This window comes from Paenibacillus sp. FSL R5-0701, assembly GCF_037973995.1.
Classification (GTDB): Bacteria; Bacillota; Bacilli; order Paenibacillales; family Paenibacillaceae; genus Paenibacillus.
Genome location: NZ_CP150230.1, coordinates 3,573,408 through 3,688,750 on the forward strand (window position 1 = coordinate 3,573,408; position 115,343 = coordinate 3,688,750).

At 43.9% G+C, this 115,343-nt stretch carries 89 protein-coding genes and 4 pseudogenes (2 of these 93 cut by a window edge); 69 read left to right on the plus strand and 24 right to left on the minus strand.

Features of this window, described 5'->3' with window-relative positions; translation table 11 throughout:
* On the minus strand, nucleotides 1–736 hold the 5' portion of the coding sequence (locus MKZ13_RS15780) for an aldo/keto reductase (protein ID WP_221821208.1). Its footprint begins 116 nt before the window's first position; 736 of the gene's 852 nt are visible here — the first part of the coding sequence; the start codon lies at nucleotides 734–736; its stop codon lies beyond the left edge, outside the window.
* Between the two features lie 181 nt (nucleotides 737–917).
* Between MKZ13_RS15780 and MKZ13_RS15785 the strand changes: the two genes are divergently transcribed.
* Complete coding sequence (locus MKZ13_RS15785) at nucleotides 918–1,046, plus strand: DUF6254 family protein (RefSeq protein ID WP_219845137.1); 129 nt, start codon at nucleotides 918–920, stop codon at nucleotides 1,044–1,046.
* Between the two features lie 51 nt (nucleotides 1,047–1,097).
* On the opposite strand, the pseudogene MKZ13_RS15790 reads toward MKZ13_RS15785, so the two are convergent.
* Nucleotides 1,098–2,278, minus strand: a pseudogene (locus MKZ13_RS15790) (IS3 family transposase).
* 437 nt (nucleotides 2,279–2,715) lie between these two features.
* Here MKZ13_RS15790 and MKZ13_RS15795 point away from each other — a divergent pair.
* Both MKZ13_RS15795 and MKZ13_RS15800 read left to right on the plus strand, forming a co-directional pair.
* Nucleotides 2,716–4,014 (plus strand): NCS2 family permease, encoded by a 1,299-nt coding sequence (locus MKZ13_RS15795; RefSeq protein ID WP_076210644.1) that lies wholly within the window; start codon nucleotides 2,716–2,718, stop codon nucleotides 4,012–4,014.
* Nucleotides 4,015–4,171: 157 nt separating this feature from the next.
* Nucleotides 4,172–5,155 carry an alpha/beta hydrolase gene (locus MKZ13_RS15800; RefSeq protein WP_221821212.1) on the plus strand — a complete coding sequence of 328 codons (984 nt, stop codon included), beginning with the start codon at nucleotides 4,172–4,174 and terminating at the stop codon, nucleotides 5,153–5,155.
* 90 nt (nucleotides 5,156–5,245) lie between these two features.
* Here the strand turns inward: MKZ13_RS15800 and MKZ13_RS15805 are convergent, their stop codons facing one another.
* Nucleotides 5,246–6,598: an MATE family efflux transporter gene (locus tag MKZ13_RS15805; protein ID WP_339176693.1), complete on the minus strand. Its 1,353-nt coding sequence runs from the start codon at nucleotides 6,596–6,598 to the stop codon at nucleotides 5,246–5,248.
* Between the two features lie 136 nt (nucleotides 6,599–6,734).
* Here MKZ13_RS15805 and MKZ13_RS15810 point away from each other — a divergent pair, with 136 nt between their 5' ends.
* A complete protein-coding gene (locus tag MKZ13_RS15810; protein ID WP_339176694.1) occupies nucleotides 6,735–7,415 on the plus strand; it encodes a TetR/AcrR family transcriptional regulator C-terminal domain-containing protein in 681 nt (226 codons plus the stop codon).
* A gap of 192 nt (nucleotides 7,416–7,607) precedes the next feature.
* Complete coding sequence (locus MKZ13_RS15815; protein WP_221821217.1) at nucleotides 7,608–8,564, plus strand: IS30 family transposase; 957 nt, start codon at nucleotides 7,608–7,610, stop codon at nucleotides 8,562–8,564.
* Between the two features lie 55 nt (nucleotides 8,565–8,619).
* Here MKZ13_RS15815 and csaA read toward each other — a convergent pair whose 3' ends face one another.
* On the minus strand, nucleotides 8,620–8,952 hold the full coding sequence (gene csaA / locus MKZ13_RS15820; protein WP_221821219.1) for a chaperone CsaA: 333 nt from the start codon (nucleotides 8,950–8,952) through the stop codon (nucleotides 8,620–8,622).
* A gap of 22 nt (nucleotides 8,953–8,974) precedes the next feature.
* On the minus strand, nucleotides 8,975–9,907 hold the full coding sequence (locus MKZ13_RS15825) for a DMT family transporter (RefSeq protein WP_339176695.1): 933 nt from the start codon (nucleotides 9,905–9,907) through the stop codon (nucleotides 8,975–8,977).
* Between the two features lie 155 nt (nucleotides 9,908–10,062).
* Between MKZ13_RS15825 and MKZ13_RS15830 the strand changes: the two genes are divergently transcribed.
* The gene (locus tag MKZ13_RS15830) at nucleotides 10,063–10,950 is read left to right on the plus strand and encodes an AraC family transcriptional regulator (protein ID WP_339176696.1); all 888 of its coding nucleotides are present in this window, start codon (nucleotides 10,063–10,065) and stop codon (nucleotides 10,948–10,950) included.
* A gap of 37 nt (nucleotides 10,951–10,987) precedes the next feature.
* Here MKZ13_RS15830 and MKZ13_RS15835 read toward each other — a convergent pair whose 3' ends face one another.
* Nucleotides 10,988–11,875, minus strand: a complete 888-nt coding sequence (locus MKZ13_RS15835) for a LysR family transcriptional regulator (RefSeq protein ID WP_339176697.1) — start codon at nucleotides 11,873–11,875, stop codon at nucleotides 10,988–10,990.
* A gap of 157 nt (nucleotides 11,876–12,032) precedes the next feature.
* Here MKZ13_RS15835 and MKZ13_RS15840 point away from each other — a divergent pair, with 157 nt between their 5' ends.
* Nucleotides 12,033–12,872: an SDR family NAD(P)-dependent oxidoreductase gene (locus MKZ13_RS15840; protein WP_339176698.1), complete on the plus strand. Its 840-nt coding sequence runs from the start codon at nucleotides 12,033–12,035 to the stop codon at nucleotides 12,870–12,872.
* Complete coding sequence (locus MKZ13_RS15845; RefSeq protein ID WP_339176699.1) at nucleotides 12,862–14,040, plus strand: MFS transporter; 1,179 nt, start codon at nucleotides 12,862–12,864, stop codon at nucleotides 14,038–14,040. Before MKZ13_RS15840 ends, MKZ13_RS15845 begins: the two co-directional genes overlap by 11 nt.
* 29 nt (nucleotides 14,041–14,069) lie before the next feature.
* Here the strand turns inward: MKZ13_RS15845 and MKZ13_RS15850 are convergent, their stop codons facing one another.
* Both MKZ13_RS15850 and MKZ13_RS15855 read right to left on the minus strand, forming a co-directional pair.
* A complete protein-coding gene (locus MKZ13_RS15850; protein ID WP_339176700.1) occupies nucleotides 14,070–14,471 on the minus strand; it encodes an extradiol dioxygenase in 402 nt (133 codons plus the stop codon).
* Nucleotides 14,472–14,671: 200 nt separating this feature from the next.
* Nucleotides 14,672–15,331, minus strand: a complete 660-nt coding sequence (locus MKZ13_RS15855; protein WP_339176701.1) for a metalloregulator ArsR/SmtB family transcription factor — start codon at nucleotides 15,329–15,331, stop codon at nucleotides 14,672–14,674.
* A 264-nt stretch (nucleotides 15,332–15,595) separates the two neighbouring features.
* Here MKZ13_RS15855 and MKZ13_RS15860 point away from each other — a divergent pair, with 264 nt between their 5' ends.
* The 5 genes from MKZ13_RS15860 to MKZ13_RS15880 all read left to right on the plus strand — a co-directional run bounded on the left by MKZ13_RS15860 (nucleotide 15,596) and on the right by MKZ13_RS15880 (nucleotide 19,445).
* Nucleotides 15,596–15,931 carry a helix-turn-helix domain-containing protein gene (locus MKZ13_RS15860; RefSeq protein ID WP_076317828.1) on the plus strand — a complete coding sequence of 112 codons (336 nt, stop codon included), beginning with the start codon at nucleotides 15,596–15,598 and terminating at the stop codon, nucleotides 15,929–15,931.
* Nucleotides 15,921–16,280 (plus strand): iron-sulfur cluster assembly accessory protein, encoded by a 360-nt coding sequence (locus tag MKZ13_RS15865; RefSeq protein ID WP_339176702.1) that lies wholly within the window; start codon nucleotides 15,921–15,923, stop codon nucleotides 16,278–16,280. The genes MKZ13_RS15860 and MKZ13_RS15865 overlap by 11 nt, the downstream gene beginning before the upstream one ends.
* Nucleotides 16,281–16,301: 21 nt before the next feature.
* Nucleotides 16,302–16,589: a Fe-S cluster assembly protein HesB gene (locus MKZ13_RS15870; RefSeq protein ID WP_339176703.1), complete on the plus strand. Its 288-nt coding sequence runs from the start codon at nucleotides 16,302–16,304 to the stop codon at nucleotides 16,587–16,589.
* A gap of 122 nt (nucleotides 16,590–16,711) precedes the next feature.
* Nucleotides 16,712–18,151, plus strand: coding sequence for an MFS transporter (locus tag MKZ13_RS15875; protein WP_339176704.1), 1,440 nt, complete (start codon nucleotides 16,712–16,714; stop codon nucleotides 18,149–18,151).
* 70 nt (nucleotides 18,152–18,221) lie between these two features.
* On the plus strand, nucleotides 18,222–19,445 hold the full coding sequence (locus MKZ13_RS15880) for a macrolide family glycosyltransferase (RefSeq protein WP_339176705.1): 1,224 nt from the start codon (nucleotides 18,222–18,224) through the stop codon (nucleotides 19,443–19,445).
* Nucleotides 19,446–19,575: 130 nt separating this feature from the next.
* On the opposite strand, the gene MKZ13_RS15885 is transcribed toward MKZ13_RS15880, so the two are convergent.
* The gene (locus tag MKZ13_RS15885) at nucleotides 19,576–20,757 is read right to left on the minus strand and encodes an MFS transporter (RefSeq protein WP_339176706.1); all 1,182 of its coding nucleotides are present in this window, start codon (nucleotides 20,755–20,757) and stop codon (nucleotides 19,576–19,578) included.
* Nucleotides 20,758–20,884: 127 nt separating this feature from the next.
* Between MKZ13_RS15885 and MKZ13_RS15890 the strand changes: the two genes are divergently transcribed.
* The 4 genes from MKZ13_RS15890 to MKZ13_RS15905 all read left to right on the plus strand — a co-directional run bounded on the left by MKZ13_RS15890 (nucleotide 20,885) and on the right by MKZ13_RS15905 (nucleotide 24,887).
* The gene (locus MKZ13_RS15890) at nucleotides 20,885–21,478 is read left to right on the plus strand and encodes a TetR/AcrR family transcriptional regulator (RefSeq protein ID WP_339176707.1); all 594 of its coding nucleotides are present in this window, start codon (nucleotides 20,885–20,887) and stop codon (nucleotides 21,476–21,478) included.
* Between the two features lie 40 nt (nucleotides 21,479–21,518).
* Nucleotides 21,519–22,151 (plus strand): nitroreductase family protein, encoded by a 633-nt coding sequence (locus tag MKZ13_RS15895; RefSeq protein ID WP_339176708.1) that lies wholly within the window; start codon nucleotides 21,519–21,521, stop codon nucleotides 22,149–22,151.
* A 168-nt stretch (nucleotides 22,152–22,319) separates the two neighbouring features.
* Nucleotides 22,320–23,546 carry a multidrug effflux MFS transporter gene (locus MKZ13_RS15900; protein ID WP_339176709.1) on the plus strand — a complete coding sequence of 409 codons (1,227 nt, stop codon included), beginning with the start codon at nucleotides 22,320–22,322 and terminating at the stop codon, nucleotides 23,544–23,546.
* A gap of 714 nt (nucleotides 23,547–24,260) precedes the next feature.
* Nucleotides 24,261–24,887, plus strand: a complete 627-nt coding sequence (locus tag MKZ13_RS15905) for a spore coat protein (RefSeq protein WP_145325495.1) — start codon at nucleotides 24,261–24,263, stop codon at nucleotides 24,885–24,887.
* Between the two features lie 87 nt (nucleotides 24,888–24,974).
* Here MKZ13_RS15905 and MKZ13_RS15910 read toward each other — a convergent pair whose 3' ends face one another.
* Nucleotides 24,975–25,154: an H-type small acid-soluble spore protein gene (locus tag MKZ13_RS15910; protein ID WP_145325494.1), complete on the minus strand. Its 180-nt coding sequence runs from the start codon at nucleotides 25,152–25,154 to the stop codon at nucleotides 24,975–24,977.
* A 216-nt stretch (nucleotides 25,155–25,370) separates the two neighbouring features.
* On the opposite strand from MKZ13_RS15910, the gene MKZ13_RS15915 reads away from it, so the two are divergent.
* The 16 genes from MKZ13_RS15915 (at nucleotide 25,371) to MKZ13_RS15990 (ending at nucleotide 52,580) form a co-directional block, all read left to right on the plus strand.
* Nucleotides 25,371–26,054, plus strand: a complete 684-nt coding sequence (locus tag MKZ13_RS15915; RefSeq protein WP_339176710.1) for a response regulator transcription factor — start codon at nucleotides 25,371–25,373, stop codon at nucleotides 26,052–26,054.
* A 13-nt stretch (nucleotides 26,055–26,067) separates the two neighbouring features.
* Entirely contained in the window at nucleotides 26,068–27,114 is a 1,047-nt protein-coding gene (locus tag MKZ13_RS15920; protein ID WP_339176711.1) for a sensor histidine kinase, read from the plus strand.
* Nucleotides 27,115–27,255: 141 nt separating this feature from the next.
* Nucleotides 27,256–28,041 carry an ABC transporter ATP-binding protein gene (locus MKZ13_RS15925; protein ID WP_221821246.1) on the plus strand — a complete coding sequence of 262 codons (786 nt, stop codon included), beginning with the start codon at nucleotides 27,256–27,258 and terminating at the stop codon, nucleotides 28,039–28,041.
* Complete coding sequence (locus MKZ13_RS15930) at nucleotides 28,028–29,974, plus strand: FtsX-like permease family protein (protein WP_339176712.1); 1,947 nt, start codon at nucleotides 28,028–28,030, stop codon at nucleotides 29,972–29,974. The genes MKZ13_RS15925 and MKZ13_RS15930 overlap by 14 nt, the downstream gene beginning before the upstream one ends.
* A gap of 23 nt (nucleotides 29,975–29,997) precedes the next feature.
* Entirely contained in the window at nucleotides 29,998–30,339 is a 342-nt protein-coding gene (locus tag MKZ13_RS15935; protein ID WP_221821249.1) for a YxeA family protein, read from the plus strand.
* A gap of 265 nt (nucleotides 30,340–30,604) precedes the next feature.
* Entirely contained in the window at nucleotides 30,605–32,905 is a 2,301-nt protein-coding gene (locus MKZ13_RS15940) for a stalk domain-containing protein (protein ID WP_339176713.1), read from the plus strand.
* Between the two features lie 116 nt (nucleotides 32,906–33,021).
* A complete protein-coding gene (locus MKZ13_RS15945) occupies nucleotides 33,022–35,307 on the plus strand; it encodes a DEAD/DEAH box helicase (RefSeq protein ID WP_339176714.1) in 2,286 nt (761 codons plus the stop codon).
* Nucleotides 35,308–35,582: 275 nt separating this feature from the next.
* Nucleotides 35,583–36,530 (plus strand): ABC transporter permease subunit, encoded by a 948-nt coding sequence (locus tag MKZ13_RS15950; RefSeq protein ID WP_036671347.1) that lies wholly within the window; start codon nucleotides 35,583–35,585, stop codon nucleotides 36,528–36,530.
* Between the two features lie 13 nt (nucleotides 36,531–36,543).
* On the plus strand, nucleotides 36,544–37,413 hold the full coding sequence (locus MKZ13_RS15955; RefSeq protein ID WP_036615551.1) for a carbohydrate ABC transporter permease: 870 nt from the start codon (nucleotides 36,544–36,546) through the stop codon (nucleotides 37,411–37,413).
* A gap of 65 nt (nucleotides 37,414–37,478) precedes the next feature.
* Nucleotides 37,479–39,065: an extracellular solute-binding protein gene (locus MKZ13_RS15960; protein WP_339176715.1), complete on the plus strand. Its 1,587-nt coding sequence runs from the start codon at nucleotides 37,479–37,481 to the stop codon at nucleotides 39,063–39,065.
* Nucleotides 39,066–39,175: 110 nt separating this feature from the next.
* A complete protein-coding gene (locus MKZ13_RS15965; protein WP_339176716.1) occupies nucleotides 39,176–40,897 on the plus strand; it encodes a histidine kinase in 1,722 nt (573 codons plus the stop codon).
* Nucleotides 40,897–42,507 carry a response regulator gene (locus MKZ13_RS15970; protein WP_339176717.1) on the plus strand — a complete coding sequence of 537 codons (1,611 nt, stop codon included), beginning with the start codon at nucleotides 40,897–40,899 and terminating at the stop codon, nucleotides 42,505–42,507. The genes MKZ13_RS15965 and MKZ13_RS15970 overlap by 1 nt, the downstream gene beginning before the upstream one ends.
* A gap of 95 nt (nucleotides 42,508–42,602) precedes the next feature.
* A complete protein-coding gene (locus tag MKZ13_RS15975) occupies nucleotides 42,603–44,834 on the plus strand; it encodes an FAD-dependent oxidoreductase (protein WP_339176718.1) in 2,232 nt (743 codons plus the stop codon).
* Between the two features lie 17 nt (nucleotides 44,835–44,851).
* Nucleotides 44,852–46,060, plus strand: a complete 1,209-nt coding sequence (locus tag MKZ13_RS15980; RefSeq protein ID WP_339176719.1) for a GDSL-type esterase/lipase family protein — start codon at nucleotides 44,852–44,854, stop codon at nucleotides 46,058–46,060.
* Nucleotides 46,061–46,326: 266 nt separating this feature from the next.
* Complete coding sequence (locus MKZ13_RS15985; protein WP_339176720.1) at nucleotides 46,327–51,354, plus strand: hypothetical protein; 5,028 nt, start codon at nucleotides 46,327–46,329, stop codon at nucleotides 51,352–51,354.
* Nucleotides 51,355–51,692: 338 nt separating this feature from the next.
* Nucleotides 51,693–52,580, plus strand: coding sequence for a cation diffusion facilitator family transporter (locus MKZ13_RS15990; RefSeq protein ID WP_221821269.1), 888 nt, complete (start codon nucleotides 51,693–51,695; stop codon nucleotides 52,578–52,580).
* 128 nt (nucleotides 52,581–52,708) lie between these two features.
* Here MKZ13_RS15990 and MKZ13_RS15995 read toward each other — a convergent pair whose 3' ends face one another.
* From MKZ13_RS15995 to MKZ13_RS16005, 3 genes are all read right to left on the minus strand, one after another.
* Nucleotides 52,709–53,179, minus strand: a complete 471-nt coding sequence (locus MKZ13_RS15995; protein WP_339176721.1) for a ferritin-like domain-containing protein — start codon at nucleotides 53,177–53,179, stop codon at nucleotides 52,709–52,711.
* A gap of 106 nt (nucleotides 53,180–53,285) precedes the next feature.
* Nucleotides 53,286–53,726, minus strand: coding sequence for a hypothetical protein (locus tag MKZ13_RS16000; RefSeq protein WP_339176722.1), 441 nt, complete (start codon nucleotides 53,724–53,726; stop codon nucleotides 53,286–53,288).
* A 502-nt stretch (nucleotides 53,727–54,228) separates the two neighbouring features.
* Entirely contained in the window at nucleotides 54,229–55,590 is a 1,362-nt protein-coding gene (locus MKZ13_RS16005) for an alkaline phosphatase (RefSeq protein ID WP_339185404.1), read from the minus strand.
* Between the two features lie 351 nt (nucleotides 55,591–55,941).
* Between MKZ13_RS16005 and MKZ13_RS16010 the strand changes: the two genes are divergently transcribed.
* The 9 genes and pseudogenes from MKZ13_RS16010 to MKZ13_RS16050 all read left to right on the plus strand — a co-directional run.
* Nucleotides 55,942–57,756: a family 43 glycosylhydrolase gene (locus tag MKZ13_RS16010; RefSeq protein ID WP_339176723.1), complete on the plus strand. Its 1,815-nt coding sequence runs from the start codon at nucleotides 55,942–55,944 to the stop codon at nucleotides 57,754–57,756.
* A gap of 241 nt (nucleotides 57,757–57,997) precedes the next feature.
* Complete coding sequence (locus MKZ13_RS16015; protein ID WP_036615511.1) at nucleotides 57,998–58,312, plus strand: metalloregulator ArsR/SmtB family transcription factor; 315 nt, start codon at nucleotides 57,998–58,000, stop codon at nucleotides 58,310–58,312.
* On the plus strand, nucleotides 58,309–60,777 hold the full coding sequence (locus MKZ13_RS16020; protein ID WP_339176724.1) for an FAD-dependent oxidoreductase: 2,469 nt from the start codon (nucleotides 58,309–58,311) through the stop codon (nucleotides 60,775–60,777). The genes MKZ13_RS16015 and MKZ13_RS16020 overlap by 4 nt, the downstream gene beginning before the upstream one ends.
* Before the next feature lie 153 nt (nucleotides 60,778–60,930).
* Nucleotides 60,931–61,257: a metalloregulator ArsR/SmtB family transcription factor gene (locus MKZ13_RS16025; protein ID WP_221821278.1), complete on the plus strand. Its 327-nt coding sequence runs from the start codon at nucleotides 60,931–60,933 to the stop codon at nucleotides 61,255–61,257.
* 67 nt (nucleotides 61,258–61,324) lie between these two features.
* A complete protein-coding gene (locus tag MKZ13_RS16030) occupies nucleotides 61,325–62,626 on the plus strand; it encodes an arsenic transporter (protein ID WP_339176725.1) in 1,302 nt (433 codons plus the stop codon).
* A 38-nt stretch (nucleotides 62,627–62,664) separates the two neighbouring features.
* Entirely contained in the window at nucleotides 62,665–63,084 is a 420-nt protein-coding gene (arsC, locus tag MKZ13_RS16035) for an arsenate reductase (thioredoxin) (protein WP_047843093.1), read from the plus strand.
* Nucleotides 63,085–63,333: 249 nt separating this feature from the next.
* Complete coding sequence (locus tag MKZ13_RS16040) at nucleotides 63,334–64,152, plus strand: helix-turn-helix domain-containing protein (protein WP_339176726.1); 819 nt, start codon at nucleotides 63,334–63,336, stop codon at nucleotides 64,150–64,152.
* Nucleotides 64,153–64,176: 24 nt separating this feature from the next.
* Complete coding sequence (locus MKZ13_RS16045) at nucleotides 64,177–65,355, plus strand: MFS transporter (protein ID WP_339176727.1); 1,179 nt, start codon at nucleotides 64,177–64,179, stop codon at nucleotides 65,353–65,355.
* A gap of 324 nt (nucleotides 65,356–65,679) precedes the next feature.
* Nucleotides 65,680–65,793, plus strand: a pseudogene (locus tag MKZ13_RS16050) (ArsR family transcriptional regulator); the annotation flags it as partial.
* Nucleotides 65,794–66,032: 239 nt separating this feature from the next.
* On the opposite strand, the gene MKZ13_RS16055 reads toward MKZ13_RS16050, so the two are convergent.
* Nucleotides 66,033–66,509 (minus strand): hypothetical protein, encoded by a 477-nt coding sequence (locus MKZ13_RS16055; protein WP_339176728.1) that lies wholly within the window; start codon nucleotides 66,507–66,509, stop codon nucleotides 66,033–66,035.
* 163 nt (nucleotides 66,510–66,672) lie between these two features.
* Here MKZ13_RS16055 and MKZ13_RS16060 point away from each other — a divergent pair, with 163 nt between their 5' ends.
* Together MKZ13_RS16060 and MKZ13_RS16065 are read left to right on the plus strand one after the other, a co-directional pair.
* Nucleotides 66,673–67,767 (plus strand): stalk domain-containing protein, encoded by a 1,095-nt coding sequence (locus tag MKZ13_RS16060; protein WP_339176729.1) that lies wholly within the window; start codon nucleotides 66,673–66,675, stop codon nucleotides 67,765–67,767.
* An 85-nt stretch (nucleotides 67,768–67,852) separates the two neighbouring features.
* Nucleotides 67,853–68,308, plus strand: coding sequence for a DinB family protein (locus MKZ13_RS16065; protein WP_221821294.1), 456 nt, complete (start codon nucleotides 67,853–67,855; stop codon nucleotides 68,306–68,308).
* Nucleotides 68,309–68,503: 195 nt separating this feature from the next.
* On the opposite strand, the gene MKZ13_RS16070 is transcribed toward MKZ13_RS16065, so the two are convergent.
* Complete coding sequence (locus MKZ13_RS16070) at nucleotides 68,504–69,427, minus strand: AraC family transcriptional regulator (RefSeq protein WP_339176730.1); 924 nt, start codon at nucleotides 69,425–69,427, stop codon at nucleotides 68,504–68,506.
* 217 nt (nucleotides 69,428–69,644) lie between these two features.
* Between MKZ13_RS16070 and MKZ13_RS16075 the strand changes: the two genes are divergently transcribed.
* From MKZ13_RS16075 to MKZ13_RS16090, 4 genes are all read left to right on the plus strand, one after another.
* Nucleotides 69,645–70,520: a fumarylacetoacetate hydrolase family protein gene (locus tag MKZ13_RS16075; RefSeq protein ID WP_221821298.1), complete on the plus strand. Its 876-nt coding sequence runs from the start codon at nucleotides 69,645–69,647 to the stop codon at nucleotides 70,518–70,520.
* Between the two features lie 21 nt (nucleotides 70,521–70,541).
* Complete coding sequence (gene gucD, locus MKZ13_RS16080; RefSeq protein WP_339176731.1) at nucleotides 70,542–72,008, plus strand: alpha-ketoglutaric semialdehyde dehydrogenase GucD; 1,467 nt, start codon at nucleotides 70,542–70,544, stop codon at nucleotides 72,006–72,008.
* Between the two features lie 16 nt (nucleotides 72,009–72,024).
* Nucleotides 72,025–74,001 carry a YjhG/YagF family D-xylonate dehydratase gene (locus MKZ13_RS16085; RefSeq protein WP_339176732.1) on the plus strand — a complete coding sequence of 659 codons (1,977 nt, stop codon included), beginning with the start codon at nucleotides 72,025–72,027 and terminating at the stop codon, nucleotides 73,999–74,001.
* A gap of 62 nt (nucleotides 74,002–74,063) precedes the next feature.
* Nucleotides 74,064–75,650: a glycoside hydrolase family 43 protein gene (locus MKZ13_RS16090; RefSeq protein ID WP_221821302.1), complete on the plus strand. Its 1,587-nt coding sequence runs from the start codon at nucleotides 74,064–74,066 to the stop codon at nucleotides 75,648–75,650.
* Nucleotides 75,651–75,952: 302 nt separating this feature from the next.
* Here the strand turns inward: MKZ13_RS16090 and MKZ13_RS16095 are convergent, their stop codons facing one another.
* Entirely contained in the window at nucleotides 75,953–76,309 is a 357-nt protein-coding gene (locus MKZ13_RS16095) for a DUF3221 domain-containing protein (protein ID WP_221821303.1), read from the minus strand.
* A gap of 176 nt (nucleotides 76,310–76,485) precedes the next feature.
* Between MKZ13_RS16095 and MKZ13_RS16100 the strand changes: the two genes are divergently transcribed.
* Both MKZ13_RS16100 and MKZ13_RS16105 read left to right on the plus strand, forming a co-directional pair.
* Entirely contained in the window at nucleotides 76,486–76,785 is a 300-nt protein-coding gene (locus MKZ13_RS16100; protein WP_221821304.1) for an immunity 53 family protein, read from the plus strand.
* A gap of 29 nt (nucleotides 76,786–76,814) precedes the next feature.
* Nucleotides 76,815–77,600: a hypothetical protein gene (locus tag MKZ13_RS16105; RefSeq protein ID WP_339176733.1), complete on the plus strand. Its 786-nt coding sequence runs from the start codon at nucleotides 76,815–76,817 to the stop codon at nucleotides 77,598–77,600.
* Between the two features lie 110 nt (nucleotides 77,601–77,710).
* Here MKZ13_RS16105 and MKZ13_RS16110 read toward each other — a convergent pair.
* A pseudogene (locus MKZ13_RS16110) lies at nucleotides 77,711–77,854 on the minus strand (L-serine ammonia-lyase, iron-sulfur-dependent, subunit alpha); the annotation flags it as partial.
* Nucleotides 77,855–77,922: 68 nt separating this feature from the next.
* Here MKZ13_RS16110 and MKZ13_RS16115 point away from each other — a divergent pair.
* Nucleotides 77,923–78,330 carry a hypothetical protein gene (locus MKZ13_RS16115; RefSeq protein WP_339176734.1) on the plus strand — a complete coding sequence of 136 codons (408 nt, stop codon included), beginning with the start codon at nucleotides 77,923–77,925 and terminating at the stop codon, nucleotides 78,328–78,330.
* A 119-nt stretch (nucleotides 78,331–78,449) separates the two neighbouring features.
* Here the strand turns inward: MKZ13_RS16115 and MKZ13_RS16120 are convergent.
* Nucleotides 78,450–79,065 (minus strand): annotated as a pseudogene (locus MKZ13_RS16120) (TetR/AcrR family transcriptional regulator).
* Between the two features lie 176 nt (nucleotides 79,066–79,241).
* On the opposite strand from MKZ13_RS16120, the gene MKZ13_RS16125 reads away from it, so the two are divergent.
* Complete coding sequence (locus tag MKZ13_RS16125) at nucleotides 79,242–79,979, plus strand: SDR family NAD(P)-dependent oxidoreductase (protein ID WP_076210575.1); 738 nt, start codon at nucleotides 79,242–79,244, stop codon at nucleotides 79,977–79,979.
* 128 nt (nucleotides 79,980–80,107) lie between these two features.
* Here MKZ13_RS16125 and MKZ13_RS16130 read toward each other — a convergent pair whose 3' ends face one another.
* The gene (locus MKZ13_RS16130; RefSeq protein WP_339176735.1) at nucleotides 80,108–80,980 is read right to left on the minus strand and encodes an AraC family transcriptional regulator; all 873 of its coding nucleotides are present in this window, start codon (nucleotides 80,978–80,980) and stop codon (nucleotides 80,108–80,110) included.
* 207 nt (nucleotides 80,981–81,187) lie between these two features.
* Here MKZ13_RS16130 and MKZ13_RS16135 point away from each other — a divergent pair, with 207 nt between their 5' ends.
* The 9 genes from MKZ13_RS16135 to MKZ13_RS16175 all read left to right on the plus strand — a co-directional run bounded on the left by MKZ13_RS16135 (nucleotide 81,188) and on the right by MKZ13_RS16175 (nucleotide 99,467).
* The gene (locus MKZ13_RS16135; RefSeq protein ID WP_339176736.1) at nucleotides 81,188–87,571 is read left to right on the plus strand and encodes a GDSL-type esterase/lipase family protein; all 6,384 of its coding nucleotides are present in this window, start codon (nucleotides 81,188–81,190) and stop codon (nucleotides 87,569–87,571) included.
* A 276-nt stretch (nucleotides 87,572–87,847) separates the two neighbouring features.
* Entirely contained in the window at nucleotides 87,848–89,563 is a 1,716-nt protein-coding gene (locus tag MKZ13_RS16140; RefSeq protein ID WP_339176737.1) for a histidine kinase, read from the plus strand.
* On the plus strand, nucleotides 89,556–90,962 hold the full coding sequence (locus tag MKZ13_RS16145) for a response regulator (protein WP_339176739.1): 1,407 nt from the start codon (nucleotides 89,556–89,558) through the stop codon (nucleotides 90,960–90,962). Before MKZ13_RS16140 ends, MKZ13_RS16145 begins: the two co-directional genes overlap by 8 nt.
* A gap of 252 nt (nucleotides 90,963–91,214) precedes the next feature.
* Nucleotides 91,215–92,951: a sugar ABC transporter substrate-binding protein gene (locus tag MKZ13_RS16150; protein ID WP_339176741.1), complete on the plus strand. Its 1,737-nt coding sequence runs from the start codon at nucleotides 91,215–91,217 to the stop codon at nucleotides 92,949–92,951.
* 61 nt (nucleotides 92,952–93,012) lie between these two features.
* Nucleotides 93,013–93,927 (plus strand): ABC transporter permease subunit, encoded by a 915-nt coding sequence (locus MKZ13_RS16155; RefSeq protein ID WP_076253174.1) that lies wholly within the window; start codon nucleotides 93,013–93,015, stop codon nucleotides 93,925–93,927.
* Between the two features lie 13 nt (nucleotides 93,928–93,940).
* Entirely contained in the window at nucleotides 93,941–94,834 is an 894-nt protein-coding gene (locus tag MKZ13_RS16160) for a carbohydrate ABC transporter permease (RefSeq protein WP_339176742.1), read from the plus strand.
* A 22-nt stretch (nucleotides 94,835–94,856) separates the two neighbouring features.
* Nucleotides 94,857–96,485, plus strand: a complete 1,629-nt coding sequence (locus MKZ13_RS16165; RefSeq protein WP_339176743.1) for an alpha-glucosidase — start codon at nucleotides 94,857–94,859, stop codon at nucleotides 96,483–96,485.
* Nucleotides 96,486–96,537: 52 nt separating this feature from the next.
* Nucleotides 96,538–98,232, plus strand: a complete 1,695-nt coding sequence (locus MKZ13_RS16170) for an alpha-glucosidase (protein ID WP_339176744.1) — start codon at nucleotides 96,538–96,540, stop codon at nucleotides 98,230–98,232.
* A 347-nt stretch (nucleotides 98,233–98,579) separates the two neighbouring features.
* The gene (locus MKZ13_RS16175) at nucleotides 98,580–99,467 is read left to right on the plus strand and encodes an aldo/keto reductase (RefSeq protein WP_339176745.1); all 888 of its coding nucleotides are present in this window, start codon (nucleotides 98,580–98,582) and stop codon (nucleotides 99,465–99,467) included.
* A gap of 125 nt (nucleotides 99,468–99,592) precedes the next feature.
* Here MKZ13_RS16175 and MKZ13_RS16180 read toward each other — a convergent pair whose 3' ends face one another.
* Nucleotides 99,593–101,353, minus strand: a complete 1,761-nt coding sequence (locus MKZ13_RS16180) for a methyl-accepting chemotaxis protein (protein WP_339176746.1) — start codon at nucleotides 101,351–101,353, stop codon at nucleotides 99,593–99,595.
* A 245-nt stretch (nucleotides 101,354–101,598) separates the two neighbouring features.
* On the opposite strand from MKZ13_RS16180, the gene MKZ13_RS16185 reads away from it, so the two are divergent.
* From MKZ13_RS16185 to MKZ13_RS16195, 3 genes are all read left to right on the plus strand, one after another.
* A complete protein-coding gene (locus MKZ13_RS16185; protein ID WP_221821329.1) occupies nucleotides 101,599–102,000 on the plus strand; it encodes a hypothetical protein in 402 nt (133 codons plus the stop codon).
* A 175-nt stretch (nucleotides 102,001–102,175) separates the two neighbouring features.
* Complete coding sequence (locus MKZ13_RS16190) at nucleotides 102,176–102,724, plus strand: PadR family transcriptional regulator (protein WP_221821331.1); 549 nt, start codon at nucleotides 102,176–102,178, stop codon at nucleotides 102,722–102,724.
* 1 nt (nucleotide 102,725) lies between these two features.
* The gene (locus MKZ13_RS16195) at nucleotides 102,726–103,445 is read left to right on the plus strand and encodes a CPBP family intramembrane glutamic endopeptidase (RefSeq protein ID WP_339176750.1); all 720 of its coding nucleotides are present in this window, start codon (nucleotides 102,726–102,728) and stop codon (nucleotides 103,443–103,445) included.
* A 143-nt stretch (nucleotides 103,446–103,588) separates the two neighbouring features.
* Here the strand turns inward: MKZ13_RS16195 and MKZ13_RS16200 are convergent, their stop codons facing one another.
* Nucleotides 103,589–105,328 (minus strand): methyl-accepting chemotaxis protein, encoded by a 1,740-nt coding sequence (locus MKZ13_RS16200; RefSeq protein ID WP_339176751.1) that lies wholly within the window; start codon nucleotides 105,326–105,328, stop codon nucleotides 103,589–103,591.
* A 373-nt stretch (nucleotides 105,329–105,701) separates the two neighbouring features.
* The gene (locus MKZ13_RS16205; protein WP_339176753.1) at nucleotides 105,702–106,112 is read right to left on the minus strand and encodes a VOC family protein; all 411 of its coding nucleotides are present in this window, start codon (nucleotides 106,110–106,112) and stop codon (nucleotides 105,702–105,704) included.
* 700 nt (nucleotides 106,113–106,812) lie between these two features.
* Between MKZ13_RS16205 and MKZ13_RS16210 the strand changes: the two genes are divergently transcribed.
* The 5 genes from MKZ13_RS16210 to MKZ13_RS16230 all read left to right on the plus strand — a co-directional run bounded on the left by MKZ13_RS16210 (nucleotide 106,813) and on the right by MKZ13_RS16230 (nucleotide 113,345).
* Nucleotides 106,813–107,985 (plus strand): sensor histidine kinase, encoded by a 1,173-nt coding sequence (locus tag MKZ13_RS16210; protein ID WP_339176755.1) that lies wholly within the window; start codon nucleotides 106,813–106,815, stop codon nucleotides 107,983–107,985.
* A complete protein-coding gene (locus tag MKZ13_RS16215; RefSeq protein ID WP_221821341.1) occupies nucleotides 107,972–108,616 on the plus strand; it encodes a response regulator transcription factor in 645 nt (214 codons plus the stop codon). Before MKZ13_RS16210 ends, MKZ13_RS16215 begins: the two co-directional genes overlap by 14 nt.
* 180 nt (nucleotides 108,617–108,796) lie before the next feature.
* Nucleotides 108,797–109,828, plus strand: coding sequence for an alpha/beta hydrolase (locus MKZ13_RS16220; RefSeq protein WP_221821343.1), 1,032 nt, complete (start codon nucleotides 108,797–108,799; stop codon nucleotides 109,826–109,828).
* 250 nt (nucleotides 109,829–110,078) lie between these two features.
* Nucleotides 110,079–111,461: an erythromycin esterase family protein gene (locus MKZ13_RS16225; RefSeq protein WP_339176756.1), complete on the plus strand. Its 1,383-nt coding sequence runs from the start codon at nucleotides 110,079–110,081 to the stop codon at nucleotides 111,459–111,461.
* Nucleotides 111,462–111,605: 144 nt separating this feature from the next.
* Entirely contained in the window at nucleotides 111,606–113,345 is a 1,740-nt protein-coding gene (locus MKZ13_RS16230; RefSeq protein WP_339176758.1) for an ATP-binding cassette domain-containing protein, read from the plus strand.
* Between the two features lie 70 nt (nucleotides 113,346–113,415).
* Here the strand turns inward: MKZ13_RS16230 and MKZ13_RS16235 are convergent, their stop codons facing one another.
* Entirely contained in the window at nucleotides 113,416–113,799 is a 384-nt protein-coding gene (locus tag MKZ13_RS16235) for a hypothetical protein (protein WP_047843165.1), read from the minus strand.
* A 324-nt stretch (nucleotides 113,800–114,123) separates the two neighbouring features.
* Nucleotides 114,124–115,343 carry the 3' portion of a response regulator gene (locus tag MKZ13_RS16240; protein WP_047843166.1) on the minus strand. It continues 382 nt past the right edge of the window, so only the last 1,220 of its 1,602 coding nucleotides appear in the window; its start codon lies beyond the right edge, outside the window; the stop codon is at nucleotides 114,124–114,126.

The following is a 115,343-nucleotide window of genomic DNA, read 5'->3' on the forward strand; positions in this document are numbered from 1 at the left end:
ATTCAAAATCAAAAATATTGAAGTTCTCAATAATTCTTTCTTTACGCACCGATTTTGGAATAACCACGACTTCACGTTGGGTCAACCAACGCAAAACCACTTGAGCAACCGATTTGTTGTACTTTTCACCTATAGATACCAATACCTCATTCTGGAACAAGTCATTTTTCCCTTCAGCAAAAGGTGCCCAAGATTCGATCTGAACATTATTTTCTTTCATGAATTGTCCAGTTAAGATCTGCTGGTTGAAGGGATGTGTTTCGACCTGGTTTACAGCAGGGGTTACTTCGTTTTGCAGAATCAAATCGATCAGACGATCCGGCTGGAAGTTACTTACTCCGATTGCACGTATTTTTCCTTCACGATACAACTCCTCCATTGCACGCCAAGAGCCATGTACGTCTCCAAAAGGTTGATGAATTAAATATAAATCCAAATAGTCCAATTGCAATCGTTCCAAAGATTTTTCAAATGCTTGTTTGGTACGTTCATAACCCGTATCCTGAACCCAAAGTTTCGTCGTGACAAATAATTCTTCTCTGGCCACGCCACTACGTTTGATCGCTCTGCCCACGGCTTCCTCGTTTAGATAAGAGGCAGCAGTGTCAATGAGACGATACCCAGCTGATATGGCATCCATAACACTTTGTTCACATTCGTTTGCATCTGCAATCTGAAACACACCAAAGCCTAGAACAGGCATCTCAACACCATTATTTAAAATTACTTTTTGCATATATTAACCTCCAGTTGTGGCATGTCTATATTATTGCATTCCTGCTCTAAAAACCGATATCTAATTTGTCTTATATGCTTGCCTAATTCTCTTATTACCTATGCATGCAGAATAAAGTTGTCCAGAAATGACATCATAAAGAAGTAGTATACATCTCAGTTTCCAGAGGAGGATATCTTGTATGGCTGACCAGAAGAAACGCAAAGAAGCTGCCTGGAAGTCACGTAAGCAAGAACAGCATCCCCATGGCAAAATCAAATCGCTTAAAGAATTATCCAGCGAATATGAAGAGAAACCTACTACGAATTAAGCAAAAGACTGTCAGTGGTCATACCCCTGTCAAGTAGACAGATGAAAAAAGCTATGCTGCCAGCGCGCATCGATATTCAATCGGTGCGCGCTGTTTGAGTTTGGCTTGAAAACGTCGGTAGTTGTAATGGTACATATAATCTTCCACGGCTTGTCGAATCTCTGCTTCTGAATTACACTGGTTAAGGTACAGCTTCTCTGTCTTGAGATGCGAAAAGAAGGATTCGATGCATGCGTTATCCAGGCAGGTTGCTTTGCGAGAGTGGCTACCCTTCACGCCGAATGCTTCTAATCGTGTGTTGTACGCCTGAGACGTGTATTGGAAGCCTTGATCCGAATGGAGCACGGCTTCCGAAACGTCTCTTTTTTGTGTCCATTGTTCCACCGTATCCAATACGAGCTGAACATCGTTCCGTTTAGATAATTGCCAAGCTACAATTTCGTTGTTGAACAAGTCTTGAATGACAGACAGATAAACGAATGTGTTTCCATCCGAAATATAAGTAATATCCGTCACCATTTTTTGCTGGGGGGCTGTGGCATGAAATTTGCGCTTCAGGCGATTCGGATAAATCACAGATGGCGTATAGCTGGACTTCTTCCGCTTCTTACGAATGACCGATTGGATCGATAGTTCCCGCATGATTCGCCATACTTTCTTGTGATTAACGTTCAGACCAGCCTCCCAGAGCGCCGTTGTCATGCGAGGATAACCAAACTCTCGGTTTGCAAAATGAATAGCCATCATGTGTTCTTTGATCTCACGATCACGGTCTTGTCTTGCGTCTCGCTGCGGCTGTGTTGCTCGCCATTTGTAATAACTGGAACGGGGTATTCCTGTAATCGATAATAGGCGTGTAATGCTATGCGAGCAGCGCAATTCGTCTATGATATCGTAGTTCTCCCGTTGGCTCAGCGCTTCTCCTTTACTAGATTTGGATACCGCTTTTTTAAATAATCCACCTGTGCTTGAAGGTAGTCACGTTCTTCTTCTACACTGCTAAAGGCAGTACGGGGACGTCCTTTCATTGGATTCGGAACATTGTTTTTTCGCTCATCGAACGATTCCCCGTTTTTCCACTTTTTCACCCACACCTTCAGTTGTGAACAGTTTCGAATTCCTTCGCGTTCAGCTACCACTTTATAACTTGAAGACCCTTCGACATAGGATCTAACCGCATTCAATTTAAATTCTTCGGTATACGTCTGAAATGTTTGTCCTTTTTTTGCCATAAAAATATCCCCTCCAAGTGTCACTTGAACCCTCATGATAACATGAAGGCTTTTTCAAGTGTCTACTTAAAGGGGATAATACCACAGTGAATATTGCTGGCAGTCTTTCTTCATACATTGCAGACATTGAGCCATACGTCGATATACTCTATTGTAAAAACGAATGAATACAAGATATAACGTCTGTATAGTTCGTAAATAACTGTGAACAAATCGTTAATTCATTGACATTGCATGTCATTTTAATTAGAATACGAAATGGACTTCAGGTTGAAAACAGATATGAGTATCTTTATGTTTAGTTTAGAGCTTAGCTGTTGAATCTTTAAATCCTAACAACGAATATAGGAGCGACAATATTACAATCCTATATGAAGATTAGGATTTTTTGTTTTTAGCTTTGGAGTATAATTTGAAAGTTGGAGGCTGGCTTTACCATGGACAAATGGTTCAAACTTAAAGAACGAGGCACGAGCATCCCCACAGAAATTATCGCAGGGGTTACAACATTTTTCACAATGGTATACATAGTTATCGTAAACCCAGGAATCCTCAGCAGCACAGGCATGGACTTTAATGGAGTATTCATAGCAACGGTACTGGCAAGTATTGTGGGAACTCTGATTATGGGAATATGGTCCAATTATCCAATCGTCATCGCGCCGGGTATGGGCCTGAATGCATTCTTTGCCTATAGTGTAGTTGCCGGATATGGCGTGTCTTGGCAGGTTGCACTGGGCGCCGTATTTATAGCAGGGATTTTGTTTATTATTTTATCACTGACTTCATTCCGTTACATGTTGCTTGATGCAATTCCTGCTAGCTTAAAACATGCCATAACCGCAGGGATCGGATTGTTTATTACAACGGTAGGTTTGCAAAATGCCGGGATTATTGCCGATTCAGAATCGAATTTGATTACGATCGGAAACTTGGCTGAGCCAATGGCTTATCTGACCATTATCGGATTGATTATTACCGTTGTGCTGATGGCTTATAATGTGAAAGGTTACCTGTTCATCGGAATGGTGGTAACAGCGATACTTGCCTGGATCATGGGACTATTCCAAATGCCGGAATCGATTGTATCCATGCCGCAAGGCCTCGCTTCAACGGCTTTGCAACTGGATTTGGCAGGTGTATTCTCGAATGGTTTATATACGATCATATTTACCTTCTTGTTGATCACACTGTTTGATACGACGGGCACGATGCTCGGCGTTGCTGAACAAGCAGGATTGCTTAAGGATGGTAAATTTCCACGCTCGCGTGGCGCATTATTGGCAGATGCCGTAGGAACAACCAGTGGCGCTTTGCTCGGAACAAGCCCAACATCAGCTTATATCGAGTCCAGCACAGGAGTCGCTGCAGGAGGAAGAACGGGACTGACAGCGGTAACGGTAAGTGTGCTGCTTGCGCTGACCTTGTTCTTCACACCGATCGTAAGTGTAATATCAAGCATTCCGGCGATCACTTCTCCGGCACTGATCATTGTTGGATACTTTATGATTAACGTCATCAGCAAAATCAAATGGGATGATCTCGAAGAAGCATTTCCTGCCTTCCTGATTATCATCCTTACTCCATTGACGCATAGTATTGCGACAGGCATCGGCGTAGGTTTCATCTTTTATCCGGTACTTAAGCTGCTTCGTGGAAAAGGAAAAGATGTTCATCCAATCTTCTACATTTTTGCGGTATTATTCTTCATTCAGCTTGTGTTCCTGGACCACTAAAACTGTCTAATCAACAAGAGAACTGCCCTAACAAGCAGCTCTCTTTTTTTGCTTGTTCATACTCCGTTCATATTCCCGTCACGAAGGGGACATCTTCGATGGTTACACTAGACCTATGTCGCAAGAGCGGCTCTACAGATATAATGGACAGGAGAAGATGGATTTGGAAAAAACAGTGGAAGCAACAACAACGGGGACTAAGGGCCGTAAAAAACGGAACTTATGGTTAAAAATAATAGGTGGTATTGTCGGCGCGCTGGTGCTGTTCATGGGCATCACGTTTGTCGTTCATACGATAAGCAATGGGGCAGAGAAAAAGAAAATCGAATCGTACGGCCAATATGTCAATGTCGACGGAAAAAATATGAATGTATCCATTCAAGGCAGCGGCGAACAAACCATCGTGCTACTTCCCGGACAAGGGACCCCGTCGCCAGTGCTTGATTTCAAATTGTTAATCGATGAATTAACTTCTGATTACAAAGTTGTGGCGATTGAGCCTTTCGGTTATGGGTTAAGTGACCAAACCGAAACGGAGAGAACCACCGAGAATATTGTTAGTGAAATTCATGAAGCTGTAGAGCAGCTCGGTTTAGATCGTTATATTCTGATGGGGCATTCCATCACGGGACTGTACGCAGCGACGTATGTGAACACGTATCCGGATGAAGTTTCTGCTTTTGTCGGTATTGACAGCAGTGTTCCGAATCAACCTGGCATGGATGTTAAATTACCTTTGAACCTCATGAAATTCCTTCAAAAATCAGGCTTAATGAGAGTACTCAATAAAGTGAGTGGTGATTCATATGCATCACTTGACTATGATGAACATACCAAAGAACAGATGAAGTTGATTTCGAATCAAGTCTCGACAAATCCGACATTAGTAAATGAGCTTAAACACCTGGGTTCCAATTTCAAAAATGGAGAAAAACTCACGTATCCTCGTGATCTGCCAGTGCTTCTCTTTGTTCTTTCCAATAACGAGAAAAACCCGCAGTGGATTCCGCTGCATGAGGAGCAAGTGAAACAATCCGCGCAAGGAAAAATGATTCCAATGGAAGGTTCACATTACCTGCATCATACGAAATACAAAGAAATCGCCGAGGAATTCAAATCTTACATGAAACAAATCCAATAAGATGATCGATCATTGAACAGCGGTGTTGCAATAGTTGAAGGCAGGATTGAGGGGATACCCTTATCCTGCCTTCTTTCGTTTTTTGGATAACTACTGTACCAAATGTTCCAGATCCGGCTGCAATTTGGTCCGCAAAGCATATAACATGATGGCCCCAACCAGGAACGCGACGGCATCAGCAATAACAAGTGACCAGATCACTCCATGAAAGCCATTCATCTGATTAGCGACATACAACACAGGAATTAGTGTAATCCCTTGAATTATGGACATTACAAACGCGGCGGTTCCTTGGGCTGTTGCTTGGAAGATACCCATAAACAAAGAAGTCATTCCTGTAATGAACAAGGATAAGAAGGTTACATGAAGAATATAGCTACCCATTTCAATTAATTGCGGGTCAGTCGTAAATAAACCAATCAAGTGGTCAGAGATCAGATAAACGATAACACCGAACAGGACGGCTAAGCCCAAAATAGCTTTGATCGTGAATCCAATCGTTTGTTTCATGCGTAATTTGTTCGCTGTGAATGAGAAGGCAATCAATGGCACAACTCCCTCGCACAAGCCCATCAGAATAAACTCAGGAAATTGCAATAAACGTGATGAGATTCCATACCCCGCAACGGCCTGATCCCCATATTCGACAAGAAAAAGGTTAAGAATAAGCGACATTGCTCCCAAGAAGACACTCATAACAAAGACGGGAACACCGATTTTGAACACATTGCTCAGGATGTCCTTCGTCACCTTGAACCATTTGAGGGAGACGGTTAAGAATAAACTCTTATAACTCATATGGTAAGCGTAAAATGCACTCGCAACCAAGTTGGAGATGACGGTAGCAGATGCAACGCCAATCACGCCCCAATGGAAGACAAAAATGAATAGTGCATCAAGGATAATATTTATAACAACACTGAGAATCATACCTGTCATAGAAGTGATTGCTGAACCTTCTGAGCGCACGATATTCTCCAGCGTGAAGAATAAGATGACGAAGGGTGAACCAATAAGCATAATCGTGACATACTCTTTCGTAAATCCGAAGGACTCTTTCGTTGCCCCCAGCCCATGAACGATTGGTTCAATCAGAGGGAGCCCAACGGCCATCACGATAATTCCGAGAACTAAACTACTGTAAAAGGCAAATGAAGATACATGCTTCAGATCATCTACTTTTTTCTCTCCCAGCAAACGAGAGATGAATGTGCCGCTACCTATACCAATTAAATTACCAAGGGCCATGATGACCGCGAATAAAGGTAAAGTTAGTGCGAGCGCGGTTAACATTGCCGTATTACCCAGTGTGCCAAGGAAATAGGCATTCAAGATGGAGTAAATAACACTCATTGACGTGCCTAGCATCATTGGGACAGCAAAATGAGCTACGGCTTTGGCGATTGGTGCTTTTTCAAAGTAATGGAGGTTTTCTGCATCCATGTGGGTCACTACTTTCTTCGTTAATATTGATCTAATCTAACACCGTTAGATTGAACCTTACAGTGTTAGATGTTATCATGAACGTATGAACCTGTAAAGCATAAACTTACACTGTTAGATAAAAGGGCGGATAGCGATGAAAAAACAACAGCCTCAGATTTCGGAAGATAAGATTTTGGAAATCTCGTGGGAGCTTCTCGGAGAAGAGGGCATCGAGAAATTCAGCATGAGACGCTTGGCAGACAAGTTGGGGATTCAGGCTCCATCTCTATACTGGTACTTTAAGAGCAAGCAGACGCTCTACCAGCGTCTGGCTAACCAGATATCGAAAATTATTCTGGACGAGTTTCACACTGAAGGGGACTGGAAGGAACAGATGGAGGGGCTTGCGGTGACGGTGCGAAGTGTACTCAGCCGGTACCCGTGCTCTACACAGCTCATGATGATGACGCTGCCCCATGAACCGGACATGATCCGCTTCACCAACCGCATGTTGCTCTGCATGGAATCAACACCACTAGAGCAAGAGCAGAAATTACAGGCCGTTCTTACACTGGTCAACTATGTATTCTATTTCGTACTGGACGATTATCAGCATCAGCGTAATATATCTGCTGCCATCAAAGAGCAGGAAGTACTTCAAGGTGAAGAGATGGTTAGCCTTCTGGATTCTATGAGCGAGAAGGAAGTTGGTCTGTTCAGCAGGATGTATAAAAACGGTATGTTTGAGGTGATGGGAACGGACAGTGCGTTTGAGTTCGGGTTGAAGATTATTTTGCTCGGGATCGAACAAGTGGTTAAGGAACATGAGAAGTAGAACGCCACGATCTGAGTAGATTAAACTCAACCATGTAGGAGAAACATTAGTTCTATGTAGAACTAATGTTTTAAAACGACAGATTGTAATATGAAGTGCGACACCCGCTGGAAATAAATAAAAAATGGCCCATGGCCGGATTCGTGTAGAATGAAGTCACCACAACAACCATTCACACAAGGAGAATCCACCATGAGCTACAGACATCTTAGCATAATCGAGCGCAGCAAGCTAGAAATCCTCCATCGGCAAGGTCAAAGTTCAAGAGGCATCGCAAAAGAATTAGGAAGACATCCTTCGACGATTTGTCGTGAATTGAATCGTGCTACTTCATCGCAAGCCTATCAGGCAGAACAGGCTCAGAGCGCGTATGAGGAGCGTCGTAAGGCTTCTGTCTCACCTGGTAAATGGTCCGAAGTCTTAGCTATTTCCTTGGAGGAAAAACTGCAGGCAACGTGGTCTCCGGAACAGATCACAGAACGTTTCCGCATCCAAGGTCTGCCGTCGGTCTCCTTTAAAACCATCTATCGTTGGCTCTATGCCGGACGTCTAGTTCGAGGCGTGTTACAGGTCCTTCGACACAAAGGGAAGCGTCAGAAACCCACAGAAACTCGCGGTAAATTCGCTATCGGCAGATCCATTTCGGATCGCCCCAATGAGGTTCGTTCCCGAGAAACGTTTGGGCACTGGGAACTGGATACCGTCGTATCAGGTCGTGGGAAAAGTAAAGGATGCGTAGCCACGCTCATTGAACGCAAAACCCGGCTGTATACCGCCATTCTCATGCCGGATCGTACCGCTTTGTCCATGGAAATTACGCTTGGTGTAGCCATCTCCCAGTACCCTAAAGGCACCTTCCTTACAGCCACGGCTGACAGAGGCAAGGAATTTGCTTGCTATGCAAACCTGGAAGACACACATGGCTTTCACGTCTATTTTGCTGACCCGTATTCTTCCTGGCAACGCGGTTCCAACGAAAATGGGAATGGACTACTGCGGGAGTTTCATCCCAAGGGCACCGACTTCGCTCAAGTAGAGGATGAAGATCTCGGCCACTCACTGGATCTGATTAACCACAGACCCCGAAAATGCTTGGGCTGGAGAACCGCTCACGAATCTTTCACAGAGGAACTGTCGCACTTGGTTTGACAATCTGTCAAACAAGAAACCCACCGAGTATAAAACTCCGGTGGGTTTCTTCTTATCATCCGATCGAAGTACCATTTGGTAGCTCGAAATCAGGTTTCAACAAAACAACATCTCCTTGTTCGGGCAGCCCGCCAAGCACCAACACTTCTGAATTGAATCCTGCTATACGACGCGGAGGGAAATTAACTACACCAATAATCTGCTTTCCGACAATAGATTCGGATGAATACCTTTTGGTGATTTGTGCACTGGATGTTTTTAATCCAATTTCGGGTCCAAAATCAATCTCAAGTTTGATAGCGGGTATTTTCGCTTTTGCAAAAAAAACGGCTTTGGTGACCGTGCCGACCCGCAGATCTAATTTTAAGAAATCATCAAAAGTTGCCATTTAAAATTCACTTCTTTCTTTATTATCCTAATTTCCTAAATCGATTAAAGCGCAGGAACTTGGACAGTTGAACATGGTAAGATTTCAGCCCAAAGTACATCAGCATGCCTAACAATGTAATTAATCCGCCTAGGAATTGAAAAGCAGAGATGGTTTCTCCCAACAGTAGATAAGCCAGCATAATGGCCAGAACGGGTTCACCGATAATGCCTACTGAAACCGTTGTTGCACCAATGGATTTGAGCAGCAGATTGAAAATATACTGACCAAAAATAGTGGGTATGATCGCAAGTAGGAGGAAATACAGCCAATCGGATGATTCGTAATTGGTCAACGAAAAGTTATTCAATAAACTGTAGACCAGCAGGACACTTCCGCCAATCATAAAAACAACAACACTGTATATATTCGCGTCGATTTTTCGACTTACTTTCTGTCCCACCAGCATATACGCCGACACCAGAATGGTTCCTACCAGTGACAGCGCGTCACCGATCAGAGCCTCTCTTGAAATGCCTATATCTCCCCAGGCGATAATCACCGAACCGAATAGGGCGGTAATTAAACATAGAACGGTAGGTATACTTGCTCTTTCCTTAAACATAAAGTATGACCCGACCATCACAAACAAAGGTTGCAGCGCCAGAATGACCATGGAACTAGCGACTGAGGTATACACCAGCGATTCCATCCAGAACAAGAAATATAGACCAAGAAGCAGGCCAGACAGAAAAACGGTGCTCCAATCCTTTGAATTCAGTTTTAAGAAACGAATCGTTTTCCAGGGGATAAAAGGAAGCATAATAATGGCCGATATATATAGCCTGTACATACCGGCTATAGCGGTCGGAGTATCCGAAGACTTGATCATGATTGAAGAGACGGATACCGACAAAATGGCGATAAAAAGTAATACATAAGGATGAAAAAGTAGCGATGGTTTAGTTTCTTTCACATATAATCCTCCAAAAGTTCTTATCCGGTCGTCTGTGCACAGGCTATTGTGATAAGTCAAAGATTTGATATAATAATATCATTGTTTTTGTGGATTTCGTGCAATTAAATCGCTCTATAATATAGATATATCGTCAAAGAAAGGAACGTCATAGAATGGTGAAGCAGCTTTATGAGGATATTTTGTATTCCGATCTTTCGTTTCCCTATATCATGTACACACATACACGTCATACAAGTATCCCCGAAGGCAGAGGGTTCAACGATCTGCATTGGCACGAAGATCTACAGATCACTTTAGTCACAAAAGGCAAGCTGGTTATTCAGATAAACGGAATTGATCATACATTGGAAACGGGTCAAGCGATCCTGATCAACAAGAGAATTCTTCACATCGCAACTGAGCTGAGCCATGACGGTCAATATGTTAGTTTCAATTTTCCCGAAAAGCTATTAGCCTTTCATGTAGACAGTGCAATGGAAAAAAATTATGTATTGCCGTATACAAATTCTTCCTTGGTTTCGCTTGTGATTACAAAAGATTCGGAGTGGGAAACGCAGATATTAGACATGCTTTGGGGAATGAGGGAGACGTTTAATGCAGAGAAAACATGGGGATGGGAATATGAAATTTCAATTAAAACAGTACAACTATGGTTTGTATTAATATCCAACATTTCGATTCCTTCCGAGGAAACCCCGAGAAGCGAGAAGCGTCAGCAGGAAAGACTACAGTTAATGCTCAGCTTCATCCATCAAAATTACGCTCATCCGGTTACCCTTCGTGAGATTGCTGATGTCGCGCATTTGAGCATTTCAGAGTGCACGAGATGTTTTAAGAAAACGGCTCATATGACGCCATACGAGTATCTAATCAAATATCGGATTAAGAAGAGTAAAGATCTCTTAATATCAACAAATGATACAATAACCGAGATCGCTCAGAAAGTAGGCTTTAATCACGTAAATCACTTTATCCAGTCTTTCAAAAAGCACGAAGAAAGAACACCGAAAGAGTTTCGGTGCTCTCCATACCCTGTATAAATGCTAAACGAATGCTCTTTTACGTTTTTAGCGAATCTTAAAATTTAGCCTGAATTTCTTTTAAAAACAAATCCGCAGCGGTCGAAAAGACTTGATGTTTTTTCCAAACCATACTTAAACCAGATTCAAGTCTTGGCTCCAGGGGTCTGAAACAAAGGTCGCTTTCACTGGATGTGTTCACTATTTTATCAAGTGTTAATGCATAACCAATGCCTTCTTCAACCATAATGGCAGCATTATATGCAAGATTGTATGTAGTAACGACGTTTAATTTGTCAAAATCTTCCCCAAACCAATCCGCAAACTCATTTTTCGAAAATGTCTGCTTCATCGACTGTCTTGAACAGATCAGTGGAACATGTAATAAGTCTGTGGATTGAATCGTAGCTTTGGAGGCGAGTGGACTTTCTTTTCTCATAACCACTCCCCAAACATCCTTGTCGGAGAAATTGATATAGTTATATTTGGAGACATCCGCTGGCTGGATTAGAATACCGAAGTCAAGGAGCCCCTTGTCGAGCCGCTCAGTTACATCATCTTCGTTGCCGCTGTATAGGTGATAGCGTATATTGGGATATTTATTCTGAACTTCTTTTGCCACTCTTGCAATCTGTTTCATGGCTTCCGTTTCTCCACCGCCTATATAAATATCTCCACTTATGGTTTCTTCCATGGATTCAAATTCTGCCTCTAATTTATCAACCATACCCACAATTTCTTCAGCTCTATTTCTTAAAAGCATACCTTCATCTGTGAGAATAATTCGGTAACTACTGCGAATAAATAATTTCTTTCCCAACTCTTGTTCAAGGTCTTTCAATTGTCTGGACAAGGTGGGCTGCGTAACATGCAAGAAATCAGCAGCGCGTGTAATACTTCCTTCTCTGGCGACCGTAAGAAAATAACGCAATACTCTAATCTCCATCGTAACTCCTCCTTTATCCTTTATATTCTACAATAAACCTTGCAGAAATGCCTTTCAAGCATAACTCGTTATAAGATATGAGTATTTGCTATGTGGTGTATAAACGCTAAACTAAAAAGCAAGGCAACTGGAGAAGAAATTGAAAGGAATGAATGATATGGATAAGACAAAAGTATGGTTTATCACTGGCTCTGGTCGAGGTATGGGCACAACTATTGCTAAGGCTGCTTTAAATGCTGGACACAAGGTTGTTGCTACCGGCCGGAATCCCGATGCAGTGGTTCGTGCGATCGGTGATTCCGAGAATGTAATGGTTGTCCCATTAGATGTTTGCGAGCCTGCAGATGCACATGCCGCAATTAAGGCGGCAATTGAACGGTTCGGGGCGATCGATGTACTTGTAAATAATGCGGCACATTTCTGTGGAGGGTATTTTGAGGAACTGACCCCTGACCAGATTGAACATCAGCTACAGGTGGCGTTGGTGGGTTCCATGCATGTAACCCGTGCCATATTACCTGTGATGCGCAACCAGCGTTCAGGACATGTGATCTCGATCTCTTCGGGCGCTGGCCTTTCAGGATTTGAGTTTAATTCGGCATACAGTGCTGCGAAGTTTGCGCTTGAGGGATGGATGGAGGCATTGGCTCCTGAGGTAGCTCCTTTCGGTATTCATACGACTATAGTAAATCCGGGATTTTTCCGAACAGAATTTCTTACGGACGCATCCTCAACTTTCGCTAAGCCCTCGATTGAAGATTATGATGACCGGAGAGCTGGTCATATGGAATTTTTTAATAATCAGAACGGGCAACAGCCTGGAGACCCAAAAAAACTTGCCAAGGCCCTCCTCAAGATTGCAAACGAGGCCCAACCACCGCAACGCTTCATTGCAGGAGCCGACGCGATAGACATTGCAGAGCAGAAAATTGCCAACCTTCAGTTAGAGATCAATGCTTACCGGGATCTCTCTAAATCCATGGCATATGACAACTAAACGAAATCACCTGCTTGTATTCATTCTGACCTTTGGTGTATTCAGTATTTTAAATACGGAGATGGGCGTAATCGGAATGTTGCCTTTGATTGCAGACCATTACCAGGTCAGTATCTCAACCGCTGGTTTGATTGTGAGTCTTTTTGCGCTTGCGGTTGCTGTATCTGGTCCCATTTTGCCCTTATTATTTTCGGGCATGAACTGCAAGCATGTTATGTTGTTCGTACTTGGCATTTTTATTGTGGGCAGCCTGGTCTCCGCTATCACATCAAACTTTACGGTATTGGTCATTGCACGTGTCGTTCCGGCTTTTTTCCATCCTGTCTATTGCTCATTGGCATTTACGGTCGCAGCGGCGTCAGTCCCCAAGGAAGAGGCGCCGAAGGCAGTGGCTAAAGTATTTGTAGGCGTCTCGGCAGGCATGGTACTCGGAGTCCCCCTTTCGAGCTTGATTGCTACCAGCACATCGTTGTTCTATGCAATGTTGTTCTTTGCCGCCGTAACGATCATCGCATTTGTAGCAACACTTCTTTTTGTGCCCTCCATGCCAGTTACGAAAAGAATCTCTATGGGTACTCATCTGTATGTATTGAGAAGATCGGTGATGTGGCTATCCATTGCTGGCGTGATTTTCATGAACGGAGCTGTATTTGGGGTCTATAGTTACCTTGCCGAGTTTCTGAAAACCGTGACAAGATATGACTGGAACACCGTCAGTGTGTTGTTATTTCTATATGGCTTGGCCAATATGGTTGGAAACATGATAGCAGGGAAACTGCTCGCTAATTTCCCTTTAAGAACGATCAAGATGTATCCCATTGTATTAATAACGGTATACATCTTGTTGTTCACCTTCGGACAATTCAGTGTGCCAACGGCCTTCCTTATTTTCATTTGGGGGATCATAGGAGGCATAGGGGGCAATATCACTCAATATTGGGTGGTATCTGCAGCACCAGAGGCACCCGAATTGTCGAATGGGATCTTTCTGACCTCTTCCAACCTGGGAACAACACTTGGTGCTAGTGTATGTGGACTAATCGTAACTGGAATAAGTATACAATATATTGTAGTTGGAGGAATCGTGTTCCTTATCTTTAGTATCGTAACGAATTACTTCAGAATCTCCATGACTGGCCGATTCGAGGGCTCCAAAGTTGGAGGATAAGAGGCGGACGTAGTGATAGGCGTTATACATTACCTTTTCGGCATTTTGCTCTCATCCATGTAGAGCAGATTCCAGCGGTGACCGTCCAGGTCGGCAAATCCCGCGCCGTACATCCAGCCATCTATTTCACTAGGCTTGCCAAAGATGGTTCCTCCAGCTAACTCGACTTTTTTAATAAAAGCATCAACTTCTTCTCTGCTGTCAGCACCAATGGAAAATATCACTTCTGCGCTATGGGATGTATCTGCGATTTTGGCACCTGTAAATTTCTCAAATGTTGCATCCGGAAAAAGCAGAATCGTTGTTGAGCCTATGACAAGCTGGGCTCTCTCGTTACCAACATTCTCCCCATGGAATCCGATCTCATTGAAAAAGGCAGTGGATTTCACAACATCTTTCACCGGCAGGTTCATCCAGATTTTTTGTGACATGGCTGTAGCCTCCTAGAGTATATTTTCAACACTCTTACTATACTCTACCTCAATTCAAAATTACATAATCGGGTACATACGATTATGAAAGAGTTAGAAATACCTTGTATAATGAAGGATGATTTAGAGAAATCCGAATCGTTCTAGTCAATTCAAAATCCAAATTAAAAGAGCAATCTCCAATGAGGTTGCTCTTTTGGTTATGGCTTATTTTGCCAAACAGTGTACACACAGTTTCTTCCTCCGGCCAGAATGTATTCTCCACGTTCAATATGAACATTATCGCCTAGAACCGTTTTGAATAAATGTAACTCATTCTTGCATAACCCGGTACATACCGCGGCCGCTTCACAGATGGGGCAATGCTTCTCAATGAGTAGGAGACTGCCATCATCCTGCTCCTTAACCTCGGCCATATAACCTTCATTTGTACGAATTTCGGCCAATTTCTCCAATCTCTCTCTGACTCCTGATGAATCGCCAAGATGCTGAAGATATTGTTCTTGCATATTTTTATTTCGAACATCCAGCAACTTGTCCAGCCCTTCAGTACCAAAAGCCTCTTTCATCGAATGGATGAGGCTGACGGATAAATCCGAATATCCACTTGGGAAAAAACGATTAGCCGCGGGAGTTAATATCCATAACTTGGTGGGACGACCCATGGGACGGGCCTCTTCCACAGTGGTAACCAATCCTTCTCCTTTTAGCGCATTCAGATGTTGACGAATAGCCATTCCGGATAACGAAAACTGAGAGGAGAGAGTGACAACATCCATTCCCCCGCGCTCTTTTAACAGATTAATAATTGCTCTCCGGGTACTGGTCGAGACATCCTTTTTGGTTTGATTTCCGCTCATGGTTTACCTCCTTGTGACGCAACTGAATCTACATGACTAACTACATTTTAAACAAAAATGTTGACAAAGTCAAAGCCGAACTGTAGCTTAGACATTATAAACAAAAATGTTTACTAAGTATCCGGATACGATGTATACATACCAATTTTCTTGGAGGTCACATTTCATGCCATGGGTTTCCATCTCTTGTTGATCCTCACGAGTATCATTGCCAGCACTCGGATCTCACCACGCGGATGAATAAGAAAGTGGGTGTACAGACCATTGCTCACTGAAGATCCGAATAAACTATTTACAGCTTATCGCATCATCGGAACGAAATGGACGATCCATATTTTATGTGCTCTGTCTCAAGGCCCGAAGAGATTCGGTGAAATATTCGATAACATTCCTTCCATTTCCGAAATGATCCTCTCCAGACGTTTAAAGGGTCTTCAAGATGATCATTTGGTCAAAAGAACAATACGGACACGCCCTACACAAATTATTTATGAACTTACGCCAAAAGGAGCTGCTCTTGCAGCATTCATACCCTGTCTAATGGACTGGGATACCAAATTTCAAAATGATACCACCGGGAGGAATAAAGATGATCATTGAGGTCAGTGATACAGCATCGGACAAAATCGTTGAGATCTTATCAAGTGCAGATATCCAAAATGCCTTTCTTAGAGTAGGCGTTGATGAAGGGGGATGCAGTGGTTTGTCTTATACCCTTATCGTGGATGAACAGCAGGCAGAAGAAGACATTGTGTTAAATAAAAAGCAATTTAAAATATTGGTTCACGCAAACAGTATTCCATATATTGATGGGCTTGAGATTGACTATGAAGTGAGCGGAATGTTAGGCGGATTCACCATGAATAATCCAAATGCCAAAGTTTCATGTGGATGCGGGGCCAGTTTCAGAATGGCCAATTATCGTGGCGAAGTGAAAAAATGTGATTAATGAAGGAAAGAGTGCAGAGCAATGATCTCATTTGTAGTATCTGAACAAGCAATCGATTCATTTAAGAATGAATGGGAATTGGAAGAGGACCAATATGTAAGGATTTACGCAAAATATGTCGGAGGAGGCTCCGATGCTTTTACAATTGGCATAAATGCGAGTGCTACACCGGTCGATCCCGCACTGGTTCAATCCATTGGAGGATTTCATTTCTTTGTTGAAAAAACAGATGCCTGGATCCTGGAGGATGAACTTCTCCAAATTGACTGTAATGAACATGGCATATTTTCAAGCAAAATCTCCTATTAAACATGGGAATCCTATTCTAAATCATGGTCTTACTTTTTAAACATTTAACTTTACAAAGTATAACACTTCATGTATATTCAGGGAGTAAAAAAGGTTTATTTTACCATAATATCCATCAAATCATGGAGGTGTGGAAGACAAACAACAATCAGATTGGGATTTTTGATGCTCAGTACAGGGCGCCTACAATTGGGATTATGCTGGTTCTGGCAACCGTAGCTTTTGAAGGACTGGCTATCACAACGATTGCCGCGAAAATGGCACAAAGTTTAGATGGTATTCATTTATACGGTTGGATCTTCAGCGCATTTTTGTTATCTCAGCTTATTGGAACTTTGGTTATGGGTCAGCAGATTGACAAGCGCGGCGTTTTTACATCCATGCTGATATCTTTTAGTGTTTTTGTGTTAGGAACTGTGGTCTCCGCTATTTCTTTCGATATGCACATGCTTATTGCCGGAAGAGCCCTTCAAGGTTTTGGAGCGGGGGCCCTGATCACATGTGTTTATACCTGTGTGACGTTACATTATCCAGATACACTTCGTACTCAAATCCTGGCCGCATTCTCCATGGCATTTGTCCTGCCAACCTTAATCGGACCTTATGCAGCAGGCCTTATTGCTTCCTACATCTCGTGGCGATATGTTTTCTGGATCGTTTTACCCTTGATTGGAATAGCGTTGAGTCTCACATTCCGTTCTTTCCGTCATTTGCAGCTTCAGCAAGATCTGTCAGGTCCAGCGCGAGCAACCGACTCAAAGATTATGTATGCGATTCTGCTTGCCGTTGGAACGGGGCTGTTACTCACAGGACTTGGTATGATAACCGATTGGAAAGGTATAGTACTCACTTTGGCTGGATTAGTCATCATGATCCCACCAATGCGTAAATTGCTGCCTGTGGGGACTTTCTCGGTACAAAAAGGATTGCCTGCTACTCTGGTTTCGAGAGGGCTATATGTTGCTTGTTATTTTACAACGGAAAGTTTTGTGATCTTGGCACTAACCGAAGTGAAGGGGTTATCAGCTGACCTTGCTGGCCTCATTGTAGCAGCAGGTTCTCTGAGCTGGTCCGCCGCAGCGTGGTTACAAGCCAAGCTTGATGCACGAGATCAAGGTCGAGCCCGAAAGGGTAGGGTTATGACAGGCATTGGGATTATGATCGTTGGAACTGCACTTGTGATACTGGCTCTTATTTTGACGGACGGCGGGATTATACTCATCCTTCTCTCACAAATGATTACAGGGTTTGGTGTTGGATTGGCCAACCCTACAACGGCAGCCATTGCTTTACAACATGCCTTGCCCAGGAAAGAGGGAGAAATGTCCGCGAATCTGCAATTTGTGGATTCCTTCTATATGGGCATAAGCATTGGAGTTGGTGGCGCTCTAATTGCCTTGTCCGAAACGTTACAGTGGGGCATATCGACAGGTGTTTTGATCGTGTTAACACTGCAATTATTATGGGTCTTGTTAAGTTTCTTGGCATCACTACGAATTACCAAACTCGTTCATCAAGAACATCATCCAATCAACCAAGCGAAGGATAACATCTCCATGTAACGGATGACAACCGCGTCGTTAAATACATCATGAAGAACGGGGGGACTAATTGCATTGGGAGGTGGGTAAGATGGCACGTGTATTAGTAGTCATTACTCCAGCTGAAGGACATGTGAATCCATCATTAGGATTAGTTACTCAGTTGACGAACAATGGTGAGGAAGTCATCTATGTGTGCACGGAGGAGTACCGTTCCCGAATTGAACAAACCGGTGCCCAGATCATTACCTATCCGTTTCCACAAGATGCCTTCTCTCATGATCCGGTGTTGAAACCCCAGGAATACAAGCATTCTTATCAATTCATTTATATGATGGTAAGCGGTATTATCCGGGGGATCATCCCCAATGTGCTGCAGGTGGTAGAGGATCAAAAGTTCGATTATATGATCTTTGATTCCCTGATGGGATGGGGAGGGACTATTCTTGCAGAAAAACTGGGAATTCCTGCGGTGTGCTCGATTGCGTCCTTTGCTTTTGTGGAGCCTCTCGGGTCTAGCTCAGTTCTGAATGAGACGGAGACGAAGGAGCTTTATGAGGCTACGATGAAGATCACAACGGAGTTAGCCGAAGAGTTTCAAGTGAGTATTCCAGCCATAGAAGAGATTCCAGCACATGCAGGTCAGTTAAAGCTCGTGTACACCAGCCGTTATTTTCAGCCGCAGGCAGAAAAGCTGGACGATCGTTTTATTTTCACGGGTCCTTCGATCATAACACGGCAAGATGCACCGGGCTTCTCGTTTGAGTTGCTTCGTGAACGATACCCGCAAACCGTGTACATTGCTATGGGTACGATTTTAAATAAAAACTTGGATTTCTATCAGCTTTGCTTTGAAGCATTAGGGGATCTACCCGTGAATGTTGTTTTATCTTCGGGAAAATACACGGATATGGAGCCGCTGGCTGATCAAATACCTCCTAATTTTATCGTCAAGCCATACATTGCCCAGTTGGACATGCTGCAGCATACCGATGTTTTTATCACACATGCTGGAATGAACAGCACAAGTGAGGCGTTATATTACAACGTTCCGATGGTGATGATTCCATTAACATCGGATCAGCCTCTTGTCGCCAATCGGGTACAGGAGTTGGGCGCGGGTATTACTTTAAATAAACATAATCTCAGTGCAACTAACTTGAGAGAGGCATTAACAGAAGTACTACACAATTCACTTTATAGACGGCAGGCTTACCTCATTGGCGAATCTTTAAGGCAGGCTGGCGGTTACAAGCGAGCTGCTGAAATGATCATGAGTCATATGGGTTCAGGGGTAGAACTTTATGAATTTTGATAAAGTAGGCAGTGAAAATAGACGATCCTGTTAATCCAGGGTCGTCTATTTTTAACGTTGATTAATCTTCTGTGAACTTATAACCAAGTTATACGAAATATATGATGTCTGTGATCCATGATCAGTGAGTCTAGTTTGACACCTCGGGCTTTTTAATTGGTAGTAAACGACTTGTTGCAAATACGACTATTACTACCATAAGAACTGTTATCCCGTTTAAAAGTTGGATATTGCCTATAGGAAACAAAAAACTTCCAATTAGTGGAGCTGCAGCCATACCAAGATAACGAACAAAGTTATAGACACCCATTGCCGTAGCGCGCTCTTCAACAAACTCTGAGGACAAGAGGGTTGGCATCACTGGTGTTGCAAGTCCCAACACGAATCCAGTAAGCATCAGAGAGATAAGCAAACCAATTAGAGAGTGATCTGCAGCAAAAATAAAAATCACAAGACTCAAAATGGTCATTATACCGGTCCAAAAGAGTGTGCGTACTGAGCCTATTCGGGTTTGTAAACTTCCACTCATTTTACTTCCAACAAGATTGAATATCATGAGAGCAAGAGAGAATAATCCAATGCTTGCAGCGCCTAAAGCATACTTAGTTTGTAATATTGTAGGTAGAAATACAATAAATGTGTAAAAGACATCATACATGATGAAACCGCTCAAAAGAACTACAACGCCGGTTTTGTTGCTCAGAATTTTCCCGAATGCTTTTAAACCTAGTCTTGTTCCCGCTGGTTTTATGTTGACTGGTTTTGTCTCAGGTAACATAAATATGGCTGCTATCAAGATTAGAAGAGCACTGACTGCTGCAAAACCAAATGTACCCGTGTAACCGAATTTACTACCGATAATACCACCGATGAGCGGACCAATAGCTGGTGAAATTCCAAGAATCATCTGATATGTAGCCATACTTTCTGCACGCTCTTTACCCTCAAAAACATCTCCGATCATTGTAGCAGCTACTAACGGAACAGATGATGCGCCTATTCCTTGAATGACTCGAAAAATGAGTAACATTTCTATAGAACCTGAAAACATGCATCCTATAGTAGCAATTACATAAATAATTATACCCGGGACTAGGATTTTCTTACGTCCATTACGATCAACAATGGGGCCAAGTATGATCTGCATGGTTGCCATGGCCACAGTGAATAAAGTAACCGTTAGATTAACTAAATGTAATGACGTATTTAGATCTTGTTGCAGATCAGGTAGCAAAGGAATGTACAGGCTTTGAGCAAGAGATACAATAGCGGCAGAAATTCCCAAGATAAAGAGTAATCGTCGTTTGTTCATAAAAAACCTCCAAATTATATTGACTGACTGTCAGTCATTATTGTATATTGAGCTTATAACATTGACTGACAGTTAGTCAAGTTGTACATTTAAACTAATATAAAGGAGTGACAAAGGAGATCTGACAATGGCACGAGTAAGCAAGAACCCCCAGGAACGAAAAAATGAAATACTGACTGTGGCTATGGAATTATTCAACTCCAAGGGCTACGAAAATACATCCGTCAGTGAAATTGTAAGAAAAGTTGGTGTTTCACAAGGAACTTTCTACAATTATTTTCAATCTAAAGAAGATGTACTTCATGCTGCTTGTGAACGAACATTAGCATCTCGTTTGGAAGCCATAAATCAGTTAGTTGAAAATCGCGATCTCAACGCGAGAGAAAAACTTATTCGTATTTTTATGGATGCAACCCCTAACGAAGAGGATCAAGATGTATTTGAATATCTTCATAAGGAAAGTAACAGTACCTTGCATCAAAAATGGATTGTGATCGAAATTAATGCATTGATTCCCTACATCAAAAAAATCGTTCAGCAGGGGGCAGAAGAGGGAGAATTTCTTGCTCAACAACCGGAGCTCAAAGCGGAGTTTCTTTTGGTAGGTGTTGCATTTTGGCTTGATCGTGGTGTATTTACCTGGAATGAACAAGATTATCTGGAGAGAAAAAATGCTTTGAACGGGATCATTGATCAGCTACTTGCTGTTAATAAGCAATGATTTGCATCGTTCAACGACTATAGGAAGAAGGAATACGAGAATGAATTTAATAAAAAAAGATTTTAGTGAGGTTTTACATGGCCGTCGTACGATAAAAAAATACGATCCGAATTATAAAATTAGTCGGGAAGAAATCACTGAAATGCTCGAAGATGCTGCTTTGGCTCCGTCAGCATTCAATTTACAGCCTTGGCGATTTGTCGTTATTGACAGTAACAAAGGTAAGGAAGACCTACTCGAAATTGCGCCTTTCAACTTTTCACAAATTAATACTTCGTCAGCAGTTATCGCCGTCTTTGGTGATCTGAATTTTGTTGACAGTGCAGAAGAAATTTACAAGGAAACCGCTGATCTTGGCTATATAACGCAGGAGATTAAAGATAAGATGCTTGCTATGGTTGTACCCATGTATAATCAATTTTCAATGGATAAGAAAAGAGAGTCTGTGTTGCTGGATGGCGGACTTGTCTCTATGCAATTTATGCTTACGGCACATGCTCATGGTTATGCGACAAATCCAATGTCAGGCTTTAACAAAGAGAAGATTGCAGCAGTATTGGGATTAGATCCAGAGCGTTATGTTCCAATACTACTCATTTCAATCGGCAAGGCAGCTTCAGATGCACGCCCGCCTGTTCGTCTTCCGATCAGCCAAATTACAGAGTGGAAATAACGGGATTACTACTTGGAAAAAATGTCTCGACTATAGTACCAATGAAAGTCGCTATCTTAGCGGCTTTTTTTAATTTTAATGGTCTCAAGACTTGACCTACAGTTAACTCTATGTCTTATACTCGATTAGGCTTGCAAATTATATAAGGAATTGGAGATTTTATTTATTATGGCGAAGAGCACGAATTGGAATGTTTTTGGACTGGCAATACTACTAGGTTTATTTTCTACATTAGGTCCATTTACGATTGATATGTATTTACCGGCTTTTCCGGAGATTGCACAAAATATGAATACAACGGCATCACTTGTACAATTTAGCCTTACTGCTTGTTTATTAGGACTGGGTGTAGGACAACTCGTTATGGGTCCTTTGAGTGACGCATACGGTAGACGTAGACCATTGTTGATCTGTATGGCAGCCTATATTATATGTTCCTTGGCCTGTGCTTTTGCTCCGAATATCGGACTATTGATTTTGTTTCGTTTCACGCAAGGATTTGCGGCTTCGGCTGGCATTGTCATTTCCCGTGCGATAGCTAGAGATCTATACAGTGGACATGAACTCACTAAATTTTTCTCTTTGCTGTTGCTTGTAGGGAATTTGGGACCTCTGGCAGCACCCATCGCGGGAAGTGGGGTTCTTTCCTTCACAACATGGATTGGCGTGTTTATTTGCCTTTCATTCTTGGGGATTTTCTTATTAATCATGACAAAGTGGAGCTTAAAAGAAACACACCCCGTCGAAAGACGTATGGTTCCTGACTTCAAACAGCAATTGGGTAATTACAGAATGCTTCTGCGTGACCGCAAGTTTGTTGGTTACATGCTGGCACAGGGAATCATGACGGCAGGGGTTTTTGCTTATGTGGCGGGAACACCATTTATTTACCAAAATATATATGGAGTCACACCCACAGTATTTGCTATACTGTTTGCTTCGAACGGCATCAGCTTGATCATCGGATCTCAAATCGTGGGTCGATTGGCCAAACGTATCCCTGAGCAGACGCTTCTATTATCCGGGCTGTGGCTTGCTATAATAGCAAGTGTTGCTGCTTTGGTCGTAACCCTTGCTCATGGTCCGCTTTTTGCTTTGGTTATTCCGTTGTTCTTCTTTGTTTGCTCGATCGGCATTACGTCTACAGCGGCATTCCCGCTGGCCATGGAGAGTCAAGCTAAGATGGCCGGAAGTGCAGCAGCACTGCTCGGCGTTGTTCCTTTTCTTCTGGGTGCACTGGTTGCTCCTCTGGTCGGCATCGCAGGTGAGGACACTGCCGTCCCGTTAGGACTCACTTTATTAATGACCAGTATCATTGCCATTGTTACTTATTTTCTGCTTGTTAAAAAAATCTCACATCAACCAAAACATGCCCAGACTGATCCTAACTTTTAGATTAGAAGTAGCAAAAGGTCGATTCCAGACTGGAATCGGCTTTTTTGGCATTATGAAGTATATTAAATTCAATGAGCCGATCTGCTTTGCAGATAGATTTCCAGGTCTGGGCTCGATCCTCAATTGGCTGGTTATGAGCGGGTAAGAGCTAGTTAGCGTAGCATTTTTTTCGACCTTAAAATCGCTATTGGCTGCTTCCATGCGTGAAGGCACTGAATACGAGGCCAACGCCCTGTATTGCGTTCCGAACTTTATTGATAGATGTACTATTACAAGAACTATAGGATGTCATACATGCTTCTTGTTAGAGATGTGTTTTTGTAGGGACACAGGGTTTGACACGAGCTATTTAAATTTAAAACAACTAATGGCTTCCATATAGAGTGTGTGGAGGTCCTGGTTCTTTACGTCATTCAATACTAATTTAAAATGTGTTAACTGATTGCTCTGAAAGGCTGTCAATTCGTGAAGTTCCATCGTTTCTTGCCAAGCGAGATGATGGTTTTGTCGATTTGGTTCGTAAGTATACACATGAATCCCTCCTAAAGTTATGTGTTAGCCTATGCATGCGCCTATAAAAGGTACTGTGAACGAGACGTAAAAAAATAAAAATTAATCTGAATATATTGGGTCCATGAAATTCATAATAACCACAGACTGCGGATAGAAAGAGCCACCATTTGCAGGAAACAATTAATAGGAGGAAATACAAAAATGCAACTGCAAAACCATCAAAACATTGAAACAGGTACTGTTCCACCTCAACTGAACCATGGCGGGCATGAAATGTTTGATGTCCATGAAGTATTGGCAGGAGCGATCAATACCATGAATACGTATACCATGATGAGTGAACATGTAAAAGATCCGGAGCTTCGGGATATTTTACAACGTCAGAAGCAATTTATGACGGATGAATATAACATTACATTGGAATGTTTTAAAACCGGTCAGGATCCTTCCAAACCGACTCAAAGTTATAAAATGAATCAGGGTAACGATTTTACTTATGGCATGAAACCAAGCCAACCGAAAAAGCCAATGCAAACTGCAGGTGAGATATGCGACCAAAGCATCTCTCTTAGTATGTTAAATGCAGTAAAATCAGGGGCTGTAATGAAAACAACAGCAGCATTGGAAACAACGAATCCTGTTGTACGCCGTGTGCTTGCGGATTCCTTACCAAACTGTATTGAAATGGCATATGAGATCTCGATTTATCAAAATAAGAATGGCTTCTACCAAGTACCACAGCTTGCCCAGCAAGATATGCAGCAAATGCAAAATGGATATGCTCCTGCACCGCTTCAGCCGCAAATCCCTGGTAACCTTCCCCACTAAAAATGAAGCGCCGTATCTCATTTCGAGATACGGCGTTTTATTTGTTACCATTTTGAAACAGGTCTGCAATGAAAGCCGTCATCTATACTAAGGATGTTCAGTCAAACTGGACAAAGGAACTGTCATTTCCTGCTCTGAGTCTCCGACCGGATAGATTCGGGCCGTTTCATCCTCATTGACATGCTGGATAAAGATAGGGGTATCCTGATAAGTTACCTTTTTCATAATGGTCGATTCAGATATTTCGATCGCTCTTTGTTTGTTCATAACGTTCTCCTTATCCCGAATGGTCATTTGTTGATCAACAAGACGGTGAGGTTTTTAAAACTCTGCATCACTACAATGCACCAAACCGTGCAAGTTTATGCAAGTTTGTAGAGAAGGATTAGTGTAGTAAGCATTCCCCGACAGTACATGTTATTATTCTTGTTGAAAAGAATATAGCATGTACATCATTCAAAGATTACGAGGAGGTTTACTTCTATGGAATTTAATATATTTGTCGTTGAAGATGATAATGCATTATTTGAAGCGTTGAAAAAAGGATTGGAAGCGTGGGCCTTACAAGTTACAAGACCTGATGATTTTCATGAAGTCATGCGGTCATTTCAGGATCAACAACCACACCTTATTATCATGGACATTACACTCCCTAAATATGATGGTTTTCATTGGTGCAGAGAAATCCGTTCAGTATCCGAGGTACCTATCATTTTTCTATCTTCCCGTGATCACCCCTTGGATATGGTCATGGCACTTAATATGGGTGCGGATGACTTTGTTCAAAAACCCTTTCATACGAATGTGCTATATGCCAAAATCCAGGCGCTTCTTCGCAGAACTTATGCTTATGGGGATGGCCAGACAGATATTCTCGAATGGAATGGTGCCTTAGTTGATCTGAAGCGAGGTGTTATCCGAAAATCAGACGAGGAAGCAGACCTGACCAAAAATGAATTCTTCTTGTTGATTGCGCTCGTGAAAGCTAATAATGTCATTATCTCCCGTCATGACTTGATCCGTAAGCTATGGGAGGACGAGCAGTTCGTAAACGATAATACCCTTACAGCTAATATCACCCGGCTAAGGCAGAAATTAGAACCACTTGGACTCTCGGATGCGATTGTCACAAAGAAAGGGATGGGTTATATGGCCGTCACTTTATAGGGGGTATAGCCGCATGTTAATCCGTTACATCAGAACAAGAAAAAGCTGGATCCTGCTTTTTGTTAGCTTGCTAGGTCTGACCGATGTACTTATCCTTATTGAGCAGGGAATCCATGTAGAATTGACATCTCTCCTATATTTAAATGGTCTGTATATAATTATATTTCTTGTATTTTTTCTATGGCGTTACAAGAAAGAAACCAAATATGCAGCAGCGCTCCTCGAGCTGCAAGAAGTCATGGCCTCGGATTGGATGGAGAGTCTTCCGGAACCTGAGCATGAACTCGATAGTATAACGAACGATGTATTACGAGAGGCCTTTTATCAGTTCAACCGCAAGTTATCTCATGATAAGGAAGTCCAACTGATCGAGAACGACTTCACTGCCTCCTGGATTCATGAGGTTAAAACGCCTCTTACTGCTATGAAACTGATTCTGGACGCACGACCGAGTGATCCGGATCTAAGTAGAATTGAATCAGAATGGCTGAGGATCCATCTTCTCATAGACCGTCAGTTGTATATGACACGTCTTCCTGCCTTGGAATCAGACTTTGTGCTTGAACGAGTTTCGTTACATCGTCTTGCGGCAGAAGAAATCCGGGAATTGGCTCCATGGTGTATGGAAAAAAATTTGGCAGTCAGCATCGAAGGAAATGATGTCATGGTCGTTACGGATCGCAAATGGTGCCGCTTCATCCTTCGGCAGTTATTAACCAATGCCATTAAATACAGTCCATCCGGCAAGGCGATTACATTCATGACAGTGATGTCTGAAAAAGAGAACATTATCCTAGATTTAATTGACGAAGGTCCGGGGATACAACCGCATGACCTACCACGTATCTTTGACAAAGGATTCACAGGCGAGAATGGAAGAATTCACAATGCCGCTACCGGACTTGGGCTCTATCTTGCCCAAACTGTAGCAAGGAAAATGGGCATTGCACTTCATGTCCTAGCGGATCAGAGGCAAGGGACGACGATGCGGATCACCTTTACGGATCCCAATGCATTCGAAATGGTTAGAAGAACTCAAGAGGAAAATATCCCACTATAAACAGCCAAGATTATTCTTGACTGTTTTTTTTGTGAACATGACAAATTTGTCATCTACCTAATCAACTCGTCACCCAGAACGTACGACAAGTAGGGGAGATCAACGTACACTTAAGCTACAATCATTTTTGGGAGGTTCAACATGGATGAATGGAATGAACAAGAAACGGTTTTACACGCTCGAAACGTCCACAAATCATATGGTTCAAAAGGTGGTGCCCAACAGGTATTAAAGGGAATAGATTTACGTGTTCTCCGTAAAGAATTTGTAGGAATTATGGGTCCGTCCGGTTCGGGGAAGACAACATTGCTTAACGTACTTGCCACGATTGACCGGACAACAGATGGCACAATCTTAATCGAAGATGAAGATATCTCTACCATGAACAATACGGCTCTTTCTGCATTTCGTCGAAACAAGCTTGGATTCATCTTCCAGGACTATAATCTTCTTGACACATTGACGGTAAAGGAAAATATCCTCTTACCTATATCACTTAGCAAAAAAAGCAAACAGCAGGCAGAAAACGAGTTCACAGCGATTGCCGACGTGTTAGGGATTCAGGAACTTTCGCAAAAATACCCATTCGAAATATCAGGGGGTCAAAAACAACGCACTGCTGCTGGGCGGGCCCTCATACATCAGCCTTCCATCATCTTTGCAGATGAGCCTACTGGTGCACTCGATTCCAAATCCGCTTCATCACTGTTATCAGTAATGGAGGAGGTGAACCGGAAAAGAAAGGTCACGATTATCATGGTTACGCATGATCCAGTCGCATCCAGTTACTGTAATCGTGTGGTGTTCCTAAAAGACGGAAAGATATATTCCGAACTGTACAAGGGAGAGAAATCCAGACAGTCGTTCTTCAAAGAAATCATCGATGTGCAGGCTGTTTTAGGGGGCGACCACATTGACAGTATTTGAATTAGCACTTCGCAGCATGCGGCAAAATGTGAAACATTACTACTTGTATTTCTTCGCGCTGATTTTCAGTATGAGTCTGTTCTTTGTCTTCGCTTCCTTGTTACACGATCAGCAAGTTCAGTCCATGTTGGAATCAAGCGACAAATTTCTAATCGCTTTTCAGTCTGCAGCAATTCTGCTCATTGGGATTATTGTAATCTTTACTATATCATCTAACCAAATTTTTCTACGCCGGCGCAGCCGTGAGATCGGATTATATCAGCTCATCGGTCTATCCAAGGGCTGGGTAGCCCGCTATTTAATCATTGAGAATGTACTACTCGGTTTAGGTGCACTCATCGCTGGAATTATCTGTGGAGCATTGGTATCACGTTTGTTTGTCCTCATTCTAATGAAATTGCTCCGTTTGGATGGGATGCCTGCCATTGACTTTTCGTTACTCGCAGCCTTTGATACGGTAAAAGTCTTTGTTCTCGTCGTTGTTATTACTTCCTTACAAATGATATTCATGATATATCGCAGTACACTGTTACATCTATTTCAAGCAGATCAGCAGCCTGACTTATCCAGCCAGCCTCCAACTATCCTTGCATCTATTCTTACGGCTATTTATGCCGTGCTTGGTATTGTACTTCTTGGCTACGGCTATGAATTATCGGGTCGGATGGTAGATGAACAATTAATCTTAAATGCATTCCTGGTGCTTTTATCTACGATTACAGGAACATATATATTGTTTCGTGTGACGATCAAATGGTGGTTCTCATGGATTCGCAAACGAAAAAATGGTCATCTTGGCTTGTATAATAGTTTGTCACTTGCTCCGCTGATGCACCGGATGAAAGGTAATGCCAACTCGCTCACCTTGATTACAGTGTTGTCTGCTTTAACCATAACTCTGGTTACCATGGCGTATTCTGTGTATTACTCCACCGAGAATACGGTCCGCATGGAGATTCCATATGATTTTTCATTTGAGAATAGGCAGTCGGATGCACAATCGTTCGTAACCGAGCTTGAGCGGGAAGGAATTAACTTCAGCTACCTGTCCATCGAGGCCGTCCGGACTAAGGGTGTTATTCTTAATCCACTTGATGAATCCAGCCATATCGAGGAGAGAAACTTGTTGTGGCTTCCAGCTGAACAGCTTCAAAGGGCAGATAAAAAGCTATCGGTGCCTTCACACGGTGAAGCTGTAGAATACAGTGTATCTGCACAGACTGCATTTGACGACAGTGATTTCTCAAAGCGTTACCCGACGAAAATTGAACTGATATCAGAGGGACAGACAGTTAGTTATCCGTTGAAAGAACTAGTTGTCGAGAATCTTGTGAATTCCGATATATCTGGAAATCAGATTTTGGTGTCTGAAAAAACGTTAAGAGAAATTGAGGATAGCATGTCCAGCACTGCCGATTACGAGAGAGTACACATAGATACCTATCGTATTCCAGACAAAAGTGAGCTTGCTTTAGCTTCCTCCCTTTACCAGAAATATAATCTTGACGAATATTTTACGACCGATTTCTATTCACGATATAGACAGACACTTGAGATTTCCGGATTATTAATTTTTATCGCTGCCTTTCTCGGACTCGCCTTTCTCGCCTCTACCGGCAGCATCCTGTATTTCAAACAAATGACTGAGGCCGAGCAGGAGAAACAGAGCTTCAAGACACTGCGCCAGCTCGGATTTGAAGAGAAGATGATTATGAAGGGCATTGTGCGAAAGCAGATGGTTGTGTTTCTTCTCCCTCTATTGATTGGTGTACTGCATTCAATCTTCGCAGTAAAAGCGGCTTCAATCATCATTATTTCGGACATTACTGCTCCAACAATTATTTCGATAGGAGCGTATGCATCCATCTATTTTCTATTCGCTCTCTTCACACTGGGTTACTATCGGAAAATTGTTAAACATGCGATGTTGTAAGACTATTTTCAGGAGGTGCATGTATGAAGAAAAAATTTATTTTTATATTAATTGTAGTAGTAGTTTGCTCAGGTCTATATGTAACATTCAAACGTGAGTTTGATCAATTCAACCCATTGTATAAGGAGCAATATGTTTATGCTTTAATTAATAAACCAGCCGAGAAGGAAGGTAAAAATGAATGGATCCGGTACAGATATAATCTGACCGGTTACACAGCACAAGGGGAGGAAACAAAGGTCACTTTCTCGTCAAGTAAAGAATTGGAACAGGACACATATGTGAAAGTACTTGCCAAGGGAGCCTATACGAAACAATGGACATTAATACAAAAGGAAGAGATGCCAAGTAATTTCTTTCATTGAAAATGGGATTGAATTGGGGGAGTACGACCAGCATCATCTCATAGAAGAAGAGTTACCATTTGGGTTTTGTTAGAATATTTGTATTCGAAGTCGCCTCTTTGGCGACTTTTTACTGTACGTAACTTTTGTTTATATCATTCGAAATTGCTGCACCATCCATAATTTACAATTCAATTAGAAACTTTTTCCTAAATCTAGCGTCTAATACTATGACTTTTTGAGGGGTTATACATTACTAGAGAGTAGAAGGAGCCAAAGACAACACATGAATATGAAGAAGAAATTATCCATTTTTACCGCTTTAGCCGTTTTTCAAGCATTTGCAGTTGGTTCTGTGAGTGCGCAATCAGCACCGCAAGGTGACACCGCGTCAGTAAACACAGCCAATGTAGAATCAGTTGAGGTGTTAAAACAAGAGCAGCCGATTGCAGAGCGTGAAGTGAAGACGGAGAGCAATAACAAATCTATCACTACTCCGCCCACTGAAACCAAGGACACTCAAACCTCAACCGGCACTGAGGCAACACCTAAAACAGACAGCGAGAAACCTGCATTGGATGGGGGAGAGTCGACTACAAACGAAACGGGTGCAAAACCTGTAGTTCAAGAGGAAACCCCTGAGAAGGTTGAAACGCCAGCTACGCCTGCTCAGATAGAGCAACCATCCGTTGATGGGACGTCTCCTGCAGCAGCAGGTGGAAATCTGACGTTGTACATGAATAGCAACAAAATGGAGCAGGATGGAAAAACGTATCTTGCTGGACAGCCAATGGCTGTAAAAAACGGTGTATCCTATGTTGCAATCCGTGCGCTGGTTGACCGTGTGGGATATGGCGTCAAATATGATAACAAAACCAAGGAAACCATCATTATTAGTGGTGAAGATGAACTCCGATTCAAAACTAACAGCAAGGACTATACGGTAAATGGAGAGACCAGAACGATGAAAGGCCCTGCTTATCAGCAAAAAAGTACATTCATGGTGCCGTTAACTTCCATTACTCAAGCTCTGAACATCACCTATAAAGTGAATCAGTCGGCTAAAACGGTTGTGTTGAATCTTAATACAAAACCTGTTGCAAGCTTTACCATTTCCCAAAAGGAAATTTTTGCGGGTGATCAAGTAGACTACGTGACTTCTTCCAGTTCACCTAATGGAATGGATATCGTTGACGAACGCTGGACTGGTCGCCAGGATTCATTTGATCAAGCAGGTACATATACGATTTCATATCAAGTACAGGATTCCAATGGTCAATGGAGCGATCCCTATTCAACTACGATTGAAGTTTTGGCTCCTAATCTTCCTCCTGTAGCCATGTTCGCCACGGATAAAGAAGAGTATAAAATGGGCGAAAAAATAACATACACAGACCAAAGTACAGATGATGAAAATAATATTGTTAAAGCGGCGTGGGAGAACAATTCACTTGCGTTCTTTGAACCGGGTCCAAAAACGGTGACTCTTACGGTAACTGACAATCACGGTGCTACGAACACGTACTCCAAAGTCATCACCATAACCAATGAGACCTTATATTCATTTACCGATTTTAATTTACTCTTCACGCCGGTAGGACAGAAATTCACCTTTAATGGCGGCGAAGTGACTACGATGGAGAAAGTGCCTTATACGTACATGGATGAGCCAAGTTTGCTGATCCGCAGTAACAGTCCGGAAACTGTGAATACGGAAGGCATTGTATATAAAGAATCATCTTCGGGGCAGACCCGTTTCATGATTCACCACGTGAACAATACAGGCAAAAGAGTAAAAATGTATGTGATTGCAACCAATAACAATCCGAATCCAGCCGTATTTGAACAACAGAATATGGGCTTTGCCGGACCTACACCGTATGCTACCGTAGCTGGGAAATTGTCTATTGATAAATGGTTCAAGTCGATTCAGACTGGAGCGGATCAAAAGAAAGAGTACCTTCAACCTGGAGAAAGCAAACTGATTTTGACAGAACTTAATAAAACGCCGATGAAAGAAGGACAAGTCATCTCCCTCTATTCGGACGCTTATAGTGATTATTCCTTAGATTATAACGTTATCCTGGTGGAAGAAAATAAAGATCCGTTCGAGGCTCTGCCATTGCTACCTGTGCTTGATCGTGACGGAGTGCACAACCGGGGTACGTACCCGAATGCGACTCGCATTATAAAGTACGATGAGCACGTGGGAATCAAACCTGCCCGTCTGCCACTTGGTGACAATTCAAGCGATCCCAATCTGGTAGGAACAGATCCGATGGCATACACAGACGCATCCAATGCGGGTAATTTCGGCGTATTGTACAAAATCACGCTGACCAATGTTGCACCGCGTACACTTATCTCCTTTAACCCTCGTGGAGGGAAGTACTCCGGAGTAGCTCTGGTGAACAATCAGTTGGTATCGATTGCCGAAGGTAACGTTGCGGTTGCCAATTCAAGTGAACAAAGCGTGCTTTACCGCACCGGTTCAACTGGAGAGAGCGTAACCATTCTATTCTCTGCCGCACCAGGAAGCAACCTGCCGGTCAATCTGCTCTTTACACCACTCCCATCGGAGAAGTAATGTAGGTTTCTCTTATAACGAATGGTTTGGTGGCACTTTAATCATCGACAAAAAAGACTCCATATGGAGTCTTTTCTTTTCACAACTTATTTCTACTAAGGAGGAATCAAATTCCGATGAATGTAGTCGTCAAGTTGATACGTGAATTCAAAGAGCGAGATAACCGGCGATTGTTGAAGGATTATCGAGACAAAGTGGAGCTTATCAGGAAACGGAACTTGGAAGTTTGGGATGATCAGCACCTGCAAGCGGAATCTCTTCGGCTGCAAGAAGAAGCAAGATCAGGCAAGCCTTTGGATGATCTGCTTGTTGATGCTTATGCTCTAGTTTGCGAGGTTGCGAAGAGAACACTCGGATTACAGCCTTACGATGTGCAAATTATGGCTGCGATTGCTTTGCACGAGAGATTTTTGATCGAGCAGCATACCGGTGAAGGAAAAACACTCTCTGCTGTTATGCCTGTTTACCTCAACGCACTGACAGGCAAAGGCGTTCACGTGCTTACTTTTAACGACTACTTGGCAAATCGAGATGCAGCGTGGATGGGCCCGATCTATCGCTTCCTCGGGTTAACGGTAAGCTCGGTTCAATCGGGCATGAGCCTGTTCGAGAAACGGGAAGCTTACGCCAAGGATATAACCTATGTTACAGCTAAAGAAGCAGGGTTCGATTATTTGCGTGACACAATAACATTAAATGAAGCCGATACCGTGCATCGTCCTTTCCATTACGTCATCGTTGACGAAGCAGATTCGCTGCTTCTTGATGAAGCACGGGTGCCGTTAGTCATTAGTGGCGATTCGAGTGCTTCCAAGAGTGATGGCGTTCTTTTCGCAGAAGTGGCCCGGCAGCTGCGGCCAGGAGAGCATTACGATTTTGACGAGTTCCAGCGGAACGTTTACTTGAATGAAGCGGGTGCTGCAAAAGCGGAGTTGCTGCTGGGATGCGGCAACTTGTACGATAGCCATAACAGTCAATGGTTAACTTCATTGAATTGTGCGCTGCATGTGGAATCGTTATTAAAAAAAGACGTCGATTACATCGTCCGGGACGGTGGAATCGAGCTAATCGAAGAACACACCAGCCGTGTGGCCGAGAACAGGTATTTGCCGGACGGGCTGCAAGCTGCGCTGATGGCAAAAGAAGGGTTGCAGTGGAAGGCCGGTGGGAGAATTCTCGGTACGATCACGATTCAGCACTTTATTAGCCTGTATTCGGGAATTTGCGGAATGACGGCTACGGCTCACGCTTCAGCAATGGAATTTGAGGATATCTATGCGTTACAAGTCGTGCAGATCCCGCCAAACCAGCCAAACATACGGATCGACCACAAGCACCGAATTTACACCCATAAAGAAGCCAAATATAAGGCGCTTGTACAAGAAATCTCTTCCGTCCATAGGATGGGACGCCCCATTCTTATTGGTACGTCAAGCGTCGAGGAATCTGATATGATGGCGGAGGCGCTTGCCGCTGCTGGTGTACCTTGCCAGGTTCTGAATGCCAAAAACGATACAAAAGAAGCCGAAATCATCGCTAAAGCGGGAGAAATAGGCGCGGTAACGGTATCTACGAATATGGCAGGGCGCGGCGTCGACATTCGTCTCGGCGGTGGTAATCCCGCTCAGGCAGAAGTGGTTGCCAAACTGGGCGGATTATACGTGATAGGTACATATGTGAATGAAAGTATGCGAATTGACGACCAGCTGCGCGGGCGTTCCGGCCGCCAAGGTGACCCTGGGTCTTCCGTATTTTATATCAGCCTGGAAGACGAGTTGATGCTTCGCTTTGGCATTCATAAACTGTTTCGCGCTCCAAATCAGGACGAGGTTCTTGATGATCCGGCGCTCCGCAGCAAAATCGAGCATATCCAGCGCGTTATTATAGGTCAAAACTTCGATATTCAGCGGGAATTGAACTGTTATTCGGATATGGTGGAGGATCAGAGGCGAATTCTATATGAAGAACGGCTCGGAATTTTGAAAGCTGAGAGACTGATGAGTCCATCGGAGCGGCGTGTACGGCTTTTTTATATCGACGAGTTCTGGGCTGACCATCTCGCATACGTTTCTTACATTCGTGAAAGCATTCATCTCGAGAGCATTACCAGTCGTAACCCAATCGACGAGTTTCATACGCAAATCACCCAAGCATTCGAGCAAATTCCGGCTAAAATAGATCATGAGTCGGCAAATATGCTTAGAAAACTTGGAGGTTCGAATGATCCCGAGAAATGGGAACAGTTCGGTCTGAAGAGTCCTATTTCGACTCGGACCTATATGATCAACGATCAGTACAGCCAAGATAAGCGCAGCTCATGGACCGGAACGACGGTATTTGCTTTTTGGGGCAGTAAGATTTTGAAGCTATTACTGAAGCCAGTATATAGGATGTCAAAATAGTGATGGGAGCGTGACGATCGATGAACAATAATTGTTGAATTCGATTGTGAACTGAGAGTTTTTGGGGAGAAGTATAAATACGGCATTTGAAAGTCGCTATTATAGCGGCTTTTTTTATTTCAGTGGCACAAGTTCTTGTCTCACCTGCCGGGATTAGCTGTTGAAACGAGCCAGGCACACTTCCTTAAAATCTTATAAGAAATTCTTGATATCTCAGAAATTTATCCGATAGGTGGGTGCTATTATACAAATACAAACAAAGACGAGGTGATGAAATGCAAGCAAAATTGGCAGCGGACGCCATTCCCATCTCCAAAAAGCGAAAGACATGGATAAGGACGATACAAAAGCACAAAGTGATGTATGCTCTCTTGTTACCAGCTTTAATTTACTTTGCGGTATTCAAATACATTCCTATGGCGGGAATCATGATTGCTTTTAAAAACTACAACCTGGCTTTGGGACTATGGGATAGCCCATGGGTGGGATTCAAAAATTTTACCGATTTTATGAACGGCGTTTATTTCTGGGACATCATGAAAAATACGATTGTTATATCGCTGTATAAGCTATTGTTCGGTTTCTCCGCGCCCATCGTACTTGCTTTACTCCTCAATGAAGTGTATAGCCAATGGTTTAAGAAAATCGTACAGACCATCACTTATTTGCCTCATTTTCTATCATGGGTCATCGTGTATGGAATTATGGTAGCCTTACTAGCCCCTGGCGATGGTCTCTTTAACATGATTTTGAAGGATTTTGGTGTTGAACCCATCTCGTTTCTAACCGAACCTGCCTGGGGCAGAATGTTGATCATCTTATCTGAAGTATGGAAGGATATTGGATGGGGGGCGATTTTGTACCTTGCCGCCTTGGCAGGAATCGATCCAAGCTTGTATGAAGCGGCTCGAATGGATGGTGCATCCAAATGGAGACAGCTCTGGCATATCACGTTACCTGGTATTCGAGGAGTCATTATTCTGATGCTGATTCTTAAATTAAGCCATATCCTGGATGCGGGTTTTGACCAAATATTCATGTTTGCCAACACCTTTAACCAGGAGAAGATCGATATTATCGACACATGGGTATACCGCGAAGGGTTGGAACGTCTTAAGATTGGCTTGGCTACGGCTGTAGGATTGTTTAAAGCTGTCATCGGATTTGCTTTAGTGTTGGCAGCGAATAAGCTCGCCAAAAAATTCGATGGGCAAATCTGGTGAGGTGGTCTTTAGAATGATCCATATGACAATCGGGGAAAAAGTCTGGCAAACCGTCGTTTATGTAGTTCTTATTATATTATCCCTACTGTGCGTGCTGCCCTTTCTATATGTGGTTGCTGTCTCCGTAACACCAGAATCGGAAGTATTAAGAAGAGGGATTGTCATTATACCAGAATCCTTTACCTTTCTGGCCTATAAAGAAGTATTCATCTCGCATGGGATCTGGCAGGCGTATAAAATTACGTTATTTCGAACGATTGTAGGCACTGCGTTAAATGTGTTTTTTACGGTAATCGCGGCCTACCCGTTATCCAAAAAATATTTGCCCGGAAGAAGTCCGTTTTTACTCTTCATTGTGTTTACCATGATGTTCAGTGGGGGATTAATTCCGACTTATTTACTAATCCGCTCTTTGGGATTGTTAAACAGTCCTTGGGTATTGATCATTCCAAATCTCATTAGTGCATTTAATCTGGTGATCATCAAAGGTTTTTTTGAGCAATTACCTGGTGAAATCGAGGAATCAGCGAGGGTAGACGGTGCAAGTGAACTTCAGACGTTATGGCGGATCATTTTACCCCTGTCCTTACCTGTCCTTTCCACCATTTCCTTATTTTACGCAGTCGGGCATTGGAACAGTTATTTTGATGCCATTGTATATATCAATGATTCCAACTACATGCCACTTCAAGTGATTTTGCGCAACATCCTGCTTAACGTTGCAACTCAAAGCGCTGATTCGCTCGCCAATTCCGGGGCTGTCAGTACGTTCGCAGTGCAGATGGCTACAGTTGTTGTAACTACAGTTCCGATATTGATCGTTTATCCATTTTTGCAAAAGCATTTTACCAAAGGTGTACTCCTGGGATCCGTTAAAGGATAAAAGGTGTTCCAACCTAACTTATTACGGGGAAACCGTGATAATATACAAGCAAAGGAGAGGTCAATATGCAGCGTAAAAAGATTTCATTTGCTATTCTGTCGGCAATCTTAGGACTTGGAACGCTATTGTCAGGGTGTGGGGGAAATGAAGAAATTACATCGACAACTTCGGGTAATTCGCAAGGCCAGTCTGGCCAGTTTGCAACCAAAATGAAAATCTCAATGTTTAACCAAGGCACTTTTAATGCTGCTGCTCCGGTACCTCCACGTGAAGAAGATATTCAACGCCAAATGTTGGAAGAAGAGATGAACATCGACTTGGATATGATGATTCCTCAGGCGGGTCAAGCAACAACCAAACTGAATACACTTATTGCAGGCGGGGATATTCCAGACCTGATCTTCTTGAAGAGCCGTGCTGATCTTGCGCAATATTACGACCAAGGTGTTCTTGCGGATTTGACACCGTATATGGACCAATTCCCTGAACTACAGAAACGGTTTGGCAACGACTCCTGGGAGGCGATGTCCTATCAAGGAAAAACGATTGGAGTTCCAGGCTATGATAATGTAAACGGTATCAGTCGAAGCTTCTTTATCCGTAACGATTGGCTGAAAAAGTTGAATATGGAGGTACCAACGACACCTGACGAGCTGTTCGAAGTTATGAAAGCCTTTACAGAGAAAGACCCGGACGGGAATGGTAAAAACGATACGTACGGATTCATCGGTGGTATGAATAAAGAAGGTAATCTGCAAACCTACGGCTTTGATAGCTTGATGTGGATGTTTGGCGTCAATCCTCCTTCAGCCGTTGAGATAAAAGATAATGAACCGGTATTTCTGTTTATCGACCCCAAAATGAAAGAGGCGCTTGCTTACATTAATAAAATGATGGCAGCCAAGGTGGTTGACCCGGACTGGGTGACGATGAATTCGCCTGATCTGTTGGACCAAAAGATGTTTAAGGGTAGAGTTGGCTTCATGATCAGAGATGCTCGTAGACTAGAGCCGGATTATCAACAGAAAATGAAAGAAATTAGTGGCGAGGTGCCGGAATGGATCGTTATCCCTCCGATGAAAGGTCCTTACGGGGATCAAATTGTAGAGAGAAAATCGTTCCAGGGCAACTCATGGGCCATATCCGCAAAAGCGGACGAGGATAAAATCATTCGGATCTTGTCCATGCTAAATTATCTTTTTACGGATGAAGAAGCCTATCCGAACTTTGCATACGGTATCAAAGGGATTCATTGGGATGTCGTAGACGGCAAGATCAAAAATAAAACCTCCGAGTTATCGAAGGAAATGAAAGAGAAGTATCTGTGGGTCGATCATTATAGAATGCCACGCCGTGGTGATGATGCGGAGTACTTCAGTTTCCAGAATCCGAAGACGGCGGAAGCTTTCAAGGACAATCAGCAATATGTGGGGCCAACGTTGCCCGGAAATTTATTGACCCCAGACCCTAGCGATACCTTGGATGCTGACCGCACACGTTTCATTAATGAAAGCTTGGTTAAATTTATGACGGGCAAAGAGCCTCTATCCAACTGGGACAATTTCCTCCAGACGCTGGATACCAAGTTTGACATGCAGAAATATAAAGAAACAGCAATCCAGCAATTTAAAGAAGCCGGCCTTATCAAGTAAAATAAACGTAGAGAGAGTGGCTATTCGTAGCCCCTCTCTTTATTAGCATATGCTATTCTTAGTTTAAAACGGAACTAAAAGGAAGATGATGGATGCGAAGAAGAATCAGCTTGCCTTTAAAATTATTTTTTATCGTATTTGCCTTTGTATTAGGCTGCATCATCTTGATAAGCCAATTGTCTTATCGCTATGTCCAAAAGGAAATAAGAACCAATGACATTTTTTACACCAATCAAATACTAGACAAGGTAGACCAGTATTTCACTGTTAATTTCTCCTCCTTCCAGACGATTCTCTTCTCAGTTGAAACATCAGTGAAAGCCAACATTAACAATACCGAAGTGATTAAAAAGCAATTAAGGGAGCTGTATGAACTCAACAGTATCTATGTCAGTAATATTTATTTGATCAAAAGCGATTTATCCATTCTGGGTGGAAGTACACCTACTCGTATATTTGATGAACCGTTATCTGAAAGAGCACCTTTATTTGATGCGGCTGATAAGAATAGAAGGACTACCTTTGTTAGTGAACCTTACAAATCGAAGTATTCCGGCTGGACCGTTACGATGGTTCGATATCTGAATGGTACTCCGTTTCCTATGGCCATTGCGGTTGATTTGGATCTAAATGCCATTGAAGAAACCTTGTTCAAGATTAATAAACAGGAACAAATGAATCTGGCTCTGATCACTGCGTCAGGTAAGATCATTGCCGGATTTTCTGAAAATAAAGGACCTCTGAATATTCAAGATCATTCTTTTTCGATCGGAGAGACGTCAGCGGAAGAAATTCTGGATACGACAGAAACAAACCTTCAACTGTTTACCAACGACGGTATTCCGGTCTCCCTTTTGAAAAAACCAACGGAGAAATTCAACTGGACCATCATCTCGATCAACGATGAATCACGCTTAAAAGCAGCGTTGTCCAGATTGGAAACCTATTACCTCGAGCTTCTCGCTGCAGGTCTTATTTTAAGTTTGTTCATTTCTTTTTTGGTTGCAAAATATATAAGAAAACCACTCTATACGCTCAAAACAAAAATGAAGCAGGTGGAACAAGGCATCCTCACAACGACTATAACAATTAATCGAAACGATGAGTTTGGCGATCTTTCACGGGCATTCGATCGTATGCTTCAGCAGATTGTTGAACTTATTCGCCGAGCCGAGCATCATAATGAACTTGAGCGGAAGTTGGAAATCCAGGTGTTACAGTCTCAAATCAATCCACATTTTCTGTATAACACGCTTGGTTCAATCAGCAATGTGATACGTCTCGGACAAATAGAGAAAGTAGATGTGGTGATCGGGTCGCTCATTTCTTTATTGGAGTACGGGGTAGACGATGCTTCTGAGAAGGTTTCCCTACGCCAGGAATTACGCAATGTAGCGGACTATATCGAGATCCAGAACATCCGGTATAACCGAAACTTCCACTTGATTGAAGATATCGAAGCAGGACTGATGGATTTTCCAGTTTTCCGAATGCTGCTGCAGCCCCTTGTGGAGAATAGTATCTTCCATGGTTACAACGGAGGGGGAATTGAGGGGCCAATTACGATTCATGCGTACAGGGAGGACAGTATCGTTATCATCGAAGTTGTTGATCAAGGCGAGGGAATTCCAGCTGATCAAATAAAGCATATTTTAATCTCAGAACCGAGTGAAGAGGAAGTAAAAAGAAAAAGAATTGGGCTGAATAATATTCATGGTCGAATAAGACTTCACTACGGAGATCAATTCGGACTGCAAATCATTAGCATACCTAAGGAAATAACCCGTATACGCGCTGTATTCCCGGCAGAATTGCCAAAAGGAGATGCATAATGGGGAGAGACTATACCTGCTTCATTGTTGACGATGAAGACCTGATCATTCAACGATTGGAATTGTTTTTTAATGAACTCTCTCATAGGGATAGACGATTTGTTCTAGTGGGCAAAGCGAATAATGGGCTGAATGGGATCGAGGAGATCTTAAAACTTAAACCGGATATTGTCATATCCGATATTGTAATGCCGCGAATGGACGGAATCTCCATGATTGAGCAGCTCAAGCCGGAGCTCCCCCATACCCAGTACATACTTCTGACCGCCTATTCATCCTTCGAATACGCTCAGCGAGCGATTCAAGCCAACGTATTGGAGTACATTGTAAAGGTTCCGCTAAGGGAAGCGGATCTGAATCGAGCGTTGGATAAGGCAGCCGGAATTTTAAATGAGTTTGAGAAAAAAGAAGCGGAATTTCACTCGTTAAACGTATCCGTGCTTGAAAATAAATACAGAGTCCGCAAGCAATTTTTTAACGAATTGATCCGAGGTGAAATTCCTTCTCATCGGGCATCGGATTTTGCCAATCGCATGCAGTTTCATTTCTTTCAATCCAACTATTGCTGCTTCATCGTTGAAATGAATACGTATGAAAGTTTCCGAAACGAATACGCGGCTGCAGATCAAAACATCTTGAAGTATGCGATAACAAATATCATCGAAGAAACAGTGATGAATGGTAGTAGTGGGGTAGCTGCGGATCTGTCGGATAATCGTTTTATTGGTTTTTTATCCTGGGAAAATAACCGCAGTGATATGGAAACGGAATATGCTTGCCTATCCTTGGGAGGGCAGATCATCTCTCATTTGCATCAATTTTTGAATAAAAGGGTATCTGTCGCTTTTGGAGGTCCGCACCGAGGCTGGGAATCGATCAAACAGGCGTACACGGAAGCAAAAAATGTGAGTGAGGATTTCTATTATCATACTGAAAAAGTCGTAAAAACACCGATGCATCGGTTCCAATACCATAATGACAAAAAAGCAGATTTTCAGCAGAAGCTGGCTGATTTTCTTATACGCCTGAAGAGGAAGATTTCCAAGGAAGAGCTGGACAATGCACTTGCCGATCTGTCGCAATTTGTTACGGACCATAAAATCCACAAGTCTATCATGGCGCCAATGATTAGAGACTTGTACAGAGACATTACCGTGAAATTTAAATCGGGGAATAAGATGGCCACGGAAGTTCCAGACTTCCCCATGGAATTTATGGCTTTTCAGGAGCAGCTCGCCTATATTGGCGATTTCACATTCGAATACGTGCATGCGGGCCAACTGTTACATCGTGCAGAAATCATGAGTGCTATGCATTATATAGAGACAAACTTGAAACAACGCTTAACGCTGGAAGCAATTGCCGAGGAAGTGAATCTAGCGCCATCGTATTTTAGCAGCTTATTCAAAAAAACAATGAACGAAGGCGTGATCAGCTACATCAATCGTAAAAAAATCAACCTCGCTCTCGAGCTGTTAAATGTGAAGGATTATTCTTTGTTGGAATTGTGCGAGGAAGTAGGTATCGTCAATGAAGGGTACTTTTGCAAACTGTTTAAAGAATATACGGGGGATACACCTAAGCAATATCGGATAAAAATGACACGGTAGAATCCAAATAAGGATGCAAAAAATGTATGATTTTTTCGCGAAATCCTGTAAAAAAAAAGGGGTCAAAACCATTACCATGATAGGAGCATCTAATCATGGAGGTTATCAAAATGGAACTTATCAAAGCAGATGTAACCGTCATAGGCGGAGGAATTGCCGGGATATGTGCTGCCATTGCTGCCGCACGCCAAGGGCTGCAGGTTTCACTTATCAATGATCGGCCGGTTCTGGGTGGAAATGCGAGCAGCGAGGTCAGAGTTCATATCAATGGGTCTGCATATCTCGGAAACAGTCCATCCTATTATGCTCGCGAGGGCGGGTTGGTGGAAGAACTCAAACTGAAGATCTTTCATTACAACCCGTTATACAACAAAAAACTTATGCTTTCACTTTCGGATACGGTCTTGCTCGACATGGTGTATGATGAGCCCAACATTTCTCTGTTTCTGAATACATGTGTGCATGAAACGGGCATGGAGAACGGCAGAATCAAATGGGTGGAGGGCCTTCAACTAGCTTCCGAAAGAAAATTTCGTTTTGAAAGCTCAACCTACATCGATTGCTCCGGGGATGGAATTGTTGGATACCAAGCAGGTGCTCACTTCCGATGGGGAAGAGAGGCGAAGCATGAATACCAGGAGGGGCTCGCTCCAGAAGTGGCAGATCATTACACGATGGGTGATACGATTCTGTTTCAAGCCCGTGACGTAAACTATTCCGTTCCTTACAAAAAGCCTGGCTTTGCGTATGATATTACGAAGCTGGAGTTTTTTGATAGTATCAGAAAAGGATTAAACCATCGGTCTTTTCCAAGGAAAATCAACGGGCTTGGCGGATTGTGGTGGCTGGAATACGGCGGACATATGGATATTATCAAGAATAATGAAGACATCGCATTGGAACTGCGGAAATTGGTGTACGGGATATGGGATTATATCAAAAATAGCGGTGAGTTTGATGATGTAGACAACCTCATCCTGGATTATGTATGCCCGATTCCGGGAAAGCGGGAGTCGAGACGGTTTATAGGGGAACACATGCTGTCTCAGAACGATCTTACAGCAAAGCCTCATTTCGAAGATGCGGTATCCGTCGGAGGCTGGTATATGGATCTGCATGCAAATAAAGGCATCTACGATGAGGGACCGGCCACAGCATGGAATTTTGTGCCGGGATTGTATAATATCCCTTTCCGCAGCTTGTTTTCACGTAATATTCCTAATCTTATGTTCGCTGGCCGCAATATAAGTGCTACCCATGTGGCTTTTGGATCTACAAGGGTGATGGCAACCTGCGGTTGTATGGGGCAGGCGGTAGGAACGGCTGCTGCGTTATGCGTAAAATACGATACAGACCCCGCGAACATAGTCAAAGCCCATATGGATGAGCTTCAGGCGCAGCTGCTTCGCGACGGGCAAACGATTGTAGGCCTTCAAGAGCCGTTGGATCCATATTTCGCTGACGGATTAACGATTCGTGCCTCGTCTCAGCGAAGCTATGAACAACTTCATCTAACCGAAGAGATCTCCTTGGAAAAAGCGTTATGTTTGGTCTTGCCGATCCAGACATCCGTAGCAGAAAGCGTGCAGATCAAAATTAAAAATAGTTCCGGGTATTCGGAAACGTTGCATGTGAAGCTGTTTGGCGGGGATCGAAAGGAAAATTATATTCCCACCAGCGAGCTGAAAGGTTACAATTTGGTGATTTCAGCGGGTCATGATGACTGGATTACACTGGACCTCAGCTGCAAGAAGCCAGCAGACGACAAAATTTACATCGTATTGGAAGGTACGGCGGGCCTTACTGTACACAGCAATGAAGAGAGAATGACTGGAGCGGTTAGCTTCCTTTATAGACCTGAAGAGCCATCCAGGCTAAAGAAGCTTAATAAGAGCATTTGCTTCAAGGAGCTGATTCCACCCCAGAATATGTATAATCCTGCGAATGTCGTCAACGGCTTCTCCAGACCTTGTGGTCTGCCGAACGGCTGGATTTCGGAACGTACAGAAGGACAGGAATGGTTGGAATTTGGTTTTGCAAGCCCCAAGAATCTGGATGAAATCCATCTTGTTTTCAATTCGCAGCTGAATTTGGAGCATTTCGACGATCCAATCGAACCACTGATCCAAGATTATGATGTGACCCTAACGTTAGAGGATGGAACCGAGAGTGAAATTAAAGTCCGCGGGAATTATCTTTCGTTGAACAAACATCAGGTGCATGCACAAGGTGTAACCCAAATCCGGTTTGATTTTTGTGCTACGTATGGTTCGCCTTATTATGAAGTGTTTGCTGTAAAACTTTTTGCTCCTAAAAACGCTAGGTGAGGGCGGGTGAAGTCGAGATGAAGGAATTTTTCCCTCGAAGAGGGCTGCCTAATGTCATTCAAAAGTTGGAAAATGGAGAAACAGTAACCATTGTCTATTTTGGCGGCAGTAATACACGTTCGAAAGGATACAGGGTCATGATGGCGGATTGGCTGCGAGGGCAATATCCGCATGCCGATATTCGCGCTGTGAACGCAGGCATTGATGGGACAGGATCGGACCTCGGCTGTGCCCGTTTGGAGACAGATGTACTGAGTCATCAGCCTGATCTCGTATTTGTTGAATTTGTTGGTAACGATGGCGGAGTTCCCGAATCCAAGGCGCGGATCGAAGGCATTGTCCGACAGATTCGCAAGCGGAGCCGGTTTACCGATATCCTGTTTGTATATACGGTTAAGGAGCGGGATTTGATCTCATTTCAATCCGGCGAATACCAGAAGGGCGCTCTTATGCAAGAGGAAGTCGCCGACTATTACGGCATTCCTTCCATTCATCTGGGCGTAGCGGTCAGTCAATTGGTTTCGGATGGAAAGCTTATTTTTACTTCAAGAGCAGACGTGTCTATCCCCGGAGCCGTTATTTTCACGCATGATTCGATCCATCCAACGATTCCCGAAGGACATCAGATTTACACAGATACAATCACCAGGTCATTTGAGAAAATGAGCGAACTTCGAGATCACCCGGGAAAAGTGGAACATCACTTGCCGCAGGACACTTTGGTCCCGGCCAATCCTTGGGAGTATGCAACCATGCTGCCACTGGATCGTCTTAGTCATTTTTCGGCAGGATGGTCTTACATGACTCCCGATAATTTTCCTTTAGTACGCGAGTACGATTGGTTGTTCCCTGGTCTGTGGCGAGCAGTTGATCCCGGAGAGACGGTCACTGTGGAGTTTGAGGGAACACACATCGGCTTATTTGATATCGGGGGGCCAGATTCTGGCAGATTGAAGGTGTCGGTGGATGGAGGGGAACCCTTCCTTATTGATCGATTCACGCCCTACAACGATCATAATCGAAATCAATATGTTTTCTTGCCGGAGCTCCCCAATGGGAAACATACAGTTCGCTTCGAGATCGATCATGAGAAAACTGACAAAGCGGCCGTGTTTGAGGCTAGCGGCAATGAACGAAGTATGGAACATGTTCGACAGCATCCAGCTTGGTATGATCAAACGGTCATTCAGCTTGGAAAGTTGTTATTGGTGCAGCCGCCATTATAATTGATTGGATCACTCTGAACACTTGGAAGACCTATATTCTATCTGACTGCAACTGAGCAATCAATTAGAATGTAGGTTTCTTTTTTTACTTAAAATCGTATAAGAAATTCTTAAAATGAAAGAAATTTCACCGTAATCTAACATGCTAAGATAATAACGACAGAGTGGGACTAGGCAGAAGGCAACTTTATTTGGAAGCGTTATCATTATGAGGAGAGGCTGTGAATTGTATGGTCAAAAGGAAGCTGTTTTTCTTCATCGTTTTCATGTTGACGATCGTAGTTCCTTCCAGCCTGATCGGAATAAGGACCGCTTATGCGGAGACCTTACCTTATCAGACGATTATTATCGATGACGGGAGCATTAAGATTAATGATGTTGTGACACCTGATGCGGGTAACGAGAACAATGGATATGCGGCTCCAAATTGGACTACAAGCACAGGGGTGAAGGGGTATGATCTTTCCAGCACCAAATATACAAGTACAGCAGGCAGAACGATAACATGGAATCCACGCTTGGAAGCAGGAACGGCGAAAATATCTTTCTATAAGCTGGATTGGGCGGATAAGGCTGATAGCAATGTGAAAATCGAAATTGTTCATAATGGAACGACGGATGTAGTCTTTATGGATCTGAGACCCTCATCTGGCGCACCAACGGGATGGGTTGATTTGGGAGAGTACTATTTTTCCGGTGTTGGTGAAGAATTTGTTCAATTGACCCGGTCTACCGGCACCACAAACACGATCCTTACACGTGCTGATGCGGTCAAGTTCGAAGGGAATATAGGGCAGAAAGAGCCACATAAGACAATCATCATTGATGATGGGAGCCTCACAATTGATCATGTCGTCACGGTTGATTCCGGCAACGCTAATAACGGATTTTCCGCACCTTATTGGAGCACAAGTGCGGGAGTGAAGGGTTACAATAATTCCAGTTCCAAATATACAGACGCCGTAAATAGAAGCATCACATGGAATCCACGCCTGGAAGCAGGGACGGCGAGAATATCGTTCTATAAGCTGGATTGGGCGGATAAAGCAGATAGTAATGTGAAGATTGAGATTGTTCATAACGGGATTACGGATGTGAAGTTTATGGATCTTAGACCTTCGTCAGGTCCATCGGTTGGATGGGTGGATCTGGGGGAGTATGAGTTTAGTGGTGATGATAGCGAATTTGTCAGGCTGACTCGAACGCAGCCTTCTACGGGTACAATTATTACGCGGGCTGATGCAGTCAAGTTCGAGGGGAATATCCGTCAACAAGCACCACCGTTGCCCCCGCTAAGAAGCCGTACCTTAGCGAATCTCAGTTACACAGAGAAAGGCAGCATCGAAAATGCTAACTACAAGACGACCTTCTATGAGGCAGCATGGGATGGAGGCAAATCCATCGTGCGTGACATGTTCTACAAGAACACGGACACGGGAAACTGGATGCCAATCAATAATGAATCAGAAAGACTTGAGGAACAATGGGTTTTATTGGACGGGAATGCGGGGAGCCGAACCAATTATTATGATACGATGAACAAACGCTGGATTACATTCGACGGGATCACCTTTCCTGACAGCCAGACGGCGGTATTAACCGATTCTACGCATGGCAGTGATTACGATTTTGAAGTGAATTGGTCCATGGCAGGGGATAAACCAGATGTTTCTTTTGCCTTTACGCCTCGCCGCGACGGCAATTATGTGATTGGATATCAGTCCTTCACAACAGAGGCAGTCTCGGGCATCAATGAAGTGTTAAATGGATTCAGGTCACATGCCAAAATGGTAGGTACGGTGGAATCAACAAGTTTAAGAGAGCTGAGCGCTCCGATGAGCCTGGTTGAGAAAAATGATGGTTCGGGAAATCCAATGACGTATGGGGTATTTGTACCTTCGGCAGAGCTTCCGGTTGAATTTGAACCGACGGGAGGCGTGACGAAACAACGGCTTGGCATGAGCCTGGTCAACAACGAAGGCAGTGTGCAGCCCATCCTTTATGCTCCTCAATTAGGGACTTATTCGCAAATGACCGCAGAAAGCACTTATCAATTTCATATGGGTCTAATCGCTCAAAAAAGCAATCTGTATGAGTCCTACGCGGATATACTTCGCAATGAGTACGATTATTCGGCATACCGGGAAAATGTGTCAGATCAGTCACTCACTGACGCGATGTTTAATATGATCGATTTGCTTAAGGTTGAGCCACAAGGGGACGATTCTGTTAATTATGTCCCTTCACCGAGCGGGTGGTGGAGCCGCGCCAAGGGCTTTATCGATATCGAAAACGAGGATAGCGTCCGAACAAGCTCGAATGCGGTTCTTTTGGGAGCTTACTATTTAACGGGTGATGACCAGCTATACGATACGCGAGCACTGCCGTCCGTCCAGTATGGCGTATCGCGAAATGGTATCGGTTGGTCACCAACGCAGAAGAAAGTTTACGGTGTGCCTTCGTTATGGAAAATGGCTACTCTGCCGTTCGATGTTTCAAGTGTAGCCGCTGTAAATCAGATGATGGGAACTTCGGCAGGTATTGGGGCGCTGGCACAGGAAGAATACCTCGTACGTGATCCTGACCAGAAAGACCGGGGGCCTGTTATTCAACCTCTTATGATGTATCGGATGACGGGAGATGCGAAGTATTTGCAAGCTGCAAAGGATGCAGCCGACAGTTATATCACGCAACATATCGATACGCCTGCATCCGTCGATGTGAGTAAAAATGAGTTCATTTATTATTACAGCAAGCTGTGGATGGAAATCTTGGAGCTATATGAGGAAACTCAGGATCCCAAATACTTGGATGCCGCCTATAAGGAAGCCAAACGCTATGCAACAATGTTTGTTGCTCGCCCCGTTCCTGAAGGTAACGTTACGATTCCTCAGCCGGAGACATATAATTACGCGGAGTCGTTCCATTGGCCGGAAAGTGGTAAATTTCAATATCCTAGACTCAAGCTCCCAGAAGATATTGCCGGAGGTGTTCAAGCGGAGCGTTGGCTTGTTTCACCAAGCGGATTGACGTTTGAAGCAGGAAGTACAACCGGCTATTATCGGATGAATGCTCAGGAAGCTCCATTCATGCTGAGATTGTCGCTTTATACAGGGGATGAACTGCTGCAGGATATTGCTCATAATGCGGTTATTGGACGATATTCCAGTTATCCAGGTTATTATTATAAAGGCTTCGCCGTTAGCCAACTTGAACCGGACTTTCCTCTGGAAGGCCCAAGCGGGGCTACATCCATCTATTATCACCATATCCCGGGGCAGCTCGGGCAAACGATGGATTATTTGATCAGCGAACAATCATTGAAATCGAACGGCAGTATTACGTTTCCTTCCGTTTTTGAAACGAATTTTTTATGGTTCAAATATCACCTCTATGGGAATAAACCAGGTCAATTTTATGGTAATTCCGACGTTTGGCTATGGATGCCCAAGGGGATTATTAAGACCAATCATCCTCAATTGAATTGGATAACGGGTGAGAGCGGCGATAAATTCTACATCGGATTAAGTAACGCATCTTCAGAAGAAGTTCAGACTCCAATTGAATTGAATGAACACATTATTGGATTCAACCCGGCACAGGATTACACCGTAACGATCATCCGTGACAATGGTACACCAGAACAAGCAGTTATGAGTGGTGGAATCATTCAAGCCACGGTTTCAGGCAAGGGCATCACCGCGATCATTGTAGAGGGACTTGATATTGATGTACCGTTGCATCAGGTCAGAACGGCAGATACATCGGATGCAAGTTATTTCTTTGATACCCACAGTCCAATTGATGCGGTTAAAGGCATGCTGATCGTTAAGCCTGACGAAACGGTTTATGATGCTTATGTGCAGGCCAAAACGACGAAACCAGCGACAATCCATTATTCCCTGGATGGCGGGGCAACGTACACAACCGTGCCAGATACGATATACCCGATGGAATGGTCTATACGGGTGAATGATTTATCCCAAACTTTCACGTATTACGTGGAATCGGAGGGGAAACAGACCCGTAAGCGGACACTCTATCTGCCGGATCAGGTATCGGAAACTCCAGTTCAACCCGATGGGCAGGATAGTTCAACCATCATCGTGGATAATACGGAGGCGGAGACAGAAGGCGTCTGGATAAGGGATACGACGGCTAACGATTATTATTATGATAACTATGTGTATGCCAAATCTACGACCGGCACAGCGACAAGCAAAATGAGATGGCGGCCTGAGCTGCCGGAAAGTGTCACTTACAGTGTGTATTATAAGATTCCGCAAATCACGGCTGCGAGTGAAAATTGGGCAACAAATGTCTCATTTACCGTTTATCATAGCGGAGGCTCCGATACGGTGACAGTTGATGAGACAACAGCGAATGGTACTTGGGTGCACCTGGGGGATTATCCTTTTGCTGCAGGCGATAGCGGGTACGTGGAACTAACCAATAAGGCCAATAAGTCCAGAGTCGTTGCCGATGCAATCATGTGGGTGGACCCAAACAGGGTACCGCAATTGGAGTCTGCTGTGATCCTGTCCGATCGGAACGAACTGCAGATGACTCAAACCGCACAACTGAGCGTAACCGGTTATTTGGATAACGGTTTGGTCGGTGATCTTACACAGGCCGATGTGCAATATTTCGTTGATCGTACGGATCTGGCCGAAGTGAATAGCAGTGGGGTGTTGACCCTTCTTAATCTTGATGGAGACACGGATCACATTGAGGTATGGGCTACTGTTACGATTGACGGAGTGACCTTAACCACAGCACCTTTGAATATCACGATCAGGGACCTAACGGTTATCGTGGACAGTACAAATACAACAGGGTTATACACGACAGAAGGGTCTTGGAGCCAAAGCAATTTAGCCGGATACAAAATTGGGGTTAAATCCCGCTATTCAACAGTTCAAGGCTCATCAGCGACGTGGAAAGGCCAGTTTCCAGAGGGGAAATATACGGTCTCGATCTACAAACTTGTCCATACGACGGGAAACGATAATAATGTCAAAGTGGAAGTGAAGCATAAAACGGGTACCGAGGTCACCTATATGGATGCAACGGTTGGCTCATCAGGTTGGGTTAATCTAGGGACGTTCGACTTTACGGGTGACGGCAGCGAGTATGTCCGGTTAACCAGGGTTACGCCTACAACGGTAGACCCGCCAACACTTCCTGCGGATATGATCTATACGAGGGTTGACGCTGTTATGTTCGAACGACATTCCGAGGATTCGGAGCCGCTTGCCAATGAGGTGCCAGTTAAACCGACACTTTCTGAATAATGGCAGTGAATTATGAATGGAAGTGGAACAACGGTAAGTGACGTTATACAAATGATTGTAAAATAACGCTAAGAGCCGAGTGGATCAAAACGATCCATTCGGCTCTTTATGTCTAGGTGCAAGAAAGTGTGTTTACAAGGAAATGCAGTCGGCCGCCTTCCTCTTACCACCCATAAATCACTTAAGTTTGCCAAATCCAACTTTTTTGGATTCCCGTAAAAAAATTGCCGCTTTCAGATTATGTTTCGTCACACTCAAAACGTTTCTCTAGACCCACACAAATCATCAATGATACCATCATAAACGTGCTAGAATTGAAGATTGCAGGAGGATATCATGTGGATCAACTTAAATACGATAATCTAAAGCTGGGGGAGCGCGGAGCTATCATCAGCATTATCGCCTACATATGTTTGACCGTATTAAAACTGATTGTTGGCAATATGGCCGGATCAGAAGCGCTCAAGGCGGATGGATTAAACAATGCCACCGATATTGTGGCCTCAATAGCTGTACTGATCGGTTTGAAGCTTGCCCAACGCCCAGCCGACACAGATCATACATATGGTCACTGGAGAGCAGAGACCGTTGCGTCACTTGTTGCTTCTTTCATTATGATGGCAGTAGGTTTACAAGTACTGTTTCAAGCCATTGGTTCTGTGTTTCAGGGTAAACATGAATCTCCGGATATCATCGCTGGGTACACAGGCATTTTCTGCGCAGTTATCATGTATCTGGTCTATCGCTATAACAAGAGACTTGCTACTCGTATTAAAAGTCAGGCAGTCATGGCTGCAGCTCGAGATAATATCTCCGATGCCTGGGTGAGCACCGGTACGGTCATTGGGATCGTGGGTTCCCAGTTCGGCCTCCCATGGCTGGACCCTGTAACGGCTGTCATCGTAGGTTTTCTGATCTGCAAGACCGCTTGGGACATTTTCAAGGAAGCCACACATCATCTCACGGACGGTTTTGATGTTGAACTGATTCAGGAATACAAAAAAACGATTGCCGGAATTGACAGCGTAGAGACGGTTAAAGACGTGAGAGCTCGGAACTATGGCAATAACGTTGTAGTAGACGTTGTCATAACAGTTGATGCAGAGCTGGATCTTCAACAAGCACACGATATCTGTACAGATGTGGAGAATGAGTTGATGGAGGAGCATGACGTATACACCGTTCACGTTCATGTGGAACCTGATATGTTGGAAGAGTGCATTTAAACTCAGGATTATAAAAGAGAGACTCGGCAAAGCAAAAAAACCAGTGAGCTTTACTCATTCACTGGTTTTTTACTGCTTTCAATTGTTCATTTTTAAAAGAATACGCGCGTTATTCATCCCATACATGACTATCTCTGCAAATTGTAGGTAATCAGATTGTTATATTTATCCGCATGTTTCTGTTCGTCCAGGATGATTCCCCACACCGTATCCTTATAAATGCCATAAGGGAGACCAAACCATATTTTTCTATACTTTTCCACGGCGGCCAATTCACCATGAAACGCCTTTTGCAATCCGGCAAGATAAGAGGTGACCGTCTCAACTGGCTCACTACTTACGCCCGAAATCTCCTGACCAGTCAGATCCTTGTACATTTGGCGGAACATTTGATTATGTCCGCGTTCATCATTACGGATGCTCGTGATGATGTCAGCCTGATTGGCATCGGGTGACAACTGAATCAGTGAATCATAGAACATCTCATCATTTTTTTCTCCTTGAACAGCCGTTTTGATTAATTCAAGTGCTTCGGTTGATGATGTTGCCCATACCGGAGTAAAAGTGTACCTGTAACCATAAGGATATGCCACATACATTACGAATCCCTCCAAGACAAATATGAGTTAAGATATGCACGTATGCCCATCAGCGTTAACCCATATCATCTGTCCTGCCTTATTAGTGGAAAGCTTCAGTAAAACTTCACTTGGTATACCTCAATATTTTACTGTAACCATAAGCAAGAACAAATGGCAGGAGGTATGACAAAAAGGTCCAAAGAATGTTCCATCCATTAAAATAAATGACATGTCCCATCATTTTGGCAACCCATTCGATTAATGTCAGCGACAATGATGCAACAAGAATCGCCAACCATGGCTTGGCACCTTTGACGATAATGGCATACATCATCAAGCAGCCGGCAATCGGATAGATTCCAAGATCCATTGGGAGAGCAGCCAAGGATTGATTATGAGTATTCGGAAGAATATTCCAGAAGTAATTGAACCCGATATTGTTGATGCATGCTGATACAGCCACACCAAGTGGATAATATAGAATAAGGATTTTAAAGTTCCGACGCAGAATCCATACACCCAATATAATGGGAATGACCATACCGAGCAGAATGTTCCCTAACATGCTTTTCTCCTCCAAAGCTTGTTATTTCTATAGCTCACAATTAATAAACTGCATCACTCCGTTGTTTTCTCCTCCAGAAGACGATCGACCTTATCTGTGAGTGCATCCAATTTTTTGTCATAATGCTTGTACGTATAGAACCCAATGACTGCTTTGACTGCAAAAAAGAGCACCGCAGCAATGACAATGAGAATATAATTGTGGGCAAGCTGCCTTAACCAATCGTTAATTGCATTTATCGGATTTCTCTCCCTTCAATGCAAGTGGTTTTGTATAAGGTAACCAACTCCATGGGATATAATGCATATTAGCAAATTCGGAACAGGCGTACGCCATACTCGAAGTGAATGGACAAGTTTCGGTCATGAAAAAAGCCAAGTATAGAACGGCTACGGTTAAGGATGTTCATAAAAAGGTAGAGTGGCATATCAATAAGGATTTTATGAAAAAAATCCCTTCTCTTCGGATGAAAGAAGAGAAGGGATGATCCTAAACTATTGAATTATTGGTGCTTGCTGAGAATATCAAATATGATCTTGGCATTATCTGTGTTGTCGATCAAACCGGCGAAGCGATGACTTGCCGGACCGTAGGCATAGACCGGAACATCTTCACCTGTATGTCCACCTGTTGTCCAGCCGGTAAATGAACGGTTATCAATAATCGCTTCAATGGCATTATCAATTTTTGTTACATCCGCACTTTTGGCTGCTTCGTTCACCGATTGAATCTCTTCAGGTTTCAACTCCAGTTTGAGATAACTTTTCAGTGTTTCTTCAACCGAAGCACCTTTTGCAATTTGTGCTGCCATGAAGTCAGGTGTGCGCAGTGCAGCTTTGATTGGGTCTACGAAGAAGTTGTATTCTCCGTCTTTTCCAAGCGTAAGTCCGCCCGTGGAGTGGTCGGCAGTAGCTACGACAAGTGTTTCACCGTCTTTTTTGGCAAAATCAATAGCTGCCTGAAATGCTGCTGCGAAATCATCCATTTCACTCATCGCGCCAACGATATCATTATCATGTCCTGCCCAGTCGATCTGGCTGCCTTCGACCATTAGAAAGAATCCTTTGTCGTTGGAGCTGAGACGATCAATCGCTGTATTGGTCATCTCAGCCAATGATGGAGTTGCAGCACTACGATCAATCAACTTGTCCATACCTCCGTCCGCAAACAGTCCAAGAACTTGTTGATTCTTATCAGCAAGGAGAGAGGAACGATCCGTCACATAGCTGAAACCGGCCTTCTGGAACTCCTTCGTCAGGTCACGACCCTCGCGTACAAAATTGGATTTCCCTCCACCAAGAAGTACATCCACCTTATGCTTGCCATTAATCAACTCATCATAATAATCGTCCGCAATTGCATCCATATTTTTTCGACTGATATCATGGGCACCAAATGCAGCTGGTGTGGCATGAGTGATCTCCGATGTAGCCACGAGTCCGGTGGCTTTGCCGTTTTCTTTGGCCTGCTCAAGTACGGTTTTGACTTCCTTCTGCTCAGGGTCAACCGCAATGGCCGCATTGTATGTTTTCACACCCGCCGACATAGCCGTTGCTGCGGAAGCGGAATCCGTCACATTTTGTTTATCATCATCCGGATAGGTCATTTGTGCCCCAACAAGATAAGGGTCAAATACGGTTTTGTCCATGCCCTTCGTTGAAGGATCATCTTTCATATAACGGTAGGCGGAAGTATAAGAGTTCCCCATGCCATCCCCAATGAGGAAGATGATGTTCTTGATTTGTTTTTTCTCCACACTTACAGCTTGAACCGCACTCGCTTGTCCGGCAGACAACAGAGTAGAAGCCGAAACAGCCAGAGTCAGCGCTACCGCTGGTAATACTCTTTTGGATAATTTCACAATGATTCCTCCTCGTAATATCTCTAAAACAAAAAATGAATGCATGAGTCTATATTCATTTGTTCATCATTAAGAAGATTAGCATTAATTTGTAAATGAAAACCAAGAATTTTGTATACCTGAGGTAAAATAAAGGCGATATTTTAATATTCTTTGCATGAGGATTAAGTCAAACATCCCAATCAAAGTAAAATGATCCCGGCGAAAGATTCACATGATCTGTGCCATACCAAATCACAAAAAATATACTCATTCCGCTGGTTTTGAAGTATGATACAACATATGTAGAACGCTTTCATTTTTATATTTACTGTTAGTATAAAATCAATTTCACTTTCAGGAGGCTCTTTACCATTGACCAAAACAACTCCAACTTATGATGGGTATCTCTTTGTACATTTTATTGGCGAACAACCAGACGGAGAGCAGGTTTATTTCTCCTATAGCGAGGATGGTCTTCACTGGAAGGATCTTAATGGCGGATCTCCTGTGCTGTTTTCCGACCTTGGAGAAAAGGGGGTACGGGACCCGTTTCTGGTTCGTTCAGTCAAGGAAAATAAATTTTATCTGATTGCTACGGATCTCCGCATCGCAAGCGGCAAAGGGTGGACTCATGCCGTTAATGCCGGGAGCCGTGACGTAATCATATGGGAATCCAGCAATCTCGTGAACTGGTCATCCCCATGGAACGTTACACTAGGTGTTGAGGGCGCTGGATGTGTCTGGGCACCGGAAGCTGTGTATGATGAAATGGCAGATGAGTTTCTTGTATTCTGGGCTTCTGCGACGCAGGAACCTCAGGAGCAAGAACGAAAACAAAAAATATACAGCGCTCGCACAAAAGACTTTCGTACGTTCTCCGCATCGGAAAAATACATTGAGCGGGATAATCATATTATTGATACAACGATTCTTCCAGCGGATGGCTCTTATTATCGATACTCCAAGGATGAAACAACCAAAAACATACGGGTAGAAAAAGGAGACTCTCTCGACAAAGGGGCGTTTGTTACACTTCAAGCTCCGGTACTGGAGGCTGTGGCAGGTGTGGAGGGACCTCAAATCTTTAAATTCAATGACCGGGAGGAATGGTGCCTGATTGTTGATCGATTTGCTGAAGGAAAGGGTTATCTTCCTCTGCTGACTACAGATCTAAGAAGTGGAGAATTCCGAATCGTCCCTGATGGTGATTTTGATATGGGAACGAATCAAAAGCGTCATGGAAGTGTCCTGCCAATCACAGCTGAGGAGTGCAGCCGGCTTCTCACGGCTTTCGGGGATGGTCATCAGGTGCTTCCCGGACAATATGCCGATCCTGATGTCGCACAGTTTGGGGATCGTTACTATATGTATCCCACAACAGATGGCTTCGAGGGGTGGTCGGGGACACAGTTCAAAGTGTTTTCTTCTTCAGACCTGAAGCATTGGCAAGATGAAGGTGTTATCCTTGATCTGGGAACAGAGGATGTAGCTTGGGCAACCGGTAATGCCTGGGCACCGGCAATCGCCAACCGTAACGAAAAGTTCTTTTTTTATTTCTGTGGCAAAATGCTGAACGGCGAGAGTGCCATTGGCGTTGCTGTAGCAGATACACCGATTGGTCCATTCCTGGCCGAGTCACAGCCTTTAATCACAATGGAGCAGTTGAAACGTCTGGGCATCACCATGGGTCAGGCCATTGATCCCTCCATCTATGTCGAAGAGGATGGAAGAACGTATCTGCTATTTGGCAATGGACATGCTGCCATTGTGGAGCTTGGTGAAGACATGATAAGTGTCGTAGAGGACACAATGAGCAATCTGGCGGGCTTGCATGATTTTCGTGAGGCTGTAGCCGTGTTGAAGCAGGGTGGACTTTACCACTTTACGTGGTCCTGTGATGACACAGGCAGTGAAGACTATCATGTGAATTACGGTACGGCAGAGCAGCTATATGGTCCAATCACCTATCGATACCCAATCCTGAGCAAAAATGTGGAGAAGGGCATGCTGGGCACAGGTCATCACTGTATATTTAATGATTCCGAAACGGGTCAATACCAGATTTCCTATCATCGTTTTGTCACGCCACTATCCAGATTTTCCTCTGGAAAGGGTTATCACTGCGAAATATGTATGGACCCGCTTCTTTTTGGTAAGGACGGACTGATTCAGCCTGTTATACTCTAATATAAGACGTTCAGTTAAATCATTATTTTATGAAGATCTGATACAACATGAATGCCTGCCAAATGTCGCTTTTAGCGGTTTTGGCAGGCATTTTTATCATCCACCTGGAACAAGCCAAAGCCTTAGGGTTGAGCGGGTATGGAACTTATTAAACGCATTAACTTCAGAATACATTTGACAGGAGAATCAATAAATCGTATTATTACGATATAACGATATAACGATTTAGGAGGAATACCTTTTGAACACTCCCGCTTTTGACAGCAATAATATTAAACAGTTCGATGAACCTGCTAACCTGCTGAAAGCTTTATCTCACCCCATTCGTTTATGCATTGTGCGGGGACTGATGATGAAAAAAAAATGTAATGTTTCTTATATGCAGGAATGTCTGGATCTTCCCCAATCAACAGTCTCTCAACACCTCCAGAAGCTTCGTAGTGCAGGTATTGTTGCGACGGAGCGGAATGGTCTTGAAGTAAACTATGTGCTTGCCGATCAACGGGTTGAACAGATTATTAAAACTTTATTTGAAAAGGATGATTGTGAATCATGAGCAAAAAAGTACTGATTGTTGGCGGTGTAGCTGGAGGTGCATCTGCAGCTGCACGTCTTCGCCGTCTGGATGAACATGCCGAGATTATTATCTTTGAGAAAGGGCCTTATATCTCATTTGCCAATTGTGGCTTACCTTATTATATAGGTGGATCAATCGAAGTTCGAGAGCGTCTGCTAGTGCAAACGCCAAAAGGGATGGCAGATCGCTTTCGTATCGATGTTCGTACAGGAAGTGAGGTTGTAGCTATCGATTCGCAGAAGCGAGTGGTTAAGATACAGTCTCAGGAGCGCGGTGCATATGAAGAAAGTTATGACGAGTTGATATTGTCACCAGGTGCAAAACCGCTCATTCCTGATCTTCCGGGCAAGGACAATCCACTAATTTATACCGTACGAAGTATTCCAGATATTGATCGGATCAAAGAACAGGTAAGTTCTTCTAACAACCAGTCTTCGATTGTCATAGGCGGTGGATTTATTGGCGTGGAAATGGCTGAGAATTTAAAGGAAGCTGGTCTGGATGTAACGCTGATTGAGGGGAACGCACAAGTACTCACACCATATGATACCGAGTTAGCAGCCGCATTGGCACAAGAAATGGAGAATCATGGTGTGAACCTGCTGTTTTCCAAACGTGTCCAGGGATTTCATTCCCTGGAGCAAGGCATAGGGGTTGAACTTGCGGATGGTCATGTGTTGACAGCTGACATGGTTATTCTTGCGATAGGCGTAACGCCAGACACCTATTTTTTGAAAGATAGCGGCGTTTCGCTGGGTGCACGTGGACATATTATCGTAAATGAAGCTTTAGAAAGCAGCGTGCCACATATCTATGCTGTTGGGGATGCGATCGAAGTAACGGAAACTATTCATGGTACGAAGGCAACAATACCACTTGCCGGACCTGCCAACAAACAAGGCCGTATTGTTGCCGACCGTATCGCAGGGCTTCCTTCTACCTATAAAGGAACACAAGGTACGTCCATTATCAAAGTATTTGGAATGACCGCAGCCACGACAGGCAGTAATGAAAAAACACTGCAACGTCTCGGCGTGGAATATCAAACCGTTATCGTACATCCTGCTTCTCATGCATCGTATTATCCGGGTTCAAGTGCGATTACTCTTAAACTGCTGTTTACTCCGGAAGGTAAAATTTTGGGCGCACAAGCAGTCGGTTATGATGGAGTGGATAAACGAATAGATGACATTGCTGTAGCCATTCATTTTGGAGGACATGTCCGGGATTTGACAGAGCTTGAACTGAGTTACGCGCCACCTTATTCTTCTGCCAAAGATCCCGTGAATATGGCTGGATATGCAGCAGAGAATATGATCACCGGACGTGTTCAGACGTTCACCTATAATCAACTGGCTGATCGTCAGCCGGGGCAGTCGATACTTCTGGATGTTCGCAGTGAAATCGAGCATCAAAATGGTCATATTCCGGATTCACTCTCTATTCCAGTTGATGAGCTTCGTCAACGTTTAGATGAATTAGACCCTTCCAAAGAAATCTGGCTATACTGTCAAGTCGGCTTACGTGGTTATACAGCTTCGCAAATTTTGCGTCAGCATGGTTTTAGCGTAAAAAACCTGAGTGGTGGTTATAAAACATACCGACAAGCCCAATTTAAGCCTGCTCCATTTACTGCTACAACACAAGAGCAGCAAGATCCTGTGATAGACGCGAACGAAAAGGAGTCTATTCCTACTGACTCAGCACAGCCGCAACGTATTGATCATGAGTTGAACGTATGCGGATTAAGTTGTCCTGGTCCCCTGATTCAGGTTAAGCAGAAAATGGATCAACTCTCAAACGGAGAAACCCTTCGTGTGAAAGCTTCCGATCCAGGCTTCTATGAAGATGTCAAAGCATGGGCCACGATGTCGGGTTCCACAATCTTGCAGTTGGAAAGGCTGAAAGGCGGTACGATTGAGTCTGTCATTGCTAAAAATACAGCACAACCCGTATCCGAATCCCCCATCAGCGATCCAGCCAGCACGATGGTTGTGTTCAGTGGCGATCTGGATAAAGCGATCGCTTCACTCATTATTGCAAATGGGGCCGCAGCCAGTGGACGGAAAGTAACCCTATTTTTCACGTTTTGGGGATTGAGCATTATTCGCAAGCAGCAGCCGCAGAAGTTATCCAAAACCATGATCGGCCGTATGTTTGATATGATGTTACCTCACGGGAGCCAGAAGCTTGGCATGTCCAAAATGAATATGCTCGGAGCAGGCCCGAAGATGATCCGTGGTTTGATGAAAAAACATCATGTGCCTTCATTGGAAGAATTGATTGAGAGCGCAATTGCACAAGGAGTAGAGATCGTTGCCTGCCAAATGTCTATGGATTTAATGGGAATTCAGCGTGAAGAATTAATAGACCAAGTTAAAATTGGTGGTGTAGGTTACTATCTTGGACAAGCATCACAAGCCAATCATAATCTGTTTATTTAAAAAATTATCACAAACTCCAAAAAGCGTTGATTCGAATTCGAACCGACGCTTTTTGGCTTTTTGGACTTAATCATCAAGTAGTAAACATTGACTTCATTATTTCGATATTATAATATAAGCATACACTTATATGTAGTCGAAGGAGGAAGTGCTATGGATTCTATGCAAGAGGTAGCGGATAAGCTTAAATTGCTGGGTGATAAAACACGCCTTACGATCCTTACACTCCTCAAAGAACGTGAATGGTGCGTGTGTGAATTTGTAGAGATTTTAGACATGTCACAACCTGGAATTAGTCAACATTTGCGCAAGCTGAAGGATCAAGGCTTGGTTAAAGAAAATAAACGTGGTCAGTGGGTATACTACTCTTTAAATGTAGAGAATACACCCTATATTACATCTGTCCTGGATTTGATGCCGGATACAGCAACTATTCTTAAATCGTTAAATAAGGAAAACTTTACTTCAGAGTGTAATTAATTTTTGATCATTATATAAGTATATCATTATATACAAATATAAATAAAGCTGAACTGAAAGGGGGTGCATGGTTTTGTTTTCTACGCTGTTAGCCTGCATCATCTTTTTGATTACACTTGTACTCGTTATTTGGCAGCCTAAAAACCTGTCCATTGGTTGGTCTGCTTGTGGAGGAGCAATCCTTGCTTTACTTGTGGGTGTGGTCAATTTGGAAGATGTATGGGATGTGACACAAATCGTATGGAATGCCACGCTTGCTTTTGTTGCAATCATTCTGATCTCATTAATTCTGGATCGTATCGGCTTTTTTGAATGGGCTGCTTTACATATGGCCAAAGCCGCTCATGGCAATGGTGTACGAATGTTTGTTTATGTCTCCATCCTGGGAGCGGTGGTTTCTGCTTTCTTTGCCAACGATGGAGGCGCACTGATTCTGACACCGATTGTTCTAGCCATGGTACGTGCACTGAATTTCGATGAGAAAAAAGTATTCCCATTCATTATCGCCAGCGGATTTATTGCGGATACAACTTCCTTGCCGCTGGTTGTAAGTAACCTGGTCAACATAGTGTCTGCCGATTTCTTTGGTATTACGTTTATGGAGTACGCAGGAAGGATGTTTATTCCAAATCTGTTCTCGCTGGCGGCGAGTATCGGTGTACTGTATCTCTTTTTCCGCAAGAGTATTCCCAAACATTTTGATGCCAGTGAATTGAAGCCTCCGGTATCTGCCATTAAGGATATGAAAATGTTCCGGTTGTCGTGGGTGGTGTTAGGGGTTCTGCTTATTGGATACTTTACCAGTGAATTTATCGGCATTCCCGTATCTTTTGTAGCAGGTGTTGTTGCGATATTCTTCCTGATCATGGCTTCCCGGAGTTCTGCTGTACCAACTACATTGGTTGTCAAAGAAGCGCCGTGGGCCATCGTATTTTTCTCCATCGGCATGTATGTCGTGGTTTATGGTCTACGTAACGTGGGTTTAACGGATCTTCTAGCCGTGGTCATTCAGGCTGTGGCGGATCAGGGATTGTTTGCTGCAACGATGGGTATGGGCTTTATTGCGGCAATCATTTCATCCCTGATGAACAATATGCCTACCGTGTTGATTGATGCGCTTGCCATTGATGCAACCACAGCTACAGGGACTGTTCGGGAGGCGCTTATCTATGCCAATATTATTGGATCAGACCTGGGTCCCAAGATTACCCCGATTGGTTCACTCGCGACCCTGCTTTGGCTTCATGTGCTGAGCACCAAAGGTGTCAAAATCTCATGGGGCACTTACTTCAAGACAGGTATCATAATCACCATTCCGACTCTGCTTATTACGCTAGTGGGTCTGTATCTGTGGTTAAGCATTCTATAAAAGCAATCTATAATTCAAGTAACGAGGAGACGATGAACATGAGTAAAAAAACACTGTACTTCCTGTGCACAGGCAACTCTTGCCGGAGCCAAATGGCCGAAGGCTGGGCCAAGAAATATCTAAGTGAGGACTGGAACATCTATAGTGCAGGAATCGAGGCACACGGTCTGAATCCAAAAGCCGTGGAAGCCATGAACGAAGTTGATCTGGATATTTCGACTCAAACTTCGGACATCATTGATTCAGAGTTGTTGAACAATGCTGATTTCGTAGTCACGTTGTGTGGGGATGCCGCAGATAAATGTCCCATGACGCCTCCACATGTGAAGCGGGAACACTGGGGATTTGATGATCCTGCCAAAGCGCAAGGTACAGATGAAGAGAAATGGGCCGTATTCCAAAGGGTTCGTGACCAGATCGGGGAGCGTATTAAAACATTTGCTGAAACCGGAAAATAATACAAACCTGCCTGAGCAGGATAATTGAATGCGTACCGAGAGATGCCACAATCAGTGGCATTTTTTTGTTCAAAAAAAATGAACGTTTCATTCAGAAACGGTTCTTTGACTTGCCCATAACAGCAACATAGAGTGAGGACAAGGACGGTGGTTGATTTTATATAAAAATGAGAAGCGTATACACCCTTGACTTTCCCCTGTACGGGAAACTATATACTCGTATTATGTTAAAAGATTGGAGATGATATATTGTTCAAAATCAGTGCGTTTTCCAGGCTAAGCAGGGTCTCATTAAAAACACTGCGTTATTATGACCAGATTGGCATACTTAAGCCGAGAAAGGTAGATCACGATACGGGTTACCGTTACTATTCCGCAGATCAGCTTCTCGAGCTTAACCGAATCTTCATTTATAAAGAATTGGGGTTCACGTTGCCACAAATCACACAGCTGTTACAGGAACATATCACATTGGAGAATATTCAAGGCATGTTTAAGCTAAAAAGAAGCGAAATTCAGCAGATTATCGATACGGAACAAACCAAACTCGTCCGAATTGAGGAACGCATGCAGCTTCTAGAGGAAGAGGGGCACATTGAAACCGGGCAAGAAATCCGAATCAAAGAGGAAGGTGCTCGGCAGTTTCTTTTTCAGACAGGGTGCGGGAGGGAAGAGAAGATCCCGAGTTTATTTCATCAGTTTGATCAGTCATTAACAAAAGAAATGCGCCAACTGATCCCTGGACCACAGGTTGTTTTGTGGAAAGAAATCGCAGGACAAGAGGAAGCGTTCGAGTTTGAAATAGGTTATTTCTTAACCTGTGAGCTGCGATCAGCTCCCTACCCATTTCAACTGCGGACTCTTCCTGCTGAGCCCATGATGGCCACCATAGCTTATCGTTCCAATGCCACCTTTGCCTGTAAAGCCTGTGTTCATCTAGCTACATGGATTGAGAATAATAACTATCAGATCAAGGAGAACGGAGCTGGTAGGGAATTATATTTACCCTTATCTCAAGAACAAGATGTACAGTTTATAGAAATACAAATTCCAATACTAAATAGATAACTAGAGAAGACGGAGTGGATTAAAGTGAAAAATAAATGGATTATATATATCTTGGCATTGGCTGTTTTTCTGATCGGAACCCTTGAATACATTATTACAGGAGTCATTGAAATGATCGCCTCAGACTTGAGCGTATCTACTTCTGAAGTGGGTTTACTGGTGACTGTATTTGCTCTGGCAGCGGCCATTATCGCTCCGATTCTCATTGCAATTACAATAAATATGGATCGCAAGAAGTTACTGTTGGCCGCCCTCAGCGTGTTTATTGCCAGCAACGGACTTATGCTTGTTGACCTTTCTTATGAAACTTTACTATGGGTGCGAATTATTCAAGGGGCTAGCGGAGGAGTGGCTACCGTAGTAGCGATGGCCGTATCGACACGACTAGTTGAAAAAGAAAAAAGGGGCAATGCTATCGGCATCATTTTGATGGGGCTCAGCAGTTCGCTTGTACTCGGTGTCCCATTGGGCACATTTTTTAGTGAAATGTTTGGATGGAGAGTTCTATTTGTAATCATTGGATTATTAAGTGTTCTTCCATTACTTATTATCTACAAAAAGGTTCCGGCAATCAAAGAGGAAGAAAAGATCACCCTCAGAATGCAGGTCTCCATTTTAAAAAATCCACTCATTCTGACTGCCTTGCTTATTACATTATTGTATATCGGCGGCTATTCGACACTGTTCACGTATATTACGCCTTTCTTGCAAGCTACGTCTTCTCTTTCCATGACCGAGATAAGCGGTGTTCTGTTTCTCGCGGGAATTTGCAGCTTTGTCGGATCAAAAGTGGGCGGACAATTGGCAGATGCAAAGGGATCAAAGTTTACAATTTGTCTAGGCCTTCTGTTACAAGGGGTAACTCTTCTTTTGTTCGCTCTAGCTGGAGTTAATCTTATCATGTTAATCTTGGTTTTAATGATTTTTATGTTAGCAACGTGGAGCATATCTCCGGCCCAGCAACTATATCTGGTTACACTGGCACCTCGTAATCCCGACATTGCCCTTAGCGTAAATACGTCGTTTATCCAATTTGGTTTTGCATTGGGATCTGGATTAGGTGGGATTGTGATCAGTCGTTCATCTGTCATGTATTTGAATTGGTTGGGGTTTGGAGCTGTAAGCGTAGCTTTATTTCTTGTCCTAATTCTATTCAAAAGGATGAGAAGTAGGACTGAAAACTCTATGGTTACTGGTGAATAGGTAGGTGGACTGGTTAAGTTACACAGGAGATCTATCTGGCGTTATAGTCCTAATTAGAAAGAGGGAATGTACAAGTCGTACATTCCTTGAAAAATCCCGCCAGATCAGGATGGTTTAACGCATAAACATGATATTGTGCTGCATCCTCGGAGCTGATCCATGGGATCGGTTTATCCGCTGGCACTGGGTAGAAAAGCAACCCATTATGGATGAGACCCGGAATCAAGAAGTTCTCCATATAGATTTACAAGACTGGGGTCTACAGCATATGTAAGCACCTTAAACACGTGGGCAAACAACAATTAAAGCAACGAAGCACCGCAAAAAACCGGCATGCGCGTAGGCGAGATCAGGATGAAAACACATCTATCCCGACCGACCGTATCCCATCATCTGAAAATATTAAAAGAATCGCAAATTGCGCAAGTCATTTTGCGCTGGCATCTGCAACGCGGAATTATGGTCATTCCCAATCAACGAACCCTCAACGGATTAAAGAGAATATCGAAATATTCGACTTTGAACTGAATGAGGAGGACATGGACCATATACGGCGGTTGGACACAGGTAAGAGATATTCCATAAGCCCGAATGGCTACATGATCAACCCAATTTATATAAATTTGATGAAACTGTTTATTCGCTGATAATCCTGTTAAAATAAAGGGCCATCCCGATCAACCTAAAGACAATAACAATCGTTTTCCAATCTTCAATAAAACTTTCAGCTGCGCCCAGCAGATAATGATTGAAATGACCATAACGATTACAAAGAACAGAAAAACAATAATTTTCATTATGATCAAACGTTTTCCGTCCGGATGTTTGGAAGCTCTGCTGGCAGAGTTATCTTTAGACTTAATCATAGCTCGTATACCGACTATGCAGGCAGTAGCCAGCATTATAAAAAGCATTAAAGTTGCCATTCGTTCAGCAGTAAAAGCGATGAGATTTGATCCTCCCGGACCAGAACCCGTGCGCAAAAACCAATGGCAGAAGGCAACAACAGAAAGAGATGACAGGAACAAGATAAATATAATCTTCCACATCCAGTCGAACAGCTTGAAGAAAGGACCGGGTGGATTGATTTTCTGTTCCCGGCGAACCCGACGCTCGGCGTTTCTTCGATCGATTATTGCTCGTTTGGATTTCATGGATGTCTAACCTCCTGCAGTTTTACTGTTCTTCCTCGTAACATTAAGAATATCACAGTAATGACAATCAAGTCCCATGTTGATTTGAAACCTTTTAGTTAAAAGCTGCGTTTAAAAGCTAGAAGGCAATGAACTTGAATCCAGAAAGGATGTAAGAAAAAAAATGAATAGAAACAAGAAGAGAAATAAGTTAATTGTAAGTGCTATTATGACAGCATTACTGGCATCGCCCCTGGCACACTTCATGGCCGAAGGCCAACCGGTAGCCGCTGCAGCTTCCGTTTCCAAATATAAAGTTACCGCACAACCGTTCAGCATTGAAGGAAAGAAATCAAACATTGGTACGATTAATAAAAACGGATCGACCTATATTGCTCTTAGGAACCTAAATACAGCCCTGGGTTTAACCACCAATTTCAATAAGACTAATCAACTCGTTGAAGTGTCGGGAAATGGACGATCGCTTCAAATTAATCTCTCTAACAATACTATTCATTTGAACGGACAACCGGTCTTTGGACCTCAAGTCATTCTCCAGGACAATACAACTTATTTGCCACTTCGCTTCCTATTGGAGCGGATGGGCTATGTAATTTCATATCAGAATAGTACTAAGCAGGTCGGTATTCAATCGATTAAGGAAAACGACTTGCAGGTTCAAGCGGAAGAGATCGGTGCCGACGGAGATGGCAAATCATTGCTCGTCTACTATCCGGTAATTAAGGGCTATGCAAGAGAGAAAGTACAGGATAAGATCAACGCCTTTTTGAAGCAGGAGACCGACAAGCACATTGCAGCGGGATCGAAGGAAATGGATACAGTCGTAAAAGCGAATAATCAATTACTAATCAAAAATCCAAAGGCTGAAATTCGGCAACCGAGCCTCGATGGCAGATTTACAGTTATGTATAACGAGAATGGAAAATTGAGCCTATATGTGGATTATGATCTTTATATGGGGGGAGCGCACGGAATGACGACGAGGGTTCCTTACACGTTCGATCTCGTAACAGGTGATCTGATTTCGTTGAAGGAAGCAGCAGGTAACGCCGATTATGTCTCTATCATTAACAGCCAAATCACAGATCACATCAATCATCGCGGATTGGAGTTGTCCACTCCATTTAAGACGATTGAAGCTGATCGAGATTATTACCTGAGCCATGATGGTATCGTTATCTATTTCACAGAATATGAATATACTTCCTACGCTGAAGGAATGCCAGAGTTTATTATTCCTTATTCCGAGTTCAGATGACGGAAACTGTGGCTTCAAACTCTAAAAGTCTATCGGAGCATGATAAGTCGTGTAGTGACAGTGAGACGATAAGGGGGAAAGTGAAATGAATACGATCAAGCGCATGATGGACCATCTGTACTGGGCAGACGAACGTATTTTAGACGCGCTCGAGGAGTCAAAGACAGAGAACAAGGAGCTTCTGAAGCTGGTTCGACATGTTGCGGTTGCGGAACGCGTATGGCTGTCCCGATTGCAAGGCAAGGGTAGCGCACAATATTCATTGTGGGAAGAAACGGAAGACTTGACGGCGATCCGGGAGATCTTCGAAGAAAACATCGAGCAATATCGCGTCTATATGGACGGGCTCGAGGAATTCAAATTGGATGAGATCATTGACTATGCAAACCAGAGCGGGGTTCCGTTCCGAACTTCCATCCGGGACATTCTCTCGCAAGTCATCTTACATGGGCAGTATCACCGGGGACAGATTAACCGGGCACTTCGAACCGAATCGGCGGAGCCTGTCCAAGTTGATTACATCACCTTCGCACGACTCTAAAGGGCGGGGAAAATCATCAACATTGCTGTGCCAAGTAATAACAAAATAGTCGCAGAAATAGCCGCCAACCTGGCGGCTATTTTGTTTCGAAATTCAAAAATCTTTTACAACTACGTCGCCGCGGTAAATCTTGACGGTAATATGCTAGACGCCATGAACCAGCCCAACATTATTACCTTTTATAGAAAGAAAAGCTCAGCGGTATGAACCATCAGGATGATCGGCTACCGCAGTCTGCTGCGATTGGCTGCGATATTCGCTTGGCGCGATGCCTGTCCACCGCTTGAACTGGCGGCTGAAATGCGCATTGGTCTTATACCCCAACATCATCGCAATATGGTCTATGTTCAGGTCGGTTTGTTTTAAAAGCCGCTGCGCTTCGTTCAGAAGGGTTTCGGATAGAAACTTGCGTGGAGCGATGCCGTATACCTGCCGAAAAATACGATTAACCTGTGACGGGCTAATGCTCAGCGACTTGGCAATGTCCTGAATCCAGGTTCGATCGCTCTCCTGAATTTCCCCGTGAAGATGGATATATCTTACCGAATCCTCAATGTGCTCAGCAATCTGATGGGCAATAGTTTCTTTTCTCGACAACGTAACGGAAGCTTGCTGAGATAACTGGCCAACCAGGGAACCAAGCAGTTCAAACACGGCGGCATGTACCTTCATTTGTTTGGAGGAAGATAACGAGTTAGACAGATGCTCTGTAGCCAGACCATACAAGGTAGACAGGGAAGAGGAGAGCCCCAGAGCCAAATTCGAATTTGCCGGATAATAGATGTCTTTGCAACGGTTAAGTTCTCTGCAAAAGGATGTATCGTGTATGCTGAAATGCACGGAAAAATAAGTGAACCCCTCCGGTCCGGCTCCGGTGCAAGAGTGGGTCATACCCGGTCGGATGAACAGGAGGTCGCCAACCGACTGACGATAAGACTGCCCGTTGACCACCATGTTCATCTGCCCGTCCATCATCCAGTGAACTTCATACATGGAATGTTCATGAGACGGATAAGTCCAGCTGGAATCAACTTTTCTTGCATGCAGCCCCAATAATTGAAAAGACATGCGAACATCGGGTAGACGACCTAAATACACAGCATCCGAAAGCTTGGTCACAGCAAACCAACCCCCTTGTACGATTCTATATTCCAACATCCTGTCATCGAAGTGTCCTCGTAAATTATTTTCAGTTCAACGGATATAACCTCATCTTAACAGAAAAAAAATGCGTGAAAAGGGTAAATCGTCGGAGTGATTAGAACATCGTCATGAACCATAGCCGGTGCTATGGTAGTATTATCAACCCGATGGGGAAAAATGGAGGCAAGCTTGAATGAGAATTATTCGATTTCTGGACGGACAACAGAAGTGGCTGGCAGCCGTTACGGATGATGAACAAGCGTATCGTTTGCCACAAGCAGATTTTATGACTTTGATCCATCAAGCAAGAAAGCAGGGGATTTCTCCAGTTCAACTTGTTGAAAGCGCTTTTAAACCGTCAAACAAGTTAACTGACGATTGGACTTCCCTGCATCTAATTACTCCATTGGAAGCTCCGGAAGTATGGGCGGCGGGTGTAACTTATCAACGCAGCCGCGAAGCGCGAAATTATGAAGCAACCGAAGGCAAGCTGGATGCAAAAACCTTTTACGATAAAGTTTATGATGCCGAAAGACCGGAGATCTTTTTTAAATCTACAGCAGCCCGCACCGTCGGGCCCAATGAGGCTGTCACACTTCGCAGCGATTCCAATTGGCAGATCCCGGAGCCTGAGCTGGGGTTGGTGCTTGCCGCAGATGGCAGCATTGTGGGATACATCGTTGGCAATGACATGAGCTGCCGCGATATTGAAGGGGAAAACCCGCTGTATCTGCCGCAAGCAAAAATGTGGCGCAATTCCTGCTCGATAGGTCCATCCATTCGTCTGGCGGAAACGGTGCAGAATCCATATGCGTTCAGCATCGTTTGCGAGATATATCGTGAAGCTGAAATAGTTGTCAAAAGCGAGGCAAGCACAAGTGAGTTAAACCGAAAACTCGATGAACTGGTCTCCTTTCTGGCAAGAGATAACGATCTGTTTGACGGTACGGTGTTATTGACAGGCACAAGCATTGTGCCCCCTAATGATTTTACACTTGCACCCGGGGACCGCATTGAAATATCCATTAGCGATATCGGGACACTTATTAATCCAGTCATTTCAAACTAATGTACGAGGAGGATGAATGCAATGACCACATTTCAGGTAGAGCAGACATACAGCAATTACATTAACGGAGAATGGGTGAAGGCGATATCCGGTGAAACCGAACCGAGCATCAACCCGGCGAGTCGGAAGGAGGTAGTTGGTTACGTACCCACCTCAGGCGTAGAGGATCTGAACCGGGCTGTTGCAGCCGCGAAGGAAGCAGCAAAAGATTGGCGGAGGTTATCGGGTGCGGAACGCGGAAACTATCTATTTCAAGCAGCCAATGTGCTGGAACGCCGGGCCGATGAAGTTGCAGAGGCGATGACCAGGGAAATGGGCAAAACACTCCCTGAAGCCAAAGGAGAGACACTGCGTGGTGTCGCGATCTTAAGGTATTACGCCGGAGAAGGCATGCGAAAAACCGGTGATGTCATTCCATCAACGGATAGCGAAGCGCTGATGTTTACGACCCGCGTACCCCTTGGCGTTGTAGGGGTTATTGCTCCTTGGAATTTCCCGGTTGCCATTCCGATCTGGAAAACGGCTCCGGCCTTAATTTACGGTAATACGGTTGTGTTGAAGCCTGCTCAGGAAACTGCGGTCACTGCAGCTAGATTAATGGAGTGTTTTGAAGAGGCGGGCATTCCGGCAGGTGTTCTTAATCTGGTATGTGGCAGAGGCTCAGTGATCGGATCTGCACTTGCTGAGCATCCGGATGTGGGCGGAATAACGTTCACAGGTTCCAATGAAGTGGGCAAACGGGTCGGCGGCGCAGCACTGGCACGTGGGGCCAAGTATCAACTTGAAATGGGTGGGAAAAACCCGATTATTATCGCGGCTGACGCTGACCTGGATTTGGCTGTGGAAGCCACAATCAGCGGAGGGTTGAAATCGACCGGACAAAAATGTACGGCCACCAGCAAAGTCATTATTGAACGAAAAGTATACGATGCCTTCAAAGAAAAACTGCTCTCGCAAATCCAGGAAATTCGACTGGGTGACGGCATGTCTTCTGGAAGCTGGATGGGTCCATGTGCAAGCGAAGGACAGCTCAATACCGTGCTGAGTTACATTCAAAAAGGCCAGGATGAAGGTGCTGTTCTGCTCGCTGGCGGAAAAAGAGGTGACGGTCCGGGACTGGAAGAGGGATTCTATGTGCAGCCTACCGTATTTGAAGGGGTCGAATCCCATATGTCCATCGCCCGGGAAGAAATCTTTGGCCCGGTTCTGGCCTTGATTGCGGTAGATTCCCTGGAGGAAGCGATCGAAGCGGCTAATGATAGCGATTATGGCTTGAGTGCTTCCATCTATACACAGAACGTCGGAGCCATGTTGTCTTTCATCCGGGACATGGATGCAGGACTCGTCAGAATTAATGCAGAAACGGCCGGCGTAGAGCTGCAGGCTCCGTTTGGCGGAATGAAGATGTCGAGTTCACACTCCAGAGAACAGGGGCAAGCGGCTATCGAGTTTTTCACGGCCATCAAAACGGTCTTTGTGAAGTCATAAACTGTGGGAGGCTATCATGTACGAACAGATTACGTCGATTATGGGAGAGACCGCATCCAACTGCTTCGATATCATAGCCCATGCTCCAGGGGCTGCAGGACGTCTGCCTCTAACGGATGATTTGCTGCGGAATGCTCCAAGCGGCGACTTGTTTGGCATGTCCCAGAATGTTGGAATGGGCTGGAAGCCCGGGGATTTGAACGGAAAACAATTTCTGATCTTGAGTACACAAGGTGGCATACGCAATGAAGACGGCAGCCCGGCAGCACTCGGTTACCATACCGGCCACTGGGAGGTCGGCCTACTGATGAAGGCTGCCGCAGAGGAACTCTCAAGCCGGGGAGGAATCCCGTTTGCTGGATATGTCAGCGATCCGTGTGACGGCAGATCACAGGGGACAACCGGCATGTTTGACTCGCTTCCGTACCGGAACGATGCCGCTATGGTATTTCGCAGATTGATTCGCTCGCTGCCAACGCGTAAAGGCGTGCTTGGTGTCGCCACTTGTGACAAAGGTCTTCCAGCGATGATGCTCGCACTTGCTGGAATGCCTCAATTGCCTGGTGTAATCGTTCCCGGTGGCGTCACACTTCCGCCTACCGATGGAGAGGACGCCGGTAAAATTCAGACCATCGGTGCACGGTACGTCAACGGGGAAATTTCTCTGGAAATGGCGTCCGATTTAGGATGTCGAGCTTGTGCTACACCGGGAGGAGGCTGTCAGTTTCTAGGTACCGCTGCTACGGCCCAGGTTGTAGCAGAGGCACTGGGTATGACAGTGCCTCATGCCGCGCTTGCACCTTCCGGGCAGCCCATCTGGTTTGAAATGGCGCGCCAATCGTCACGTGCACTCATCCATATGGAGTCACAGGGGATGAGGATGGCAGACATTGTCACCGATGCATCCATTCGCAATGCGATGACCGTTCATGCCGCGTTTGGCGGATCGACCAATCTGCTTCTTCACATACCGGCGATTGCCCATGCCGCCGGTTTAACCGTACCCACGGTACACGACTGGATACAGGTCAACAAAAATGTTCCAAGGCTGGTTAGCGCCCTACCAAACGGACCGATCTTTTATCCGACCATACGTGTCTTTCAGGCAGGAGGTGTACCGGAGGTCATGCTACACCTCAGACAGCTTGGTCTGTTGGATGAGTCTGTACCAACGGTTACAGGTACTTCATTGGGTCAGGTACTGGACTGGTGGGAATCGTCGGAACGCCGTCATCTCATGCGGACGCAGTTAAAAGAGCAGGACGGTATCGATCCGGACAGTGTCATCATGAGTGTAGAACACGCTCAGCGGCTTGGAATCTCATCGACCGTAACATTTCCAACCGGGAATATCGCTCCAGAAGGTTCTGTCATCAAATCCACCTCTATTGATCCTGCTGTGCTGGATGAGCATGGCGTATACCGTCATCGTGGCAGAGCAAAGGTGTTTACCACTGAACGTGAGGCGATCCATGCGATTAAGACCGGAGGTATTCTGGCTGGCGACGTTGTTGTGCTTCTCGGGCGAGGTCCATCGGGAACTGGAATGGAGGAGACGTACCAGCTTACATCTGCGCTTAAACATTTGCCTTTTGGCAAATACGTGTCACTGATTACGGATGCCCGGTTCTCCGGTGTTTCCACCGGAGCGTGTATTGGTCATGTTGGCCCCGAAGCGCTGGCAGGCGGACCGATTGGCAAGCTGCGGAACGGAGACCTGATTGACATCACGGTTGATCGTAACACGCTGGAGGGCAGCGTTAACTTTGTCGGAGAAGGCGATCTGGAGTTTTCACCGGAAGAAGGCGCTCTCATCCTGGCACAAAGGCCCTTTCATCCAGATATGAGGCCTGATGAAGCTTTGCCGGATGATACAAAGCTCTGGGCTGCATTGCAATCGGTCAGCGGTGGGACTTGGAGAGGGAATATATATGATGTCGAGCGGATCGTAACCGCCCTGGAAGCCGGCAAAAAAGCGCTGGGCTGGTACTGATATCCACCTTTTGTGTATCTGTTGTTGTACAGATCATTACTTTCATACCGGAGGTTTCTTCCATGAATAAGATCCAGAAAATGATCACCAATCCCATCCTTCCCGGTTTCCATCCCGATCCGTCCATCTGCCGAGCAGGGGAGGATTATTATATCGCCACTTCCACCTTTGAATGGTTCCCTGGTGTACGGATTCACCATTCCCGGGATCTGGTTCATTGGCGGCCCATCGCTTCTCCGCTGACTCGTGTAACGCAGTTGAACATGGAGGGCAACATTAATTCCGGAGGCGTATGGGCACCCTGTCTTAGTTACGACAACGGTGTGTTTTACCTGATATACACCGATGTCAAAAGCCGGGTAGGCGCTTTTAAAGATACCCACAATTACCTTGTGACAGCAACGGATATCGAGGGCCCTTGGTCCGATCCGGTGTATCTGAACAGCAGCGGTTTTGATCCTTCCCTGTTTCATGATGAAGACGGGCGTAAGTGGCTGGTGAATATGATATGGGATCATCGTAAGGACAAAAATCGGTTTGCAGGCATCGTTCTTCAGGAATATTCTGTCCAGGAACATAAGCTGATCGGACCGGCCATGAACATATTTAAGGGAACAGAACTAGGCCTGACCGAAGCACCACACCTGTACAAACACAACGACTATTATTATCTCATTACGGCTGAAGGTGGAACCGGTTATGAGCATGCGGTTACCGCTGCACGTTCCCGTACGTTACAAGGTCCTTATGAGGTCGATCCTGCCAATCCGATCCTCACTTCATACGGCAGACCGGATTTAGCTCTGCAAAAGGCAGGCCACGGTAGTCTGGTCGAAACGCATACCGGCGAATGGTACATGGCTCATCTGGTTGGACGACCCGTTCATCACAAATATTGCATTCTTGGACGTGAGACTGCACTTCAGCCGTGTACGTGGAGTGAGGACGGCTGGCTGAGACTTGCGAGCGGTGACCGATATCCGGAGGTTCAGGTGCCTGCACCGAAGATCCCGTCACATCCATTTGAACCGATTACTGAAATGGATCACTTTGATCAATTTGAGCTTCGGCAGGATTGGAATACACTTCGTATTCCACCCGATTCGACTTGGCTCAGCTTGACGGAACGTCCCGGTTACTTGCGTTTGCACGGCATGGAGTCGATGAGTTCAACGCACAGGCAAAGCATGATCGCACGCAGACTTCAGGCATTGGAGTGTGAAGCCGAGACATGTCTGGAATTTGCGCCGGACCATCCACAACAAATGGCAGGATTGATTTTGTACTACGATACCCAGGACTATCTCTACTTACGTGTAACTTATCATGAAGAGAAAGGGCACTGCCTGGGGATTATTCAGTCCAAATACGGGGTATACGACGAACTGCTGGAGGATATTCCGCTAGAGTCGGTGAGCACGCTCCGTTTAAAGGCTGTGGTAGATCAAGATCGCGCCCGCTTTTATTATGCGTTAAATAGTGATTCATCCTGGAATACAGCAGGCGGGTGGATTGATATCACACATCTGTCCGATGAATCTCCGGAGTATATCCGGTTTACGGGAACCTATATCGGTCTTTGTGTGCAGGATCTTGGCGGAACCCGAAAACATGCCGATTTTGATTACTTTATGTATAAGGAAATATAGCATGCAGCTGGTGTATTGGAAAACATGTGACGGTCTTTTTGGAAGGAGCAGGGGACAATCCAAAGAGGACCAAATCACATATTTATCCATGTGAAATTAAAAATCATCAGCGGATTTTAATTTTAATAAGGCACATCTTCCATATAAATCAGTTGATATGGTTGGGACAATGATGGAAATAGAGGCCCGTCGGATTTAACCGCGCGAGATTTAACTCCGAACTTTTGAACCCAAAATGATAAAAAGTCCTTACGTTCACTTGAAACGTTAAGGACTTTTTATCGTTTGGCAATAGAAAAATCTCAGCCTATTTTTTCAATACTCACAACCGTTCTAATGGGTGGCGAGGGTTCTAGTTGGTCAAAGCCAGTAGTAATTCTTACTCTTTGCCCTACCTCAATTGTTTCATATGTTTCTCTATTGACCGAATAATACGAACCTTCCTGGTCTTGTGCTAGTTTTATAAAATCCTCAAGATTTCCATTCTCCAGATCTTCCTTACTTATATTTTGTAGTACAAGAAATTTATACTTGTCATTTTCATCTGTTTTAAATACTACAGTGCCCTCGAAAACTGGATAATTCTCTTTCTCATCCTTGTTAGAACAGCCCGCAAGTATAGTCATACTAATGAAGATAAACAATATTATTTTTTTCATAATAACCTCCTTGATTTGAAATAAAGTTTTCCCCTTGCTTTTAAGTATACCCTACATAAAAAAAGCAAATTATTACTAAAAGGTAATTCATACGAGAAAAGTATGAAACATCGCTTGAGGATTCCTTTAAATAATAAGTTCCTAGAGTCGAAAAAACAAAAAAAGAGGTCACGACGATGGATAGCCTAAAATGGATTCAAAGCTGGTATTATGAAAATTGTGACGGCGATTGGGAGCATTCATACGGTGTGCGAATTGATACGGTGGATAATCCTGGTTGGTCTGTCGAAATCGATTTGTCGGATACATATTTAGAAGATGTGCCATTTGATTCGATTGAAGAAGAGAGAAATGAACAAGATTGGTTCTACTGTATCGTGAGAGATGGAGTGTTTCACAGTGCAGGGGGAGCAAAAAATTTAGAAGAGATGCTTAATTGCTTCAAAAATTGGGCTTCGAATTTGGATAGAAATTAATGATGAACTGACTGAGGATGAGGCCTTGATTGGCTAAATGCCTTTTAGTTTTTTTATTTATAAACCATGGAGAGGATCAGATGATGTATCTAAAAGAATTCAATTTAGATTTACCGTATATTGTAGATGATGAAAATATTGAATCTATAATGAAAGAGCAAAATTGCGATCGCAACGAAGCTACAAAATTAGATTATGCGTTGAATTGGAAATGGAAAAGACGCTCTTTTAGCTTGGAAACTCGCTGTATTACAGCGATGTATGAACGTCTGTTGGGGAAATACAAAACGAAAGATTGTTGGAAAGTCCTAATAGAATGTGTAGAAAACATTACGGATGAACGGATTGTTAACGATTCTGGTGTGTGTTCGGTACCGATCCAATTTAGTTTGAATGATTTTAGTGCAAAAAATGAACTGGAGAAAAAAAAGACTACGCTTCGACTGCTAATGGAAGGCATAGAGAAACTTGCTCTACGTAATAATTGGGAGATTGATCCATTTAGGGAGATAGCTTTGCAAATCGAGGAGTTAGATTATGTAAATGAATGGACTTGGAAAAAGGATGTGAAGAGCCCTAATAAAAAGTACAATGCTAGAGTCATATGTCATCATAATGTAGATAGCATGGATATATTCCTATCTATTTTACAACGTGATGGTACGGAAGTACTTGTAGAGAAGGTCATATCAGAACAACCAGATGAATTTGCCTATGCTGAACATCTAGGTGAACTTACATGGGTATCTGATTTTGAAGTTGCTTTAATTAATAAAACAGGTACTGAAAGGCACTCTGTAACCCTGAAATATTAATTATTTGGCCGCTAAAAAACATTGTCCAGCTGGTGTCATGGTAACTTTTATTATTAGGCATGCTTTTATCTTGAGGTTGGATTCCTCTCGTATAAATGACATGCCCGTTTTTATTTATGCTGTAAATTTCTTGTGATTTTGCGTCCTGTTGGTGTCTGGGCGAGGCCGCCGGCTGCTGTTTCGCGAAGAGATTCAGACATGGCTGATCCAACCTCCATCATGACCTGCACTACCTCATCCGAAGGGATGACGGCTGCATACGGTTATCCCTTATGAGTGCTTAGGTGGGTTGTGGAGGTATGACCCTGCGATCGAAGCGTTAATGGTCAAGGCAAGAGTATCCATGACCTTTGTGGATTTTACAGAGGATTATTGGCAGAAGTCTGGGGAGATCGGAATCGTTCCTTCAACCTCCATCGTGGTGGGACTGCTGGAATTTGCGGAGTGGACGGGATACCAGGAAGCGGACAAGGCGCTTGCATACCAGAAGACAAGAAGAGAACAGGGGACGATCCGATATACGGATATCGGTGTTAACTGGTTGTTTATCCGGCAAACGGCTGAGGATTTGAATGCGTTTATGGCAGAAGTATTCACTTCGGCCTGCCAAAGGGCAGACCGGTGGGATAGAAGAAACACTGATGACGTATATGGCGTGTGGAGGTTATGCGGTCCAAGCTGCGGCAGCACTTCATATTCATATCAATACTTTGTATCAGCGTATTCATAAAATCGAAGAGATTCTGGGCATGTCCCTGAGTGATCAGGAGCATCTGCTCCACCGCAACAGGCCTGTTATCTCAAGCAGACATCTCGTTCATCGTGATGTTCAAATCAACTTACTCGAAATCACGCCTCAAACCTGTCACCCACATAATGAAAAGAGTGAATATGCGTTTTGGTGAGTTCAATCACGTTTTTGATAAATGCCTCGCGTGATTCATGATATCCGCTTAATATCCAATTGTTCAACAGTCCAAAAAAAACCGTAGGCGGTATAGTACTTGAAATAATCCATGTTCACTGGGGAGTTGTTGATCGTCTCAAAGACAAATTGCTCCTGATAGATTTTGAGTATGGTTTGTGGAAAGCCTGTATGTAGACCGGGTAACGTATCATCGTATTGAATCAGTTCGAAGAAGTCACGGTGCTCGTAGATATAATCCACGATTTGAAAAGATTCGGCATCCAGCTTGTTGGTTGAGACCTTTTGACCGTGCCAATAGGGTTTGCCTACTGCGCCCCTCAATCCTTCGAGTGTCATAGTCAACAACTCTTCGGCGAGAATATATTTATCCTGGTAGTGTAAATAAAACGTGCTGCGATTATAACCCGCCTGATCAACGATGTCTTTGACAGAAACACCATGGAATCCTTTTTTCTTAATGAGCTGAATCAGAGCAGCTTTTAGGTGCTCCTTGGTTCGATTACGATGTTGAGATGTCACAGTAAGTTCATTATTCATTCAAAAAAACTCCTATAAATATAGACATAGTTTTATAAAGTGTCTACGAGGTAGACACTTGGTCACATCTTAATGATTGGATTGGTACAATTTTAAGCATAGAATTAGTTTTGTAAACATCATATAGCACTATTTATATAGGCGCTATTCAAAATATTATACTGGGGGATTTATTCATGGGCAAACTTCAAGATAAAGTTGCAGTCATCACAGGAGGAGCATCCGGAATTGGTGCAGCGACAGCTCGCTTATTCGTTTCCGAAGGAGCTAAAGTGGTCTTGGTGGATCTAAATGAAGAAAAAGGCAAGGCGTTTGAGCAGGAACTGAAAGCGCTTAAAGCAGAGGCTCTCTTTATTAAAGCAAACATAACAAGTGAAGAAGAGGTTTCTGAGATTTTCAAACAAACCGTAGAAGCATTTGGTCAAGTGGATATCGTATTCAACAATGCGGGAATCGGGCGTGTTCATCCGACGCATGAACTTGATTATGCCGAATGGCGCAATACAGTCAATGTTGACCTGGACGGCGTATTCTTGGTTGCTCGTGAATCGATTCGCGAAATGCTCAAAATTGGTGGAGGTACAATCGTCAACACGGCTTCCATGTACGGATGGGTTGGTTCGCCTGGCTCTGCAGCCTACAATGCAGCTAAAGGCGGCGTTGTAAACCTGACTCGTTCGCTGGCGCTGGAGTATGCTGAGCAGAATATTCGGGTGAACTCCCTTTGCCCTGGCTTCATCGATACACCAATTATCCCGGAAGAGAGCAAACAAGCACTTTCTGCGGCAACACCAATGAAACGTCTGGGTCAAGCAGAAGAGATGGCAAAAGCCGTTCTGTTCCTAGCTAGCGACGATTCTTCATATATGACAGGAAATAGCCTGATCATAGACGGAGGATACACCGCTCAATAAGTGCAGCAATTATTGAAGCACACAAAGAACATAGTCCCATTAAAAGTCGCTATTCTAGCGGCTTTTTTTATTGTATTGGTATAAGAGCAGTTCCCAATCCAAGGACAACTGGCAAACAGCGAGTTTAGCTATTCATAATAGATGGCCTCATAAGGAAACTCTAACTTATTCAAGCGATATTCTTTGGGTGACATGGACATATATTGCCGAAAAACTTTGCCGAAATAACTGGGACTCTCAAACCCGCATTGTTGACCAATTTGGGAAATCGGAAGTTCCGTTGTGCGGAGTAGTCGGATTGCAACCTCAATGCGTCTGTCTTTGAGATAGGCTAGCGGTGATGTTTTCTCCGATTTCTGAAATAACCTGCACAAGTAGTGTTTATTGATATCGCAATGGCTGGCTAGAAGATCCAACGTCAATGGAGATGCATAATTCTCTCGGATGAACTTTTTACATTTCTCAATTGTTGTTATGGATAGGGCACCGATATCCTTCTCCGCATCCCGACTCGTCTGTACCAGGATAAGCAACCACCGATAGACTTGCATGGACAAGCGATACTTGTCCGTAACTTTCTCTTGATGAATCAAATGGATAATTTGCCATAACTCTTGAATCAAGGGAGAGTCCGCGTTTCGTCGAATGACATGCCCCTCATTATCATGCATCATATCCCAGATTCGGTTAGCTTCATCCCCGCGAATGTTGATCCATATAAATTCCCATGGTTCGTTGTTTTCTTGTTTATAGTAATAGCAATGTTCTCCGGAGATTTTAACAAGTAGGGCATGTCCCTTTGGTAAAGGAATCGTTTGATTTTCAATATCCAGATAACCCTGGCCATTAAGCGTGTATTGAAAAACGACGTGCCCCGGGTCCGGTCTACCATCACTTGGACAACGATATTCCTCGCTAGAAACGATCTGCCATCCAATAGAGTCCAGTGTCATGATTGATGTATCGTCATTACGAAAAGCATAAGAAACCGTATGAACCATCGTTTCATCTCCTTCCTAAAAAAGTCAATTATCTTATATAATACGTCACATTTTTTAGATTGTCTGTCTTTTTTTAGACCTGTAAGATAAATGTAAGCGGTAACATATAAGGGGGTGGCTATAAATTGTGTTCAAATGACAACAATCTGGGCAGGGTCGAACTGATGATTCTAAAAATGAATTTTTAGATAAGGGGGAGTTAATCGAATGATCCGAAGAACTGTTTCCATCCAGAAATCGATGTTGGTCTCTTTTTTAGCACTCCTTATGGTTATTTCACTGGCTGTTCCTCCGGCGCCGATACGTGCAGAGTCATCAAGCAGCCTGCCGGGTCGCCAAGGAGAGTATCTTAACCGGGGGTTGGTTGCGGTTCTTGTAGACAACGGCGTTTTTATAAGCTGGAGGTATTTAAACAACGATCCAGATGATATCGCTTTCAATATATATAAAAATGGAACTAAAGTGAACACATCACCCATAAGCGATGTGACAAACTACGTGGACACCACTGGTTTCGACAGCTCGCAATATCAGATCTCCACCGTTATTGCAGGCAAAGAGCAAATGCAACCAGAGGTTGTATCAGTCTGGCATAACGATTATCTGCCTATTCCGCTCGATAAACCGGCCGATGGTCGGACTAAGGATGGCGGAACGTACTCCTATTATGCTGGAGATGCTTCCGTAGCTGACTTGGACGGGGATGGCGAGTATGAAATTGTCTTCCTGTGGAGTCCAAGCAATTCCAAGGACAATTCGCAGGCCGGTTATACGGGGAATGTCTATATCGATGCCATCAAGCTGGATGGCACAAAGCTGTGGAGGATTGACCTGGGAGTCAACATCCGCGCCGGAGCGCATTATACGCAGTTAATGGTGTATGACCTCGATGGCAATGGAAAGGCTGAGGTTGTTGTCAAGACGGCGGACGGCACAAAGGACGGCCAAGGCACGGTCATTGGTGACGGCACGAAGGATTATCGCAACGACGGCGGATACATACTTTCAGGTCCAGAATATCTCACGCTGTTTAACGGTGAGACTGGCGCGGCTCTATCCACCGTGAATTATGATCCGCCAAGAGGCAACGTCAGTGATTGGGGTGACGGCTATGGCAACCGTGTAGACCGTTTCCTTGGCGGCATCGCTTATCTGGACGGTACGAAGCCAAGTGTCGTGATGAGCCGGGGTTATTATACCCGCACAGTGCTTGTTGCTTATGATTATGTTGGCGGGGAACTCGTCAAGCGCTGGACGTTCGACACGAATGAAGCAGGATCACAATATCAATCACAGGGCAACCACAATCTAAGTGTGCTGGATGTTGACAAGGACGGCAAGGACGAAATTATGTTTGGCGCCTTGGCCATTGACGATGACGGCAGCTTGATGTACAGCACCGGACTCGGGCACGGTGACGCCATGCACGCCGGCCAGCTCGATCCGAACCGGGAGGGCTATCAGGTCGTAAGTGTGCACGAGCATTCCGATGCGGCATACGGGCTGGAGATGCGCGATGCGGCAACAGGTGAAATCCTCTGGGGTGAGAAAACAGGTTTTGACACCGGCCGCGGGATGTCGGCGGACATTGATCCGAACTATCCGGGTTACGAATCATGGGCCACGACCGTTACCAATGGGCAAAGTGTACCTGTAACCAATACCTATTCAGCAGCCGGAGAGGCTATCTACACTGTGGACGAAGGGCCCAAAACCGCCAATTTCGCCATCTGGTGGGATGGAGATCTTCAGCGGGAGCTGTTGGACCATGAGTGGGATAATAGCACAGCCAAAGGAATTCCGCTCATCTACAAGTGGGATTACCAAAACAAAAAGCTGAATGAAATCTTCCGGGCAACCGGTACATTAACGAACAACCATACCAAAGGCAATCCGGCACTCCAGGCGGACATTCTGGGCGACTGGCGTGAGGAGCTTCTGCTGCGGAGCGAAGATAGTTCAGAGTATCGTCTCTACACAACGACCATTCCTTCAGACTACCGCATCCCTACGCTGATGCAGGACCCTGTGTATCGACTTGGCGTAGCCTGGCAAAATGTATCCTACAACCAGCCGCCTCATACCGGTTTTTACCTTGGAGCGGAAGCTACAGCATTCCCTAAAGCCGATCTGGCGCTGACTCGTGAAGCTGAAATGCTGGAGCCGGTCTACCGCTTTAATTTCGGTACAGAGACTGCGTCGGGAAGTACAAACATACAGGATACGCTCTACACACAAGATCCGGGATACGGCTTCAAGGATACAAGTGGTGTTACGGTAGGGGCAAACCAGGTTTCGGTCGCGGCAGGCACGACATTTGCCGTTGATCTGCCCAATGCGAACTATAAGGTGACGCTGCGATTGGGCAATGATGCAAATGACTCGAACGTTGGAGTCAAATCTGAATTCGTTCAGAAGCTCGCCGTAACCAATGTGACAGCAGGAGCACCGCTGGAGTATTCCTATGATGTTGCATTAGTGGATGGACAGCTCGATCTTCTCTTCACAGGGACAGCCATAGACATTCAAGATGTCATCATCGAGAAGTATCCAGAGAAAGCGGCTGGTGCGGCAACAACGATCTATATGGCTGGTGATTCAACCATGCAATCGTACAGTGAAGCGCAGGCTCCTCAAGAAGGATGGGGCCAGCAGTTCGGACGTTATTTCTCCAATGGGGCAGTCGTCGTGAACGATGCGATCGGCGGTCGAAGCAGCAAATCGTTTATGGTAGATGGTCGTCTGGATACCATCCTGCAGCGAATTAAGCCGGGAGACTTCTTCTTCATTTCCTTTGGTCATAACGACGCGAGTGCAGGAATACCGGACCGGTATGCATCCCCTGAGGATTATAAGATCTACTTAGCTCGTTATGTAAACGGTGCCAAACAGCGCGGCGCTACACCGGTATTGCTCACTCCGGTTGGACGCAGAGATTTCAACACGGTGACTCAAGAATTCAACGTCAGCTTCCCGGCATACGTTCAGGCTGCCAAAGAAGTGGCGGAGGAGCAGGACGTGCCGCTGATTGATCTCAGCAAGTTGAGTATTGCGTACTACGACAAAATTGGTAATACAGCTACGGAGAAAGTGTTCCTCTATGCTAATCCGGGTGAATATCCGAAATACCCGAATGGGATCAACGATAATACGCATTTCAGCAGCTATGGTGCACAGAAAATTGCCGGACTCGTTGCTGGTGCGGTCAAAGACATGGAGCTGAACATTTCGCCGCTGGTCATCGACCCGGATATTTCCGAACCCGAGCCAGAGCCGGAAATCCAACTATATGAGGAGGATTTTGAAGGCGACGCTGCCGGTTACCAGTATGCGATGGTCAATGCCACGGGTATTGGAGGAACCATGACGGGGACCGTTGTTGAACAGTCCGGAAATAAGGTCCTGTCCGTCGCGGGGTCAGGTTCAGGCAATAGGGCCAAAGTATTCCGTCTGTTTGATGCCGTAAACGGCGATCAGGTGAACGTGAACTTTGACTGGCAATCCGGTAATGTGAGTGCCTATCCATCAGAAGGTCATCTCACGATTCAGGATTCTAACGAAAATGCCCTGTTCACGCTGTATACCAAAACCGGAAGCACCAAAATTCATTATTTTGTCGGTGCATATAATCCGGACTATGGCACAGGGGATACAGCCATACCAGAAGGGGGAACGGCTACAGATATTACCAAGAACCAGTGGGTCAATGTGGATGCAACCGTTAATTTTGCCGAGAAAACACTGGATCTGACATTAACGAATCTGGCCGATCCGACAGTTACCCAAACGATTGCTGATATCTCGCTGAGTTCCAGCGCATATGCGGACAACGTCAGATCCATGCGATTCCTGGGAACGAGAAAAGGTGGTGGAGGCACGTTGAACTGGACTACCCAGATCGACAACGTGCGAATTGAAGGCACTCAGCTCACTTCGGAGGACGGCGATCAGACAGCCTTAATCGCCCTGTACGATGAGATCAAAGCACTGAATCTGTCGGATTATACAGATGCATCGAAGGCCGTGGTGAATCGGGCTTTGGCAGCTGCGGAAGCTATATTCAATACGGAAGCCACGCAGGCTCAAGTTGACCATGCGTTTAACATGTTAACTGTTGCGAAGGAGTCATTAACAAGTGAACCGAGCGAAGAGATAAGCGATTACAAATTTGACTTTGGTTCTGGCAGCGCAGCCGATGGATACATCAAGGTAGGTGCGAAAAGAGCTTACATTGAAGGCAACGGGTACGGTTTTGCCGATACAGCGCTGACCAAAGATGAGAACCGGGAAACCGGAGACTCTCTCAAAGAGGATTTCACACGAGTAAACGGTACCTCTTTCCTGGTGGAAATGGAGCCGGCGAATTACCGGGTAACAATGACCATCGGGGATGCAGGGGAATTGACCAGCGCAAATGTCGTTGCAGAGCAGATGACAAAGCTGCCGCTTACAAGCATTGCCAAAGGCGAATTCAAAGAAATCACGTATGACATTGCCCTGATCGATGGGGTCTTTAACTTCAACTTCACCGGAAATGCACCAAAGATCAATGCGTTGAAGCTGGAGCGTCTGCCAGATCACAGTGCAAGCGATAAACCTGTTATTTATTTGGCCAGCGATTCCACTGTAGCCAATTACGCGGAAAACTATCGTCCGCAAGCGGGCTGGGGAGAAACGTTGGGTGGATATTTTGTTCCGAATGAAGTCAGTATTGATAACCGGGCAGTTGGAGGTTTGAGCAGTAAAACCTTCCTTGTCGGTGGATATCTCAACGATATTTTACTCGACATTCAAGAAGGCGATTATCTGTTCATGCAGTGGTCTCATAATGATTCCACACCGTCCCGTCCAGAGCGTTATCTTACACCAGAGCAGTTTAAGGTATATCTGAAAGAATACATTAACGGTGCTCAGCAGAGAGGTGCGATTCCAGTTCTGGTCACGCCAGTGAACCGCCGTGACTTTACCCGAGAAGTGCTGAACAAAAGCTTCCCGGAATACGTACAGGCGATGAAAGAAACGGCGCAGGAAACGGAGACGCTCATCATTGATCTGAACCAAGCCAGTTGGGAGCATTTCCAGGAGCTTGGCACAGAAGGAACCAAATCGATATTCATGTGGGTAGGCTCAACCGAGGACAATACACATTTGCAAATGAACGGTGCAATCAAGGTATCTGAACTCGTGGCACGCCTTGTGAAGGAATTGAATATTCCGCTATCTGATTTGGTTACGTTGGAAGGGGAAACTCCGGAGCAGGAAGCGCCGCATACTACGGCAACTGTGGAAGGAGAATTGCAGAACGGCTGGTATACTTCTCCGGCACAAGTAACCTTCACAGCAAGCGATGAAGATTCCGAAATCGAAGGGACCTATTATCAAATCAATGGTGGTGAAACGGTGAGTGGCACACAGTTGACCCTAACTGAAGAAGGTACACATACCATCACCTACTGGAGTGTCGATGTTGACGGTAACAAAGAGAGTGAACAGTCTTTGTCCATATCCATTGATCTCGTACCTCCAACCATTGAAATTCATGGTCAAACCGAGTACACCATTGATCAGCATGTGGAAATTGGATATACAGCTTCCGATTCGGTATCCGGTGTGGAAGAACCGGAGGGTGTGCTTCTCGACACTCCTGCGTATACATTGGAACCCGGTCTGAACCAGGTTACGGCAACGGTCTCCGATTTGGCTGGTTGGGAACAGACGGTAGAATATCGTTTTGGCGTTATTGCTACATTCGACAGCCTGATTAATCTGACCAACGCCTTTGCTGATGAATCGATCGATCCTAGTGCTGGTGTTCTAGCTAATCAACTCACAAACACGTTACAGCAAGCCAAACAGGCAGCAAACGATCGTGAAGGAGCAAAAGCGCGTCAATTGCTTGCATCCTACGGTAATGACGTTCAAGCAGCTAGAGGAAACGTATTTACGGATGAGCAGGCAAGTGTGCTGATTAAGTGGGAGGAATGGCTCCATCAGACAACACCACTTGCAAACGGTGCCCCTGGCACTCCGGTGTTATCTGATAATAATGGTTACGACACTGGGCTCAAAGACGGAGACTATACAATCACGATGAATCTATGGTGGGGGAATAACGGCAATCAGTTCAACCTGTATGAGAATGGTGAATTGATTAAAGAAATTTCTCTGGTCGATCAATCCCCGTCCGCCCAGTCTGTTCAAGTGGATATTACTGGACAGAAAAATGGCACCTATACCTATACTGGAGAATTGATCAATGCACTGGGTTCAACCATGAGTGTTCCACTGACAGTCATCGTCACAGATGCTTCCCCAGGGCAAGCGGTTCTGTCGAATGACAACTGGGACGGTGACGGCAACTATAATGTCACCATGAATCTGTGGTGGGGAATAAACGCAACCGAATATGAACTTTACGAAAATGGTGTATTGATCGACACACAATCGCTTCAATCCAATACGCCTAGTGCACAGTCTGCAGTTACGGCAATCTCTGGAAGGGCACCTGGAATCTACGAGTATGAAGCGGTACTTCGCAATCCCTCAGGGGAAACCAGATCACACAAATTAAATGTGACGGTACGAGAGTAGACTGAAATGTCTGAGCATTCCATGAACAAGAAGTGATTTCAACTGAAGTAAGGTACGCATATAAAAGTGCTATTCCTCATCATTTTGAGGAGTAGCACTTTTTATATACGCACAGTATGAAAGCGTTTGACTTATTTGAATATCAATCTATAATGATGAAAGGAAATTGGACTTGGACAGGATACAGACAGCGTGTCCGCTTGAATGTATATTTCAGAGCAAGCTTCCATACACAGGAGGCTTGCTGTTTTATTTTCAGAAGGAGAAGAGGTTCCCATGACACTAAAAAAAAGAATCTTTTTACTGTTCTTTCTCAGTGCGTTTATCCCCTTTATCAGTATATTTGCGATTTCTTATTATACGATCGACTCCATTTTCGCAAATAAGATCGATGATGGCATCCGTAGCAATTTACAGCAGGTGACATCCTCATTGGAGAACTCCATCACCAATCTGAATCACGTTACGCAGCAATTATCTTACAGGGGTACTTTAGGCAAAAGATTAGATGAATTCTTGAATCCGTCCTCTGATATCTTCGAACTGATTGAGGCCAGGGACGAATTAAAGAACGAGTTAAGTGTTGTCACCTTCACCAATCCTAATATCGGATTGACCCTGTATTACTTTCAAAAAGAAGGTACTACGCAGTTCGGCAACTTTCCAATTAAGGATCGTTTCTCTCCTGAGTCTCTGCCTGTGCTCTTCCAAACTTATGGCATTAAGTACTATGGCCCCCATATGAGTATGAACCGATTTGATGATCAACTCGTTCTGTCTGCTTTGCGAAAAGTACAACTTTCCGCGAGAAACGACGTGTTCATTTACGTAGAATCAGGTTTTCGACTTACACAGGATATCTTGGGCTACAATCAATACAACGGCGCATTATCTCATCTCATCCTGGATGGTGAAGGCAACATTGTGTACAGCGAAATACCGGAAGCCATGAAGGTAGGGGAGAATTTCACCAGCTTAACGGCCGATCCTGCCAAGGACGGAATATCCCGCGGGTATCACTGGTTCAAAGAGGATTCCTCACAGAACTGGAGTGTCGTATCGGTCATTTCGCAGTCTCAATATCAACAGGAGAAAAACCAGTGGTTGCTTCAAATTTTGCTGGTCGCTTTATTTTTCCTCGGCTTTACCGTGTTTCTCGCTTGGCTGCTGTGGAAGATGGTCTACAAACCACTCGGTCTGTTCCATTCGGAGATCAATGGGATGTCCAAAAATCCACAAACAATAGGGAGCCGAGCTCGCACTCAGATTCCCGAATTTGATTTTCTGTTGGGTGAATTTTCGAATATGCAGCATCAGATTGGTGACCTCTTCAAGGAAGTTCAGCAGAAAGAGAAGATTCGTGCAGACCTGGAAGTGGAAAAACTGCTCTATCAGATCAATCCGCACTTTCTGATGAATACGCTGGATACGGTGCACTGGCTGGCGGTCATGAACGGACAAGGGGAGATCGACAAGCTGGTGCAGTCATTGAACAAGCTGCTCTATTACAATCTAGGCAAATTAGGGCAAGTATCCACCATGGAAGAGGAGATCGATGCGTTAAGACAGTATCTGATTTTGCAGCAAATTCGCTATGACTTTGAATTTGACGTCCGTATTACTGCAGATGAAAAAGTGCTTCAGATTCCTGTGCCCCGCTTTATTCTGCAACCGCTGGTTGAAAATTCGTTATATCATGGATTGAGTGACGAAGGTTTTATTCAGATTGAAGTGACATGCACTTCAACGTTGAACATTATGATACAAGATAATGGCGCAGGTATGACGGAGGAAACCATTCATAATCTGCTGAACAATCGTGAAGCTGAACAACAAAAAGTAGGGATGGGCATCGGACTCAATTACGTTCACCGCATGTTGAAAGCACAGTACGGGGACCAAGCGCAACTGGTGATTGAGAGTGAATTGGGAACAGGGACAAACATATTGCTCGTATTGCCTATTAAAGGAGAAGATATCTCGCATGATTAAGGTATTGATTGTAGATGATGATAAGTTGGTACGCAAAGGCATTAGCTCTGCGATGCCATGGAACGAGTTCAACATGGAGGTTGTAGGAGAGGCCAGCAACGGGGCGAAAGCGCTGGATTTCCTAAAAACCCAACCGGTCGATCTGATGCTAACGGATCTTGCAATGCCCGTCATGTCAGGGATTGAACTGATGCGAGCTGCGAGGCAGCTCTATCCCGAACTTCATATCGTTGTGTTAACACTACATCAGGATTTCGATTATATCCAGGAAGCGCTACGACTCGGAGCCATCGATTATATAGCCAAAGTGCAGCTGGAGAAAGAGCAATTCGAACATGTTCTGCAACGGATACACACCCGAATTAACGGGTTGACAAGCACGATAAGGAAGATGCCTTCGCAGAATGAAGTCAATTTCCATTATCGAAATGTGTATGCACTTGTTTCACAGGATCGTAAATCAGAACATAAGTGGCCAATGGAGCTAACTGCGCATGAAGACGAGATAAGGTGGGAGGTTGAGCGTAATAGCTGCATGTGGGCTGCACCCCCGTCCCTAGAAGATCAACTAATTCAGCAATTGAAGGAATGCGTGCATCAAGTTCCCCATAGTACGTTGTTGGTTTTGTCTGATATACAAGAGCGAACATGGTCGCAAATCAAAAACTGGATTAGGAATTATACAGAGACGACTTTATTCTATGCGTACAATCCCAATAACCAAGTCATTGCCGTTTCGATGAATGAGGAAGATACAGTTTCAAAAGAACCGCAGGATGAGGACCTTGATCGGATTAAGCAAAGTTGGTTCCAGACACCATGGACCCACCATGACAGTTACTACAATCAACTTATTGACCAGTTTATATCCTTACGATTACATAAAGGTCAGTTGATGGGATTGCTGTACTCGATCGTAATGGAGTGGAACCGTATTTTTGCCCAAACTACGCTTGGAAGAATCTCGATGATCCATTCTTTCGAGTCTTGGTACGAGGTTGAAGAATGGATCAAACAGATTGCTGCAAGCATTCGAAAGGCAGATGAACAGACTTCGTATTCACAGGAAATCATCGATGCCGTGAAAAAAGCGGTGATGATCATGCAGCATGATTTGGAGCAGGCCTATACAGCTTCAGGTCTCTCCCAACAACTCAACATCAGCCGAAGTTATTTCAGTCAATGTTTCAAAGATCTGATGGGGAAAACCTTTAATGAGTACTCCCGATTCATCCGGGTAGAGAAATCCAAAGAGTACTTGCTCAATACAAATAATACGATTTTCTGGATTGCGGAGCGAGTGGGTTATACGGATGAAAAATATTTCAGCCGGATTTTCCGCGAACTGATAGGTCTTCTGCCAAGCGAATATCGGCAGCTAGGTAGAGGAAATAAATAGCCGACAGTTTCCTGTTTTAGGAGCTGCCGGCTTTTGTTTTTGATCGAGAATAGGGGTAGATAGACGAATGTTAGTCAGTAGGTAGGGTAAATGATCACAAGTTAACCATACTTATTAATACAGACTGAAAACTGTAACCATTTCTCTATCCAAACGGACGTGTTATCCCTATCTCGATTAGCCTCCACTTCATTTTATAATGAAAGCGCAAACAAATATATTGAACATCAGAATAAAGGGGAATCGAACTAGATGAGAACAAAATGGTCTATGAAAAGCAACCGGTTGACGAAGCGTCTCGCTGTGCTGTCCATGTCTGCCTTGATGGTTGCAGCCCTAGCGGCATGTGGAGACTCTTCCAATCCTCCTACTGCAGAGGAAGCAGGCAAATATGAGGTGACGCCGGGAGATCCGTTCAGTGCCTATAAAGACGAAATCACCGTAACCATGGGACGAGTAACCACAGCCAACCCAAAACTGCCGGCTGGAGATACCTATGAGAATAATGCGTATACCCGGCTGGTCAAAGACACGTTTAACGCCAAGATTACAGATCAATTTGAAGCCAATGGCGAAGATTATAGCCGTCAAGTTTCACTCGCCATCGCATCCGGGGAATTGCCTGACATGATGCGCGTCGATTCCAAAGACGAACTGAAAGAATTGGTGGATAATGACCTGATTGAGGATCTGACGTCCATTTACGATCAATATGCCACAGATAACATCAAGCAGATGTACGATTCCTATGATGGACGGGCATTAGACAATGCAACAATCGATGGACGTTTGATGGGCCTTCCGGCGACTTCCCTGGATTCCGCACCAACGATGGTTTGGGTCCGTCAAGATTGGTTGGATCTGCTGGGGATTCAACTTGATGCAGACGGAGATGGCGCCATTTCACTGAATGAAGTGGAGCAAACAGCGCTGGAATTCCTGAAAAGAGATCCTGGCCAATCCGGAAACCCGGTAGGCATTCCATTTGTGAACACGATGAATACAACAGATTATAATGGCTCTGCTTATACGATGCTGGGTGTGGCCTCAACCGAGGGAGCCTTCCCGCAATATTGGATGAATGGTGAAGACGGCAAAATCGTGTATGGTTCCACAACAGAAGAAACGAAGAAAATGCTGGGTACCATGGCGGATTGGTTCAAGAATGGTATTATCGACCCGCAATTCGGAACCCGCACGTTTGATGATATTACCGCACTCTACGCCAATGGCCAAAGCGGTATTGCCTTTGGACCGTGGCATATCCCTGACTGGGGACTGATCAGTGCAAAACAGATGGATAAAAATGCGAAATTCTCGGCTTATACGCTGGAAGATGCAGACGGCAAGGTCAACGTGGCGCATGCCAATCCATCCAATCAGTTTATCGTGGTGAGAAAGGGTTATGAACACCCTGAACTGGCCGTTAAGATTGTAAACCTGTTCTACGATAAACTGGCCAATGATAAAGATGCCGCAACAACCATGCCGGAAGCTGCCAAATATCAGGAGACCGGGGTAGACGGATCTACGAGACCTTTTAATATCGAAGTCAACTCGGCTACATCGCTGCTGGATGATTACTCTGATGTTGTTCGAGGAATCAAAGGAGAGATTTCCCTGGATGAGGTTCGCACTACCGAATCGAAGAACAATATCGGAAGCATCAAAACCTATTTGAGCGACATGGATACGGATGATGTGACTGCTTGGTCAAAATATCATTCGCGGATCAACGGAGTGGGACTAATCGACAAACTGACACAAGAAAGCAAATTTGTATGGATGACACCTGCTTTCTCTGGCACTACACCAAGCATGAAACAGACGTGGGCCAATCTGACGAAGTTGGAACAGGAATCGTTTATCAAAATCATAACGGGTTCAGAACCGCTCGATTACTTCGATACATTCGTGAGCAACTGGAAAAAACAGGGTGGTGATCAAGTCATTCAGGAAATTGAAGACGAGATCGCATCGAAACAATAATATCCATGAACAGTGGAAGGGCTGCGATACGCAGCCTTTCTTCAACGAAAGGGGTTCATCCATGAAACAGGGGAATTTGAAAGCGCGAGGGCGGCTCGGCCCAGGTGCCATGTACCATATGATGATGATTCCGGGCATTTTGTTTTTGCTTGTATTCAGCTATGTTCCAATGGTCGGTATCATTACAGCGTTTCAGGACTATATACCGGCCAAGGGCATGTTCGGCTCTGAATTTGTAGGCTTGAAGCATTTTATGTATATGTTCAAGCTGCCGGATATCGCGCAGGTCGTCAGCAATACGTTGGTGATTGCGATTGGCAAGATTCTGCTTGGAACGATGATGGCCATCATTTTTTCCGTTTTATTAAATGAAATTCGTATCAAATACGTTAAAAAATCCGTGCAGACGATTGTTTATCTGCCACACTTTCTATCCTGGGTTGTACTGGCATCCGTTGTTGTCAACATGTTCAGTCTGGATGGCATTGTGAATCAAATGTTGGCGTTTTTTGGCCTCGAAAATATTAATTTCCTTGGCAGCAACACCTGGTTCCAGCCACTGATTATCGGTACAGACGTATGGAAAGAGTTTGGTTACAGTTCCATCGTTTATCTGGCTGCGATCACATCGATTGATCCCGGTCTGTATGAAGCGGCAGGAATGGATGGAGCCAGTTGGTGGAGAAAAGTGTGGCATATTACATTGCCAGGCATGCTACCTATTATTCTGCTCATGGGCGTAATGAGTCTGACCAACATTTTGAGCGCCGGTTTCGACCAAGTCTATAATCTGTATAACCCGGTTGTCTACGAGTCAGGCGACATTCTGGATACCTATGTTTATCGGATCGGTCTCGTTGGACGACAGTATAGCTTCGGTACAGCTGTTGGTTTGTTCAAGTCCGTAATCGGCATTGTGTTGCTCTTGTCTGCCAACCAGTTGGCCAAAAAATATACGGATCGAAAAATATTCTAAGGAGGCCAAACCTGTGTCCTATTCTTCAAACTTCAAAGATCGAATTGGCCGGTTTGTCATCTATGCCATCGTCATCATGCTGGCATTGGTCTGCCTTCTTCCGTTATGGAATATCGTCGCCATTTCATTCAGCAGCAGCGAGGCGGTATCCGCGAATGCTGTAGGTCTCGTTCCGGTCAATTTTACAACAGCGGCTTATACCAAAATTATTGATGATGCACAGTTCTGGCGTTCCTTTGGCATATCTGTTCTGCGTGTCGCGCTCACCCTTGTGCTTAACATGATTTTGATTATTTTGATGGCTTATCCGTTATCCAAATCGAAGAGGGATTTCAAAGGCAGAAACATTTATATGAATATCATGATTTTTGCCATGTTGTTCAGCGGAGGCATGATTCCGAGTTACCTGTTGATCAAAAACCTGGACATGCTGAATACGATATGGGCACTGGTTCTGCCAGGCGCTGTCCCCATATTCAGTGTCATCCTTGTGATGAATTTCTTCTCTGCTGTACCTAGAGCGCTTGAAGAAGCAGCGTTCATCGATGGAGCAAATCCCATTCAGGTCTTGTTCAAAGTGTATGTGCCTGTGTCCATTCCTGCGCTGGCGACAGTCGCCTTGTTCAGTATCGTCGGTACATGGAATGACTTCTTCAGTGGTTTGATCTATATGACCAAAGTCAGCAATTACCCGCTAATGACCTATATTCAGTCCCTTAATGTGAATATTGCCGATTTGCTTCAAGCCGGCACGAATTCCAGCGAACTCAGCAACCTGACTGAAATTTCGAATAAAAACCTGAACGCAGCCAAAATCGTAGTTGCTGTTATCCCGCTATTACTGATTTATCCCTTGCTGCAAAAATACTTTGTGACTGGCATTGTTGTAGGATCGGTCAAAGAATAACCTTAGAAAGGTTGAATGGAACATGGAAAATAAAAAATGGTGGAAAGAAACTGTGGTATATCAAATATATCCACGCAGCTTTCAAGATCGAAACGGTGATGGAATCGGAGACTTGGAGGGCATTGTGTCCCGATTGGATTATTTGCAGCAACTCGGCATTGGTGCGATCTGGTTATCACCTGTCTGCAAGTCCCCTCAAGATGATTACGGATATGATATTTCAGATTATCAGGACATCGATCCGATGTTTGGGTCTTTGGAAGATATGGAAACGTTAATTCTTGAAGCCAAGAAACGTGACATTCGGATCATTATGGACTTGGTGTTGAACCATACCTCGGATGAACACCCCTGGTTCCAAGAAGCCAAAAAAGGTAAAGACAATCCGTACCATGACTACTACGTCTGGAGAGATGGCGTGGAAGGAATACCTCCGAACGACTTGGGGTCCACCTTCGGTGGTTCAGCCTGGGAATGGGTGCCTGAGATCGGGCAATATTATTTGCATCTATTTTCCGTAAAACAGCCAGATCTCAACTGGGAAAACCCCAAAGTCCGGCAGGAAATATACAACATGATCAATTGGTGGATCGAAAAGGGTGTGGGTGGTTTTCGACTTGATGTGATCGACTTAATCGGTAAAGAACCGGATTTGAAGATTACGGGAAACGGACCTAATCTGCATAAATACATCAGGGAACTGAGCAAGGAGACGTTTCAAAAAGCAGAAGACCTGCTTACGGTTGGAGAAACATGGGGCGCCACTCCGGAAATCGCCAAACTGTACAGCAATCCAGACGGCAGTGAGTTTTCAATGGTATTCCAATTTGAACACATCAGTTTGGATGAACAAGATGGCAAAGGAAAGTGGGATCTTAAACCTTTGGATGTGATGGCATTAAAAAAAGTGCTGTCCAAGTGGCAAACGGAGCTTAAGGGTGATGCCTGGAACAGTCTATTCTGGAACAACCACGATTTGCCACGTATCGTGTCACGTTGGGGAAATGATGGAGAATTCAGAGTTGAATCGGCTAAAATGTTGGCGACCCTTCTTCATGGCATGCAAGGTACGCCTTACATATATCAAGGTGAAGAGCTGGGGATGACGAATGTTCAATATTCGATCGAGGATTATCGGGATATTGAATTGCTCAATTTTTATAAGGAAAGAATGGGGAAAGGTTATCCTGAACAAAGCGTGATGGAGTCGATCTACGCCAAGGGACGTGATAATGCACGCACACCTATGCAATGGGATAGTTCCGATAACGCTGGTTTTACACGAGGGGAACCTTGGATTAAGGTAAATCCAAATTATACGTATATCCATGCAGAGGAAAGTTTGAATGACCCTGAATCCATATTCCATTATTACCGGAAGTTAATTCAATTACGAAAAGATCATGAAGTCATCGTATATGGTGATTATAAGCTGATCTTTCCAGAGAACCCAGACGTGTTTGCATACACCCGTACGCTGAATGGTACTACAATTCTTGTGTTATGCAATTTCAAAGGATATACGACTGAACTCCCGCTTCAGGAGCAATTGACAGGGTCCCATCAGCTTTTGATAGCTAACTATACAGGTGAACTCTCGGAGAGTGAATTACGTCCATATGAAGCAAGAATGTACGTTATTCATAATTAAAGCATAATACGTTATATGATGTTCAGTTCTCAAGAAAGAAGGATTGTATTCAATGAAAAGAGTATGGTGGAAAGAGGCAGTAGCTTATCAAATCTATCCGAGAAGTTTTATGGATTCCAACGGAGATGGGGTTGGTGACATTAAGGGGATCATCTCAAAACTGGATTATATTCAAGATCTCGGTATTGATCTGATATGGATCTGTCCGATGTATAAGTCACCCAACGACGATAATGGGTATGACATCAGCAATTACTGTTCCATTATGGATGAATTCGGCACGATGGCGGACTTTGATCAATTACTGAATGAAGTGCATCACCGCGGCATGAAACTCATTATGGACTTGGTGATTAATCATACAAGTGACGAACACCCGTGGTTTATTGAATCCAGAGCTTCGCTGGATAACCCCAAACGGGATTGGTACATCTGGAGAGATGGGAAGAATGGAGATGAACCAAATAACTGGGAGAGCATCTTTGGCGGTTCTGCTTGGGAATATGATGAAGTCTCCGGACAGTACTATCTCCATCTATTCTCCAAAAAACAACCAGACTTGAATTGGGCAAATCAGGAAGTTCGGAAATCCATATATGAAATGATGAATTGGTGGCTGGATAAAGGTATTGATGGTTTCCGTGTGGATGCCATCAGCCATATTCACAAAGAAGAGGGCCTCTTGGACATGCCAATAAGAGAAGGCGTCAAGTACATCTCCTCTTTTGAAAAGCATATGAATGTCAAGGGAATCCAGAGTTATCTGCAAGAAATGAAAGAGAACACATTATCCAGATATGACGTCGTGACTGTTGGGGAAGCAAATGGAGTAAAGGTAGAGGACCAAGAAGATCTGCTGGATTGGATCTGTGAAGTCAGAGGGAAATTTAATATGGTCTTTCAATTCGAACATCTGGACCTTTGGAAAAACAGCACAGACAGGCAACTGGATGTTCCCAAACTGAAAAACGTCTTGACCAAGTGGCAAAAATCACTGGAAGGCGTCGGCTGGAATGCTTTATTTATTGAAAATCATGATCAGCCTCGTAAAGTTTCAACTTGGGGAAATGATACAGAATATTGGTATGAAAGTGCTACAGCACTTGGAGCCATGTACTTTTTCATGCAAGGCACTCCATTCATATATCAGGGGCAAGAGATCGGCATGACAAACGTGGCATTCCCTTCCATAGAGGATTATAACGACATAGCGGATCGGAATTTATATCAGATCAAACGTGAAGAGGGGATGTCACATGAGGAGATCATGAACATCATCTGGGCTTCGAGTCGCGATAATTCCAGAACGCCGATGCAATGGTCTAAGGCCAAAGAGGCAGGGTTTACCAGTGGTACGCCATGGCTGAAAGTGAATGACAATTACATCCATATTAATGTAGAGAAACAACTTCAGGAACCACGTTCCATTCTTCAATTTTATAAACAAATGATTCAGCTGCGAAAAGAGCACGATACGTTGACTTATGGTATTTATGAGCTTCATATGCCGGATCATCCGAGTGTATATGCATATACACGTACACTGGCAGACCAACAGGTGCTGGTAGTAATCAATCTTACTGAACACATGGTGGAGCTTGAGGAAGATGAGCTTGGCCTCAACTTCTCAGAGATCTGGCTTACCAACTATGAGAATGGCTTGCTGCCGCTGGTGTTGCGACCGTTTGAAACTATTGTTGGATTAAGCGAAAAGTATAAATCTGATGTTCCTACAGGTATCCAATGAAGCAAACAGAGAATTCACTCTCTAATTTCTGACATCGAGCAAGTGGACCCCTTAGAAAAGGTATTGGAATCAGTGCCGCTTATCCAATGAATTTCTAAGGGGCTTTATTTGTTATGCCTTCAGCCAGCGGAGGGCGTGAAACGAGTGAAGCCAAGTCATTTTTCTTTAAAGGGGATACATTAAGTCAACCTTTAAATTTGAGAGGGTTCTTCCTGCGTATACCGACGAGCATACCTCAGATTGAAAATTTGTTAATTATCCTTTATTATGAAAGCGTTATCGTAAATTGAATACTTATTGTTCCATTCGGTCAATTGACCAACATATTAAACCTCGAGGTGAGTAGCATGAAGTACAGAAGATTGGGCAAAACCGAGCTGGATGTATCCGTCGTAGGTGTGGGCACCTGGCAGTTTGGCGGGGACTGGGGTAAGGACTATACCCAGAAGGAAGTCGATGATATTCTTTACCGTGCCAAAGAGCTTGGTATTAATTTGATTGATACAGCGGAATGTTACGGACCTCACCATATGTCGGAAAACTTTATCGGGGATTTTATGTCCCGTGACCGGCGTGAGGATTGGGTGATCGCATCGAAGTTTGGTCATCAATGGCATGATCACTGGACCAATGCCTGGAGTGTGGATCAGATCCGTGTACAACTGGAAGAATCCCTGAAAGCCCTAAGAACAGATTATATCGATTTGTATCAGTTCCATTCCGGATCAGATGAGGCGTTTGATAACGACGAGCTGTGGACCATGCTGGACAAGCAGGTACAGGCCGGTAAAATTCGAAATCTTGGTATCTCCATTGGCAGCAACGATAATCTGCATCAGACGAGCAAGGCTAGTGAGTTAAACGCGAAGGCAATACAGGTCGTATATAACCGTCTGGACCAGAAGCCCGAGGAGAGGGTATTCCCGTCATGTCAGGAGCAGGACCTTGGTGTGCTTGCAAGAGTCCCACTGGCCAGCGGCTATCTGAGCGGTAAGTACAAGCCGGGCGCCGTGTTCAATGACAATGTCAGAAAGGGACGCGAGCGTCAAGAGATCGATGAGAAACTGCAGCTGGTAAGTGAAATCCAGAAGAACGAAGTCCCTGAAGGGGTCGACATGGCCTCGTGGGCCCTTGCCTGGTGTCTGAAGCATCCAGCCGTTAGCTGCGTCATTCCAGGATGCAAAAGTCCGGATCAGGTTGAAGCGAACGCCCGGGCTGCAGATCTGGAATTATAAGCGAGCTTGATTGGTGTAGCTTGCTGAGGGCAATATAATCGTGGATTAAAGTGAATTAAAAAGGAGAAAGCAGCCGACCAAAGTATAAGGGGTCGGCTGCTTTTTTTGACCTGGAAGAATCATAATTAATATTTAAATTGAATCGTCAAACGCTCTAACTTTTGAGACATTTCCTGCAAGGTTGTGGATAAACTCGTGATTTGCTCCATGGAAGCCAGTTGTTCTTCTGAAGAAGCAGCTATATTTTGGGAGTTGTCTGCAGCTTGAAGTGCTAGATTGGAGACTTGCTCCTGGCCCGCTGTGATTTCTTGGACGCTTGCCGTGATCTGCTGTGTAACGCTGGCAAGTTCCTCCGTTTGTTGGGCGATAAAGTTGGTAGACTCTACGATTTTGTTAAACTGTTGTTCCGTCTCATTAGCAATCTGTATGCCGGAGTCAACGTCCTGTTTAACTCGATTCAACGTTTTGAGCGATTGTTCGATATCTGTACGCATATCTTGAATCAACGTAGAAATCTGCCCGGATGACTGGTTCGATTGTTCAGCAAGTTTTCTCACTTCAGCAGCTACTACGGAGAAACCGCGTCCTTCTTCGCCTGCACGGGCTGCCTCAATCGAAGCGTTCAAAGCAAGAAGATTCGTCTGCTTCGCAATATCCGTAATTGCAATGAGCATCGTACCGATCTGCTGGCTACGTTCATCTAGCATTCTCATAACTACATCCGTTTCATTAACCGACTTGTTGATCAGATTCATTTGCTTCGCCGTATGCTCTACGGCTGTACCACCTATGTTCGCGAGTTCCATCGCATCAACAGAAGAATCGGCAATGGTTGATGAGCTTTCCGCAATTCGCTGGATCCCGATCGATATTTCCTCGAGTGAGTTGGTTGTCCGTTGAAGCATCATTTGTTGCTCTTGTGCACCGGCTGCAGATTCTTGGATGGAAATGGTGATATTCTCAGTTGCCTGACTGGTGTGCTCCGCACCAAGAGTCAACTCTTTGGAAGATGAGGCTACCTGCTTGGTAGAGAGATCGACTTGACTAATAAGCGTTCTCATGTTTTTAATCATATGATTAAAGTCCTGTGAAAGCTCACCGATCTCATCTTTGGACTTCATCTTAACTTCTTCAACGGTTAGGTCACCGTCCGCAACGGATTTCAATCGCTTAGCGACCATAAGGATCGGCTTCGTTAGGCGTCCTGAGATGATGCTAACGATAATGGAACCAAGAACAACCGCCACAGCCATAATTATAAGAACAAGATACAATACTTGTGTGGCACCACTGTTAAACTCACTTAAGTAGGCACCCGAACCGATGATCCATCCCCAATGCGGGTCCATTTCAACATATGAAACTTTCGTTTCTACCTCACCTGTATCCGGTAGAGCCCACTTGTAGGTGACAAATCCGCCTCCGGCTGTTCCAACATTAACGAGCTCTTTTCCCAAATATACGCCATCTTCTGTAACGACATCTGTCAAATCCTGACCTTCATTTGAAGGATTCATTACGGAATGTGCATCTTTGCCAACAGCCCATGGATATCCTGTTTCCCCTACAGTATATTCACTTTTTACAGGCCGCTTATTATCTGCATTCTTTTCACCGAGCAGTTCTACGCGGAGCTTTTCCTGCGCTTGCTCCAATGTTAAACTTCCATTCTCTACCTGCTCGTTGAGGAGATTAATCATACCAATGACCATTCGGACACTATTTTCAAGTGCGGCCTTGCCGGATTCATTCATTTCATTTTTTGAAACGGTATAAGAACTGAACCCTATTACGATTGTGGGCACGATAAGTATAACCAAGCACAAAGAAACTAACTTAGCCCTTAACGTTCTCATTTTTAGAATGGATCCTATCTTTGTTTTCACTTCAGTTCCCCCTAAGTATGTCAATGTACAGATCTAACTCAGAACCTGATAGTTAAAATTTAAATTAAATCTGTACCTAATATATCGAAAAAAGAGGAGCTAAAATGAAGTCTTTGAGCGATGAAAATCTCTGTAAACGAACTCGACCTTTTGTCTGCGATGTTTCATAAAACAAAGGTAAACAAATACTTATTGTTGTATAATGATGGTAAAATATACAGGTGATATGATAGGAGCGAGGGATTTTGCACAGAAAGATTAAGATTAACCTTTTTTACTTAGCTGCTGGGATTTATCTGGGTATCGCCGTTGCAGCATTTGTTCCATGGATTGAGATTGGTTTGAAAATAACGGCATATTCAAGCATCATCGCACTATTAATAACGATCTATGACTCTTCTAAGGTTAGCCTTAGAATAACCTCACAAGAAGGCAATTTGCGTAAGCAAAGAATTCATTATGTATTTATGTTAGCTATGAAAGTGTTAATGATAGTATCACCATTCGTTCTTTTGTTCTGGATCAATTATGAGGATGATGAAGAAGTAATAGCCAAGATAAGTAATTACGTAACCTTTGCTGCAATTGGAATTGTGTTTTTTACAAGAGGCATGGAATTAAAAGGTTTAAGCAGCACTCAAAAATGATTTGAGGCATATTGCATTATTATAGATAGGAAGGGGTGTTACCTTACGGTAATCACTCCTTTTTGTATTGTAGAACAGAATGAAAGATATCTAAAAATGAATTGTAATCTTCATCCTAATGGAGTAATATGCTAATTGTATATATCTCAAAGATATATTTTGAATGGGAGGGCATATGAAAAGAATCAATACCACCCACTTTGCGATTCTCGGCTTGCTTCGTGTGAAGCCCATGAGCGCATATGAGCTTGTTAAGTTTTCGAAGGAGAGCATCGGCCTTTTTTGGAACGAATCGTATGGACATATTCATAAGAGTATCAAACAATTGCAGTTAGAAGGCTCAGTTTCGGTGATAGAAGAAGCGAAGACGGGGAGACGTAAAATTGTCTACGGCATTACAGAGCAAGGATGTGACCAACTTGATTCCTGGCTGGCTCTGCCACCTGAAGAACCCGTAATGAGAAACGAACTGCTGATGAAGCTTTTTGTCTCCGATGAACGTCATATCCCGCAACTCATCACTTTTCTTGAAGAGGAATTAACAGCTAACGAACAGCTCATCACGATGTTGGCAGGAATTAAAGCGAGTGTTCCTAAAGGGAAAAGCAAGCAAGCCCAGCTCTGGTTGTTAACCCTGGACTATGGGGAGAGATATCTTCGGATGACTACGGAATGGTGTCAGCATGCGCTGGAAACCTTAAGTCATCCAAACAAGGGAGAATAAAATGAATAAAAAACGATCCACCCTCATTCCCATCCTATTGATCACGATCGTGGTGGTTGCCTGCGCACCTCTCCTGTTATGGTTTAGAAGTAGTCCGCTTCTCCCATTAAAGGTCTTCGACAGCGATGAATACAACCTGGAGATTAGTTATCAAATTACGGTGTTGTTATTAGCTGTTATTGTGATTGGCATTGTATACGGGTTGGCAGGTAAGGGGGGACTTAGGTATTTAAATCTGAAAAAGCGAGATGGAAAAATTCGGCCCGAACCGTGGATCGGCATTAAGCCGAAAGAAAAAGAGACATGGAAACACTTAGGTCTAAATTTTGCGGTCATCATTACGTTGGTAACATCTGTCGTTATCTACTTCCAAGTGGTGCACGGCGAAAGCGTAAGACTGGAGCTGTATCCCGGTGTTGTCCTCATCCTTGTGTTTGCACTAATGAATGCTTTTTCTGAAGAAATCATCTTTCGGTTTTCATTTGTTGCCGTTGTAGGTAAATATGGTTTGTCTTCGTATGTAGCTCAAGGACTGGCGGCTGCAATCTTTGGCGCCGTTCATTATTTTGGACATCCAGGCGGGATAGCAGGTGTAATTATGGCAGCGTTTATCGGATGGTTTTTAGCCAAATCGATGTTAGAAACGAAAGGATTCTTCTGGGCGCTGACGATTCATTTCTTGCAGGATGTTCTTATTTTTAGTGCCTTATTTATGAAGTAGCTGGGCTTGGGAGCTCATACCAAAAGTTAACCGCCCATTAAAAGGCGGTTAACTTAATCCATTGGCTATTCCTCTATAGGTGTTTCTCATAAATTACCATTGTCATTTTGTCGTTAATAACTTTGGTTACACCCGTCTTTTTATTATGGACCTGATTTACGGACTTCGATCTGAAATTGATCGGAATATGATTTGAGGTCCCCTGCAAGACCAGCGAGTTCCCCGGAGATGTTCGACAGTTCGCTCGCCGACCGTTGCTGTTCCACAGCACTAGCCGTGACTTCTTCGGCCATGGCTGAAGTTTCCTCGGTTGCGGAAGCAATATAACTGAGGTTCTGTTCCAACTCCTGACGAATAGAGTGCATATCCATTGTCCGGCTGTCCAAACTCTGAGCCAACTCATGCACTTCGGTCGATAAGCGGCTAACCTGTCTAAATGCCTGGAGGCAATCAGCGATCTGTTTCTCCTGTTCCTTAACTGCTACCATATTCGCATCAAAATGACTACCCATACGATGTATCTCTTGAACGAATGAACTCAGGATCTCATCAATCTCCTGGATCGAACGTTCGGATTGTTGAGCGAGCTGTCCCATTTCACCAGCAACGACTGCAAAGCCTTTACCTGCTTCTCCAGCTCGGGCTGCTTCAATTGAAGCATTCAGGGATAGTATTTGAGTTTGTTTTAAAATGTTGTGAATTTGACCGCTAATAGAGGAAGCTAGTTCGGATTGAGTCGTCAGAGACCTGGAAATGTCCTGTTGATGCTCAACACGCTTGGCATTCTCTCGGCCTTTCTCAAGCAGAACCTCATGTTCACGTGTAACTTGTACTTGGACAGAAGATAGCTGCTCTGAAGTATAAGTAAACTGTTTCACATATGAACCTACTTCATCCATTATTTTGCCGAGATTCTCTGAGTGCTGGACGGAGTGTTCTGTCTCTTCAGCCTGTTTCATTGAACCCATGGCAATCTCCTCAATCGCTCTGGAAAGTTCTTCGCTCTGACGCTGGTTCGTCTGAGCGGTTTCCGAAATATCTTTGGATGAATGCTGTAACGTATTTGATCCTTGCTGTATTCCCATCAGAATGTTCGTCAATTGGGCAACCATGATGTTAATCAAATCACTGATGTCACCGAGTTGATCATTGGTCATATGTGTGGATACGACTTTGAGATTCCCATCAGCAACCTGTTCGAGGCTTGACTTAATATCGCGTACTTGTCTGAGAATGCCTCTTACTACGAATAACATCATGACCAAAGAAAGAATCAGTACAACCACAAAAATCGGGATTATGGTCTGATAAGCATTATTCACAGATGTCGCGGAGACTTGATTCACTGCTCCAGCAGAAATATCAACGCCCAGATAGCCAATGACAGTACCTTGCGAATCCTTGATTGGTGTAAAGGAGGACAATAGCTGTCCCCAGGTTGGATCATCTACAATGCCTGTTGTGACAACTTCACCGCGTAATAAGCGTTCCTGAATCTGGGGATTGAATTCCATTGCAGTGCCGTAAGGACTATACTCTGTATCATTCCAATCCGCTCCATCCACGGTGTAGATCCACCCGTCCGAAGTTTTGTTATACATATAAACATACAAGGCTCCCGATTGAAGCCTAACTTTAACGAGTTCGTCCCTAAGACTTTTATATTCCTTGCTCTCCTCTGAAACAGTAGAAGATAATGTCTTAATTAATTCCGATTCCTGACCAAGTTGAGAGGCGGTATTCACAGCCAGCTGCTGATTGTTATGCTGCATGGTCATTAATGATGCATTTTCACTGGAGTCGATAGTGGCCCACATAATTAGACCGCCCATGGCCAGTAGCGGAACCAGAATAATCAAATACAGTTTGAATCTTAAATCCATCTTTTTTTGGTAAGTCTTTCTCAAATCCTGTTCCCCCTTGGATGTAATAAAGTAAATATGGTTATTCATATAACCCCTTAATATTTATCGTAATATTGAAGAGGAAAATGAAGACTAACACTAAACTTGTATATACATATACGCAGGAGAATGTGATCATTTGTGGTACCAGTGCACTCAAACCGAATGTAGAAATTACTTTGCATCAAGAAACGTTGTCATTAACCAAAAAAGCTCCACCAGCTTTATGCCAGTGGAGCGCTTAATATTTCTCTAAGACATTCTGTTCAATATACAAACATACTCATGGATGCTCATTGCAGAAACGGTCGATATAATCAGAACATTCAAGTAGAAGCATTTATTGAGATCGTTAGAAAGCATGCCTACCACTGAACCGTTGAATTGCTTCCTCGGTCACCGGTGTGAAGAGATTAACCAGATTACCGTCAGGATCACGAAACAGCAAAGCACGATTCCCCCAAGGCATTGTGGTAGGTGTCTTTACCCACTCATCGACAAACGGCTTCAAGCGCTCGTATTCCGCATCGACATCGTGGACATGGAACTCAATAATGATTGTACGATTGTTGGCCGCGACAGCGGAACCAGCGCCAAATAGTTGCACCGTCTGGGAGTGGCCGATCGCTAGAGTGCACGATGGCATAACAAGTTCGGCAAAGACAGGTGCAGGGCGTTCTGCTGAGACACCCGTAATTTTCTCATAAAACTCGACAAGACGATCCACATCATCAGTAATGATGCGCACAGAAGCAAAATTCACAAGATATCATCCTTCCTATAATAAGTAATACATTTTGGATCAAAAACACTTCGCATTTACTTCTACTCCTTTACAATTTCTTACTCCAACTATATAAAAACACTACTGACAACGGTATGTCAGTAGTGTTTTATGAAGAAACCATAGAATAAGAGTGAGCGGATTGAACTAACGAGAAACGATAACGCCGGAAGGGATCTCACAGTTGGTTGCTACTGTAATTTGTATTATTGCTTCAATGATATTATCGAGCTTTGAGTTATCTACTGTATATGTGAATGTATACTTTTTTCTTATTTTTGCATTTCTGCCAGCTAGTGTGAACATTCCCTGTTCTTTTTTACTTGATGGAGAAAAAAGTAAGCCGGAATAATCCTTTCTTATGTAGTCACTGCCCTTGCCATTGCAGGGTTAAGAACATTGCTAGACTACTATATGAACATAGAAGAAAATCTCTTTTAGTATACGGAATAGTAGCTGCATTTAGTGTTGTAGTATATACACTCTCATGGATCATATGCACAAGATGGATAAGCCGTAAAGAATTATGACCACTTGGAAAAGAACTGTATTTTTCTTGCGAAATAATCTAAGATTTACTCTTAGGTAGTGATAAAACTTGATGAGTAGGGAGTGGAAAAATATTTTCGTGGAGTCAGAGCAGTCATCGTTCAATGATTCTCGTTATCTAGGAGCTAGAATGAAAAAAATCATTTCTTTCATGGACTGGAGTATATTCTCGCTTCGTTTTTATCATTACTTGTTGCTTGCCATTCTAATTCTAACTGTACCCGGAGACTCGGCTCACGTTCAATTGGAGATCATCTGGCTTTTGGCGGCCTTCCTTGTCCCGATCTTATTTTGGTTTCCACAACTGCGGTTGAACAATCTGTGGTTTTGTATTACCGAGGTCGTTCTTGGCGGCTCATATTATGTGAATATGACTATCCATTCTGAATTCATCTCCTCGCCTGATTACTTGCTTCCCAGCCTAACCATGGGCTACTTATTGACCAGAAAGACATTTTGGATTATCCCTACTGTTTTTTTGATACCATTCGTCTTCCTGTTCAATCAAGGATACACCTTGAACCTGAGCATGAGTATGGGGTTCGACAACTTGTTATTTTGCTTTATTGGTATATGGGTAAGCTTCATAGCTAATGCTTATCGTCAGAAAAATGCCTTGGCGGTTGAAGTTGAACATCAGAACAGGTTGTTGAGCCATTATGCCGCTCAGGTCGAGAAATTAACGTTAATGGAAGAACGAAGTCGTATGTCCAAGGAACTCCATGATACACTTGGGCATTCCTTTATTTCCCTGATCATGAGTCTGGATGCGGCCATTGCTCTATTGGATCATAAGCCTGCTGAGGTGAAAGATAGACTTATTCGCTTGAGAGCGTTAGCCGAGAGGAATCTCGACGAAATGAGAGATGTTGTTCACGAAATGGGAGAAGACGATACTAGCCTCTTTAAGCAGATTAGCGTACTTGCTGATAGCTTTGCCGAGCACACTGGAACGAATGTTACATTGGATCTGCCTATGACAGAACATGCAATGCTTCTTAAAGCGCGACAAGCTATTCTTCGCATGATTCAGGAATCGTTTACGAATGCGCTAAAACACGGAAAAGCGTCTAAGCTGAATTTGGAGCTTTCCTTTGTTGAGGAAGCCTTACATATTGTTATTCGAAATAATGGTAAGCCATTGGACAAATTGGAATACGGCTTTGGCTTGACCACGATGAAGCAACGGATTCAGGAAATTGGAGGTAAGCTTACCCTCTCATCCTCATCTGGAGCCACGTCGTTCACCGAGGTGAGATGCGAAATTCCATTAAATGGAGTGATGTTACATGCAGAAGATTAGAATATTAATTGTCGACGATCAAGAGCTTATTCTGGAAAGTCTGCATATTGTCCTGTCTCTTGAAGAAGATTTTGAGATTGTCGGATTAGCCAAAAATGGGGAAGAAGCCATTGAAGGCAGTAAACAATTTCAGCCTGATATCGTGCTAATGGATATTAATATGCCCGTCATGGATGGCGTTGCTGCAACGTCACGAATTAAGCAGCAGATTCCGGCGATTAAGATCATTATGCTGACCTCTTATAAGGAAGTGGATTATGTTTTGACGGCATTAAGTCATGGAGCAGAGGGCTATCTACTCAAAGCGATCCGTCCCAAGGAGCTGGCTGCAGGAATACGTGTGGTTCATACAGGAGGTACATTGATTTCTCAGGAAGTGGCTGCCAAATTGATAAAAAATATCCCCCCGTCTGCTGCTCCAAAGAGCAACGAGTACGGATTGAGCGCACGTGAAATTGAAGTACTTCACAAGTTGGCATCTGGCTTGCGCAATCAAGATATTGCTGAGGCTTTGTTTCTTAGTGAAGGGACCGTTAAAAACTATATTTCTTCCATCTATTCCAAATTGGATGTGAAAGGAAGGAGGGAGGCAACTCGCAAAGCCAAAGATTCAGGAATGATGGAAGAATAAACAGGTAGAATATTACTGATGTTCATAAAAAATCGGCAACTCATTGGAGTTGCCGATTTTTTATGTCATAGGTCAATTCATGACTAAATCGCACTATGTCTATATGACTTTTAAAGTCTAAATTTATAACAAGCGGAACAATCATTTCGGAAGATTGAAGCGCAGAGAGGGGTAATTCGAATGAAAAAAATGAAAAAAATATTTTTTGGGATCGGTATTGCTGTTTTAATACTTTCAATGGTGGTTCTTTACTTTCCAACATGGACTCCGAAAATAAAAGGGGAAAATAGTATTAGTGTACTGGAACAAGTAGAGATCAATGGAACAGGTCATGAAATCATGATCCGCGGTCAAAATGTAGAGAATCCGGTTATTCTGTATGTACACGGTGGGCCGAGCGCGTCTGAAATTCCGCACGCAAAGCAATATCAGGATGTATTGGAATCCAGATTTACCATTGTGAACTATGATCAAAGAGCAAGCGGAAAGTCTTATCATTTTTTTGAGGATTACTCCAATTTATCAACGGACTTGCTGGTTGATGATATACTGACCATCACGGATTATATATCTGAACGGCTTGGCAAGGAAAAGGTGATCCTGATCGGCCATTCCTTCGGTACTTACATTGGTTCTTTGGCTGCCCATAAAGCACCGGAGAAATATGAAGCCTACATCGGAATTGGTCAGGTAGGAGATACCAAGCAGAGTGAGATAGACGGTTGGAATTATGTAATGAAACAAGCTCAGCTTGCAGGTAATGATGATGACATAGCAAGACTTAATCAGGTTTCTGAAGCCATTAATCAAGGGCAGACATTTACACCGAGAGACATTGTTACACGATACAAAGGTGCCGCGAGATTGATGGATAACCCTGATGACAGTTTTCTTGGAATGGCGTTCAGCAGTGAATACAACATGCTCGATGTCATACGTTATCATAAAGGAATGACTTATTCACAAGGAATTCTAATTGGTGAAGTGATGAGTCGTCCATTGCCTTCCTTAATTAAGAAGCTGGATCTGCCATTTTATTTTGTAATGGGAGATTATGACTTTATGACTTCGTCCCATGCTGCCAAACAGTTTTTTGACGGAATTAAAGCTAACAAGAAAGAATTTATTTCTTATAAAGAATCGGCTCACTACCCACACTATGAAGAAAAGGAAAGATTCTTCAATTGGATGACAGATACGTTCACTCCATAACATTTGTTAGAAATTAAAAAGAGAAGTGTGCGTAAATAAAAAGTAATCCGCTGCTGTTTTCAAATAGAGACTGACATTAGGAATCGTTGCAGAAATGCTGACGATTTTTTTGTATACATTTACAGAGCATTATAGAGCTAAAGCCCATAATATTTGATACATTTTTAAACAAATCTTAAACGCAACGTGCATTGGTTTTAAACTCCAGATGTTAGGCTGATATACATAAAAACAGAGGAGTGTCAGCCTAATGAATCAGTTGGTTAGAAAAGTGTTATTGTCTACAGTGGTGTGCAGTTTCAGTGTGATGTCCATTGGTCCGGTGGCATATATGTCTGGATCAACTTTAGTAGACAAGAAGAATACAATATCTTCAGAATTAATTTGGAAAGAGAGCGTTCGCTCAAATGCAAATACGATTACATCCGTTAACGCAGAAAAAAATGATCAGTACTCTGATTTGATGTTTCTAAAGTCTATTTTAGCGGATAAACGAATCGTTAGCTTGGGAGAAGCATCGCATGGAACATCAGAATACAATTCAATGAAAGTAAGACTCGTAAAATTTTTGCATGAAGAACTAGGATATGATGTCATTGCATTTGAATCCAATCTAGCCGATACTACTGCTGCATATGCTCAAATACATAATACAACGCCAGAGGAATTGATGAAGAGCTCTGTCTATGGCGTGTGGCAGGTTGAAGAGAACTTACCTTTATTTGAATACATTGCACAACAAAGCAACACAGATCATCCGCTTATATTAACTGGATTTGATTCACAAGGCACGTCGGAGTCTTTTATTCAATTCGTTGAGGCGTGGTTTGCTAAGGTTGACAAGAATAAAGCAACAGCATTTGCGCAAACGGAACGCTGGTATTTAAAGCTTAACATGGTTAACAAAGTAGACGATTTTAATATTCAAAAGAAGAAAATAAAAGAAAAATATATTACTCTCCAAAAGTTTGTAAGAGACAACAAAGCTGAATTAAGCAGGAATCAGAAAGAGCAACTCAATCTGATATCTCTGGTAGATCGCGTCTTACAAAATAGGTTAGACATGTTAGATAACTACCATCCTCATATTGTAAATCTGCTAGCAGGAGTAGACCCTGAGAAGCATTTGAAATTGGGAAGTTATGAACGAGATCGCGTGATGGCTGATAATGTAGAATGGCTTGCAGAAACAGTCTATCCTGAGGAGAAAATTATTTTATGGGGACACAATTATCATATACGTAAGAATAATTCCACAATGATCACAGAGCATAACGGATACGATTATGATAATAATCCATATCCAACCATGGGTGAGATGCTTCCATACTCACTCAAGCAAGCTGGTTATGTTATAGGTTTGTATGCATATGAAGGAAGCGCATATAAAAACAATGAAGAGGAAGAGCAAGTCCTGCCTCATGAAAAAGGTAGTCTTGAAGATATTGCAGGAATTGAAATGGGTCCAGCCCGGTTCATCAACATGAAGGACAAGGAGTTAAGTCCAACAACGGAATGGATGTACACACCTCGAATTGCCAAAGCATGGGGAGTTTTAGATGAAAAGATGATACCTCGCGATCAGTATGATGGAATATTACTTATTCATAAAATCCATCCCTCTAATCACTAGGAGAGCAACGTACTCAAATTTCGAAGTGAGGGTAAGGGCTAAAAATCGATTGTACTTGGTGGTAAACAGTGTTACTCTAAAAGTCTGTGTTCGACAATATATTCAATACTAGCCACCAATTTAGTTATAAAGAAAGGTAACACTATGATAAAAGTTGAAAACTTATCCTTCTCATTTCCACAAAAGGAACTATATAAAAACATTTCATTTACGTTTGAAGAGGCACAACATTGTGCTTTTATCGGAACAAGCGGAAGTGGAAAAAGTACACTGATTGATATCCTGATGGATCCGGAACGATATTTGTTCGAGGGCAAGTTAGAGATAGACCCCGATTGCAGAATCGGGTATGTGAGTCAGTTTTTGCAAGTAGACAAAACAAAAGAAATGACCGTTTTTGAATATATCGCAGAAGAATTCATCAAGATACAAGATGAAATTACAGCGATTTATGCGGAGATGGCCACCACATCGGATATGGATTCCCTGATGGAAAAGCTTCAATTGGCTTTGGATGCCTTCGAAGCGATGGATGGGGACAATTTCGAAAAAAACATCAATAAACAGTTAAACCTTGCCAACCTCATGAAGCTCAAAGATCTTAGTATATCCGCCATAAGTGGCGGGGAATTCAAACTTATTCAAGTGATGAAGGAAATGCTGAATCGTCCAGACTTCATGATTATGGACGAACCCGATGTATTTCTAGACTTTGAAAACCTGAACGCGCTTAAAAAATTGATTAACTCCCACAAGGGAATGCTGCTGGTCGTTACACACAACCGGTATCTGTTGAATCATTGTTTCAACAAAATCATACACCTAGAAAACACAGAGCTCCAGGAGTTTGACGGGCGATATATCGATTATAACTTCTCACTGCTTCAGTCTAAGATCGAACTGCAAGAAATCGCGGTTGCAGAAGCTGAAGAAATTGAGAGATACGATCACATCATCGACAATCTTAGAGAGATCGCCACATATAATTCGGAAGCCTCGAGAGGCAGAGCGTTAAAAGCCAGAGTCAAGTTTCAAGAGAGATTGGAAGCGCGTCGAATAAAAGAACCCTTTGTCGATATCAAACAGCCGAATATCCGTTTTGGAATCGATAAGGAAATGGAAGACACCGTTGTGGTTAACGTCAATAACTATAGCGTTTCCTTTGACGAGTTGCTTTTGGAAAATGTGAACTTTGAGATCAAATCAACAGATAAAGTAGCCCTGATCGGTCCTAACGGTACCGGGAAAACGACTTTACTCCGAGAAATCTTTAAAAACAATCAGGATTCCATTGAAATCAATCCTGATGTTAAAGTGGCCTATTTATCTCAGGTTCAAGGCGAAATGTTAAAGGATTCGAATACCATCCTAAATGAATTCATAGATTCCGGGTTTCAAACGTATGATGAAATTAGATCGTATCTTCCAAACTATGGCTTTGAAGGAGAAATCCTTGATCAAAAGATTGAATCGTTATCTGGCGGAGAAAAAAACATGCTTCAATTGGCTAAAGTTTCTGCCAGTCAAGCCAACGTATTGCTCCTGGATGAACCAACAAGCCATTTGGACATCTATACACAAATCGCATTGGAGAAAGCCATTGAGGACTACAAAGGTGCGATTATCATGATTTCTCATGATTTCTATTCGGTTGTAAATGGTATGGATTATGTTTTAATTATTGAGGACAAAACGATTAGTAAAATGAGTATAGAAGAATTCAGACAGATGATTTATGCGAGTCATTTTGATGAAAACTATCTAGAAAATGAACAAAAGAAAAAGTCAGTTGAAATGAAAATTGAATTGGCTCTGAAAGATACTAATTTTGAACTTGCAAAGAGTTTGGTTGATGAGCTAGAAAAGCTGATTAAGTTGCTTTAGACAAGGTGAATATTCCATAAATCTAAATCCCCCTGTATGTGGATTAATCCGCATACAGGGGGATTTACTTCTAGAAACAGCTAAACGAGCTGATTCGCTGCAGATCAATGCCGGTGTATAGCCAGAAGAAGCCATTCCAGCGGAAGCCAGCCACCGAATTTCTACCGACAAATACCGGGTACATCCAGAAGCCGGGACCACGATCCGGCCAAATATATGTGTAGCGAAACAAACAGCCGGATATGGCTCTTGGATCTACCGCATATAACGAAGCGGGTTGCTGTGGAATGAATGATGGTGGCGGTCCGGTAGGTGCCTGCACGCCTTGTGGTCCGCCGCCTCCACCCCCGGGGAACGATGGCGGACCAGGAAATCCGCCGGGTCCTCCTGGTCCTCCGGGACCCCCAGGTCCGCCAAATCCTCCACCAGGTCCAAAAGGAGGTAAAAATGTCATATCACATCACTCCTGTTCATTAGTCTAATGTATTGTATGTAGGCAATTGAGCAGGGGAATGGGTGAAAGCCTATAAAAGGCTGCTAATTTGGTCATGGCCTTGTCAGGCGGATATTCAAAATAAAGACAAGCTCAAGCTGCGACCGTTTATCCTTGGGCATGTCCGAGTAGTGAGTTTCTTTCATGTTTTGGGAAAATTGGACAAAACTACGGTGAAGCCATAATAGATTTATACGAACTGCAAAAATGCACTGGGAGCAATCCCGGTGCATTCTCCTTTTAAAATGAGCGATAGGCCAAGACCTTTTTTTTCCATTCATTTCGTTAACGAGTGCGAAAGTCCTGTGGTGTGCAACCATAATGCTTTTTGAATATTTTTATAAAATGCGGCGGAGCCAAAAAACCAAGCGCCTTGCTGACATCTGCAATTTTGAGGTCTGAGTTCAATAACAGGTAAGATGCTCTGTTCATACGTAAGCTGTACAAATAATCACCAATCGTTTCTCCAGTGACCGTTTTGTACACCTTGGACAGGTAAACGGGGTGCAGGCCGATATAATCGGCAATGACCTGAAGGGAGATACCTTCTGCCAAATGCTCCTGAATGTATGTTCTCACTTTAGACGTAATTTGTTCGTGCGCATTCATCAGCTGATTGGAGGCCTGCTTGCGTCGCTGATTAATCATTTTCTCTGCCCAGCTATATATGCGTTGGCCGGATAACTGGCTTTTTTTCCGAAGCAAAAATTCGAACTCCTCCCCAAGCATTTCCTCAACCGTCGTGTCCTGCGATTTTAGTGAAATCGAGAATGTGGAAGACAGGTAGAGTAGTACTGTAAACAATTGATCGTGGGACAGTTCTTTGCCAACTTCGTTCAAGAAAAGAATTCTGGAAATTTTGCTTATGGCCTCATCCCAATTACCTGATTCCAGCAAGTTAGGGAGCAAGGGTGGCTCATACAAATTAATGAGGTTTTGCTGTTCATGGGAATCCGCATCCTTTTTGTCCAGCGTAATAAAATAGCTTTTGTTGCTGCCCACATTCCGATTGATGGCTGACACGGAGGCTAAATATAGATCGGAGAGGTGGTCAGGGAAGAATTGCTCTTTACTCAGACAAATGGAGATGGCTCCCTTTAAAAATTTTTGCACATTGTTTTGCAGTCTGACCGCGTGGGAGTCGACTGAATCGAGTGCATGCAGATCACTGTTTTTGATCAGAAATACCAGATATCCCTGCTCTGTAATGCAATGCCACAGCTTGAACGGATGCTGAAACACTTCTTCGGCTATATTGGTTACAGCATATTCGAGCAAGGATAATGACCGAAGATCATAACCGGAAAATTCTTCCTCCATCCGAATGACCATCATAATAAAGGGGTCAGAGGACGCAAAGGGAATCTCCAGCATGCTGAGACGCCCGGCCAAAATCTGATGGCTCATGGCTTTGTTCTGAAGAAGTTCCTTGAGCAGCTGATTGCGCAACAAGGGCATATTGGCGTGAAGAGCATGCTGAATTTGCTGAAATGAACTGATGCGTT

What these genes read in the sequence shown, in the direction of transcription:
- MKZ13_RS15800 (WP_221821212.1), top strand. Translation starts at nt 4,172, where the DNA reads ATGGATTTGGAAAAAACAGTGGAAGCAACAACAACGGGGACTAAGGGC.
- MKZ13_RS15870 (WP_339176703.1), top strand. Translation starts at nt 16,302, where the DNA reads ATGATCTCATTTGTAGTATCTGAACAAGCAATCGATTCATTTAAGAAT.
- MKZ13_RS15880 (WP_339176705.1), top strand. Translation starts at nt 18,222, where the DNA reads ATGGCACGTGTATTAGTAGTCATTACTCCAGCTGAAGGACATGTGAAT.
- MKZ13_RS16155 (WP_076253174.1), top strand. Translation starts at nt 93,013, where the DNA reads ATGAAACAGGGGAATTTGAAAGCGCGAGGGCGGCTCGGCCCAGGTGCC.
- MKZ13_RS16190 (WP_221821331.1), top strand. Translation starts at nt 102,176, where the DNA reads ATGAAAAGAATCAATACCACCCACTTTGCGATTCTCGGCTTGCTTCGT.
- MKZ13_RS15845 (WP_339176699.1), top strand. Translation starts at nt 12,862, where the DNA reads ATGACAACTAAACGAAATCACCTGCTTGTATTCATTCTGACCTTTGGT.
- MKZ13_RS16200 (WP_339176751.1), bottom strand. Translation starts at nt 105,328, where the DNA reads ATGGATTTAAGATTCAAACTGTATTTGATTATTCTGGTTCCGCTACTG.
- MKZ13_RS16145 (WP_339176739.1), top strand. Translation starts at nt 89,556, where the DNA reads ATGATTAAGGTATTGATTGTAGATGATGATAAGTTGGTACGCAAAGGC.
- MKZ13_RS15905 (WP_145325495.1), top strand. Translation starts at nt 24,261, where the DNA reads ATGCAACTGCAAAACCATCAAAACATTGAAACAGGTACTGTTCCACCT.
- MKZ13_RS16215 (WP_221821341.1), top strand. Translation starts at nt 107,972, where the DNA reads ATGCAGAAGATTAGAATATTAATTGTCGACGATCAAGAGCTTATTCTG.
- MKZ13_RS15945 (WP_339176714.1), top strand. Translation starts at nt 33,022, where the DNA reads ATGAATGTAGTCGTCAAGTTGATACGTGAATTCAAAGAGCGAGATAAC.
- MKZ13_RS15830 (WP_339176696.1), top strand. Translation starts at nt 10,063, where the DNA reads ATGGTGAAGCAGCTTTATGAGGATATTTTGTATTCCGATCTTTCGTTT.
- MKZ13_RS16230 (WP_339176758.1), top strand. Translation starts at nt 111,606, where the DNA reads ATGATAAAAGTTGAAAACTTATCCTTCTCATTTCCACAAAAGGAACTA.
- gucD (WP_339176731.1), top strand. Translation starts at nt 70,542, where the DNA reads ATGACCACATTTCAGGTAGAGCAGACATACAGCAATTACATTAACGGA.
- MKZ13_RS15895 (WP_339176708.1), top strand. Translation starts at nt 21,519, where the DNA reads ATGAATTTAATAAAAAAAGATTTTAGTGAGGTTTTACATGGCCGTCGT.
- MKZ13_RS15850 (WP_339176700.1), bottom strand. Translation starts at nt 14,471, where the DNA reads ATGTCACAAAAAATCTGGATGAACCTGCCGGTGAAAGATGTTGTGAAA.
- MKZ13_RS15970 (WP_339176717.1), top strand. Translation starts at nt 40,897, where the DNA reads ATGGGGAGAGACTATACCTGCTTCATTGTTGACGATGAAGACCTGATC.
- MKZ13_RS16100 (WP_221821304.1), top strand. Translation starts at nt 76,486, where the DNA reads ATGGATAGCCTAAAATGGATTCAAAGCTGGTATTATGAAAATTGTGAC.
- MKZ13_RS15885 (WP_339176706.1), bottom strand. Translation starts at nt 20,757, where the DNA reads ATGAACAAACGACGATTACTCTTTATCTTGGGAATTTCTGCCGCTATT.
- MKZ13_RS16135 (WP_339176736.1), top strand. Translation starts at nt 81,188, where the DNA reads ATGATCCGAAGAACTGTTTCCATCCAGAAATCGATGTTGGTCTCTTTT.
- MKZ13_RS15915 (WP_339176710.1), top strand. Translation starts at nt 25,371, where the DNA reads ATGGAATTTAATATATTTGTCGTTGAAGATGATAATGCATTATTTGAA.
- MKZ13_RS15785 (WP_219845137.1), top strand. Translation starts at nt 918, where the DNA reads ATGGCTGACCAGAAGAAACGCAAAGAAGCTGCCTGGAAGTCACGTAAG.
- MKZ13_RS15920 (WP_339176711.1), top strand. Translation starts at nt 26,068, where the DNA reads ATGTTAATCCGTTACATCAGAACAAGAAAAAGCTGGATCCTGCTTTTT.
- MKZ13_RS15875 (WP_339176704.1), top strand. Translation starts at nt 16,712, where the DNA reads ATGGAGGTGTGGAAGACAAACAACAATCAGATTGGGATTTTTGATGCT.
- MKZ13_RS16125 (WP_076210575.1), top strand. Translation starts at nt 79,242, where the DNA reads ATGGGCAAACTTCAAGATAAAGTTGCAGTCATCACAGGAGGAGCATCC.
- MKZ13_RS15795 (WP_076210644.1), top strand. Translation starts at nt 2,716, where the DNA reads ATGGACAAATGGTTCAAACTTAAAGAACGAGGCACGAGCATCCCCACA.
- MKZ13_RS16055 (WP_339176728.1), bottom strand. Translation starts at nt 66,509, where the DNA reads ATGAAATCCAAACGAGCAATAATCGATCGAAGAAACGCCGAGCGTCGG.
- MKZ13_RS16165 (WP_339176743.1), top strand. Translation starts at nt 94,857, where the DNA reads ATGGAAAATAAAAAATGGTGGAAAGAAACTGTGGTATATCAAATATAT.
- MKZ13_RS16225 (WP_339176756.1), top strand. Translation starts at nt 110,079, where the DNA reads ATGAATCAGTTGGTTAGAAAAGTGTTATTGTCTACAGTGGTGTGCAGT.
- MKZ13_RS16235 (WP_047843165.1), bottom strand. Translation starts at nt 113,799, where the DNA reads ATGACATTTTTACCTCCTTTTGGACCTGGTGGAGGATTTGGCGGACCT.
- MKZ13_RS16170 (WP_339176744.1), top strand. Translation starts at nt 96,538, where the DNA reads ATGAAAAGAGTATGGTGGAAAGAGGCAGTAGCTTATCAAATCTATCCG.
- MKZ13_RS15925 (WP_221821246.1), top strand. Translation starts at nt 27,256, where the DNA reads ATGGATGAATGGAATGAACAAGAAACGGTTTTACACGCTCGAAACGTC.
- MKZ13_RS15805 (WP_339176693.1), bottom strand. Translation starts at nt 6,598, where the DNA reads ATGGATGCAGAAAACCTCCATTACTTTGAAAAAGCACCAATCGCCAAA.
- MKZ13_RS15955 (WP_036615551.1), top strand. Translation starts at nt 36,544, where the DNA reads ATGATCCATATGACAATCGGGGAAAAAGTCTGGCAAACCGTCGTTTAT.
- MKZ13_RS15910 (WP_145325494.1), bottom strand. Translation starts at nt 25,154, where the DNA reads ATGAACAAACAAAGAGCGATCGAAATATCTGAATCGACCATTATGAAA.
- MKZ13_RS15855 (WP_339176701.1), bottom strand. Translation starts at nt 15,331, where the DNA reads ATGAGCGGAAATCAAACCAAAAAGGATGTCTCGACCAGTACCCGGAGA.
- MKZ13_RS16060 (WP_339176729.1), top strand. Translation starts at nt 66,673, where the DNA reads ATGAATAGAAACAAGAAGAGAAATAAGTTAATTGTAAGTGCTATTATG.
- MKZ13_RS15840 (WP_339176698.1), top strand. Translation starts at nt 12,033, where the DNA reads ATGGATAAGACAAAAGTATGGTTTATCACTGGCTCTGGTCGAGGTATG.
- MKZ13_RS16115 (WP_339176734.1), top strand. Translation starts at nt 77,923, where the DNA reads ATGGTCAAGGCAAGAGTATCCATGACCTTTGTGGATTTTACAGAGGAT.
- MKZ13_RS16220 (WP_221821343.1), top strand. Translation starts at nt 108,797, where the DNA reads ATGAAAAAAATGAAAAAAATATTTTTTGGGATCGGTATTGCTGTTTTA.
- MKZ13_RS15985 (WP_339176720.1), top strand. Translation starts at nt 46,327, where the DNA reads ATGTTGACGATCGTAGTTCCTTCCAGCCTGATCGGAATAAGGACCGCT.
- MKZ13_RS16210 (WP_339176755.1), top strand. Translation starts at nt 106,813, where the DNA reads ATGAAAAAAATCATTTCTTTCATGGACTGGAGTATATTCTCGCTTCGT.
- csaA (WP_221821219.1), bottom strand. Translation starts at nt 8,952, where the DNA reads ATGGCAACTTTTGATGATTTCTTAAAATTAGATCTGCGGGTCGGCACG.
- MKZ13_RS15940 (WP_339176713.1), top strand. Translation starts at nt 30,605, where the DNA reads ATGAATATGAAGAAGAAATTATCCATTTTTACCGCTTTAGCCGTTTTT.
- MKZ13_RS16075 (WP_221821298.1), top strand. Translation starts at nt 69,645, where the DNA reads ATGAGAATTATTCGATTTCTGGACGGACAACAGAAGTGGCTGGCAGCC.
- MKZ13_RS16090 (WP_221821302.1), top strand. Translation starts at nt 74,064, where the DNA reads ATGAATAAGATCCAGAAAATGATCACCAATCCCATCCTTCCCGGTTTC.
- MKZ13_RS15995 (WP_339176721.1), bottom strand. Translation starts at nt 53,179, where the DNA reads ATGTATGTGGCATATCCTTATGGTTACAGGTACACTTTTACTCCGGTA.
- MKZ13_RS15865 (WP_339176702.1), top strand. Translation starts at nt 15,921, where the DNA reads ATGATCATTGAGGTCAGTGATACAGCATCGGACAAAATCGTTGAGATC.
- MKZ13_RS15975 (WP_339176718.1), top strand. Translation starts at nt 42,603, where the DNA reads ATGGAGGTTATCAAAATGGAACTTATCAAAGCAGATGTAACCGTCATA.
- MKZ13_RS15935 (WP_221821249.1), top strand. Translation starts at nt 29,998, where the DNA reads ATGAAGAAAAAATTTATTTTTATATTAATTGTAGTAGTAGTTTGCTCA.
- MKZ13_RS16140 (WP_339176737.1), top strand. Translation starts at nt 87,848, where the DNA reads ATGACACTAAAAAAAAGAATCTTTTTACTGTTCTTTCTCAGTGCGTTT.
- MKZ13_RS16065 (WP_221821294.1), top strand. Translation starts at nt 67,853, where the DNA reads ATGAATACGATCAAGCGCATGATGGACCATCTGTACTGGGCAGACGAA.
- MKZ13_RS15835 (WP_339176697.1), bottom strand. Translation starts at nt 11,875, where the DNA reads ATGGAGATTAGAGTATTGCGTTATTTTCTTACGGTCGCCAGAGAAGGA.
- MKZ13_RS15950 (WP_036671347.1), top strand. Translation starts at nt 35,583, where the DNA reads ATGCAAGCAAAATTGGCAGCGGACGCCATTCCCATCTCCAAAAAGCGA.
- MKZ13_RS16130 (WP_339176735.1), bottom strand. Translation starts at nt 80,980, where the DNA reads ATGGTTCATACGGTTTCTTATGCTTTTCGTAATGACGATACATCAATC.
- MKZ13_RS16000 (WP_339176722.1), bottom strand. Translation starts at nt 53,726, where the DNA reads ATGTTAGGGAACATTCTGCTCGGTATGGTCATTCCCATTATATTGGGT.
- MKZ13_RS16025 (WP_221821278.1), top strand. Translation starts at nt 60,931, where the DNA reads ATGGATTCTATGCAAGAGGTAGCGGATAAGCTTAAATTGCTGGGTGAT.
- MKZ13_RS15890 (WP_339176707.1), top strand. Translation starts at nt 20,885, where the DNA reads ATGGCACGAGTAAGCAAGAACCCCCAGGAACGAAAAAATGAAATACTG.
- MKZ13_RS15900 (WP_339176709.1), top strand. Translation starts at nt 22,320, where the DNA reads ATGGCGAAGAGCACGAATTGGAATGTTTTTGGACTGGCAATACTACTA.
- MKZ13_RS15960 (WP_339176715.1), top strand. Translation starts at nt 37,479, where the DNA reads ATGCAGCGTAAAAAGATTTCATTTGCTATTCTGTCGGCAATCTTAGGA.
- MKZ13_RS16195 (WP_339176750.1), top strand. Translation starts at nt 102,726, where the DNA reads ATGAATAAAAAACGATCCACCCTCATTCCCATCCTATTGATCACGATC.
- MKZ13_RS16175 (WP_339176745.1), top strand. Translation starts at nt 98,580, where the DNA reads ATGAAGTACAGAAGATTGGGCAAAACCGAGCTGGATGTATCCGTCGTA.
- MKZ13_RS15980 (WP_339176719.1), top strand. Translation starts at nt 44,852, where the DNA reads ATGAAGGAATTTTTCCCTCGAAGAGGGCTGCCTAATGTCATTCAAAAG.
- MKZ13_RS16150 (WP_339176741.1), top strand. Translation starts at nt 91,215, where the DNA reads ATGAGAACAAAATGGTCTATGAAAAGCAACCGGTTGACGAAGCGTCTC.
- MKZ13_RS15815 (WP_221821217.1), top strand. Translation starts at nt 7,608, where the DNA reads ATGAGCTACAGACATCTTAGCATAATCGAGCGCAGCAAGCTAGAAATC.
- MKZ13_RS16020 (WP_339176724.1), top strand. Translation starts at nt 58,309, where the DNA reads ATGAGCAAAAAAGTACTGATTGTTGGCGGTGTAGCTGGAGGTGCATCT.
- MKZ13_RS16030 (WP_339176725.1), top strand. Translation starts at nt 61,325, where the DNA reads ATGGTTTTGTTTTCTACGCTGTTAGCCTGCATCATCTTTTTGATTACA.
- arsC (WP_047843093.1), top strand. Translation starts at nt 62,665, where the DNA reads ATGAGTAAAAAAACACTGTACTTCCTGTGCACAGGCAACTCTTGCCGG.
- MKZ13_RS16085 (WP_339176732.1), top strand. Translation starts at nt 72,025, where the DNA reads ATGTACGAACAGATTACGTCGATTATGGGAGAGACCGCATCCAACTGC.
- MKZ13_RS16095 (WP_221821303.1), bottom strand. Translation starts at nt 76,309, where the DNA reads ATGAAAAAAATAATATTGTTTATCTTCATTAGTATGACTATACTTGCG.
- MKZ13_RS15810 (WP_339176694.1), top strand. Translation starts at nt 6,735, where the DNA reads ATGAAAAAACAACAGCCTCAGATTTCGGAAGATAAGATTTTGGAAATC.